Raw genomic sequence first — 113,578 nt, forward strand, 5'->3', positions numbered from 1 at the left:
GCCCCAACCGACGGGACTGAACACGAAAGCCCCCGGTGGCAGCCGTGAAAGTCGCGCAGCGACGCTGTGGGAGCGGCTTCAGCCGCGACGGGTCGCGTGAGAAGCGCGGCATCGGCGTTCGCCGCGGCGCCGCATCGCGGCCGCAGGCCGCTCCCACAAGGAACTTTCAGGTCCCGGGGTGACGGACAACCCCTCATCCTGGAAAGAGCAGTTCTCTCACCGCGAGGTCTCGTCGCGGCTGAAGCCGCTCCCACAGCGTCGCTGCGCGACCTTTACGGTCAGCCATCCGCCGGAAACACCCCCGGAAACAGATAGGGCACCGCCGCCATCGGCAGCCCCAGGCGCACCGGTCCCTTGGCGCTGTCGCAGACCAGGAGCCCTTCCGCCAGCAGCGCGGCGAGCACCGCCCGCCCGGCCCGCTCGCCGTAGCCGGTGAGCGCCGCGGCCTCGCCGCGTGGCAGGGCGCCGCGCAGGAAGACCGCAAGCAGCACGGGTGCGCTCGCGGGCTTGAGCGGCGGACCCGGGAGCGTGCCCGCGGTGCGCAGTTGCACGTAGGCGGCGATGCGCCGCTGCATCTCGTCGGTGCGCAGGAGGTCGCCCATGTAGCGCGCCTGGTCGATGCAGGTGGCGAGGAAAAACCGGCAGAAGTCGGCGAGGCCGGCGAGGGTCAACTGACCGCGCCCGTCCAGATCGCCGCGGCGCGGGGCATCGGCCGCGGCGAGCCGGTCGAGATACTCGGCCCGCTGGCGCGCAAGACCGCGGCTCGCGGACCAGAGCCCGTGGCCCTTGATGCCGCCGGCGGCCAGGTAGGCGTCGGTGAAGAGCCGGGCGATGCGCCCGTTGCCGTCCAGGAAGGGATGTATCCAGGCGAGCCGATGATGGCTCGCCGCGGCGGCGATGAGCCGGGCCTGGCCGCGATGGCGCTCCGGGGCATAGACCTCGGCGAAGCGTTTGAGAAAGCGCGGGAGCTCGACGGCAGCGGGGGGCAGGTGGCGGCCGACCTCGACGAGTCGCTCGCGCAGCCGTCCGGGGACCAGGGTCTCGGCGGCCGTGCCCGGCGGCCCTTCGACCCTCAGCAGTTCGGGCGGGAGCCCGGCATAGAACCGCTCGTGCAGCCAGCAGAGAAACGCAGGGGAGCAGACCTCAAGCCCCGGCTCGGCGGCGAGACGGCTGGCGATGGCGTTCTCGACCTGGATATGGGCGCGGCTCTCCAACTGGAGCGCGCGCCGGGCGGGTTCCGCGGCATAGTCGGCGCGCATGGCCCGCTCGATGTCGATGGGGTGGGTGCGATGGCCCTCGATCAGGTTGGAGTAATAGCTGTTGATGGTGCGCAGCAGGTCACGCAGCGTCGCCTCGGTGATCGGGTGCAGCCGCCCGGCGGCCTGCGCGGACGCGGCGACCAAGGCGAGGGCGAGATCGGCCAGGTCCCCCGGGTCGCCGTCGCGGCCGGGGAGCATGGGCTCCATTGCGGAAGGGTCGCGGACCATGTTGCTGTGCCGATCTTGCTGCCGATCTTTGCGGAGACTAACAGATTGACATAAAAGCTTCATGCTGTCTTTCGGGGCGGACAAACGGGGGGCGCGTGCCGGTCTGGGTGCCGACGAGGATGGCCATGCCGTCGCAATCTCATCCGCGCGTCTCCCCCGCCAGGTGTCACTGCCGTTGAGTTAAGCGCCGCAGCCCAAGCCCCTGGAGTCCAAGGCTTCAGCCTTGGAGTGCGCCAAGGCTGAAGCCTTGGACTCCAGGCAGAGGCGACGCGGCTGGCGAGGAACAACAGCCGGCGAGTACAAATGAGCGCAAGCAAAGAAAACGATTGTTATACTTAGCCCATCAATCACGACATAAAAGAAACGATGTTTGCTGTTACGTCGGAAGAGTCCGAGGCCCTTCAAGCCCTGGGTGCGCGCCTGCGCCGCCGCCGCCTGCTGGCCGGCGAGCCGCAACTGCGCGCCGCCGCCCGGATCGGCGTCTCATTGCCGACCTACCGCAAGCTGGAGCAGGGCAAGCCGGGGGCCCAGATCGGCCTCTGGGTGCGCGCGCTGCGGCTCTACGGCGCCCTCGACGACTTGGCCCTGCTGTTGCCCGAGTCCTTGTTCGATGAGGGCGCGACGCGCCAACGGGCCGCCCGGGGCGACCGATGATCGCCCTCCAGGTCTGGCTGCGCACGCTCGCCGGCGCCCTGCTGCCGGCCGGGGAGGTCCGTGTCGCGGACCCGGATCAGCGCCGCGGCGGTCTGCTGCGAGGTGAGTTTCGCTATCAGGCCGCGTTCCTGGACCACCCGGACGCCTTCGCGCTCGACCCGCTGCACCTGCCCCTGAGCCCCGGCGTCTTCGCGGCCGAGCGCCCCCATGCCGGTATCCATGCCTGCTTCGAGGATTCCCTGCCGGACGCCTGGGGCCGGGGTCTCCTGATCCGCCGTCACGCACTCCCCCGGCACCGCCAGACCCCGCCGGAGCTGTTGGCCCTGCTTGGTGCCGATGCGCTCGGCGCCCTCGCCTATACCACCGGTTCAGACGCTCCGACGCCATCGGCGGCGGCCCCCGCCCCCGCTCTGGAGTCACTCATCGAGGCGGCGGAACGCTACGATCGGGACCCCGGCGCCTTGGATAGCCAGGACCTCGCCCGGCTGTTCCAGGCCGCCAGTTCCCCCGGCGGTGCCCGCCCCAAGCTGCTGATCGAACAGGCGGGGAAGGGCTGCATCGCCAAACTTGCCGCCGCCCGCGACGCGGTCGACATGGTGCGGGTGGAGGCCGCCTGTCTGGCCCTGGCGCGCGACGCCGGGCTGCGCGTGCCGGCCTTTCAGGTCGCGTCCTTCGGTCGGCGGTCCGCCCTGCTGGTGGAGCGCTTCGACCTGGCCCCCGCCGCCGGCCGCTACCACGTCCTGAGCATCCAGACCTTGACCGGCGCCGAGGGCTACTACCAACTCGGCTACAGCGACCTCGCGGATTGCGTGCGCCGTGTCAGTGCCAGGCCCGAGACGGATCTGCCGGCCCTCTACCGCCAGATGGCCTTCAACGCCCTACTCGGCAATACGGATGATCACCTGAAGAACTTCGCACTGCGCCGCGAACCCGCCGGCTGGCGCCTCACCCCCGCCTTTGACCTCTTGCCCGACGTCGCCCAGCGCGGGGAGCACTGCCTGCACTTTGGCCCCGTCGGCCATCGGCCCAGCCTGGTAGCGCTGCGGACCCTCGCCGGGGCCTTTGGACTCTCCGGGCAGCGGGCGGGGCGGACCCTGGCCGAGGTCGGCGCGGCCGTCGCCGGCTGGCGGGGGCGGTTCGACGAATACGGGGTACCGGCCGCGGACTGCGCGCGGCTGGGGCGGGATCTCGAGCGGCGCCTGGCAACCTAGAAGTGGTACTGGAAGCGTAACTGTTGGAAATTGATCCCGGGGTTGGGATGATCGATACCGGCATTGGACAGGTGCTGCATACAGTAGCTCAGGTCATATTGGCCGCGGGCGCCGAAGCGAAAGCCCACCGCGACCTGATCGGCGAATTGGAAACTGGTGCTGAAACGGATGCGGTCCGAGATGTCCTTGTCGCTGAGGAGGTGGGCGCCGATGGCTAGCTCTACATAGGGGATGACGCCGAACTGCGTGCTCACCCGCTGCAGCCGGAACACCGGCGTCAAGCTCACGTCGGTCACTTCATGGTCAACCAGGCGGTCCAGGGTACGCCAGTAACCGACCGCGACCTCCCAATAGCCGCCGAGTGACCAGTGGTCGCTGATCCGCCAGCTTTTTTTCCACTTCCACTGCGCGCCGATGCGGGCCAGTTCGGTCGGGGCATGATGGGTGGCGAAGGAGCGGCCCACTTCAAATGAAACGCTATCGACGGCGCAGCTTGGAGCGGCCGTCAGCGTCAGGATAACGAAGAGGTTGAACGGGTGAGTGAGGGAGGCGTAATTCTTATTATCGTCAATGCAGGACATAACGATTGTCGTCTCCCCTTGGATTTCGTTGTCGTTGTCGTAATCGGAGAAGCGATGCAATTTGGGGTGCGGAGAGAATCCGGGGCGCCACGATCACCTCGATTACGACAACGACAATGACCGCCGCGGGGCGCCAGCATAGCGCTAAAGCGCCAGGCTTGCCAAGGTTTTTCAGTGCTGTATCAGCGATGAAAGGCCCTTGTGGGAGCGGCCTGCGGCCGCGCTGCGGCGCTGCGGCGAACGCCGACGCCGCGTTCCGCACGCGGCCCGTCGCGGCTGAAGCCGCTCCCACAGTGTCGCTGCGCGACGTTCAGGGTAAGCGTCGGCCTCTGGTCGCGGCCTCAGGGTCCGCCGTGTGGCGGAACGCGCCTTGAGGATCAGCCCAGGCGCAGGGTCTTTTTGTAGAAGCGCGGGACCTCGTCGGGGTCGGAGGTCATGAGGATGTTGTCGAGCAGCCAGCCGGGGGTGCGGCCGGCGCGGACCATGCGGGTGAGTTGGGTCTTCAAGCCCTCCCAGTAGAAGTCGCCGCCGGAGCTGTCGAGGAAGACCACGGGGCTGGCCTCGATGACGCCGAGCTTCATATCGGTCAGGGTCAGTCCGATCTCCTCCAGGGTGCCGACGCCGCCGATCAGGAAGATGTGGAAGCTCGCGATCTCAAACCAGCGCTGGCGCGATTGCCGACTGCGCGCCTGGAAGGTCTGGTAGAAGTCGGCGGTCTTGTTGGTCTCCTGGTCCATGGTCTCGATGAAGCTGGAGCCGGCCATGAGGCCCAGCCGGTGGGCGGTGTTGGTGACCTGCTGCATGGACCCGGGGCCGCCGCCGGTGAGGATGCCGATGTCGTTGCCGAACAGCCCCTGAAGGTTTTCGATCAGTCGTTCGGTGTGCGTGATCTCCTGATCACTCAATGGTTTGATGGAGCCGTAGATGGCGAAGACCAGGGCGGAGCGGAAGCGGTCGAGCTTGTCCGGGGTGGTGAAATAGCCGCGCAGGCCGCGGAAGGCGTGGCGTACCACATGGGTGCGGGCCTCGTTGCACCAGTAGACCTCCAGCCCCAGGCCCTCGTAGTCCGCCAGGCGGCCGTGGTCGCGGTCGGAGAGGAAGACGCCGTGCTCAAAGGAGGGGCGGCGAAAGCACAGGCGGGCGATCTTGCGGCGCAGGGCCGCGGCGCAGATCTCGGTGTGCTCGATGAGGTTGGGGAAGTAGCCGAGCAACAGGGTGGCCGCGGCGCCGTCCGGGAGTTGGTCCAGCGGGGCGGCGCTTTCAGTGGGCACCGGGTAGTGCTCGGCCGCGGCGCGGGGGCTGCCGGGGTTGTCCTCGCGGGCGCACAGCAGGTCGGGCGCGGCACCGCGCAGCAGGGCGGCGGGGTCGGTGGTGGCGGCCATCAGGCGGTGACAGTCCCCGGTCATGAGGGGCGAGGCCTCCAGCCGGTCGAAGACCTGGAGCAGCGCCCGGTACTCGGGCTCGGCGGCGCTCGGCTGGGCCCGGGGCCCGCCGTACCAGTAGCGGTGCTCCGGCTCCAGGCGGGTCGCCTCGTGGACGGTGGCGGCGACCGTGGGATTGACGATGAGCTGGTCGGAGCGGTTGATGAACTCCAGATAGACGTTGGTGCCGCGGGTGGAGACCGGGTCCAGCACCGTCGCCTGGAGGTGGAAGCCCAGCGAGTCATCCAGGTTCTGGAGCACGACATAGTGGCGGTGCAGGAACATGGAGCAGGCGGTGACCAGGCCGTCCATGGGCGCCAGCTCGATGTTGTCGACGGCGGTGCGGACCTGGAGCCGGTTGAGTAATTCCTTTCCGTCGGCGTGGTTGGCGACGGCGGTGACCTCGTCGAACGTCAGCGGCTTGCGGAAGCGGAACACCTGTTGCTGGGGGCGCAGGATCAGGTAGCCGTGGGCGTCGAGTGAAAAGCCGGTCGGTACCTGGAGCTGGTTGTCCCGGATCAGGCCGTGGATCTCGGTGGAACTGAGCCGCGTGTCTTGGGGGCAGAAGACCAGCCGGCCGACCGCCAGCCCCGGCACCACCAGCCGGTCCAGGTGCTCGGCCATGCCGTAGGCGTGGATGGCGGCGACCACGGCCAGGCGCAGGTCGCAGGAGCGACCGTTGAAAACCGGGTCACCCAGCGGGGTGATGTTGATCCCGAGCCGCGCCAGGCGGCTGCGGGCGGCGAAGACCAGTTCGGACTCACGCCCCCGGACCAGGTCGTGGAAGCGGCGGGGGAGGTTGAAGTGTGCCTCCACCACCAGGGCGTCGCCCTCGTGTCCGTGGACCTTGGTCAGCCAGCCGTCGTCGGTTTCGGGTGTTGCGTACATCGGGTGTCCTCGCGCGTCGGTTCAGCCCAGAAAACAGTTTGGCCACAAATGAACGCGAATTGACGCAAATAATCAGAGACTTGGCCTTTGCTGCATGTTTCCCGTCCGGGCGATGCCCGCGACGACGCTAACCAGCAGACTTATTTGCGCTTATTTGCGTTCATTTGCGGCCAAATACTCGTTATTCTTGGTTTATTGATCGCGGTCGGCCCTTCCCCGGTCGGCCGCGTCGTCTTCGACCTGCAACAGTTCCATGGTGGCCGCCCCATCCGCAAAACCCTGGACCCAGGTCAGGTCATCGACGCCGCTGACCAGCATGAAGATGCCGACCGCCCGGTAGCGGCTGGCCAGAGGGCCGACGATGCGGTCCCGATCGATCAGGAAGTCCAGTGCACCCGGTTTGCTGTCCGGGCGCAGCGCCTTGATCGAGTCGTTCAGCAGTCGGGACTCGGGTGCCTTGTTCAGGGTTGGCAGACTGCCGAAGACATTGAAATCAGACCCCCCGAAGCTGCCGTAATTGCTGCCCTTCAGGAGCACATGCAGGGCGCCGCGCAGGGGGTCATGGGTATTTTCCGACCAGCCGAGCCCCAGGGTCGGATCGGTGGCCGTGAAGGTGAGGGTGCTGTCCGCGGCGGGGGCGAAGGTCTTGGGGTCCGGGGCATAGTCCACCTGATCGCCCGCAAAGGTGAAATTCGCCACCGTCTGTTCGGTGGTCAGCAGACCGGCGGACGCGGGCGGGGCGCAGCAGGCGGCGAGAGCGATCAGGCCGCCGCGGGCCAGCCGCCGGCCCGGGACTGCGGCCGTCCTCACAGCAGCTTTTCGATCGCCCGCACCAGCTTGTCGCTCTCCGGCGCGGTGATGCTCCCGTAGTAGTCGACATAGTTGCCGTCGCGATCGATCAGGTACTTGTAGAAATTCCACTTGGGGTAGGGGGCGCCGGCGGCGGCCAGGCGCTCGAACAGCGGGGTGGCGGTGCCCTTGGTGACGCTGACCTTCTCGAACATCGGGAACTCGACCGAGTAGGTGAGTCGGCAGAACTTCTGGATCTCCTCCTCGCTGCCGGGCTCCTGCTTCATGAAGTCGTTGGAGGGGAATCCGAGCACCACCAGACCGCGGTCCTGGTACTTGCGATAGAGGGCCTCCAGCCCCTCATACTGGGGCGTGAAGCCGCACTTGCTGGCGGTGTTGACCACCAGGATCACCTTGCCGCGATAGGTCTCGCAGAGGTTGACGGACTCCTCGCCGGCGAGGCGCCGGACGCTGAGGTCGAGCAGCGGCGGACAGGCCGGGCCCGGCGGCGGGGTGTCGGCGGCGACGCCCCCGCTGATGGCGGCCAGGCCGATGGCGAACAGTGTGGTCTTCATGATGGATGCTCCCGGGTGAACAATGTTTGACCAAGGGGACATGGTGGGCACCGCTGAAAATGCAATCATACCCCCTGCCTGCGTCAGTTTGGGGTCAAGGCGCGGCAGTCGCGGGGCGCTTTGAATGCGGGCCGCCCGGACCAATCTCCCGGACAACCGGTGACGGGGGGCCTGCGCTGCCCGGCACCTCGATTCGGCAACCCCGGGCAGGAATGAGGCAACGATGAGAGATTGGGTCAAAGGTACAGTGGTCGGCAGGCACGTCTGGACGGACGGTCTCTTCAGCATCCAGTTCGACGCCCCGGTGGCCGACTTCAGGGCGGGCCAGTACGTCAAGATTGCCCTGGACATCGACGGCGAACGGGTGAGTCGGGCCTACTCACTGGTCAGCCCCCCGCAGGACCGGCCGCTGGAGGTCCTGTTCAACGAGGTACCGGGCGGCCCCTTTACCCCCTACCTGTCGGGCCTCAAGTTGGGTGACCCGGTATGGGTCTCCGCCCAGCCCGGGGGCATCTTCACCCTCGAGTTCGTGTTGCCCGCCGACAGCCTGTGGCTGCTGGCCACCGGTACGGGCGTCGGTGTCTATCTCTCCATGCTGCGCACCCCGGACCCCTGGGAGCGCTTCCGGCGCGTGGTCCTGGTCCACGGCGTGCGCAACGTCGCCGATCTGGTCTACGGCGAGACCATCGCCGCCATCGCCGCGCGCTACGGCGAGCGTTTTGTCATGGTCCCGGCGGTCACCCGGGAGCCCTATGCCCCTGGTCTGAATGGGCGCATCACCGATCTGCTGAACAGCGGGGCACTGGAGGAGCGGGCGGGTACGGGCATCGCGGCGGCGTCCAGCCACGTCATGCTGTGCGGCAACTCGGCCATGATCAAGGATGCCAAGGTGATCCTGGAGGGGCGCGGACTGGTCCGTCACCGGCGCCACGTGCCGGGTCAGTACAGCGCTGAGCACTATCACTGAGCGGGAGGGTCGGCCGCTGCCTGATCCGCCGCTGCGCGGGTAAGGCGCGCGGCCGGTCACAGCGGCGATTCCCGTTTCGTGCCGAGGTCCTGCGCGTCCGCGATCCCGCTGCACCAGATCAGGCCCGGGAGCCCTGAGCGGATTCGCAAAACCTCGCGGCCTCGATCACAATGGCAGCCACTGCGACCCGCGTACCGCGCAGCGGAAGTTCCGATACCAGTCTGGCGGGCGAACCAGCGTAGCGCAGTCCCCCAGCGGCGCGGGCTTCGGTGGATTTTATTCCCGCTCGTCGGCTTGATCATAACTCCGGCCACCTCGGGGGGGGCATCCGTCGCGGCCTGGGGGCCGCTCCTACGGCGCACGAGCGGCCCCAGGCCGCGACGGGTTGCCGCAAGCGCGCCGTGGCCGGAGTTATGATCAAGGCTCGCTCGTCCACCCCACCGGCCGCAGTTACGCTGAAGGCCAAGTGCACCCGAGGTACGGCAAGCATGTCGTCGCAGATCATTCCCGAAGCCAATTATCTCATGCGTATGGCCGATGGGACCATCAAGCAGGTCAATCCCTTCACTCACACTGAAGTCTGGACCGTACCGGGCCGGGGGAATCGGCCGCTGGGGGTGATGTCAGCCAATCCGGCACCGCTCGATCCGGCGCAGCATGATGCCCACTGTTCGTTTTGTGCCCGCCGTTATCTGGAGACGCCGCCCGAGAAGGCGCGGTTGATCGATACCGAGCAGGGTGTCGCGACGCTGCGCCAACTGCCGGCCGCGAACCTGTTTGACACGGTGGCGCAATTTCGCCGCATTCCCAATCTGTTCGAGATCGTGTCCTTCGACTACTGGCAGAAGAACTTCGACTACCGGATGCCGGAACACCTCGCCGCGCACCAGCGCAGCTATCTGGCCGCGGAAGCGGGCCGTCGGCACGTACTGCAAGTGGTGGAGCAGCGTTTGCGGGCCACCGGGCTCACTGAGGACGAGTGCCGGCTGCTGTCCGTTGACGAGCGTCTGCAACTGTCCAACGCCTTCTTCGGCGGCGGCCATGAAGTTATCGTCGCCCGCCGCCATTTCACCGATGGCGCCACCCATGACGATCAACTGGCGTCCTCGGGCACCCTGACCCCCGACGAGCACGACCGGTACATGAGCTTCACGGTCGATGCCCTGCGTGAGGTGTATGCCAACAACCGCTATGTCCGCTATGTCGCGGTATTCCAGAACTGGCTGAAACAGGCGGGCGCCTCATTTGATCATCTGCACAAACAGTTGGTGGCGATCGACGAGCGCGGGGTGCAGAACGAGTTGGCCTTGCTGCGGGTGCGGGACAATCCGAATATCTACAATGAAGCAGCGGTGAATTTCGCCGGCTACCGCAATCTGGTGGTGGCCGAAAACGACCACGCCGTCGCCTTTGCCGGCTTCGGCCACCGCTACCCGACATTGGAGATCTTCTCCAAGAGCGAGCACAGCCAGCCGTGGGACCACTGCGCGGAGGAACTGCGCGGTATTTCCGATCTGGTGCACGCCTGCCATGCCGCCGCCGGGCCGGGCATCCCCTGTAATGAGGAGTGGCACTACAAGCCGCCCGATGTGGCCCTGCCGATGCCCTGGCGCATCCTGATCAAATGGCGCGTCTCGACGGCGGCGGGATTCGAAGGCGGCACCAGGATCTATGTCAATACGATCGATCCGGAGGCCCTGCGCGACCGGGTGGTCCCGCGGCTGTTCCAACTCAAGAATGAGGGGCAGATCGCGGCGATGAAAATCGCCTTTGAATGCGCCTGCACGCCCAACTGCCTGCGCTACAACCCCGCGGTGCGCAAGTAGGCCGCGGCGCGCGGCGGGGTTGCGGATCAGTCAAGACAAGTTAAACACAAACACAATCGTTGTTGTTGTCGTTGTCGTAATCGGACAGCGATACACTTTAGGTATGCGAGAGAATCCGGGGTACTACGATAACCTCGATTACGAAAACGACAACGACAACGACAACGACGCTGACAGCAGTCGCGAATGGCCTTGCCTAACTTGTTGGTGAACCGTTCCTAGCTCCGACCACGCTCCGCGCGCGCGGCGCTGACCACTTTGCGATTCTCGAAATGTCTAACCGCGACATAGGTGCTCCAGCCGAGCAGCATCATGGCGACGACGAAGGCGCCATAGGCCACCGGCCAGGCAAGGCCCGCGGTCATCATCGAGAATTCCGACATGCCGCCGATGCCGGCCAGGATGTTGAGCGGCATGAACACCACGCCGAACACGGTCATCCGGCTCAGCCGCTTATTCTGGTTGATATTGATGACACCGATGGTGGCGTCCATCAGAAAGTTGATCTTGTCGAAGAGAAAGGCAGTGTGGCTGTTGAGTGATTCGATGTCGCGCAGGATTTGTTGCGCGTCATCACGCTGCGGCGGCGTCAGAATCTTGCAGCGCATCAGGAACGACAGGGCCCGCTGGGTGTCGAGGATATTGTTGCGGATGCGCCCGTTGAGGTCTTCTTCTTCGGCGATATCGGCGAGGATGGCGGCCGCCTCATCATCACTGATGTCCCCGCTCAACACCTGGCGTCCGACCTTGCCGAGCGTGGCATAAATGTCTTCGAGCGAATCGGCCGAATATTCGACATCGGTGCCGTACAGATCGAGCAGCAGGTCCTTGCAGTCGGACGCGTAGTCCGGCAGGGTCGTAGCGCGGCGCCGCAGCAGGCGGAAGACCGGAAGTTCCTCGTTGCGTACCGAGAACAGGATTCCCTGATGCTGGATGAACACGACCGGCACGCTGCGCGAATCGCCCTCCCGGTCCAGCAGGAAATTGGAGTGCAGATGAATGTCCTGGTCTTCTTCTACGTGGAACCGGGAACTCACCTCCAGATCGGTCGCCTCACCCGGGTCCGGCAGGACCAGCCCGAAGTGCTTGCCGATGTAGGTGCGTTCGGTCTTGGTGGCATTGAGCAGATCGACCCAGATGGTGTGCAGGCCCTCCAGGTCGCGGCGGCGGCGGATGCTGACCTGCCGCAGGCGTCCCGCCACCAGTTCATAGGCATTCATCTGGCTGTCGGAGAACCCGGGCTCTTGTGCCCCCGCCAACTGCTCGCCCAGATGATCGGAAACTTCCCACAGGATGTCGCTCTGACGTTCCGGGGTGACCTGGGTCCAGAGGCGCACCGCCTCCTCGCCGCTCAGCGACTCCAGGACCCGCGCGATGTCATCGGCGGGCAATTTCATCAATAGGTTGTGAAGCTCCGCCAGGTGTTGGCGCGCCACGATGGTTTCGACCAGCGCCTGGCGCGGCTGGTGTTGGTTATGGACCAGGTCTTCCACCAGCCGGTGCTTGTTGAGCAACTCGATCATTCGTTCGCGGGACATCGTTCTTCCTTCTGAGACAGATTGCTGTGCGTCGCCGCCCCGGGGGCGGGAGAACTCCGGGGCCGCTGAGAGGTCCGGCAGGCGCTGCGCCGCATCGGGGCCGACGGGGCATAGACTCGCGCCTGCCAGGCCAGGGGCTCCTGCGGCCCCGGGTCCGCGGGGATGCGGGCACCAGGCGCCGTCGCCTCCAAGACGACCAGGCATCGGCAGCGTACTGGATCGGCGGGAGGTGGTCCACGAAACCGCCGACGGCGGTCGGCTCCCGGTGCGGGACCGGATACTCTACTGCAACAGGCCATGGGTCTGGGCGGCGTAGACGAAGATCAGCGGCCCGGCGGCGGTCGCGGTGGTCGCGTGCGCGGCGCAGGCGGCACCAAGACGCACCGACCCGTCCGGCGCCCAGTGCGCGTTGCGGCTGCGCGACCGGCGCAGGTCCAGGTATCAGTCATCGCCATTCAAGGTTTCGTCATCTTGCGGTTATCCGGGCGTCATCGCTGATTGCTAGGATCCGGCCCAATGCCGTTAAGTGAAGCCCTTCCGGCTCCCACGCTCCCGCGTGGGAGCCAGTGCGGGCGCTCGGCGTCCAGTGTCGGGACCGGACGGGCAGTGCCCGCACGGCATTCTCCCGCTTCCGCGTGGGAACGAGAAGCCCTGCCGTCGGCACTTGACGTAATGGCATTGGGATCCAGCCGCGCCCCCGCGGGGCGCGGCGCGTGCCGCAAGCACGACCCAACCGGCGGCAATTGTCCCCCGTCACGACCCGCGGTCGCCGCCTTCCTGCCCGTCGATCCGAGGAGAGCCCCATGTCCGTCTTGCGACCCATTGCCGTCGGCGCCCTGTGCCTGATCGGCCTCAGCCCCGTCTCCAGCAGCCTGGTCCAGACGGGCCAGTTTGACCAATACCGCGGCATCAACACCACCGCGCAGGTCGGCCCGCGACCCTTCTTTCTGATCGACGACATGGCCGCCGGCCCCCTGAAGTCAACCCTCGCCGCCTGTGCCGCCCGCACCTTCCGCAAGAGCGCCTTCTCCATCGGCCATCGCGGCGCGGCGCTGCAGTTCCCGGAGCATACGCTGCAGTCCTATGTCGCCGCCGCGCGCCAGGGCGCCGGCATCATCGAATGCGATGTGACCTTTACCAAGGACAAGCAACTGGTCTGCCGCCATTCCCAGTGCGACCTGCACACCACCACCAACATCGTCGCCACCGAACTGAACCAGAAATGCACGCAGCCGTTCAGCCCGGCTGAATACGACGCCGCCGGCAATCGCACCAAGGCGGCCGGCGCGGCGTGCTGCACCAGCGACATCACTTTGGCCGAGTTCAGGACCCTGCGCGGCAAGATGGACGCCGCCGATCCCAATGCCCGCACCCCCGAGCAGTATCTCGGCGGCACCGCGGATTGGCGCACCGACCTCTACGCCGGCCCGACCAGCGGCACCCTGCTGACCCACGCCGAGAGCGTCGAACTCTTCAAGGCCCTGCGCGTCAAACTGACCCCGGAGTTGAAGGCGCCGAGCGTCGCGATGCCCTTCGACAGCGATGGCGACGCCATCCCGGATTATACGCAGGAGCAATACGCCCAGCAGTTGATCGACGAGCTGCGCGCCGGCGGCGCGCGCCCGCAGGAGGTCTTCCCGCAATCCTTCCAGATCGCGGATATCCGCTATTGGATCGCCAATGAGCCGCAATACGGCGCCCAGGCGGTCTATCTCGACGATGCCGATTCAATCGCCGATGTACCGGGTGCCGCCGAGTTGCAGGGCTACAAGGCCGAGGGCATCAACTATGTGGCACCGCCGCTGTGGCAGCTGCTGACCGCGGCCGGCGGCGACATCGTGCCGTCGCAATACGCGCTCGACGCCAAGGCGGCGGGGCTCAAGCTCATCGCCTGGACCCTGGAGCGCAGCGGCCGGCTCGCCGACAGCGACCACGGCGGCTGGTATTACCAAAGCATCAATGGTGTCGTGAACCGCGAGGGCGACATCCTGCGCACCCTGGACGTGCTCGCGAAGGACGTGGGCATCGTCGGCATCTTCTCCGACTGGCCCGCCACGGTGACCCTCTACGCCAACTGCATGGGCCTGTAGACGCACAGCGGCGCGGCCCCCGGCCGCGCCGCCGCGCCCGCGCCCAATATCCCAACAGCGGATCACCACCATGCGACATGCCACCAACCGCCTGCGCGCCCTCACCGTCGGCCTGGCCCTGACCCTCGCCAGCCTGGCGGCCCAGCCGGCCGCCGCCGGCGCCTTCGACGCGAGCGCCTCCGCCATCCTGCGCCTCACCGGCATCGCTGCACCGGGCGGACTCGGCGGTCTGACGATCACCGGCAGCCAGGGCACCAACCGGCACCTCACCGGGGGCGCCTCCGGCACCGCCGATATCACCTTCACCGACGACCCCCTGGGCCTCGGCCTCGGCTTCGACACCAGCATCGGCGCCGCCACCGTCGGCCAGGGCGACGCGAGCGGTGCCACCCAGGCCGACCTGAGCATCGCGCTATTCAATGGCAGCGCCGCGACCATTCGCCTCAGCTACGCCCTGGCCTACAACCTCGCCGTCGGCGCCGGTTTGGATGGCGCCGACGCCGACGCCTTGGCCGAGGCCTTCTTCGATCTGTTCATCGACGGTGTCGTCACCGCTGGCCCCGATACCCTGTCCCGGACCCTGACCGACGATCCATTCGGCACCCGCGCCGGGGCGCCGCTGACCGACAGCGCAGCCTTCACCATCGAGTTACTCCCGGACGAGAGTGCCCGCATCGATTTCACCATGAACGCCTATGGTGAATCGGCCGCACCCCTGCCCCCGGCGCTGCTGCTGGTCGGCCTTGGCCTCGGTCTGCTCGGCTTCCAACGCAGTGCCCGGCGCAAACACTGAACCCCAGCGCCGCCCCGCCCGGATGGCGGCGCCGCGAAACCTCAGTGGCGGCGCGGGGGTGCTGACTACGAGACCGCCGGTCCGCACAGCGGACCCCACCGAGCGCGGCCCTACGCGCGGGTCCGCGGCGCGGACCGATGACGGTCGGCCGCAACGATGACCAAGGCACACTGAGGTGGACTTCGACCGCCGGCCAGGTCAGCCCGCCTTGCTCTCGCCGCGGTTGGCGTCGAGTACGCGTTGGAAGCGCTCCGGGTCGTTTTTCAGCATGAGCACATAGTCCTCGACGAGGCCCTGCCAACCGAATCCGCCGTGCTCCTTGAGCTTGAGCAGGGCGACCATGAGCAGCTTGGCGGCGGCCCTGGTCTCGCGATCCTGGCCCTGGGCGTACCAGGCCACGAGTTCGTCGTAGAGTGCCTCGACCTTCTCGATCGGTGTCATTATCGGTGTCATTGAGTCACCTTGCGGTGCGTTGGACTTGAGGGTGCGCGCTCGGACGGAATCAATCGATGGTCGAAGGTGCCGGCCGTAACAAGGCAGCCTAACCGCGAGCGGTTACGGTTTGGTTACGTGCAAGTGACCGATGAGGTCGGCGCGGCGGGTGGGTCGGCCGCCGCGGGGCATCAGCGCCGAGCGGGTGCGCGCATTGCCCCAGTTGACACCGGCTCCAGTCGGACTCCGGGCGCGCGGTGCTATGCACACGAAGAATCAGGCTGCGCGGGTACGCCTGATCCAGTGGGTGAGCGTGTCGTACAACTCCTTGAGCCCGACCGGCTTGCTCAGATAGTCATCCATCCCGGCCTCCAGGCAGCGTTCCCGGTCGCCGGGCATGGCCAGTGCAGTGAGTGCGATGATCGGGGTGCGCCGCAGCGCCGGGGCCATGCGCAGGCGTCGCGTGGTCTCCAGTCCGTCCATCCCGGGCATCTGGACATCCATCAGGATGAGATCGGGACCCTGGTCGCCGGCCAGGGTGATCGCACTGGCGCCGGTGCGGGCGGCGAGCACCTCGCAGCCTTTGATGCGCAGATAGGTCGACAGCATCTCCAGGTTGCTCTCGTTGTCCTCGACCAGCAGGACCCGCGGCCGCACCAGCGGCGCGGCCTGGCCATCAACGTCATCGGGTCGCGCCTCTTCCGGTCGGAGTTGCTCAGCGCTCTGCGCCTGCGGGTCCCAGGGCAGGACGATCTCGAAACGACTGCCCCGTCCCACTTCGCTCTGCACCTCGATCCGGCCCTGGTGCAGTTCGGCCATCGCCGAGGCGAGTGCCAGCCCGAGCCCACTGCCGTCATACTGGCGCGCCGGCCGGCTGTCCAACTGGACGAAGGGCTGGAACAGGCGCTCGAACTGGTCCGCCGGGATGCCGACACCCGTGTCCCAGACGCCGATCCGCAGTTCTCGCCGGTCAGGGTTGGCGGTGACATCCAGCCCGATCGCACCACCCTGCGGCGTGAACTTGACGGCGTTGCCGAGCAGATTGACCAGCATCTGCTTGAGCCGGCGGCTGTCGCCCAGCACCAGACGAACCCTGGGGTCGCAGGTGGTCGAGACCGTCAGTTCCTTGCGCCTGGCCGCCGGGCCGATCAGACGCAGGCCGGCATCACAGAGTTGGTTGACTGGTACCTGGTCCCGGTGCAGCTGCATCTGCCCGGAGGCGACCCGCGACATGTCCAGGATGTCATTGATGAGTTCGAGCAGATGGGCGCCGTTCTCGTGCATGATGTTGACCGCCCGCTCCTGCTGGGTGGTCAGGGCGCCGAGCATCCCGTCGCCCATCGTCTCGGAAAGCCCGAGGATAGCGGTGAGCGGGGTGCGTAGCTCATGGCTCATGGCCGCGAGAAACTCGTCCTTCGCGTGTGCCGTCCGGGCCAGCTCCGCGTTGGCCCGATCGAGTTCCAGCGTGCGCCGGCGCACCCGTTCGGCGAGTGTTGATCGCTCCTGCGCCAGCGCATCATGCGCCGCGCGTAAGGCCGCTTGCGCCTCCTTGCGGGCGCTGTTGTCGGAGAAGATGACGACCGCGCCGACCAGGCTGCCGTCCTGATGGATGGGGTTGGCGTGGTATTCGACGGGGAACTGGCTGCCGTCCGCGCGCCAGAATACCTCGTCATCGACCCGGGCCGCGATCCCCTCGCGATAGGTCGCGGTAGCCTGGCAACGGTTGACGGGATAATGGCTGCCGTCGGCCTGCGAATGGTGCGCGGTCTCATGCATGTGGCGGCCATGGAGTTCTTCCGGCGTCCGGTAGCCGAGCATCTGCGCACCGGCGGGGTTGCAGAAGGTACAGCGCCCGTCGGCGTCGACCCCATAGATGCCCTCGCCGGTCGACTCCAGGAGCAGGCGCGCGCGGGCCTCGCTCTGTCGGAGATCCGCTTGAGATCTGGTCAGGCTCTCCTGCATCGTCTTGAGTGCGGCCAGCAGTTGGGCGGGTTCATCGACGCCGCGCACCGGGATGGGGGTGGAGAAATCGCCGGTGCTGATCCGTCGGGCGATCGCCGTGGCCATCGCGATGGGCTGTCCAATGCGACGGTCGATCAGCCAGATGAGAAAGAAGACCGCGGCGCTCATGACGCCGACCATCACGAGCAGGACCTGCCGCTGGAGCACCACGGTCGCCGCGTCGATGCCGAGCAGTGTGCGTTCTTTGTGGGCGAGCACGGCGGTCACGAGCTGGTCGATCAGGTCGGTCGGCTCCCGATCGATGTTACGCACCCGGCGATCGACCTCCACTTGTGAATCGGGCCCCGGCGCACGATAGCCTGCGAGCGCGGCGCGGTACTGCTCTCCCAGTCGCCGATGCGCCTCCCCGAAGCGCTCGGCGGTGGCGGGCGACTGCCCATGGTCGGTGAGTAACCGGATCAGTTGATCCAGGGTCTCGCGCGTGCGCGCCTCCTCGCGCTCGAAGCGACCGAAATAGTCATCGAAGAGCCCTGCCTCCTGCCCCCGCAACAGGATGTTCTTCCACTCCTGGACCTGTTTCTTGAAGTGGACCTGCGCGGAGAGGGCCGTGGTGACGATCGCGGTGCTGGCCTCGCGGACCCTCGCCTCCCGCTCGCAGGCCTGCGTCAGCAGGTGGAACCCGTACAGGCTGGCGGCCAGATTGACCACCAGGATGGCGATCAGTGCGCCGGCAAGTTTGGTGCGGATGGGCATGGCGTGCGCTCGCCTGGCGGTAACAAGACAGTTGTAACGTTACGCTGCGATCATACGCCATGCGCATCCTGGGCGAGTGCGCAATGCCGCACAAGGGCCTGAGGGGCGTCGCGAGGGTCCGCTGCCGCAATGGCATCGTCGGGCCCAGGGGCGAGGACTGCGTGAAGGAGTGCGCCACACTGCGCAAGCGCTCAGTCGCGCTGCCGCCGCGGTGGACTGCGCTGCGCTTGTCCACCCTACGATGCTCAGGGATCGATGACGGCCTCGATCAGGGTTCCGACCGTCGGGTGGACAGGCACCGACGCAGTTCACCGCATCCCGCGACGTCGTATCCTTAGGCCAACCAACCCCAGCGCCAGCAGGGCCAGGGGGGCCGGTTCCGGTACGAACTCGACCTGGGCCTGGCTCTGGGTCTGGACCCGGATCACCCGGGTCTCGTTGCCGACGAGGGCGACCGTGAAGGTGCCGCTGTCGGTGTAGGCGGCGCTGTCCAGGGCGCCGTTGGCGGAGTCGGCCTCGACCAGGTTGGTCAGGTCCACGGCAAAGGTGTCGTCGAAGACCCACACCATGGCCCGGGCGTAGGCGTCGGAAAAGCCGGTCGGCGTCACGCTGGTCTCGGCCGACAGGTCGATCTCGTAGCCGAAGACGACCTGCATGGCGGCGGCGCTCAGGTTCCTCAGGGTGAGATATCCCTCACCAGCCAGGCTCGCGAAGCCGCTGCCGACGCGCGCATAGGCGCCCGCCTCGGAAAAGCTCTGCTGGCTTTCGTAGATCCCGACGCCCAGGGTGTCGGACACGGCGCTGCCCGGGTCCTGGGCAGCGTTGGCGTAGGCGTTGCCGCTGCTGCTGAGGTCCACGGTGGCATCCGCCGGGTCATAGTCGTAGGTCAGGGTCAGGTCCGTGCCCAGGGCGCCATCAATGACCTGGTCGACGGACAGGACGACCTTGGACGTGGCGATAGCCTCTGCGCCGGCGCTGACCAGCGGCGCGAAGGCCAGGCTCGCGAGGCCCAGGGCCAGGCCGCCCAGGGTCAGACCGGGCTTGAGGTAACGGGTTTGCATGTGGGTGTCTCCAAAGCGATGTCGGGCATGAATCCTCGTGGTCGTTGTCTATTTCAGGACCGGGAACTTGAAGTAGCCGACATAACCGTGCTTGGCATCCTCGTTCGCGCCGGGCGCACCGGTATCGGACTCGCCATAGGGATGCTGGACGACGCCCATCAGATAGGCGTGACCCTTGAGGTCCGGGTACCAGTAGGGGGAGGTGGTCTCAGAGCCGTAGGGGGTGGTGAGGACCCGGGTCAGTTTGCCCGCACGCAGGTCGTAGGACCAGATGGCATCGTTCTGGTGACCGCTGCCGGTGTCCTCGCCGATGATGAGGGTGTTGTAGCGGGGCAGGTAGGTCAGGTTGTCCGGATTGGCGAGCCCGTTCAGGCTACAGGTGTTGGTGGTCTTGTTGTCGGTGTCCTTATCGAGGCTTCCCGCCACCGGGGTACCGGCGAGCAGGCCGCTCATCTGGACGACCACATAGGCGCTGGCGATCGGGTTGCCGGCGGTGTCCTTGACCCGGCCGGCCATGGGCAACTGATAGACGGCACCGCAATCGTTCCTGGCGAGCCGGATTTGATTGGGTCCGCCGACATCGGAGCCGGTGTTGTTTTCCATGCCCTTATTCAACTCGGAGATGGCCATGTAGGCGACGCGCTGCTCCGGGTTGAAGGTGAAGCCCTCGACCTTGCGGAACTCGGTCGCCGCCCCGTGCATGGCGGCATAGCGGCGGGTCTCAAGACGCGACAGGAGGCTGTCGCTCACCGTGCCCCGGGCCTTCAGGCACTCGTGATTGGCCGCACCGTGACCGGCATTGATGGAGGTGAAGCCGGCCCCGCAGGTGCCGTCGTCCGGGCTGTTGAGCGCACCCACCTCGTAGAGGTTGTCGAAGGTCTGGCCGGCGATGGCGGCCTGGACGTCCGCCGAGGTTGCGTGACCCAGGTTGACCCAGGAGATCGCGCCGCGTCCGCCCTTGGCCTCATTGCCGCTGAGCTGGGTCCACTTGGCGGCATAGAGGGTGCCCGCGCCCAGGTCCCCCGCCGTGTCGGCGATGAACATCAACAGCATGGTATTGGTGCCGTCGTCGGTGATATAGACGGTCTTGGCGTCCGGCATGGCATAGGACAGCTCGCTGGCCATGCGGCCCATGGCGAAGTGCTTCGCGACGCTCGCCAGAGCGTCCGCTCCGACGGCGACCTCGAGCGGCCAGCCATACCGGTAGGGGTTCATGTGGTCACGGGCATTCGCGCAACTGGGGGCGTACTGCGCGTCGCTGCCGTCCACCAGATACTGGACCATCGCCGACTCGTAGTTGCTGGGGCGCTGCTTGGCGGGGTCCGCATTGGCGCAGGCGTCGGTACCCCCGGTCTGGCTGCTCCACATGCGGGCATCGGGCTCGTACTCCTCGCTGCCTAAGTGGGTGCCCCAGGGCGAGACGCTGCCGGCGCAGTGGACCCAGCCGCCTTGGTAGCCCTTGAAGTCGACATAGCGGGTGGCCTGGGGACTGAGGGTGCCGTCGGACCCCTGATTCAACAGCGTCTGATAGATGGCCCCCGGGCGGCTCTCGAAGTGCGAGATCAGGTAAAGCCGCTGGTCCTGACCCTGGATTAGTGAGTTGAAGTCGTTGTCGTTGGAGATGCGCGGCGTGGCACCGTCCAGGACGGGCTGGTCGCGGATGTCGTAGATGGCACCGAACTTCAGCTTCGCCGTAGCATGGATGCCGCCGTTGGCCTCCAGCAGTGGCAGCTCGGCGCCGCTGCGCAGCAGCACATTGTAGCCGGTCATCTCAAGCGTACCGTTCACCTTGGCCGCCTCGGAAGACAGGATCAGTTGCTTGTCGACCTCATTGCCGGACATCTCGACGCTGGGCTGGTTGGTCGTTGCCCCGGGGACCGGGACCGGTTCCGGCTGAACCTGGCCGGCAAGGACGGGGCCCGCGGCGAACAGGGCGGCGGCGATGGCCGCGGGGAGCTGGGCCTTGAGGTGCATGGGGATCTCCAGAGGGCGCGAAGAATTGGGAAACACAGGGGGGCGCGAGCCATCGCAAACCGGGGCGACGCATCCTTGCGGGATGATAGCGACCCTCTGTGACCGCACCATTGCGGGCGGATGACGAACTGCCGACCCACATCCGGCCATTGCTCACGCCAGGTCGGCAAGCTCGCCAGGAAATACCATCGTCTTGAAGCGGGCGCGGCCCGGCTGGGGACGCTCTTGCGTTCAGGGGGCCGGGCTGAAGTCTTGAAGATAGGGGTTGTCGGTGCGCCGCTGAATCTGGAGATAGGGCCGGTTGGCGGCCTTGTGGCAGCGATTGCAGGCGGCCAGAAGGTCATCGTAGGCCGTGTCGACGCGGCCCTGATCACCCACCTCGACCGCCTGTTCCAGGGCCTCGAAGGCGGGCGTCAGGTTGGCGGTGAGGAGTCTGCCGATCGCGATCCCGTCGCACTCCTCGATCTTCTCGACCTCCTCGATCACCTCCTCCACCTCATGAACATAAAAGCCCTGGAGCGGCCGGTTCTGGGCACTGACCGCCAAACCCAGCTTGTGCACATAGTATTGGAGCCGCCCCATCCAGGCGACCAGGCCCGAATCAGGTTCACTCGTCGCACCCGCCACGGGCAAGGACAAGGCGCCCAGCAGCACGAGGTGAAAGGCAACGATTCGATTCTGTTTCATCGACATGTCTCGACAGTCTCCAGGTTTAAGGGATCGCAGCCCGCGCGTCACCCGACGGCTGAGCCATGGCATCGTCTCCTGTTGCGACGTGCCTGTCGTTGTTGTCGTTGTCGTAATCGTTGTCGTCGTCGTCATAATCGAGGTTACCGTAGCGCCCCGGATTCTCTCGCACCCCAAAATACATCGCTTATCCGATTACGATTACGACAACGACAACGACAACGACAACGACAACGACAATTGCTAGGCCACGACGGCCCCGAGGCTGAGGGTATGCAGTATCCGTGCGCCCAGTTCCGCCGGGCTGCGGGAGATCAGTTCCCGCGGGATGCCGTGACGCACGGTGAGCCGCTCGAAGTCCTCGAATCCATATGACACCATGAAGGGATGGATACCGGCGCCCACTGCCGCCTGGTAATCGGCGGCCTCGTCGCCGCAGGCAAAGGCGAGCGCCGGATTGACATCGAAGCGGTCGCGGATGGTGCGGAAGGCGTCGAGCTTGCCCAGGGCCAGCGGCAAATGGACCAGGAAGTCGAACCGGGCCGGGTCGAAGCCCTCCCGTTTGAACAGGGCCTCGAGGGTATCGACCGGATCGCGGGTGATGTTGCGGGTCACGATCCCGACCCGCACGCCCGGCCGACCCGCGAGCCGATCCAGCAACTGCGCCATCCCGTCATAGAGGTGCCCTTCGTCCCGGTAGACCTCGGTCAGGGTGGCGATGATCCGTGAGCGCTTCTGCCGGGCGATCTGCTTGCGCAGATTGCGGGGGAACTCCTTGATCCCGCCCAGATACTTGAACACGTGGCGGCGCTTCTGGAAGCGGGCAAGCGGACCTAAGTCCATACCGTGCATGGCGAAGGTCTTGTCGATGGCGCTGAAGGCATCCACGGTGGTGCCGTCGGCGTCGAGGATGACCAAGCGGTCGTTGCTATACATAGGCAAATTGAAACCCGCGCGGGTGGGGCGCGCCTTGGACTGTTTCGCCATCCGGCTGCCGACGCCTTACACCGCCCTCAAGGCAGGGCCTGCCTGGATCAGCCGCGGGCCAGGCAACCAGAGTGTAGCGGAAGGCTTGGTACCCTCCGGCAGGCACGCCGCGTCTTCGCGTTGCCACAACCCGGCGGTCAGCATTGCAACACGCAAGGGGCCGCGACCGCAATGACCCCACGCCCGGCGAGGAGCCGGTGCGGGCCTTGGCGACCATGCCGCCCGGCGCCCGGGCGGCTGACCAAGGTCCCGGACCGGTGGGCCGCGGGGCGCGCGCTCATTGCGGGGTCGGGGCCAGGTGTTGCGGCCCGGTCGCGGTTGCGCGTTGCTGGATCACGTCGAACAGACACTTCTCGACGGTGTCGATGACGCGGTCCCAGCCGAGTGTCTCGGCGGTCGCCCTGGCCTTGCGCCCGTAGTGGGGCAGGTTTTCCATATCCTGGGCCGCGGCCACCACGGCGTTGACGAAGGCCAGGTCGTCATAGGGATAGACGGTGATACCGTTGTCCCCGGTCCTGATGTAGTTGTGGGCCGCCGCGGCATCGAAGGCGACCACGGTCAGGCCGCTGGCCATGGCCTCCGGGACCACGTTGCCGAAGGTCTCGGTGAGGCTCGGGAAGACGAACAGGTCCGCACTGGCATAGTGTTCGGCGAGTTCGACGCCCACCTTGGCCCCGACGAAGTGAAACTGCGGGAAGCGGCGCGCCAGTCGGGACCGCTCCGGGCCATCGCCCACCAGCAGGCAGCGGGCCTTGGGAAGGCTCGCCTGGGTGGCGATGAAGCTCTCCAGGACCAACGCGATATTCTTCTCTGCCGCCAGGCGTCCGACATAGAGCAGCGTGGGGGCGTCCGGACCGCAGCCCCAGTGCGCACGCAAGGGTGCGCGGCGCCGCGTAGGGGAGAAGAGCTGGGTGTCGACCCCGCGCCCGAAGACCTGGACCTTGGTATAGCCCTGGGCGCGTAACCGGTCGCGTAACTCGCTCGTCGGGACCAGGGTGGCGTCGGAACGATTGTGAAAGGTCCGCAGTGACCGGGCAATGGGTTGCGCCAGCAACCCCAGCCCATAGTGCCTGCTGTATTGCTCGAACTGGGTATGAAAGCCGGTCGCCGTCGGGATACCGAGCGCCGCGGCGACCTTCAGTGCCGCGCGCCCCAGTGGACCCTCGGTGGCGATGTAGATCAGGTCCGGGCGCTCGACCTGCCATAGCCGCCGCAGGCGCGCGAAGACCGGCAGCCCGAAGCGCAAGCCGCGGTAACCCGGGATGGGCAGGCCGGGGACCAGGGTCTCGCCGGGGCGCGGGTCGCCGCTCCCGGCATCGGTCCCCTGCCGGGGCCGCACGACATGGAGCCGATGGCCGCGGTCCGTCAGGCCCGCGACCAGGTGGCGCATGGTGTTGGCGACGCCGTTGATCTCGGGGGGATAGGTCTCGGTGACGACCGTGATGTGCAGGGCTGGTCTCATCGGTCCTCAGGCGCCGCCCAGGCGCTCGATGAAATGCCGGGCATAGACCGGGTTGAGGTCCGCGACCCGCAGCAGGATCAGGACGTCGGCCACGCCGAAGTCCGGGTCCCGACAGGGCTCACCGCAGGCCCGGGCGCCCAGGCGCAGATAGGCCTTGAGCAGGGGGGGCAGCGGCGCGTCGAGGACGTCGCCCGGGACCTGGGCGCTGCGCAGCGGGACCCGCGGGCTCACGCGCAACTCAGGTCCCGTCAGGCCCTGGCGGCGCACCCGGTTCATGATCGCCGCGGCCTGGATATCGTCGGCGCCCAAGGGGATGCTGGCGCACCCGAACAGGTAATCGCACCGGTGCAGTTGCATGAAGGCGGCGAGTCCCGACCACAGGACCGCGATGGCGGCGCCCTGCCGATACTCCGGGTCGATGCAGGTGCGCCCGATCTCCAGCAGACTCCCGGGGAGTCCGACCAGCGGCCCCAGGTCGAACTCGCTCTGCGAATAGAAACCCCCGAGCTCCCGCGCCTTGACATCGGTCAGCAGGCGCGTGCAGCCGACCAGCCGGCCGGTCTGCACCTCGCGGACCAGGAGGTGTTGGCAGACGCCGTCAAAGGCATCGACATCCAGGCCGCGATCCCCCCCCTGGAGCCTGGCACCCAGTTCCTCGCCGAACACCCGAAAGCGCAGTGACTGGGCCTCGCGGACCTCCAACTCGGCGGTCGCGAGATCCACGAACAGGCGTTCTCCCCGCCGGGCGGGTAATGCAGGGGCGATGGCTGGCATGCGTCATCCTCGGGTCGTTAGAAGCGGCGGGATCGACTATAGCGACCCGGCGTTTCAGGTTCGCGAGGAAACGATGACGATGTGGTTACGGGTCGCACCGGGGGCAGTCCGGGTCCGGCGCGCCTGGGGGCGGAGCGGCGGGGGCGCGGTTGGTTTGGGCCAGCGTCAGCAGGCGGGTGGCCGCCAGGGTCGGGCTCAGGGTACCGGACGAGACGGCCCGTGTGAGGTCGGGCAGCAGGGCGCCGACGGCGGGATGCGCGCGAAAGTCGGCGCGCAGCCGCTCCTCGATCAGGTGCCACATCCAGTCGAGCGCCTGGGAGCGTCGCCGCCGCTCGAACGCACCGTCGCGGCACTGTAGCTCGCGATAGCGCTCGATCTGCGACCAGACCGCGGCGACCGCCCCGCCGTCGCGCGCCGATAGCATCAGCACGGGCGGCTGCCAGTGGGGCGAAGCCGGGCGCAGGATGGTCAGCGCGTCCGCGAGGGTCTGCCGGGCGGCAGCGGCGGCCGCGGGGGCCAAGTCAGACTTGGTGATGACGATCAGGTCGGCCAGTTCGAGGATGCCCTTCTTGATCGCCTGCAGCCCGTCGCCCGCCAGCGGCAGTTGCAGCAGCACCAGCAGATCGGTCATCCGCGCGACCGCGGTTTCCGCCTGTCCGACGCCCATGGTCTCGACGATGACCACATCGAAGCCCGCCGCCTCGCACAGGAGCATCGCCTCGCGGGTGCGCGCCGCCACGCCGCCGGGGCAGGCGCCCGCGGGCGATGGCCGGATGAAGGCCGCCGGGGCGCGCGCGAGCCCCTGCATCCGCGTCTTGTCGCCCAGGATGGCCCCGCCGCTCAAACTGCTCGTCGGGTCCACTGCCAGCACTGCGAGCCGGTGGCCCTGACCGATGATGTGCAGGCCCAGCGACTCGATAAGGGTCGACTTGCCGACCCCCGGCACGCCGCTGACGCCGATGCGCAGCGACCGACCGGTGTGCGGCAGCAGGGCCTCGATGAGCGCCTGCCCGCGGTCTTGCTGATCGCGGCGCGACGACTCCACCAGGGTGATCGCCTTGGCGAGGGCACGCCGGTCGCCCGCGAGCACACCCTCGATCAGGGCCGCATCGGCGCCTGCGTCGGGGGTCACGCCGCCCCGGGGCCGCGCGACGCGCGGATGGCGGCGAGCACGGCGCGGGCGGCCTCGGCGATGACGGTGCCGGGACCGAACACGGCAGCGGCACCGGCGGCCCTCAGGACCTCATAGTCCGGCGCCGGGATGACACCGCCGACCACCACCACGATGTCCGCGGCACCCTGGGCGCGCAGCGCCGCCACCAGTTGCGGCACCAGCGTTTTGTGCGCGCCCGCCAGCGTGGACACGCCGACCGCGTGGACATCGTTCTCGACCGCCTGCCGGGCGGCCTCCTCCGGGCTCTGAAACAGCGGACCCAGGTCGACATCGAAGCCCAGGTCGGCAAATCCGGTGGCGATGACCCGGGCCCCGCGGTCGTGGCCGTCCTCGCCGAGCTTCGCCACCAGGATCCGCGGGCGGCGGCCCGCGGCGTCGGCGAAGGCGTCGATCTCGGCCTTCAGTTCCTCCCAGTCGGGGTCGCCGGCGAAGGCGGCGCCGTAGACACCCGTCACGCAATCCGTATGGGGGCGGAAGCGGCCGAATACCGTCTCCAGCGCGTCGGAGACCTCGCCGACGGTGGCACGCACACGCATCGCCTGGACGCTGAGGCCGAGCAGATTGTCTTGCCCCAAGCGCGCCGCCTCGGTCAGGGCACCGAGCGCGGCGGTGACGGCCACCGCGTCGCGACCCGCCCGGACCTGGGCCAGGCGCCGGCATTGCGCCTCGCGCACGGCGGTGTTGTCGATCTCGCGGTACTGGAGCGGCGCCTCCTGGGCCAGCCGGTATTTGTTCACCCCGACGATGACATCCTCGCCGCGGTCGATCCGCGCCTGTTTCTGCGCCGCGCTGGCCTCGATCCGCAGCTTGGCCCAGCCGGAGTCGACGGCCTTGGCCATGCCGCCCAGGGCCTCGACCTGCGCGATGATGGCCCAGGCCTCATCGGCCATGTCCTGTGTCAGCCGCTCCATCATATAGGAACCGGCCCAGGGGTCGATCACGGTGCCGATGTGGGTCTCCTCCTGGATGATGAGCTGCGTATTGCGCGCGATCCGGGCGGAGAACTCGGTCGGCAGTGCGATGGCCTCGTCGAAGGCGTTGGTGTGCAGCGATTGGGTGCCGCCGAACACCGCCGCCAGGGCCTCGATTGTGGTGCGCACCACATTGTCGTAGGGGTCCTGCGCGCTCAGCGACCAACCCGAGGTCTGACTGTGCGTGCGCAGCATCAGCGAGCGCGGCTGCCGTGCGCCGAAGTCATTCATGATCCGCCACCACAGCAGGCGCGCGGCGCGCAGCTTGGCGATCTCCAGATAAAAGTTCATCCCCACCGCCCAGAAAAAGGACAGGCGCCCGGCGAAGGCGTCCAGGTCCATACCGGCGGCGAGCGCGGTGCGCACATATTCCTTGCCGTCGGCCAGCGTGAAGGCGAGTTCCAGGGCCTGGGTGGCACCGGCCTCCTGCAGGTGATAGCCCGAGATCGAGATCGAATTGAACCGCGGCAGCTCCTGCGCCGTATAGGCGATGACATCGGCGATGATCCGCAGGGACGGGGCCGGCGGGTAGATATAGGTGTTGCGGACCATGAACTCCTTGAGGATATCGTTCTGGATGGTCCCGGTGAGCCGTTCCCGACCGACCCCCTGCTCTTCGGCGGCAACGATGAAGGCGGCGAGCACCGGCAGCACCGCCCCGCTCATCGTCAGCGACACCGAGACCTGGTCGAGCGGGATACCGTCGAACAGGATTTTCATGTCCTCGACCGAATCGACGGCCACCCCGGCCTTGCCGACATCGCCGGCGGCGCGCGGATGGTCGGAGTCGTGGCCGCGGTGGGTGGGCAGATCGAAGGCGACCGACAGGCCCTGCCCACCCGCGGCGAGACTGCGCCGATAAAAGGCATTGGACTCCTCGGCCGTCGAGAACCCCGCGTACTGACGGATGGTCCAGGGGCGCTGCGCGTACATCGTCGGCTGCGGGCCGCGCACAAAGGGCGGCAGGCCGGGGAGGGTGTCGGAATACTTGAGACCCGCCAGATCTGCCGCCCGGTAGAGCGCCTTGACCGCGATGCCTTCGGGCGTGTGCCAGGTGAGGCTGTCGAGCGTCTGGCCGCGCAACGCCTGTGCCGCGGCGGCCAGCCACGCCTGGTAGGCGCGATCGTCGTCGGATGCCATCTCAAATCCCCCCTTAAGGTGTGCGCACGCCGCGCGAACCGGCGGACGCGGCAAGGGATCTTATACCCGCCGACGCGTCGTAGGGTCCGCTGCGCGGACCGCGACCTCGCAGCCGGCCGCGACCTTCGCGAAACCGCAAGGACTTCCGATCCGGGTCAGATGTTCCGCTCGCGGATCGCCATGGCGTGTGCCGCGAAACCCTCATATTCTGCGAATTGTTGGGCCTTGGGGCTGATTCCGGGATAACCCAGTTGCGACACATAGCCGATCGATGAGCGCTTCAGATAGTCGTGCACTGTGACCGCCGAGAACGATCTGGCAAATCCGCCGGTGGGGAGAATCGCATTCACGCCCAAGCAGAAATTCCCAACGGTAATGGGCGTAAACTGCCCCAACAGGATCTCACCCGCGTTCTTGATTGCCCCGAGTATCGCCATCGGATCGTCCACCAACACCTCCAGGTGCTCGGGGGCGAACTCGTTGACGAACGCGATCGATTCCTCCAAGGAGGGCGTGAGCACGATGCCGCCGTAGCCCGCAAGGACCGTCTCGCAATATTCCCGGCGCTTTGGTGGGAGCTTGGACACGAGGTCGGGGAGGAGCTTGGCGACCTCGTCAGCGACCCTCTTGTCATGCGTTACCAGCAGTGCGGTTGAGTCCGGTCCGTGCTCCGCCTCGATCAGCAGGTCGAGTCCGGCGATGCGCGGCTCGACATTTGCGTCGCAGAGGATAATGGACTCGCTGGGGCCGGCGGGCGTACCGGGGTCCACGACCCCATAGAGGATTCGTTTCGCGGCCGAGACATAGCTGTTTCCCGGTCCCAAGGTCTTGGCAACCCGCGGGATCGATGCGGTTCCGTACGCCAGGGCGGCAATGGCCTGAGCGCCGCCGACCCGATAAACGTCGTGCAGGCCGCAAATCCGCGCGGCATACAGCGTGGCGGGATCGACAGTGCCGTCCGGACGCGGGGGGGTACAGACGACGACCCGAGGGACACCCGCGATTTGCGCCGGGATTCCCAGCATCAACATCACCGATGGAAATGAGCCCTTGCCGCTTGGCACATAGAGCCCCACCGAGGTGATCGGCGTCACCTTTTCCCCGGCGAGAATTCCCGGCGCGATTTCAACGAACCACATCTCCTCGGGCATCTGCGCCTGATGATAGCGCCGAATATTCGCCGCCGAATAGTCGAGCACCTCCTTGATCGAGGGGTCGAGCGACCCGATGGCGGAATCGATCTCGGCATCGGAGACACGCAGACCCTTGGCACGGAGGTCCGCACCGTCAAACTCGGCGGTGTACTTGAAAAGGGCCTCGTCCCCCGACGCCCTGACCGCGTCGATGATCGGCGACACGGTGGCGGCCAAGGTGGAAATGTCAGCCTCAGATCGGCGGCACAGGGCGCGGCGATCGGTCTCTGACATCTCATCGAGAACAAAATAGTTGATTTTCATGGGCGGTCTCCCGCGGCAGTTGCGATGCCGGTTAAGCAAAAACGTATCTTATCAACGATCGGGAGCAAGGTCGCCGGCTTTTGCGGTGGCGCCCCGGGCCGGAGTCCAAGGCTTCAGCCTTGGATGTACAGGGCCAAGGCTGAAGCCTTGGACTCCAGAAGGTGGCCGCTGGCCGGGACGATGATCGAGGGCCGTGCCGGCCAAGCCGGCATCTTCGCGATTTCCCTCTTAGGCGGCAGTCCCGGCCCACCGGCTCTTGTCCACTCTCGTGCGCGGACCTGCACATGGTTCAGGCTCTCGTTAAGCGGAAGCGTCGAGCGCGCTCGTGAACGCCGTTTGGAACCTGGACAACTGTTCGGGTATCGGGATTGCAATCCGCACCGCGGACGCAAGCCGCGCGTGGGCCTGCGGCGCCACCAGCACGCCGTTCGCTCGCAGTCGTTGTACTACATGATCGCGCTGCGATAAGTCGACGAGCACGAAATTGGCCGCGCTAGGGAAAACCTTCACGCCGCTGCCGTCGAAGAACCTGAGCAGTTGCGGCTTCGCTTCGCTCACGATCGCCCGAACGTACCGCCGCATAATGGAAAGGTCGGAAAAATGACCCGTCGCGGCACTGACGGCAAAGGCGTTGACATCGAACGGCAGGCGTAGTTTACGCAGTTGCCGAACGATCTCGGGGTGGGCCACAACATAGCCAAGCCGCAAACCAGCCAAGCCGAAGGCCTTGGAAAACGTACGTGTAACGATGATATTGGGGTGAGCGGCAAGGAGCGATACCGCGGTGATGCCGGCATACTCGTAGTAGGCCTCATCGACGATTAAGGGACCAGGCCGCGCGGCCGCTACCGCGCGTATCGACTCCAGTGGGATCAGGGTTCCGGTCGGGTTGTTCGGATTGACCAGGACACAGAGCCGCGGCCCCTGATCCATCGCTTCGATGAATCGCTCTGCGCTGAACGAAAAATCGCTTTCCAACGGTACGCAACGGACCTCGGCGCCAAGGGTCCGGGCGACGTGCGCGTAGATCGGAAATGAGGGGTCAATGACCTGCAACTGATCGCCGGGCGACAGAAAGGCCCGCAGGATCAGTTGTATCGCGTGGTCGGAGCCGTTGGTGACCAGAAGCTGCGACGGTGAAACTCCGACATAATCCGCCAATAATGGATAGAGCGGTGAATCGTCCGGATAGGCTGAAAAGCGCTGCGAGTCGATGACGCGCAGAATCGCATCGCGCACCAGCGGCGGCGCTGCCATCATGCTCTCGCTCAGGTCCAAACGCAGAAAGTCTGCCCGGTCTATCCCACACGATAGCGTCGGGAACTCTCGGGCCTGGTCGACGAAAGGGTTTACGGTCGGGATCATGGTTGTCGATAATTCGGTTCGAGGCTCAGCGGGCGTCATGACAGGGTGGCCTTCACCCCAGGGGGTACTCCGCGGCGAAACGGATTGGGAAGGAAGGCCTCGGCAATCGCCTTGCCGAGACCGGTGAACACGCCCAACCATGTTTCATCCGGTGATACCGGCCGGCGAATGTGGATCATGATACTTGCCGCAAGCCCGCCGGCAAGACCATCGACGAAATCATCCAGATCTTCCGACCGCAGTGTGCCGAAGACGTCCTGTCCCACGAGAATGCGGCGTCTGAGTTGGCTATAGGATTCGCCAAAGGGTACGAAGGACCAGAATTTTCTCCCCTCGACGCTCAAGGCAACACCGACGGCCAGGTTTTGCAGATCGGCGGCGGTATGAATGTTGCTTCCTGCGCCGTCAGTCCCCTGCGACATCATCCGAATGACCAGCAACTCCAACAGGGCGCGGCCAATGACGAGCGCGACGTCCTCAAAAAGCACATGCGATGACGTAATCACCGAAGCGGTAAAGGAAAGCTGCAGCGTGAACCCGGCATTGTCGGCCAGCGCCAGCAGGAGCTCGCTGAAGCCCTCGGTACATATCGACGGGCCGACCTGCAAATGAATAGCAGAAGGTTGCCGGCGCGCGAAATCAATGACCAGCGAGACCTCGCTCTCGGCGGTGCGCCGCGTCACTTCACAGAGGTCGCTGCCGACGCTGTGGACCCTGAGGTCACCAAGCACGCGGGTATTCTCTTGGCCATCCGTGGTCGGCGCAGCGTGCACTGGGCGTACTGGTCCGAAAATCCGACTCAGGGAGATGCCAACGGCGCGAAACACGCCCTCCCAGGTGTGATGCGGGTCCTCCGCGCTGCAGATCGTGACATCGATCGCTGCCTGGAGACCTTCGGCGAGTCCGGCGAGGAATTCCTGCAGCGGCGCACCGTTAGACAGTTGTTCGCAACGCAGAGACAAGAACCAGTCGAGCGCGACCTCGCCTTGAGCATTAAGGTGGAAGACACCCGGGGCACGACCGGTATCCACCAGGACCTCGGCGCTGCCGTCATCGATCATGCCCAGACAGGCCGCGCTGGCGGTCTTGAGCGGGAAGCGACGCAGCGCCGTGCCGAGGAGTGCTCCGGCGGCCCTGGAGTCATTGTTATTCCAAGCGAAATCAATCGAGGTGCCGAGTCGCCAGGCGATGTGCTCGACCATGTGACTCAGGAACTCATTGAGGGTGACGATCTGCTTGATTCTGACATCGCCGAATCTGAGATCGGCAACGTTCTCGCGGAAACTGGAGTAGACCCGTGCGCTTCCCGCGGCTTCGAGTGCGCCGGTATCAGCGCTGCCGGTGGCGACCCCGATCGTTCGGCATCCGGCGGCAATGCCGGCCGCTACCCCAAGGATGGAGTCCTCGACGACAACGCAGCGGGTTGGGTCAAGGCCGAGTTGTTTGGCCGCGAAGAGGTAGGTATCGGGTGCGGGCTTTTTCCGCAAAGCGGGGTCGTCGTTGCCGACGATCACCGAAAAGCTGTCGCGCAGCCCGCAGTTGTTCAGTATCGCGATGGTCTGGGATAGCGGATTATTGGAGACCACCGCGCAGGGGATCGCCCGGCGGGCAAGGTCGGCAAGGATGTCAGGAATTCCCGGGAGGATGGGAAAGGTCGCCGTCAGGCGCGCGGCCAAATAGTCCTCGCACATCGTCTCGGCATCTGTCGAGGGAAGCGGTGCGCCGCACTGATCTTGCAGGTGGGCCAGAATCGCCCGCCAGTACGCGGGCGGATCGAGCGGGAATACGCTCTTAAGAAAATCCGCATCGACACTCACCTGACTGCCATAACGTTCCATGATCAGGCGGCGCGACGCCTGTATCGCAAAAGACAGGGAATCGATCAGCACCCCGTCCATGTCCCATAAAACGGCGGCGGTATCGTCCGGCAAGAGAAACCGATTGCAAAGATTGATTTCTGCGGGTCGCGAGTGTAGCACTAGATGGCCTGACTGTCTTGGGAATAGATTAGACTTATCAACATTATAACATGATAAGCTTCAAGAAACAAACCGTTTCAAATGGCTGGGGTTTTTTTCAACTTCGTCTGACCTGACTTCTGCAGCGGCAGAGCAGCCGGATCAGGAGTGCCACGTCCTTGGCGTTGTCTTTCAGGCCGAAAAGGGATTGATCACCTTCGCCCCGTCATAGCATCCCAATAGGCAATCCGGAAGCGCTCCGGCAGCCGCAGCGCATCCAGGGGCAGGGCGGCATCCGACGCGCCGTAGGGTCCGCTGTGCGGACCGCGACCGCGCGTCCGGGCGCGACCTTCGTGGATCCCCAGCACCGCCGGTCCGCGCAGGGGACCCTACGCGGGCCGCGCGGCACTTTGGTCCGGCACGGGGCGCACCGCGTCCACCTTGACCGTCGCCGACCGAGCGGCTAGGATCGCCCGTAACCTATTCACTGCCTGTTGAATTTTCCCCACGCGGCCGGCGGTCCCGCACGCGGCCGATCCTGGCGTGAGCCATTGCCCTGGAAAGAGTAGTTATCCACAGATGCACACAGATGAACACAGATAATTCATTGACTTACACCTGGCCGGGGACTTACCCTGCCGGTGATTGTGACAATAGCAATAAGCCCATGACAATTTGAAGAAAACCTGTGTTCATTTGTGTTCATCTGTGGATTTAGTATTCCCGGAAATCTAAGGTCATGACGATCCAATGCGAAACCCAGGCCCCGGTGGCCCGTGTCACGCTCGACGCGCCGGCCAGGCAAAACGCCTTGAGCGTCGACATGTGGCAGCGTCTGCGCCAGACCTTCGAGGACCTGGCCGGGCGCGACGACATCCACTGCATTGTGCTGCGCGGCGCCGGCGGCAACTTTGCCGCGGGTGCCGACATCACCGAATTTCCCCAGCAGCGCTTCGATCTCGCCTCCGGACGCCGCTACCACCTGGAGGTGATCGAGCCGGCGCTGCGGGCCGTCCGCGAGGCCCCGCAACCGGTCATCGCCGCCATCGAGGGCAGTTGTGTGGGCGGCGGGCTGGAGATCGCCGGCGTCTGCGACCTGCGCCTGGCCGCGCCCGGGAGTCGGCTCGGCGCGCCGGTGGGCAAGCTCGGCTTCCCGCTCGCCTTGCCGGAACTGGTGCCGCTGGTGCGACTGGTCGGCATCGCGCTCGCCTCCGACCTGCTGCTGACCGGCCGCCTGCTGGACGCCCACGAGGCCCTGGCCGCCGGCCTGGTGCAGCGCGTGTCCGCCGCCGACGGGCTGGATGCGCTGATCGATGAGGTGGTACGGGCCCTCTTGGCGGGTTCACCGCTCGCGGCACGCCTGAACAAGCGCAACCTGCGGATGCTGGCCGATCAGGGCGGACAATACAGCGCGGCGCAACTGGACGACAGTTTCGGCTTTTTCAGTTCGGACGACTATACCGAGGGGCTGAATGCATTCCTCGCGCACCGCAAGCCGCGGTTTCGCGGGCGCTGAACGCGTCCTGCAGACCGGCAGGGTCAGCGAGACGGCCGCTCGCGTCCGACCGCGGGCATCGTAGCACCAGCGATCGGTCGAGACTGTCACGGGTGCGGTCCCGTGAAATTCTGGTCTTCAACCCCGGCCAGCCACTACAATCCACCCAACCGGCCCCAGGCCAACGGCCAGCCGTAGGGTCCGCTGCGCGGACCGAGCCCGCGCGCGGCCCTCAGGCTCGCGCGGTAAGACACCGCACCGCGATCTGGATGTACTCAAGCCCGCCGCGGCCTTCGGCGCCTCCCGGCACTTGAGCGACGCCTTGGGCGAGGCCCTGGCCCTCGTCCCGGAGAAGCGACCGCAGACGGTGCGGGGGTTTCAGGCGCGGTTGTGGGGGGTTGGGACGGCGCCGGCCCCCGCGACGGCCGCGACCTGGACCGAGCCCAAGACCGGGATGGACTTCGTGCGGGTGCCGGGGGACAGTTTCCAGATGGAGTCCAAGGCTTCAGCCTTGGTGCGCCCCTCCAAGGCTGAAGCCTTGGACTCCAGCGCCTTGGGCTGACAGCGGTTGCTTGCCGAGGCGCGGCGCCTGGGAACGGGAGACTCTTGCGCGATGTTCCAGGGCATGATGGCCTCCTTATGTCTCTTTGTTGCGTCCATTCGCTCGCGCGACCATCCATCCATGAACACGACGACCCCCTGGCACCGCCTGCTCGGCATGGTCCTGACCGACCTCTTCACCGGTCGCCCCTGGCGGGTGGAACTGGAACAAGAGCTGGCGCTCAAGAGCCAGCGCCTCGATATCCTCATCATCGAGCGATAGTCGGGCGAGGCCACCAGTACCCAAGCGCAGGACCTCGCCGGTCTGCCCGACGGTCTGGAGACCCTGGCCGCACACAACCTGCTGACCTACAAATCGCACCATGAGGCACTCGATATCTGGGCGCTGGAGGAACTGACGGGGCACTATGTCACCTATCGGAACGCGGAACACTCGGACAACTGTTGCAACATCATCTAACCACTGCCTATCGCCTGGAGGTGCCTGACATGGCCTACACCGTCGATGACTTCATGCGTGATACCTACGAACTGATTGCCCGTGACCTGGCCGCGTTGACCCCCCAACTGCGCGCTGCGGCGCTCGCACACTTGGACGTGGAGGAGCGTCTGGCTGGGCTGACGCCTGAGGAGCGCCTGCGTGGGCTGGCACCCGAGGAGCGACTGCGCGGTCTTGATCTGGAGGAGCGTCTGCGCGGCCTCGATCCGGAGGATCGCCTACGCGGGCTCGACCCCGAGTTGATCAAGGCTTGGCTCAAGCGCTCGGATCACTGAGGCCAGGGCCCGGTGGCAGGTTCCAGGTGCCCCGTATAGGAAGAGAATCCAACTGGGCTATCCGAATCTGGAGGTGGTCGAGTCGGAACCCGCGGGACGCGCACTGCAACAGATCAAGGAGCGGGGCTATGTCGACAAATACCGGGCGGCGGGCCAGCCCATCCATCTGATCGGGATCGAGTTCAGCCGGGAGAGCCGCACCCTGGTCGGCTTCGAGGTCGAGACGCTATGAAACCCTTCCTATCTGTTCCTGGCAGTCAGCCGCAAGCGACCCCCGGCATCACGATCTCCACCGTCAAGCCGCCCCCCGGCCGATTGCGGGCGCGAATAGTCCCCCCATGCGCCTCAATGGCCCGCCGGGCGATGGCCAGCCCCAGACCGAAGCCGGCGGTCGGGGTCCTGGTCTCGCTGCGGAAGAAGGGCTCGAAAATGGCTTCCAGGTCCCCCTCGGGAACACCGGGTCCGCGGTCGGAGACGCTCACCAGCAGCCGCTCGGGTGCCCCGTTGGGATCGGGGCGCCGCGCGATCTGCACCTCGACCCTGCTCCCGACCGCGGTGAACTTGACCGCATTGCGGACCACATTCTCCAGGGCGCGGTGCAGGAGCTCGACGTTGGCGGTGACCGGTGCCTCGCCCGTGCCGACGAACCCGACCTCGCGCCCGCACGGCTGCGCCTCGAACCGGGCGTCGCGCGCGACCTCCCGCACCAGTTCGACCAGGTCGATCTCCTCGTCCGCGACCCTCGCCATCCCGGCCTGCATCCGCGCCAGGGTCAGGATCTCACCGACCAGTTGATCGAGCCGCCCCGCTTCGCGCTCGATGCGATCGAGCGTCTCGGCGAGCCGTTCCGGCCGCTGCCGCGCCAGGCCGATGGCGGCCTCCAGCCGCGCCAGGGGCGAGCGCAGTTCATGGGAGACATCGTGCAGCAACCGCCGCTGGGAGTTGACCAGGGTCTGCAACTGCCCGGCCATGCGATCGAAATCGCGCCCGAGGTCGGCGATCTCATCGCGCCGTCGCCCCATGCGCGCGCCGATGCGCGTGTCGAGCCGGCCCGCCGCCGCGGCGTCGAAGGCGCCGCGCAGGTGGCGGATCGGGGTCGACAGATACCAGGCGAGCCAGGCGCTGAAGGCGAGGCTCGCCAGGACGGCGACGCCGATCAGCAGCAACAGCGGCATGTGATGGAGCGGCTCGCGACCATCGGTCGGCAGGAATACCAGATAGTCGCGCCCCGCCATCCGTTCCACCCGGGCAATGCGCGGTTCCTGGCCCTCCTGCGCCAGCCGGTGGGCCTGCGTCAGCAGGTCCGGGGGGACGCCGCGCCCCAGCAATTCATGCCCGGCATCATCGACGACATAGACCTGCGCGCCGACGTGCAGGGCGCGTGATTCCTCCAGGAAACCGCGCAGCGCCGCGCTGCCGCCGTGCTGGAAGACCTGCGCCGCCGCCGCCACCAGAAAGGCGGTGCGGGGTCCGCCCGCCAGGTCCTGCCCGCGCTCGATGAGCGCCTGCTGGTGGAGCAGGAACAGGGTCGCCGCGCCCAGGCCGGCCGCGAGCAGGGCCAACCAGAAGGCGAAAAAGAACTTCCAGAACAGACGGCCCATGGACGCTACTCCCGGACCAACTGGTAGCCCAGGCCGCGCACCGTCTGGATCGGCGAACGCCCCTCGGCATCGAGTCCGAGCTTGTGCCGGATGCTGCTCAGGTGCACGTCGATGCCGCGGTCATAACGGGCCAGCGGACGGCCCAGGGCCTGCTGCGAGAGTTCCTGTTTGCTCACCACCCGGCCGGCATTGCGCACCAGCACCTCCAGCAGATTGAACTCGGTACTGGTGAGTTCGAGCGGTTGGCCCTGCCACTCCAGGCTGCGCCGCTCCGGCCACAGGGTCAGTGCCCCGGCCGTCAGCGGTCCGCAAGACGCGCCGTCGGGTTCCTGCACCTGGGTGCGCCGCAAGATGGCCCGGATGCGCGCGACCAGTTCACGCGGGGTGCAGGGTTTGGGCACATAGTCGTCGGCGCCGAGTTCGAGTCCGACGATGCGGTCCACGTCGTCACCCCGCGCCGTGAGCATCAGCACCGGCAGGCGGCGGTCCTGCGCCCGGATGCGGCGCAGCGCCTCGATGCCGTTGCAGCCCGGCATCATCACGTCCAGCACGACGATCGCATAGGCGCCCGACAGGGCCGCACGCACACCGGTCTCGCCATCCTGCACGGCCGTGGCCGCGAAACCCTCCTGGTCGAGATACTCGGTCAGCATCTCGCCCAGTTCGCGGTCATCATCGACCAATAAGACCTTCGTCATCATCGCCACCCGCCGCACTTGTCATGGGAGTCGACCATCATCGCGCCCCGCGCCTGAAAGCCAAGGGCATTAACCGCTTCTTTCAAATCTTTACCTGTCTTTACACCAGACTGACCCAGGTTAACGCGGACCCCGGCTAAGGTAACGGCAGTCCTGCTGCACCGGCAGGAACGACTGTTCAACCATGCCGAGGACCTCGAACATGTTTTTGAAACAACTCAAGCGCCCGCTCCTGGTCGCTCACCGCTGGCTGGCCCTGATCCTGGCCCCCGTCTTCCTGCTCATCCTGCTGTCCGGGGCCATCCTCGCCTTCAAGCCGATCCTGGGTACCGACGGCGCCGCGCAGTCCACCCCCCGGGTCAGCGTCGGCGCGCTCGCCGCGGCGCTCGATGCCATCGATCCGGCCGGGCGGGCGGCCGCGGTCAGTCTCTCGGCCGACGGGCGCTCGATCGACCTGAAGTCCAAAGACCCTGCCGTGGCGGGCACCTATGATGTCGCAACGCGGACTGCCGCCGCGGGCCAGGGCTTTGACCTGTTCGCCTTTGCGCTCAATCTTCACAAGAATCTGCTGATCGGTGCCGGCTTGCTGGTCGAAATCGCCACCTATGCCATGGTCGCACTCCTGCTCGCCGGACTCGCGTTTGGTCTGCCCAGGCTGCGCAACACGCTCGGGGGCTGGCACCGCGGCCTGGGGTGGTTCGCGTTCCCGCTGCTCGCGCTGCTGCCGGTCACCGGACTGCTGATGACGCTGCACGTCGGTAAGCCGGCAGTCCCCGCCCTCACAGCCGGTGAACCTATCTCCCTGGCGCAGGCGATCAAGGCGGTGCCGCTGCCGGCTGACGGTCAGATCGTCATGGCACGGCGCTTTCAGGCGGGCAGCGCCATGGTCAAGACGGCCTCACCCGCGGGCGAGTTGGTCCATGTGGTCCAATCCAACGGCCAGGTCGCGCTCACCGGGTCGCCGGGTTGGGTGGACGCGGTGCACGAAGGCACCTGGGCGGGCGCCTGGTCAGGCGTGCTGAATCTGGTGTCCGCCCTGCTTCTGATGGGATTGACCGTCACGGGACTCTATTCCTGGCTGCGCCGCCGACCGTGGGCGCGTCGGGCCGGTCGGGTTGCGACCGCAGGGCGGCCCCAGGCGTCTCCTCGGAAGGCGGCCGTCGACCCGAGGCTCACTCCGGTCGCGCAGTGACGCCGCCTTGCCCCCCTCTGGAGGCTCACTGCAATTGAGTTAAGGCGCGCTCGCCGACCACGTCCCCTCTGCCTGGAGTCCAAGGCTTCAGCCTTGGCGCGCTCCAAGGCTAACGGCCATGGCGCCCGCGCCACCCCGAAAGATGAAAGTGCGGGCGCCATGGCCGTTCCCTCTCCCCGGCCCTCCCCCAGCGGGGGAGGGAGACTTGGAGCGCGCTCCCGGCGCGATTTTCGCGGTAAGCCTTGGACTCCAGGCGGCGAAGGCCGCACAGCGCCCCGCTACAAATCCACCATCCGCGCCCGGCGCCCGGCAACGGTGTCGCTTGGGACCGGCGGCTCGTCGGCCGCGGCCTCCGCGGCCTGGCGGCAGTTGGTCTGCGCCCACTGGCGCAGCGCCGCAACCTCCCGCGCCCGGGAGCGGGCCAGCGGGATGATCTCGCCGGCGGACTTCAGCAGATGCTCGGTGCGCAACTCCTGCCCCGGGTCCGCATACGCCTCGTAGAGTGCGTTGATGACCAGTTCTTCCAGCTCCGCCCCGCTGAAGCCCTCGGTGGCGCGGACGACACCGGCGAGGTCGTAGTCGGTGGGTACGCGCTTGCGCCGACCCAGGTGGATCATCAGGATCTCGGCGCGGTTGCGCGCGGTGGGCAGGTCCACAAAAAAGATCTCATCCAGGCGGCCCTTGCGCAGCAGTTCGGGCGGAAGCTGGGAGATGTCGTTGGCGGTGGCCACCACGAACACCGGCTGGGTCTTCTCCTCCATCCAGGTCAGCAGGGTACCGAAGACCCGGGTGCTGACCCCGCTGTCGCCGCTGCCGCCGATTCCGGACAGGCCCTTCTCCAACTCGTCGATCCACAACACGCAGGGGGCCACCCCCTCGGCCACCGCCAGCGCCTTGCGCATACGCTCCTCGGACTCGCCCACCAGCCCGGCAAAGACCCGGCCCAGGTCGAATTTCAGGAGCGGCTTCTGCCACTCCGCCGCCACCGCCTTGGCGCAGAGGCTCTTGCCGCAGCCCGGCACCCCCACCAACATGACCCCGCGCGGGTTGGGCAGGCCGAAGTCGCGCGCCTTCTGCGAGAAGCCCTCGTTGCGCTGGCGCAGCCAGGTCTTGAGGTTACCCAGGCCGCCGATGCCGCCGAAGTCCTCCACCGCCGCCGTGTATTCCAGTATCCCGGACTTGCGGATGATCTGTTCCTTCTCCTCCAGGATGGATTTCACGTCGGCCCCGGTCAGTCCCTGCTGGCTGACGATCGCCTTGGCCAGGGCATTCTCCGCCTCCGAGCGCGTGAGTCCCTGGCACGCCTTGACGATGGCGTCCGTGGCGTCCTCGGTCAGGCTCAAAGTCACCGTCGGGTTATCGCGCACCTGCTCCACCAGACGCTTGAGCACCTCGCGATACTCGTCCTCGGTGGGCAGCGGCAGGTCCACCACCGTCACGTCTTTTTGCAGCTCGGTCGGAATCGCCAGCAGCGGGGAGAGCCACAGCAGGGTGCGCGGCGAGCCCTTGAGTTCCGGCACCAGGTCGCGCAGCAGCCGGATCAGGAGCGCGGCGTCCGGGGCGTTGTCCTTGAGATACGGGTGAAAGTCCTTGAACAGGAACAGCGCCCCCTCCTGGTACCCGGCGACGAAGGCCAGAGCGCGCTCGGGCCGGCGGGTATCCTCCTTGGTCGCCGGGCGCCCCTGCGGGTCCACGAAGCCGCGCGAGACCGACCACACGAAGAGCTTGCGCGGGCGCTTCCACATCTCCTTCTGGCGCAGCAGTTCGTCGACCAGTTCCAGGGCGCGGTCCTCCTCGCTGGAGACGATGGTGACGATGGGATAACCGGCGCGGATATAGGTCGCGAGGTCCTTGACGAAGGCCTTGGCCATGGTGGGGCTCCCGTCGGGCTAGAGGGTCACGCCTTCGGTCTCCTGGACCAGGACCCGCTCGGGCTCCCGCTCATAGTCGGCGGTCAGCTCGCGCGCCTGGACCGTGCCGAGCGCCTGTTCCATCGCCTTGGTGAAGTCCAGGCAGTTACCCCCCTCGCCGCCCTCCACGCGGATCTCGGTGCGACCGTCGCGCTTGATGGTGATTCTCATCTTTTTCATCGGCATGGGGTCTGTCTCCTCGATGGTCTCTGCGTTCATGGGGCGGCCAATCGCCCGCCCCAATAATCCGGCCGGCGGCTCCCGTGCGCGACCGCCAGGATCAGGACGCCGTCGTCTTCGATCGCATAAACGAGTGCGTACGGAAAAGTGTGCACGCCTCGCTTGCGCACCCCGGGGCGGATTTCGGGTGCGAGCAATGGACATTCGGCGATCCGGGCGGCGGTGCGACGGACCTCGCGTAGCAGGCGCCGACCCAGCCCCTTGGCGCGAAGCTCCAGGAAGCCCAGCGCCTCGTACAGCTCAGCCTCGGCAGCCTCGTGGTAACGGACCTCAATCACCCAGCAGTCGCTCCGCCTGGGCGTACACATCATCCGCCGACCGCGCCCGGGCCGAGCCGTTGCGGTAGGCGGCGAGCCGTCGCTCCACCTCCTCGCCCCAGAGCCCGTCCCACTCGTGCTCGTCCAAGTCGTCCAGGCTCGCCAGGAGTCGTTCGGCCAGTACCGCCCGGTCTTCGACCGGCAAGCGGAGTGCGGTCTTCAAGACATCTTCAACGATGACCATGGATTCCTCTCTCGTAGCGTCTTCTCGTGATGCAGCTAATGATAAGGCCGGACATCCGCGGCCGTCTTGACCTCTCTCCCCATACCCTCCCCTGAGAGGGGTATGAAGTACGAACGCACAGGTCAGCGCCAGGCCGCGTGCTCGCCGCGCCGCCTCGCCTACCGGCGGGCGGCCCGGCGGCACGCGGGCCACCGCCCCCCTTGTGGGGGATGGGTGGGGGATGAGCGGGTAGGGTGTTCATGAAGGCAAGGACGGGGAAGCTGGCCTCACGAGACGAAACCCCAGGTAGTTGAAGCGGTCGCGCGGGTCGTTCCAGCCGCGGCACGCACCCCGGCACCCCTTCTCGGGCGCGACGTGCCACCAGCTCCCGCCGCGGTACACCCGGCCCCAGCCTCCCTCCGGCCCCCGGGGGTCACGCACCGGTGACTTGCCGTAGTAGTCGCTACCGTACCAGTCCGCGCACCATTCCCAGACGTTGCCGCTCTGGTTGTAGGTCCCGTAGCCGCAGACCCCGCCCGGATAGCCGGACACCGGACAGGTCGTCTCGTTGCCCTTGTTCTCGTCGTGCCGGCACCGGCGCGCGTCCCACGCGTTGCCCCACGGATAGATCAGCCCGGCAGGTCCCCGCGCTGCCTTCTCCCACTGCGCCTCGCTCGGCAACGCGCCGCCCGCCCAGTTCGCATAGGCCACCGCGTCGTCCCAGGAGACGCACACCACCGGGTGCTCGGCCTTCTCCGGCGGGAAACTCTGCCCCGACCAGATTGCTTGGCCAAGATAGTCCTCGTCCGGCACCCGATGGCCGGTCGCCTCGACGAACCGCAGGTACTGCGCATTGGTCACCGCATAGACCCCGATCCAGTAGGCCGTCAGATGCACCCGATGCTTAAGGTAATTAAGGTAATCCGTGTCCCGCCCGTCGCCCATCTCAAACTCACCCGCCGGCACATAGACCATGACCGAACCGTCCCGGACGTTGACCGCCAGCGGCGGCGGGCAGCCGTCGTCCAGCCATTCGCGGGTGCCGTAGCGCGTTGTTTGGATGTCTGTCGCCATGTCAGATCCTCAGTTCAGGTGGGATGTCCTCGCCCTCTCCCCCGGCCCCCTCCCCCACGGGGGGAGGGGAATCACAGGGTCGATACCCCCACGGACGGTTCCTCCTTCTCCCCCTCCCCCGCCGGGGGAGGGGGCCGGGGGGAGAGGGGAGAGGGAGAGAGGGGGAGAGACTGCATCAGAATCGCTCGCACACCAGGATCTCGATCTCCCCATTCTCCAGCACCCGCTCCTCCTCGATGATGAGCCCCTGTTCCAGCACCTGCTGCTTGACCGCGAGGTGCGCATAGGTGCGGTTCAGTTCCTGGGCAAAGCTCTCCTCACGCAGCGTAGTGTTGCCGCGCACCCCCCACCAGTCGGCGCAGAGGGCGAAGGTCGCGTCGGGTTGGCGTTGGAAGCCGATGTCGTATTGGCTGCCGGTGTCGATGACGACCTGGCCGTACTCGGTGTTGCCCTGGTAGCCGCGGATCGGGACGCGCTCCCCGGCCTGGTAGCGGTGGTGCAACTGGCGCAGGGTGTCCTCCAGCAGGATTTGGTCGCGGATGACCGTCTGGACGCGGGTGAAATGGGACATGGGTTGGGCCTCCGGCGGCGATGTTCGTAGGTTGTTGGTTGGGGTTGGGGTTTTTCCCGCGGGCTCGGCGCCCACTTTCCCCCTCTCCCCCGGCCCCTCCCCCCAGGGGGAGGGGAGAAGGAGACCGAGAGCGCGGCGAGAACGCCCTCTTCCTCCCCCTCCCCCCGAGGGGAGCGGAAAAGGAGGTGCGTGGCGGGGATGGCCTCTTCCCCCCCTCCCCCCGAGGGGGAGGGGGCCGGGGGGAGAGGGCGCAGAGTGCTACGCCGCCCTTGCATTGCCCGCCGCCCACTGTTGCAGGTACTCAAGCTCCCCCGCCCGCGCCTTCGAGAGCGGTGGCGACTCGGCCAGGGCTGCGCGGATGTCGCCATCGGTCAACTCCCGCGCGTCCTCGGCAAAGGCCCGATAGAGCCCGGCGACCACGGCCGCCTCGATCTCAGCGCCGGAGTAGCCCGCGCTCGCCGCCGCCAAGGCGGGGAGGTCGAAGCCGACCGGGTCGCGCTGGCGGCGGGCGAGGTGGATGCGGAAGATCCCCGCCCGCTCGTCGGCCCCCGGCAGACCGACGAAGAAAACCTCATCGAAGCGTCCCTTGCGGGTGAACTCCGGCGGCAGGCGCTGGATGTCGTTGGCGGTGGCGGCGACGAAGACCGCCGCCTGGCGGTCCTCCAGCCAGGTCAGGAAGGTGCCGAAGAGCCGCTTGGCCACGCCGCTGTCGCGCGCCTGACCCAGCCCGCTGAAGGCCTTCTCCAGTTCGTCGATCCACAGGATGCAGGGGCTCACCGCCTCGGCGGTGTGCAGGGCGCGGCGCAACCGTCCCTCGGACTCGCCGAGCAGGGAGGCGTAGACCCGGCCCAAATCCAGGCGCAGCAGGGGCACCTGCCAGTCCGCCGCCAGGGCCTTGGCGGTCAGGCTCTTGCCGCAGCCCGGCACCCCCACCAGCACCACCCCGCGCGGCGGCCGCAGCCCGAAGCGCCGGCCGGCGGGGTCGAAGGCCTGGCGGCGCTTGCCGAACCAGGTCTTGAGCCCGGTCAGCCCGCCGACATCGCCGAAGCCCACCGTCGGTCGGCAGAACTCCAGCACCCCCTCCTTGCGCACCGTCTGCTCCTTGTCCGCCAGCACCGCCTCGGCCACGCTGGCGTCCAGTGCACCGCGGCTCAGGATGCCGCGGCGCAGCACCCGCTCGGCTTCGCGCCCGGTGAGCCCGAGCAGCGCCCGCGCCAGGGTCTCCTTGAGTGCTCCCTCGGGTTCAGGGCAGCCGGCGTCCGCGGCGGTGTCCTCCACCAGCCGCTCCAGCTCCGGCAGCTCCGGCGGCGGGTAGAAGAGCAGGGTGGCGTCGGCCGCCAGCTCCTCCGGGATCACCGGCGAGGGGCCGACGAAGACCAGGCTCTTGCGGGCGCGCTTCACCGTCCAGATGGCATCGCGGATCAGGCGCACGACCACCGGGGTGAAGTGCCGGTGCATGTCCAGGAACACATAGATCGCCTCGTCCGGACCGCGGAAGACGTGCTCCAGCGCCAGCAGCGGATCGCCGTGCGACTGGGAGCCGCCCGACCCGCCCACCGGCTGGCCGTCGCGGTCGCACAGCCCGGTGGTCGCGCTCCAGACGAACAGCTCGATCGGGCGCCGCTCGGCCATCGCCTCGCGCACCCGCCGCAGCGAGGCGAGCGCCCGCTCCTCCTCGTAGGTCTGGAGACAGACCAGCGGGAAATGGGCGCGCAGGTGGACCTCGATCTGCCCCTCCACATGGTTGATCAGGGCGCCGTGACGCTGGGCGGCGCGGAGATCCGCGAGCAGCTCTGCGGCGCTCTGATAGCGCCGTTCCGGCTCCTTCTCCAGCACCTTGGCGATCACCCGGGCCAGGCGCGGGTCGAAGGCGTCGGTGGCGAGCGGCGTCAGGTCCGGCGGATCGTAGAGGATCTGGCGCACCAGGCTGCCCTCGTCCCGGCCCGGGAAGGGCAGGGTGTTGGTCAGCAGTTGATAGAAGGTCACCCCCAGGCCCCACAGGTCCGCGTTGAGCCCGGCAGCGCCGGAGAACTGCTCCGGGGCCATGTAGGCGACCGATCCAACCCGGGTCGCCGCGCGGTACTGGGAGTGGGCCATCAGCCGCGCCAGGCCGAAGTCCAGGATCTTCACGGTCCCGTCCGGACGCCGCATCAGGTTGGCGGGCTTGATGTCGCGGTGGATGGCGAGCCCGGCGTGGGCATAGTCCAGGGCCGCGCCGGCCTGGCGGACGATCTCGATCGCCTCCTCCAGGGGCAGCGGGCCGCGCTGGGCCAGCACGGTGCTGAGCGGCTCACCCTCCACCAGTTCCATGACCGCGAACAGCACGCCGTCGGACTCCGCCAGGCCTAGCTCCTGGACGATATTCGGATGGTTCAGGGTACGCACCACCCGCAGCTCGTTGCGCAGCAGTTCGCGCGCCTCCTCGTCCTGGGCGTGGGGCACGCATACCGCCACCTGCTCCGGCCAGCCGTTGGCGGCCTGGTTGAGGTTGCGGGCGGCGTAGACGGTCTTGAAGCCGCCGCGCCCCAAGGGCCGTTCGATCAGGAAATCGCCCAGGCGCTCGCCGGGGCGCACGCTGCCGTCTGCGCTCATGGGTGTTCACCCCCAGGTTTCTTCGCGGGCCGGCGGGAGGACTCGGTGAGCTTGCGCCGATCCTCCAGCCAGGCGTCGATGTCGGCCTTACGGAAGCGCCAGGCCGAGCCGATCTTGATGCCGGGGATGGTTCCCTTCTGGGCGTAGCCGTAGAGGGTCTTTTCGGCGATCTTGAGATAGACGGAGAGGTCTTGGAGGGTGAGGATTTCTTCTTCGGTCATTGGTTGCTAGCTCTGGAAGCCACTCTCTCCCGATCCCTGTGCTTAGGGATGGCGGAGTCGGTGTTCATGAAGAACAGGAGAGCGAAGCGCTCTTCGCGATACGAAAACCAAGCGAGAAAACGCGACCATCGCTTTGGCACTGCCCGAAACGAGTCGCGCCCCGGAAATCTAATTCATCTAAGTGCTCAAAACTCCCGCCACGGATCACACGTACGGAGCCTGTCTCCGGCCCTGTTGGGTCGCGCTCTGGGGAGTTACCGTAATAGCCGTCTTCCCGCCAATCCGCGCACCACTCCCAGATGTTGCCACTCTGGTTGTAAGTCCCGTAACTGGATACCCCGCCAGGATGGTCGTATGCTTGACAGGTGGTCTCGCCACCTTTGTTTTGGAGGTGTCGGCATTTGTTTGCGTCCCAGTCCCGGCCCCAGGGATAAATCAAGCCCTCACGCCCCCGTGCCGCCTTTTCCCACTGCGCTTCCGTGGGCAACTCGCAACCAGCCCACTTTGCATAGGCCTGCGCGTCATCCCAGGAAATGCCGACTACCGGGTGATCGGCCTTCGCTGCCGGGAAGCTGCGACCGACCCAGATCGGATCTCCCCTATCTGTTCGATCCGGCGCCCGATGCCCGGTCGCTTCCACGAATCTGAGATACTGCACATTGGTCACAGGATAAACCCCGATCCAGAAGTCCGAAAGATAAACGCGATGTTTGGGACAGCCACTTCCGACCCCCCCGCCGGAATCCTGATCGTCTCCCATCTCAAACTCCCCTTCGGGGACATAGACCAAAATCGAGCCATCCCTCTGATTGACCGCGAGCGGGTGCTCAATAACATATTGGCCGGGCGCGTGCTCCCGGATGATCTTTAATGGCTTGATAAGCATGATTGCGCTGCTGGCCTCTCCCCATTAGCACCAGCTATCGATTATCTACTCTCAGTCCCTATACGATTCGGGGAGCAGGCTAGAGATCCAACAACCGCTCCCCCCGCACCTTCTCCACCTTCACCTCATCCGCCGCCCCGACCTTGGAGGCATTGCGCGCCTCCCCGCGCAGGACCAACTGGCGCAGCCGCTCGATGCGCTCGCGGTGCGACTTGGCCAGCGGCACCATGTCGCCGGCGGCGCGCAGCAGGTCCTCGGTCTCGATCTCGCGCTGGCCGTCCATGAAGGGGGCGAACATGCCGTCCTTGACCACGGCCTCCAGCTCGGCGCCGACGAAGCCCTCGGTGGCGCGGGCGATGGCCGGCAGGTCGAAACGGCTGCGCACCATCGGCAGGCCCTTGCGGTTCAAGTGCACCTCCAGGATCTGCTCGCGCTCCCGCCCCGTGGGCAGGTCGAGGAAGAACAGCTCGTCAAAGCGCCCCTTGCGCAGGAACTCGGGCGGCAGGCGCTCCACGTCGTTGGCGGTGGCGAAGACGAAAACCGGGGTCTGCTTCTCCTGCATCCAGGTGAGGAAGGTGCCCAGCACCCGGCTGGAGGTGCCGCTGTCACCGGCGGAGCCGGCGAAGGCCTTCTCGATCTCGTCGACCCAGAGCACGCAGGGGGCGATGACCTCGGCGATCTGCATCGCCTCGCGGATGTTCTTCTCCGAGGACCCCAGGATGCCGCCGAATACCGCACCCATGTCCAGGCGCAGCAGCGGCAGCTTCCACATCCCGGCGGCAACCTTGGCGCACAGGCTCTTACCGGTGCCGGGGATGCCGATCAGGGCCACACCGCGCGGCAGGTCCAGGCCGTAGTCGCGCGCCGCCTCGCTGAAGGCGAGCCGCCGCTTGGCCAGCCAGTCCTTGAGCGATTCCAGGCCGCCGATGCGGTCCTCCTGTTCAACGAAGGGATAGAGTTCCAGGGCGCCGCTCTCCCGGATGATGGCGCGCTTCTCCTCGACGATCAGGTCGATGCAGCGCTCGTCGAGCCGCCCGCCGCGGCCACTGACCACCGCCTTCTGGAAGACCCGCCGCGCCTGGGTGCTGGTGAGGCCGAGCGCCGCCTCCACCAGCTTGGCACGCAGCCCCGGTGTGACCTGGCGCAGGGCGCCGACGTCGCCGACGGTGCGCTCCAGCAGGGCGTCCATCTCCGCCGCGTCGGGCTTAGCCAGTTCCAGGACGGGCAGGTCGTGTTTCAGCTCCGCCGGCAGGCAATGCTCCGGGGTGGTGATGAGGATGCTCTTGCGCGGGCTGCGCGCCGGCAGGCTGGCGGCCAGGTTGCGCAGGCCGCGCAGGGTCCCGCGCTTGGCCTCCCACACCTGATGGAAGTCCTTCAGCACGAAGGTCGCCCCGCCGGGGTAGTCGCGCAGCATCCGCAGGATGGTGTCCGGGGTCGCCTCGCGCTTGTCGTCGAAGGGCACCTTGGCGGGCTTGAGGCAGGTGAACTGGTCGGCGATATCCCAGGTGTAGAGCCCCTCGTCCGCCGGCCAGCCGGGACCGCGGCACAGGGCCTCGATCTCGGCGAGCACGCGCGCCTCCTCGGTGGTGACCACGTTGACGATGGCGATGCGGGCGTCGAAGTGGAGTTTCAGGTCTTCTGCGAAAGTCATCTGGTTGTCCTCATGAAAGCACTTTGCTGCCGGCTTCTCCCCTCTCCCCCGGCCCCTCCCCCTCGGGGGGAGGGGAGGAAGATGGCCGCGGGTCTCCCCCTCCCCCCGAGGGGGAGGGGGTCGGGGGGAGAGGGGGAGAGGGGAAATCCGGTCACGGTCATAGCCCCATCGGCCCCGATCCGAAACTCCGTGCGCCGCGGCCCCAACTCAGCGTGCCGATAGCGCCCGGTCAGGAAGATCAGTTCCTGATTGGCGCTCGCCAGCAGCGGGTGGCGGATCGGGGACTCCTGCCGGTAGGGTCCGGCCACCAGCAGGTCGGCGGCGGCGAGCAACCGGCGGGTGTCGGCGTCCGTGTCCGTGCGCAGGGCCGCGGCGGTGTGGCCGGTAAAGATCAGCACGCCCTTGCCCGCCGCCCGGACCCGCTCGGCCAGGTCAGCCAAGGGCGCGGCCTGGGCGAAGGGCTCGCCGCCGGAGAGACTCAGGCCCTCGGTGTCCGGCGCGGCCAAGACCCAGTCGGCAACCGCGACGACCGGCACCACCCGGCCGCCGTCGCAGGGCAGAAACGCCGGGTTGAAGCAACCGGGGCAGCGTTGCGGGCAGCCCTGCACCCACAGCACCGAGCGCAGGCCGGGGCCGTTGGCGCGGGAGCGGGGGAGGTAGGCGGCGACCCGCACCCTCTCCCCCGGCCCCTCCCCCAAGGGGGGAGGGGGGAAAGAGGCGCGGAGCTCGCTGCGGGCGCCTCCCCCTCCCCCCGAGGGGGAGGGGGCCGGGGGGAGAGGGTTAGAGCGCGACAAACGGCACCTCCTTGATCGGCAACTCCAGCCGTTCCCCGCTCGACAACTGCACATAGGAGCGGTTGCCTGGCTCCAGGTCCTTGAGCGACAGGGTGAGCCGTTTGTTGGCGTCCACCCCGAAGCCGGCCACCAGGCGCCGGGCGCCGACGGTGCCGGGCGGGTCCAGGTGGATGAACTCGCGGTCCCCGGGGTTGAGCTCGCGCAGGGCGATGTCCTCGCGGCGCTGGGTGCCGACCGCCTTGAGGGCGCCGCCGTCCACCTCATAGAGCGTCTCGGGGCGCAGCATCGCGGAACGTTCCACCACCACCAGGCCGAGGCGGGTGGCGCCCTCGCAGGCGGCGTTGACGAACAGGGCCTTGGTCGCCTTCTCGGTCGGGTAGCGGGTGCCCTTGGGCACCACCGGGACCAGCACATAGTCCTTGCGCTCGCGGTCCCAACTCGACAGGCAGTAGTCATGCACCAGGGCCAGGTTGATGTCCTCCCCGGCATAGCGGCAGGCGCCGCGGGCGATGGCCTCGAAGGGGTCCTCGCAATGGACCGGGCAGTCCGGGAACAGGTTGCGCAGCACCCCGGCCACGCCGAGCAACAGGCTGGAGCCGCCGGCCATGAACACCGCCCGGACCTCGGACTTCTTGATGCCGTAGCGCTCCTGGGCGCCCTCCAGCGCGCGCTCCAGGGTGCGGGCGATCAGCCGGTAGAGGCTGAGCCCCCGCAACTCCGGGCGGTCGGTCTCCAGGGTCCGGCGCAGCCCGTCGGCGGTGAAGTCGTGGCCGATCAGGCGCGCGGTGAGATCATTGAACTGGGTGACCTCCACTCGCGCCTCGTCGCCGGACAGGCGCACCTTGGCGTCCTCGATGGCGTGCAGCAGGGCCGTGCCCACGTCGGCCACGTCCTGGTCGCTCAGGTCTTGGGCCTGTTGCAGTTCCTTGAGCAGCCACTGGTCCACCAGCGAGCCGCCAATCTCCTCCCCGGCGCGCGCCAGGACCTCGCAGGGGCGGGTCTCCCCGGCCCCCAGGTCGCGGGTCTTTATGAGCGACACGTCCAGGGTACCGCCGCCGAAGTCGAAGACCACATAGACCTGCCCCTCGCGCACATGGGTGTCGTAGCCCAGGATGCAGGCGGTGGCCTCATCCAGCATCCGCACCGTACCGCGAAAGCTCTGGAGCACCGCCCCCTGGAGCCAGTCCACATAGGTGTCGTAGGACTCCACCGGCAGGGTCACCACCAGCTCCTCGCCGCCCCCGCCCGCCGCCAGCAGGACCTGGCCGATCAGGTCCTCCGCCGCCTGGCGCGGGGTGACGAGCGAGCCGTTGATGCGCCGCGCCCGATTGTTGTTGCGCAGGATGTCGAGCTTGGCCCAGCGGAAGGTCCCGCGGTGGCTCACGAGCCCCGCGTTCTCCACCTGGGCGCCGGTGCGCAGGGTGTTGCCCTCGCCGTAATGGATGAGCGAAGGCACTACGGCCGATTCCCTCTCCCCCCGACCCCCTCCCCCAAAGGGGGAGGGGGAGGAAGCTTCCCCCCTCCCCCTGAGGGGGAGGGGCCGGGGGAGAGGGCGCTTCTCCCCTCCCCCCATGGGGGAGGGGTCAGGGGAGAGGCCCGGCCGGTACCGATAGGTCTTCGTCAACCCATCCAGCCGCACCGTCTCCACACTGCGCGTCGCCGCGTTCCAGCGTGCCAGCACCGTGTTGCAGGTGCCGAAGTCCAGGGCCATGGTCATGCTGTCGTTCCTCCGGGTTCAGGCCGCGTCCGCCGGTTCCGCCGGGGCCCCGGCGCGGCTGACCAGCGCCTTGAGCAGAATGGTCTCGCCCAGGCGATAGCCGACGAAGCGCACCGTCACCGCCGCGTCGTCCGCCACGTCCGCGCCGCTCAGGCGCTGGTGCAGGCGGGTGTCGAAAGGCACCTGCTCTCCGACGGTGCCGATGCGGGTGAGCCCGGCCTCGGCCAGGACCGACTCGACCTTGCCGAAGAGCTTGAGGATGTCCGGCACCCGCACCTCCCGGCCGTCCGCGGCCAGGGCCTGGATGGTGGCGAGTTGGGACAGCAGGGGGGCCAGGTGGCGCGCCAGGTCGCCAAGGCCGGCCGCCGCCGCGCCGGCGCGCTCGCGCTCGGCCTGACCGCCCAGGCGCTCGTACTCGGCGCGCACGCGATTCAGTTCCGCGTCGCGCTCGCGCAGATCCAGTTCCAGGGCGGCGATGCGGGCGCGCGGGTCGCCGGGGTCGCGCACGGGTGCGCCGCGCAGGGCCTGCCAGGCGGCACTGAGGCGGGAGGGCCAGTGGTTCGTTGGTGCTGTCATGGTGTTGTCCTCAGTGGTGAACGATCATTCGCCCTCTCCCCCCGGCCCCCTCCCCCTCGGGGGAGGGGGGGAAGAGGATCCGCCTGCGCGGCCACTCTCCCACCGTCTTCTCCCTCCCCCATGGGGGAGCGGCTGGGGGAGAGGCTCTTCATCCTTCGCCCCTCCCCCCGCGGGGGAGGGGTCGGGGGAGAGGTCCGTCCTCCCCTCTCGCTAATACACTTTATGTGTGTATCAAAAAAAATCGCCGCGGGCCCCACCTCCTGCGCAGCGCCGCGTGCTCGCCCGGTCGCCTCGCCTACCGGCGGGCGACCGGGCGGCACGCTACCCACCCCGCGAGCACTCGCCTTTCTTTCCCACACGGATGGGGGGACGGTGTGTGGGCAAGAGGGGGTGGGGGGGTCATGAAGGCAGGGACGGGGAAGCTGGCCTCACGAGCCGAAACCCCCGGGCGGCGTTGCGGTAACCCGGCCCCCACCTGTAGCGGAACGCGCCCCGAAAGTACACGGGGGCGCCGGACCCCCAACTCCCGCCTCGGCGCACCCGGAGCGAGCCTCCCTCCGGCCCCCGGGGGTCACGCGCCACCGACTTGCCGTAATAGTCCCTGTCGTACCAGTCCGCACACCATTCCCAGACGTTGCCGCTCTGGTTGCAGGTGCCGTAGCCCGAGACCCCGCCCGGGTAGCCGGACACTGGACAGGTCGTCTCGTTGCCCTTGTTATTGTCGTTGCGGCACCGGCCCGCATCCCAGTCGTTGCCCCAGGGATAAATCAGCCCCTTGGAACCACGCGCCGCCTTCTCCCACTGCGCCTCCGTCGGCAACGCGCAACCGGCCCACTTCGCATAGGCGGTCGCGTCGTCCCAGGAGACGCACACCACCGGGTGATCGGCCTTCTCCGGCGGGAAACTCCGCCCCGACCAGATCGCCCGCCCACCGTCGGCCTGGTCCGGCACCCGATGCCCGGTCGCCTCAACGAATCGCAGATATTGCGCATTGGTCACCGCATAGACCCCAATCCAGTAGGCAGAAAGCGTCACCCGGTGCTTGGGGCAATCCGTGTCCTTCCCATCGCCCATCGCGAACTCACCCTCAGGGACATAAACCATGACCGAGCCGTCCTGGGCATTGACCGCCAGCGGATGCTCGATGCGATACCGCCCCTTGCCCAGTTCGCGCAGGATTCCGCCGCCGTCAGACATCGCTGATGCTCCTTGATTAAAGTTGGCCATGGGGCGCCCGCTCGCGCGCTCGCCCTCTCCCCCGGCCCCTCCCCCTCGGGGGGAGGGGAGAAAGAGGGTTCAGGTGCGCCGGGGGGGGGCTTCCCCCCCTCCCCCCGAGGGGGAGGGGGCCGGGGGGAGAGGGGGGAGAGGGCGGCCGTCACACATCAATGGTGCTCCGCAACGGTTCGCCATAACCCAGGAACTTCCGCGGCCCAGCCAGGGCGCGCACGCAGTCCTGGAGCTTGTCGGCCCCGATCTCACCCGCCAGGTATTGCGCCTCGCGTCGCACAAGCAGGCGCCGCTGCCGACGCAGACGCGGCCCCTGCTGGCGCAGCAGCCCCGGATAGACCCGCCAGCCGAGAAAGGGCATCCCCTCGCCGACCGGGGCGATGAGCGTGCGCTCCTCCTTCAATTCCAGGGCCAGTCGCGCGGCCAGCAGGGCGCGCAGATCGGCCGCCAGGGCGAAGAGGCGCTCCTTGTCGTGGGCCCACAGGGCCAGGTCGTCCATGTAACGCACGTAGCCCGGGATGCGCTCGACCTCCCTGACCCAGTGGTCCACCTCGTCCAGATAGAGGTTGGCGAACCACTGGCTGGTGAGGTTGCCGATGGGCAGGCCCTTGCCGGGGATGGGGTGCTCCACGATCACGGCCAACAGGCGACGCAGCGCCGGCTCGCGGCACAAGGCGTAGAGCTTGGCCAGCAGGATGACGTGGTCGATAGAGTCGTAGTAACGGCGGATGTCGGTCTTGAGATACCAGCCGTGACGGCGGGCGAAGCCTTGGGCGCGCAACAGGGCGCGGTGGCTGCCCTTACCTTCCCGGCAGGCATAGTTGTCGGCGATCAGGCGCCGCTCGATGAGTGGCGCCAGGACGGCGCAGACGGCATGGTGCACCACCCGGTCGCGAAAGTGGGCGCAACTGATGCGCCGGGGTTTGGGGTCGCAGATGGAAAACTGCTCGTAGGGGCGCGGGCGGTAGGTGCCGGCGGCGAGTTCTTCGCGCAGGCGCGGGAGCGCGGTCGCGCGCTCGGCCAGCAGGCGCTGCACCGGGGCGCGCTCGCGCTTGCCGCGGGCGGCGCGCTCCAGCGCGGCGTCGAGGTTCGCGGGATCAAGGATGCGCTCGAACAGGCCGCCATAGGACTTCATCGTCTGGGCTCCGCGGGCCCGGCCGGCGGGGCTGCGGCGGGCGCCGGGGCGGGCGCGGCCGGCGCCTCCTTCGGCAGCAGGGCGAGCAGCGCCGCGCCGTATTTGGTGCAGGTCGCCTCACCGATACCGTCGATCTCGCGCAGGGCCGCCAGGGTGCGCGGCAGGCGCTTGCAGATCTCGGCCAACTGGGTGTTGCGCAGGATGGTGTAGGAGGGGATGCCGGCCTTCTTGGCGGTCTCGTTGCGCCATTCCCGCAGGTCGCGATAGAGCGGGCGCAGGGCCTCGGGCAGGGTCAGGCCGGGGTCGTCTTCCGGGCGCGACGGTGGCCGCTGGCCGTTGCCGGGACCGTCGGCCAGCATCACGACCAGGGCCAGGTGGGGAATGCCGCCGAGCACGAAGAAATGCTCGCGCACCTCCAGCACCTCGTGCCCGGCGGTGGCCGCGCGCAGGGCGTCCTCCGGGAAACCCTGGAGGCCCTCGCTATAGCGGAGTGTGACGACACGGATGTTCATAACTCTTTTACCTGTGCAATCGAATCCGGCCCCTCTCCCCCCGACCCCCTCCCCCGAAGGGGGAGGGGGAGGGCACACCCTTGCCCCCGACACTTCCTCCTTGGGCGTCCATCTTCTCCCCTCCCCCCGAGGGGGAGGGGCCGGGGGAGAGGGCGCCTTCATCTCTTGAACAAACACATATTGTGTATAGAAAAAAAATCGCCGCGGGCCCCACCTCCCGCGCAGCGCCGCGTGCTCGCCCGGTCGCCTCGCCTACCGGCGGGCAACCGGGCGGCACGCTACCCACCCCGCGAGCACTCGCCTTTCTCTCCCGCACGAATGGGGGGACGGTGTGTGGGGAAGAGGGGGGGTGGGATGTTCATGAAGGCGGGGGTGGGGAAGCTGGCCTCACGAGCCGAAACCCCTGGCGGCCGTAGCGGTAACCCGGCTCCCTCCAGTTGCGGTTCGCGCCCCGAAAGTACACGGGGTCGTCGTACCACCAACTCCCGCCTCGGTCCACCCGGCGCGAGCCTCCCTCCGGCCCCCGGGGGTCACGCGCCGGCGACTTGCCGTAGTAACCGCCGCCGTACCAGTCCGCGCACCATTCCCAGACGTTCCCGCCCTGGTTATAGGTCCCATAGCCCGACACCCCGCCCGGGTAGCCGGACACCGGACAGGTCGTCTCGTTGCCCTTGTTCTTGTCGTTGCGGCACCGGCTCGCATCCCAGTCGTTGCCCCAGGGATAGATCAGCCCGCCAGGCCCCCGCGCTGCCTTCTCCCACTGCGCCTCCGTCGGCAACGCACCGCCCGCCCACTTGGCATAGGCAGTCGCGTCGTCCCAGGAGACGCACACCACCGGGTGATCGGCCTTCTCCGGCGGGAAGCTTCGGCCTTTCCACACCGGGTTACCATAATCGGCCTTATCCGGCGCCCGATGCTTGGTCGCCTCCACGAACCGGAGATACTGCGCATTGGTCACGCAGTACACCCCGATCCAGTAGGCCGACAGATGCACTTTATGCTTGGGGCAATCGTTGCCCTGCCCGTCACCCATCTCGAACTCGCCCGCCGGGACATAGATCATCGGTGAGCCGTCCTTGCGATTGACGGCGAGGCGCTGCGAGAGTCCTTCAAATTGGATCGCCCGCGCCAGGTCAATGGCTTTGGGGATGCTGTCGGTCTTTGTTGCCGTCATGGATCACCTGTCGATTGAGCCTCGTGCCCTCTCCCCCGGCCCCTCCCCCAACGGGGGAGGGGAGTAGATAGAGTGGCCGGGCGGCGGCGGTGGCCCCGCGGGGGGGCTACTGGCCGCCGCTGGCCTGTCGGTTTCGGTCCCGCCATGGCGGGACACGGGTCTGAGTGGATGGGACAGCTTCCAGTCCTCGCGCCCTCTCCCCTGCCCCTCCCCCTCGGGGGGAGGGGTAAGAGGGATCGGGGGTGAAAAGGGCACTTCCGCACGCATCCCCTCCCTCCCCCCCTCCCCCCATGGGGGAGGGGGCCGGGGGGAGAGGGTCCGAGTCCTTGCCTTGAAACCTGTGCTCACGAGCCGAAACCCCTGGTTGTCGTTGCGGTTACCCGGCTCCCTCCTGTTGCGGTTCGCGCCCCGAAAGTTCTCGGGGTCGTCGTTCCTCCAACTCCCGCCTCGGTTCACCCGGTTCGAGCCTCTGCTCCACTCACCCTCTCCCCTGCCCCTCCCCCTCGGGGGGAGGGGTAAGAAAACACTGCCCTCCCCCTCGGGGGGAGGGCTAAGAAAAGACTGCCCTCCCCCGCGGGGAAGGGGGCCGGGGGGAGAGGGAGTTGAGCGCCAGCCTTCCGCACCCACCGAGCCTTTTCCCCCCCTCCCCCCGAGGGGGAGGGGGCCGGGGGGAGAGGGCGGAGACGGCGCTACTCGAACTCCACCTCCCCCGCATCCTCCAACTCCACCGCCCCCCGGTCGGTCGCCTCGCCGGTCTCGTCGACCGTGATCCCCCCGGCGACGAAGACGCCCTGGAAGGTGCACAGGATCGACAGCAGGCCGCGGGTGCGGGCGGCGGCGGGGCCGCTCGCCTGCTGGAACCGGGCGCTGTGGCGCGCATAGTCCTCCGGGGTGCCGCCAATCGGCGCGGCGAGCAGGCCGGCGTCACCGGCGCAGGCGTTGACCCAGAGGACGTGATCCTCCGGGGCGCCGGCCAGGGCGGCGGGGTCGAGCAGGCGGGCGATGAGGCGCTCGGGCCAGTGCTCGCTCGTGGCGGCGGCGGTTAGGCGCTGGGCTTCGACCAGATTGCGCTCCTGACCCAGATAGAGCCCGCGGGCCTTGCGGAAGGGGTCTTCCGCGGTCAGGTCGGCACGTAGGTCGGCATCGCTGGGCTCTTGGTCGCGCCAGAAGTCGAAGAGATCGACCATTCCGTCGGGCAACTCGGGGCCGGGCTCGACCTTGAATGCGCCCAGGCTGCGATACTCACTCACCGCTTTGTCCACGGCGGCGCGGTGGGCGGGATGTGCGGGCCGGCCTGGGACCGCGGCCCAGCGCTCGCACAGGCCCAGCACGTCCAGCAGGCGCAGGTGGCGGGTCTGCTCGAAGAGTCCGTCCTCGTCCCCGACCAGCTTGAGGTTCTCGACGCTTTGCGCCTTGTCCACCGCACCGCTGGAGAGGGCACGCCGGTAGGCTTCCTTGATCCCCCGGTCCGGGCTGGCGGCAACGGTCTGTGCCAGACGTGAACGGAAGGGCTCGGGGGCCATGGCGAAGGCCTGCACCAACAAGACGCCGTCCTGGTCCTTCAGTGCCGCATAGCGCTCCAGCCGGCCGGTGACCAAGGCGTGCAGGGCCTCCAGGGCGGGACTGGCGGATTGGCGCCTCTGCTCGGTGATCAGGGTCTCCAGTTCCGGCGATTGGGACCGTATCCAGGCGGCATAGATGGCGTCGTTGCCGACCTCGTCCGCGACGGGCAGGGCGCGGGCGACGCGGGTAACGGCTTGCAGGGTCTCCTTGTCGGCGCCCTCGTTGGCGAGGGCGAGCAGGTCACGCGCCGTCTTCGCCGGCACCGCCCGCCCCGGCGGCCAGCCGATCTGGGTCAGCACGCCGGCCAGGGCGGGACCCGGTGTGCGTGAGAAATAGTCCCACAGGGCCTCGACCTTTTCGGCGTCCGCGGGCGCGGCGAGCCGGCCCAGGCCGTTCAGGATCTCCTTGGGGTGCGGGTGGCCCTGGCCGAGGGCCGCGGCCAGTGCCAGCACCCCCTCCGGACCGGGCGACCCCAGCAGCACCTTGAGCGCCGCGCGGCGACGCCTGCCGCCGAGCAGGAATCCCGTGTCGAATAACCGTTTGCGTGCCTCGTCCAGCGTCATTTTCATGCCCCCGAGTGTCAGTCCCGCCACGTCTATGCAGAGTAGTATAGAGCAACAGATAGCAATAGAGAGTTTTTTTGCGTCTTTCGCAGGGAGTAAATCGGCGCGGCGATCACCCCGGGGCGAGGCGTCGTCGGCCGCGAGCGGGCGTCGGTAGCACGATCCCGGCGTTCCCCTGCGTGTCGTGTTGATGTGGGAACCGGCCGCGGCGACCGGCGAGCGGTGGAACGGTTTGGAGGTTGAGATGGCAAGAAAGGCGATCGTGCGGGTAGCGCACTGGACACGGACCAAGGCCGAGTTGGCGGACCTGGCGCGGCGGGCACAGACGGGCGAGGCCTTGCCGGAGACGGACTATCAACTGGGCTTTGCCAGCGCGGCGCAACTCTTCGACGAGTTGACACCGGCGCGGCTGGCGATGCTCGACCGACTGAAGGGACTGGGGCCTGTCTCCATCGTCGCCTTGGCCGGGCACCTGGCGCGCGACTCCCGCCAAGTGCAGATCGACATCGCCAAGCTCTTGGATTTAGCACTGGTGGAGCAAGACGCGACGGGACTCGTCTGCGTGCCCTGGGATGAGATTCAGATCCAAGTCACCCTGGCCAGGGCCAAGGCGGCTTAGCGGGGGAATGCGGGGCCTTGGCGGACAGGGCGGACGCGCTCTTACCGGAAGTCCGGGAAGAGCAGATCGACCAGCGAGTCCAGCGTCCGGGTGGCGTCGCCAAAACCGGTGGCGCGCTCGAACCGCTCCAGCACCGCCAGGGCCTCGTCGAGGCTCGCGGTGTGCAGGGCCTCGAACTCCACGCAGTGCACCGCGCGGTCGCCGCTGCGTGCCTGGTAGCGGACGATCTCGCACTGGGGGAACTCCCAGACCTCGATGTCCTTGGTGATGTCGCCGCGCCAGGTGGCGCCGAGTTGCGCAACGAAGGCATCCACCGCGGCCGACTGGTCACCCGCGTGCTGGCCTAAGTCCAGATTGATCTCGGTGCGCACTTCGGGGTCGGCCGCAAGGGCCTTGACCGTGAGGTGCTGGAGCACGGCATCGTAGCGGTGGCGAATTACATAGCGGTGCGCGCGGCCGTGCTCGGTCAGGAAATAGCGGTCCAGCACGCGCAGGGTAAAGCGGCGCAGCGGGGGCGGATCGAGCGCCTGGACGAGGCCCCGGAAGGCGTCGACATCAAACTGCTCACTCACCACGAACTTGTGCTCGATCTCAGTGAAGCGCATCACATCCATCGCATTACATCCACCATTTGAAGGGACCAAGGGCGGCGATGCGCAGGCGCAGGCCCAGCGGCAGCGCCGCGAAAGACTCCGGCGTCACCAGGACGTTCTCCGGGGCGCCGCGCAGTTCATCAAGGATCGCACGGGCAGGCATCACCGCGCGCGGGTCGCGACTGGCGAGCATGGCCTCCGCCAGCCGGTCGTGGGCGGCGTCCTCGAAGTTGTAGCTGCCGAACGCCACCCAGGCCTCGTCCACCAGCACGATCTTCGAGTGCTCGCCGCGCCGGTTCTCGCGTATGACCACGCCGGCCCGGAGCAGGGGCCCGTAGTTCGCGGCTGCCGCGATCCAGGCCAGGGCCGTCGTCGGCAGCGCCGCGCGGTGTGAGTGGAAGACCTCGACCCGCACGCCGCGTCCGGCCGCCCGCACCACGGCCGCCATCAGGCGGGGAACCGGCTTGAAGTAGAAGGCGGTGATCGCGAGCGAGGTGCGCGCCGCATCGCACATGGCGATCATGCGCTCGGTCACCTCGTTCTCGCCGCGCCAGCCCAGGGGGCCGAGCCGGCCCTGCAGCAGGTTCGGGTTGCACACCCAGTAGTCCAGCAGGTGGTCGGCCTCAGCCGGGTCCCCGCCCAGTGCCTCCAGTGCCTCCAGGTGCTCCGGCCGCAGTGGGCCGCCGATGTCAGGAAAGCCGGCGAGCAGGGTCCGCACGATCGGCCCGCGCAGCGCCACGCAGTATTCGTTCCAGTCCTCGAAGGACGTGCGGGTGATATTGCTGCTGCCGAAGATGGCCTCGCACGTATCGGCCACCTGGATCTTCACATGCTGGCCGCCGCCGATAGAGCGCTGCACCAGGCCGCGCGGGCGGTAGAAGGTGACGATGCCGCCGCCGGCCCGCAGGCCGGCGAGCCGCCTCGCCAGTTCGCGCCGTTGGGGTGCCGTCATCAGCACGCCGCCCAGGATCTGGCCGTAGCCGTCCACCAGCAGGTTCACCTGCACGCCGCGGCCTTGCGCGTCGTCCAGCGCGTCGAGCAGCGTCTGCCCGTAGGCGTCCCACTCGATATAAAAGGTGGAGAGATAGATGAACTGGCGCGCGTCGCGAATCATCGCAAGGCGCCGGTGCCACTCTGCCGCGCGGTCCCAGAGCGGCAGGAAGAAAGAGGCGGCCGGCATCCGGCTAGAGGCGGTAGCCGCCCGCCACGTCGAGGTTCACGCCCGTCACATACCCCGCCTCAAGCAGATACACCAGCGCCTGGGCGATGTCGTCCAGCGTGCCGGGGCGCGCCAGCGGCACCTCCAGCCCGATCTCGTCGGGGCCCGGCAGGTCGACTGAGTTGTCGAGTTGCCCGGGCGAAATCATGTTCACGCGAATCTTCCGGTCGGCATACCCGGCGGCCAGCGCGCGCGTCAGCACCAGGAGCCCCGTCTTGCTGACGTAGTAGTCCGCACCGCGGCGGTTGGCGCGGATACCCTCCAGTCCGGCCATGCCGATGCTGATGATCTGGCCGCCGTCCGGCATCAGCCCGAGGGCGTGATAGCAGCAGTAATAGCCCCCGGACAGGTTGGCGCCGATAGTGTCGTCCCACACCGTCGGGTCGAGCCGCGTCACGTCCTGCGGGTTGTAGTTGCCGACGTTGTGCACCAGGAGATCCACCCGCCCTTCCTGGGCGCGGATGTTCTCAAAGGCGGCGGCGACCTCGGTACGCCGACTGACATCGGTGCGCAGACAGCGGGCACGCCCCCCGGCAGCGGCAATCTCCTGCTCCAGGGTCCGGGCGTCCAGTTCGGAGGCACGATAGAGGCAGACGATATCGTAGCCCCGCGCCGACAGCGTGAGGCACAGATGGCGCCCCAGGCGCCGCGCGCCGCCCGTGACCACCGCAACCCGGCGTTCGCTCATGCGCGCCGCCGCTCCAGCCGCACGAAGGAGTACTGCGCGGTCGGCACCGCTGCCGGCTTGCGAATCTCCAGCCGGACGGTTTGTGCCGCCGCAATCCGGCTCAACAGCAGCGCCGCCGCCTCTTCCGCCATGGTCTCGATCAACTGGAACTGCCGCTCCTTGATGAGTTGCGTGACCGACGACACCAGCAGGTCATAGTCGGCCGCGTCGCCGATGTTGTCCGAGGCGGCGGCGGCCGCGAAGTCGTAGTCGATCTCGATATCGAGCAGCACCGGCTGTTCCGCTGCCCGCTCATGGGGATAGATGCCGACGATGCAGTCTACCTGCAGTTGGCGAACGCCTGCCGTGCCGATCATAGTTGCCTCTTGTGCGCCCCCCACACCTGCTCGCCGGTCGGCAGGGGGGCGCCGTCCGAATTGAAGTTCTGCCGTCCGAAACCCGGTATCGCCAGGATGTTAGCCGTTCCAACGACACCGGGCAAGCGCGCCGGCGGCGGAGTCGGGCGATCTGGGGGTGGGGGGAGGGACGGGGCCAGGCCGAATTGCCCGTTGCTCCGGCGCCGGTCTGCATCATTGACCCTGGCCCGTTTTCCCACACCCACCCAGCGCCATTTACTGCCGACGGCGGGGGAGGGCGTTGAACGACAATGCCATTAAGTCTAGCCATTCTGGCTCCCACGCTCCTGCGTGGGAGCAAGTGCGGGCGCTCCGCGTCCAGCGCCAAGACCGGACGCGGAACGCCCGCCCGGCATTCCCACGCGGAGCGTGGGAACGAGAAGCCGCACCGTCGGAGCTTAACTTAATGGCATTGCGTTGGACGATCGTTGTCGTTGTCGTAATCGTAATCGGAGAAGCGATGCACTGTGGCGCACGAGAGAATTCGATGCGCTACGATAACAACGACAACGACAACGACAACGACCTCATCGCGCCGATTTCAACCTTGGGGATCCTTGGGCGCCGGTCGCGTACCAGGGCGGGTGGAGCGATGGGGACCACTGAGCGGCCGGGGGCGGCCCGTGGTGGTCCTGGCGGGCGTGGTCGTGGACTTCTTCGGCGGCGTAGTCAGCGTCAGCGGGGAGCGGGTGTTCGTCTTGTCCCTACCCTGGGGCGTTGGCGGCCCTGAGACGGCCGGGACGACCTGCCGGGGCGCCGGCAGGGGTTCGGGGGTGGTGGCGAGGGCCGCGCCGGCACCAACACCGGCAGCCGCGATGGCATCGTCCACTTCAACGGTGCCGCGATAGCCCTGGTTGCGCACGAAGGCATAGGCGGCGTCGATGCTCGACCAGTGGTGCCGTTCCCCCGGCGTGGTGTGGATCGGGTGCGACGCGGACTCGGCCAGGGTCTGACCCACACGGACCCAGACCTCCCACTGCTCGCCGCGGTGGACGATGCCCACGCTGCGCACGGCGGCGGCGCTTGACAAGGCGGCGAAGGTGGAGGGGTCGAGCGACAAGGGGGTTGCTCTGGAGGTGGCGGGCGTGAGGCGCCTAGAGTAACAGCAGTCGATCGCTTGCCGGCGCAAAAAATAGAGGGGCGGGCTTAGGCCGGGCCCGGGGGGTGTGACCTTGATCGTGGTTGGGGCCCTTTGGTGTGCTGCGGGGGAGTCGGTCCGCACAGCGGACCTTACGGCCCTGTGCCCGTAGGGTCCGCTGTGCGGGCCTTGATCGTCGTTCCGGCCGCAGGGGACAGGAGGTCGAGGCTTTAGCCGGTCGACGGCGCGTCAGCGCGCCCCGGGTCCGGCTAACGGTCATGGCACCCGCGCCACCCCGGAACATGAAAGTCCTCTCGACCGCTAGCTCGATGGCCAGCGTGCGGGGCGGCGTAGTCAGGGCTTCCAGCCCTGACCGTTCCAGCCCCGACACCGTCAGGCCAGGATGGCCTGACTACGCACTTTCACGGTAAAGCCTCGACCTCCGGTGTGAGACCTCGCGACAGCGGCCGAAACGATGAGCAAGGCCCGAACCGCGTGCAGGAGGGAAACCTCTCGTGCTCGTTTGTCTTAATCCCTTTCCATTTGGGTCGTCGGTCGGGCTCCTACTACCGAGGATATTACCCAGCCCCGGGCGTCTTAATCCCCTTCAATTCGGGTCTTCGGTCGGGCTTATCCGCGTGAAGGGTACTAACCCCTTTACCCCCCCTGACCCTTTTACCTGACCCCTTTACCTCTTGATCATGGCTCCGGCCGCGACCCTGCCCGGTTCCGAAATTTCTTGACAGGATTAATTCTACTTTGTCACCTTGTCCAACGCTTTGATTATATTAATATTATCGACGGGGAAAATATCCCCTATTCAAAATAGAATCTGGCGCTCGACTCGCTGCATTAATTGCAAATATATGATTTATAACGCCTTATGCTGGATTGGTCGAAATATCCGTATCCTTGCACTCAGCGCCACCGAATTAAGGTGACAAAGTAGAATTAACAAGATTTACAAGATTGGAAACAAATAACATCTTGTAAATCTTGTTAATCCTGTCTAAATGTCTTGGTTTCGCGCTCGCCGTGCGGTGTGGGACCGCCACTGTAAGACCTCACTCCTGTCGATGCTGGCCGGAACGACGATCAAGGCCCTTTACTCCCTCTGACCCTTTTACTCCCTGTATAAGGGTACTGACCCGAATGGCACTGACTTAAGCCGCAGCCCCAGAGGTTGTCGACTGCGGCCCGGTCGGTGCTTCAGGAGGGGTGGCGGCGGCCCGACCGTTGAACATTCGCCGCCGATCGCTATCTGCTCTCGGGTTAAGTCCGACAGGCTGCTAGACTAGGGCCCAGACTGATCGGACCCCGAGCCGCCGATGACCGACAGCAACAGCGCCGCAACACCCAGCGACCACGACAGCCCCTGGAAGGAGGCGCTGGAGCGCTATTTCCCCGATTTCCTGGCGCTCTTGTTCCCGCACATCCATGCCGAGATCGACTGGACGCGCGGGCATAGCTTCCTGGACAAGGAGTTGCAGCGCATCGTGCGCGATGCCGAGACCGGCCGGCGCTACGTGGACAAGCTGGTCGCGGTCGCGCGCCGCGACGGCAGCCCCGCTTGCGTCCTGGTGCATGTGGAGGTGCAGGGCGAGCCGGAGGCGGCGCAACGCCCAGCGCATGTTCGTCTACAACCATCGGCTGCGCGATGCCCGCGGTGCACCGGTGGCGAGCCTCGCGGTCCTCGCCGACGTAAGCCCGCGCTTCCGCCCCAAGCGCTACCGGGAGAGCCTCTGGGGCTGCTCCATCGACTTTCGCTTTCCCGTCGCCAAGCTGCTCGACTGGGACCGGCCCGCGCGTTGGGCGGAGTTGGAGCGGAGCGACAACCGCTTCGCGCTGGTGGTCATGGCCCAGATTCGCGCCAAGGACCGGGGCGATGCGGACCAGCGCCGGGCCTGGAAGCTACGCTTGATCCGGCTGATGTATGATCGCGGCTACGACCGCGGCACGGTCCTGGAGCTGTTTCGGGTCATCGACTGGATGATCCGGCTACCCGCGCAGGCCGAGGCCGCCTTTCGCAAAGACCTCTACGACTTCGAGACGAGCAAGCAGATGCCCTATATCACGACGGTCGAACGTGCGGGAATCAAGAAGGGCCTTCGGCGGGGGCTCCAGCGGGGGCGCCAGCAGGGGGTCCGGCAGGGGGTCCAACAGGGGGTCCAACAGGGGGTCCAGCAAGGCGAGGCCGCATTGCTCCTGTGGCAGATCGAGAAAAAGTTCGGCACGGACGTCGCGCAGCGCTGTCGCGACCGGGTGGAGACCGCCGACAGCGACGACCTGCGGATCTGGTCGGAGCGCATCCTGACGGCGGACAGCATTGCGCAGGTGCTCGACTGAGCGAGCAAGTGACTGCTTGCCGATCCGCATGTAAGCGACTGATTTATCGATGTCGCACCTTAAGTCAGTGCCATTCGGTACTGACCCATTTACCCCCATTTACCCTTTGCGGCAACCCGTCGCGGCCGGGGGCCGCTCCTACGGCGCAAGAGCGGCCCCACTGCCGTTCAGTCAAGCGCGAGGCGCTCCGGTGCGGGCGTCTCGTTCCCACGCTCCTGCGTGGGAATGCCGGGCGGGCGCTCCGCGTCCCGTCTTATTAACAGAGGCGCAGCACCCGCCCTTGCTCCCACGCAGGGGCGTGCGAGCCGGCGTGGCTTGACTTAACGGCATTGGGAGCGGCCCCCCGGCCGCGATGGCTATCACCCTTGAGGTGGCGGTAATAATGATCAAGGCCGCCTTGGCATGAGTAACTGCTGGACTTAGGTTCGGGCGCCTTGCACGATGAGCGGCCATAGCCGGAATGAAGATCACGGCAGGGCGAAGCAAGCAGGCTAATACCACCTGACGCAATTACTTACGCCATTGGCGTAGGGTGCGCCGTGCGCACCCTAGAGGCTGCGGTTGATCGCCGCGGCCAAGGGCTCGGACGGCGCCATGGTGCGCTCGGCGCACCCTACGGTCGCGGTCCGACCAATGGTCCGAGTATTTCCGTCGTGCAGTACTGCGGTGGACAACCGCAGCGCAGGCTAACAATAGCGGCCCGTGATTCGCTGAGCTTCGTACGCCCTCTCGGGCTCCGGCACTGGTTCAGTTTAATTCCTGTTTACAAGACATTGAAATATATGTAATATATCTAGTTCGGCGCGGGTTTCCGTCACTTTTTGAATAAGTGAGAACTTCTTGAACGGACAATGGACATGCCCTCATTGCAATTCACAGAATTGTCGGCATCACAAGACGTATCAAACCGGTCATAACGGTACGCGTTTGCTGTGGCGATGTCAAAGTTGCAATAGGCTCTTTTCCGAGACCAAAGCCACCCTTATCGAGGGGCTCAGGAAACCGACCAGCTTCATCATTCAAGTGCTCAAAACGCGCACTGAGGGGATCGGCTTGAACGCCGCCTGCCGGGCCTTCGCGATTGCGAAGAATACGTTGCTCCTATGGGAGCGTCGCCTGGCCGATTGCAAGGATGTGCTGGTCATATATGCCCTGACGCACACCTTTATTGAGCAACTGATCGAAGGTGATGAGCTTTATACGAAAGTGAATAGGAATGTCCCCCCGGAGGATTGTGAAGGCTGGACGATCGTACTGATGGAAAGGGCAAGTCGATTTATCTGGGCGCTTCAGTGCGGGAAAAAGGATCGCAGCCTATTTTCATATGCCATACAAATACTTAGAGATGTCATCCTGCGTACTGGCGATGTCACTCTAGTCACCGACGGGGAACGTCGGTATGGCAATCTCCTGTTTGAAATTTGCCACGAAGTATTGCGAACCGGAAAACGCGGCCGCCCACCGAAAGTGCTTCGTCGCGGTGTGAAGGTGCGCCTTAAGAATAAAGGGAAAGGAACTGATAGAACGGGGCACTCGCGTCCCAAATACGAAACCCCTCATCCGGAGCATCCAGAAACCGATCAAGATGTGACGCCAGCCGATATTCATGCTAATCATTTGGAAGCATCGAACGCTTCATTTCGGCGAAAGAATTCTGCTTATCGCCGCCGAACGAATACGTACGCGAAGAGCATTTCTGGTTTGCAAAGAACATTGGATATGTTGTGGATTGTCCATAACTTTATTCGCAGCCACTTCACGACAAAACAGGTTCCTGCGGTGGCTCTGGGGATTCTCCAGCAGGGACTCTCGTGGGATGAGGTCCTTAGAGTTCGACAGCCCAGGTTATAAAAATACTACAAAAACATAAGGATAAGGAAGAACCAAACTGAACCAGTGCCGACGGCGCCCACACAGGAAACAATTGCAATAGGGGCGCGCGCCCTGGGGAGGGCGGCGGATGAGTTGCTGGCGTGGCCGGGGGGGTGCGTCGGCGTCAAGGGGGCCGATCCGTTTGGGTTTTTATTGATCCGTCACTGGATAATACGCGCGGATTTGGCGCTTGAAAAGCGGTTGGGGGTCGCTTGGGCCATGGGCATGATCTCCGCCACAGGGCTTGTTGCGAGGTCGTTGGTCCGCACAGCGGACCCTACGGGCGCGGGGCCTTGATCAAGACTCCGCCACGCGCCCTTGCGGCCACCCGTCGCGGCCTGGGGGCCGCTCCTACGCCGTAGGAGCGGCCCCCAGGCCGCGACGGATGTCACCCTCGAGGTGGCCGGAGTTATGATCGATGTCGGTCGATTCGTGGGATGCGACGCACGCGCCGGGCGGCGGTCAAGACTCAGGTCGTTTCGCTTTACCGCCGCCTCTGAAGGTGCGCACGGCGCACCCTACGCCGATGGCGCCTGGCGGTTCTCGATCGCCTCCAGCCGATAGGCACCGAGCCCAAAGGCGGTCCCTTTGCCGACATGGGCCCATTGGCCGAACCAGAGTTCGGGCCAGACCTGGCTCAGGGCGGGGCCGCCGATGACCAGGTCGCCCATGAGGCCGCCCAGTTGCATCAGCGTTTGTTGGCGGGATGAATAGCGGGTCCAGTCGTGCCAGGTCAAGGCGGGGTCCTGTAACCGCAGGCCGCTGAGCAGGGCCTGGGCTTTTGGCCAATCAAAGGTCTGCGGTTGGCCGCCGTACATCAGGGCCAGGCGCTGCAAGCGATTGTAGAGGTGGCGCAAGAGGTCGGTGAGCGTGAATTGCTCGGGTCCGATGAAGCGGCCATGGTGTTTGATGCGCAGAGGGGTGAGCAGGCGCAGCCGGACCAGTGCGGGGGCCGGCGGCGGGTTCAGCGGGGGCACCTGGCCCTGTCGGCAGGCGCCGCTGCCGGTGTCGTAGACCGTCTCCCAGAGCGCGGTCCCGGGGGCGGTCTCGCGCTGGACGGCTTCCAGCGCGAAGCGGCCGCGCTCCCACCCGAGGCCCTGGGTCCCGGCGGCGGTCAGGGCGTGGATCAGGTAGGGAAGCTGGCCGATCGCCGGGCCGATGAGGGTGATGCCGAGTGCGAGCGCGGCGCCGCTGTGGTAGCGACGGGGCGCCTGCGGGTCGAGGTCGAGCACGAAGGGGTGGGGCATGGCGGTGAAGCCGGCGCTGTCGTGCGCGGGCGGCGGCGGGGTCTCGAAGATCAGTGAGTAGACGCACTGGTGGATGAGGAGGCACCCGGCGCAGGTCGGTTGGCGGGTGACGCAGGCGGTGCGGCGCAGTCCGTGGCCGAGCAGGCCGCGCCAGGCGGACCCGGGATAGTCGGGCAGGGCGATGTCGTCCAGGGCGCGCAGTGCGAAGTTGAAGCGGGCCAAGGGGGGAAAGCGGCCGGTGGTGGCGGTTTCATGCTGCGCGTCGTCGCTCATGCCAGTGTTTCCTCTCTGCGGGGACGGGCCGTGCCTTGCGATGGTTTGTGCGTAGCGTAGCACTGCGCCGGCGCTGGGCAGGGACTGGACCTTGGCCTTGGTCCCGCACGTCGTGCGCGCGGGCAGGTCGTTGGTCCGCACAGCGGACCCTACGGGCTTGATCGGGGCCGTCGTGCGGGCCTTGATAATTGCTCCGGCCACACGCCCTTGCGGCAACCCGTCGCGGCCTGGGGGCCGCTCCTACGGCGTAGGAGCGGCCCCCAGGCCGCGACGGATGCCACCCTCGATGTGGCCGGAATCATGATCTCCCCGGGGCCGGCAGGCGCGCCCCGCCGCCGCACGGCGGCAATTTCCGCACGGTGCGACGCCCGTTGTGGTTAAAATGCGGACCATGTTTCATCCCATACCGCTCTACATCGGCCTGCGCTACACCCGCGCCAAGCGCCGCAACCACTTCATCTCCTTCATCTCGCTGATCTCCATGCTGGGGATCATGCTGGGCATCATGGCGCTCATCGTGGTGCTGTCGGTGATGAACGGGTTCCACCAGGAGATCCGCGAGCGGATCCTGTCCATGGCCTCGCACGCGACCCTGAGCGACCCCAACGGGGGCGGGATGGCGGACTGGCGCGAGGTGCTCGAGAAGGTCCGCGCCCATCCGGACGTGGTGGGCGCTGCGCCCTTCGTGGAGGTCCAGGCCATGTTGGTCGGTCCCTCCAACGTCAGCGGCGCCCTGGTGCGGGGCATCGTGCCGGTGGAGGAGGATCAGGTGGCGGAGTTGCGCCGGGATATGGTGCACGGCTCGGTGGATGATCTGAAGGCCGGGGATTTCAACATCGTCCTGGGGCGGGACCTGGCGCAGTTCCTGGGCGTGGTGCCGGGGGACAAGGTGACCGTGGTCACGCCCCAGGTGAGTGCCACCCCGGTGGGGGTCATGCCCCGGCTCAAACGCTTTACCGTGAGCGGTGTCTTCTCCGTCGGGATGGCGGACTATGACCGCAGCGCCGCCTTCATCCAACTGGACGACGCCGCCAAGCTGATGGCCTTCGGGGACGCGGTGTCCGGGGTGCGCCTGAAGCTGACCGACATGTGGGAGGCGCCCCGGCAGGCGCGGGAGATCGCCTACGACCTGGGCGGCCTCTACCGGCTGGTCGACTGGACCCAGGTCCACGCCAACTTCTTCCGCGCCCTGGCGATCGAGAAGCGGATGATGAGCGTCATCCTGTCGCTGATCGTGGCGGTGGCGGCCTTCAACATCGTCTCGGCCCTGGTGATGGCGGTCACGGACAAGCGTGCCGACATTGCCGTGCTGCGCACCCTGGGGGCCTCGCCGCTCAGCGTCATGGGCATCTTCATCGTCCAGGGCACCGCCATCGGGCTCATCGGAACCCTGCTCGGGGTGGTCACGGGGGTGCTCCTGGCCCTCAACCTGGAGCCCATCATCGTCGGCATCGAGACCCTGTTCGGTGTCCGCTTCCTGGACCCGAGCATCTATTACATCAGTGAACTGCCATCCGATGTCCACTGGCAGGACGTGGTGGTGATCGCCGTTTCGGCCTTCGTGATGTCAATCGTCGCCACCCTCTATCCGGCCTGGCGCGCCGCCAACACCCAGCCCGCGGAGGCGCTGCGCTATGAATAGCACCGCCGCGCCGGGGGACGATGACAGCGCGCCCCTGACGGCCGCGCCGGTGCTGGCCGCCGCTGGTCTGGGCAAGGTCTTCAGCCAGGGTCCCCAGGCGGTGGAGGTGCTGCGCGGGGTGGACCTGGCGGTGGCGGCCGGGGCGCGGATCGCCATCATCGGCGCCTCGGGCTCGGGTAAGAGTACGCTGCTGCACTGCATCGGGGGGCTGGAGCGGCCGACCACCGGCCTGGTCGCGTGGCTGGGCGAGGATGTCGGCAAGCTCTCGGAGGTGCGCCGCGGCCGGCTGCGCAACCGCCATCTGGGCTTTGTCTACCAGTTCCACCACCTGCTCGCCGAGTTCACGGCGATCGAGAACGTGGCGATGCCGCTGCTGATCGGCGGTGACTCGGCGGTGCAGGCGCGGATCAAGGCGGAGGCGATCCTGGTGCGGGTCGGTCTCGGGCACCGCGGCACCCACAAGCCGTCGGAACTCTCGGGCGGCGAGCGCCAGCGCGCGGCCATCGCCCGCGCCCTGGTGACCCGTCCCGCCTGCCTCCTGGCGGACGAGCCCACGGGCAATCTGGATCGGCACACGGCCGGCCAGGTCTACGAACTGATGCTGGAGTTGAATGCGGACTTCGGTACCGCGCTCGTCATCGTGACCCATGACCCGACGCTGGCGGCGCGCATGGATCAGGTCTGGCGGTTGGACGACGGGGTGCTGACGACCGGTGCCGACACCAGGGCCGCCGCGATTACCTGAGCGCGCATCTGCTGATAACGCTGCCGCCGCCGCGCGATCTCGCGGCGCAGGGTCCAGCGCCAGAGGGCCTGGACGCCGAAATAGCCCAGTGCGGCGCACAGCAGCGCACACACCAGGCTGCCGATCAGGAACGGCGTCAGGACCCCGAGCCAGTTGTGCGGGTCGATCCAGAAGTCCAGGTCGAAGCCCTTGGGGCGCACCCCCATCACCAAGGACCCTACCGCATAGGCCGAATAGGAGATGGGCGCGAGCGTCAGCGGGTTGTTGAGCCACACCGCCGCGAGGGTGACCGGCAGGTTGACGCGCAGCGCGATGGCCAGGGCCGCCGCCACCAGCATGTGGGCGAACGGCGGCATATAGGCGACGAAAAACCCGACGGCGACGGCGCCGGAGGCGGAGCGGCGGTTCAGGTGCCAGAGGTTCGCGTCATGGATGCGTTTGCCGAAGACGGACAGGTGGCGGCTCTCCAGGATGGTCCTGGGATCGGGCATGATCCGCTTGAGCAGTTTTTTCACGTCGCTATCCGGGGGCTTTCTAGGGTTGAGCGGGAGGGCAGCCGACGGGAGGCGGCGCGGTAACGGGGGGCGTCCCTGATTCCCGGGGCGGGGTCCGAACGCGCGGCCTCAAGCGTCTGGCCTGCACGGTCGGTGGCGGCGGCTCCTATCGCTTGTTAGGGATGGGCCCCCTCTGGAACGGAGGATGATACGCGGTTCCGACCGCCGCCCCGGCGATTTTCACGTCTCAGGTCCCGGCCGCAATCGCCTCGCGGAGCGAACGCACCCGGGCGACACCTTGGTCGTCGGCGAGCTTGACGTAGGCCGACTCCGCCTGATCGAGCACCTCCAGTGCCTCGCCCTTCTCCCCGCGCATGGCGAGCACCTGAGCGAGCAGTTGTCCAACGGCGCCGATGCCGTCGGGCCGGCCTAGTTTACGCATGATCTCGAATGACTCGGCCAAGTCGTCATGGATTTGCTGAAATCCGCCGGTCTGAAGATCGCCGCGCTGGAGTCGAATCTGGGCCATCGAGTACTTGATATGGGCGATGATATGGATGTCCCCCATCTGCTGTGCGATCGGCAGCCGCTGATCATGTAAGGCCAGCGCCGCGTCCAACTCCCCGCGCGCCTCCAAGATGTCGGCGATTCGGCCCTGCGTCACCGTCTTCTCGCGCACGGCGCCCAGCCGCTCGAAGACCGGGAGTTCCTCCTCGGTGCGGATGCGCAGCGCCGCGTCCAATTCCCCGCGTGCCTGCAGGATGTTGGCGATTCGGCCCTGCGTCACCGCCTTCGCGTGCGCGTCGCCCAAGCGCTCGAAGACCGGCAGTTGTTCCTTCGTCCAGATACGCAGCGCCGCGTCCAAGTCCCCGCGTGCCTTCAGGATGTCGGCGATCTTGCCCTGCGTCACCGCCTTCTCGCGTAAGTCGCCCAGGCGCTCGTAGACCGGCAGTTGTTCGTCGGTACGGATGCGCAGCGCCGCGTCCAGTTCCCCGCGCGCCTGCAGGATGTCGGCGATTTTTCCCTGCGTCACAGCCTTCGCCCGCATGTCGCCCAGCCGCTCGAAGACGGGCAGTTCTTCCTCGGTGTGAATGCGCAGCGCCGCATCCAACTCCCCGCGCGCTTCCAGGATGTCGGCAATCTTGCTCTGCGTCACCGCCTTCGCGCGCACGTCGCCCAGGCGCTCTGCCAGCGGCAGCGCCCCCTCTCGCAATACCCGCTGCGCCAGGTCCCACTGGCCGAGGGACTCGTAAACATCGCCCTGCTCAATGAGCAGAAGCAAACGCAAATCATCCGGGATCGCGGCGGCCTCCTCCCCATCCAGTTGCTGATGCAAGACGGCGAGTCGCCGGCTGCGTTGGGCCAGGGTCAGGGGGCCTATGTCTAATGAGACTTTAGGCCGATTCGCAAGGCCCATGCGCTGCTCCGGCACCGCCGCCACAAAATCGAAGACCCCGGCGCGCCAGGACCAGGCGTCCGGCGCCTCCCGCGCCACCCGCTCCAGGGCCGCGGGGGGCAGCCACCACAGCAGGGCGGCATCGAGCCGCTTCGCCAAGGCATCGCGTCGCACGTTCAGTGACTGTAGCCGCGGTCCTTGCAGCCAGTGGCCGGTGTTCACCAGGTGGATCACCGCTTGTCCTTGCCCCAGGGCCGCAAGCCAGGTCTCCAGTGCCTCGAAGTCCGGAAAGCGCTCGTCGTCGGCGAGATCGGCCGTGTGGACCGGCCGGCCGGCGCTCGCGAGCAGGTCTTGCAGCTTGCCGATCAAGAGGCCCCGATAGGACTCGTCGGCGATGCGCGCGAAGAGCAGTTGGAAGCGCGGGGCAAAGCGCAGCAACTTGACCAGGCGCTGGAAGTCCTCCTGGTGTTGCGGCAGCAGGTCCTGGGCGGCGAGGTGTCGCCGGTAGTCGAATTGGAATGGGTCGGCCGCGGGGGAGGCGATCATGAGCGGCCTTTGCCGGTTCCGCGACGCCCGGTCGGCCCCGTGTGCCTGGCCGGCGTTGGTGCCAGTGCGCGCAACGCCTCCTGATAGCCTTCCAGCCGCCGCACCACCGGGTGGCTGGCGCGCCACGAGCCGTCGTTGTAGTGCAGCAGGGCCAGGCGCCAGAGCAGATTGCGGGTGCGTTCGTCGTTACCGACGTGGGCCCCCTTCCTGGCATCCACTTCCGCAAGCAGCTTGTAGTCCGCGGGCTGGAGCCAGTAACGGAAATCGGCGGCCAGCTTGTCGATGGCCCGCTCGACCGTCGGGGCCTCGATCCGCTCGGATTCAGTCAGCTCGCACGCCATGCGCAGGAGTCGCAGCAGTTCCCGTGGGTGACCGCCGCTGTATTCGATCAGCCGGTCGATCAGGGCGGGGTCGGCAAAGGTCGCGGTCTCGATGCGCCTGGCGAGCAGGTCCCGCATCGTCTGCCAGCCGGCCTCATGGCGCCCACCGTCGCGCTGCTGGAGCTTGATGATGGGCAGCACCTCGTCCGTATCCAGCTTGCTGACGCTGGTACCGCCGTATTTCAGCGTGATGGGGGCGGTATAGAGCACCAGGGCCTGGATCGCCAGCAATTGTTCCGATTCGTGGATGAAGAGCCGCTCGGCATCGTCCAGCGGGATCTTGTCGGTGCCGTCCGCGATGAGCAACAGCCGCTCGGCCAGGCCGCGCTCCGCCAGGGTCTCCTCGGCGGCCTCGAACAAGGCGTTGAAGGCATCGGCGAACTGGGTAAAGGTCTTCTTCACCACCTCGCGCAGGGAGTCCTTGTAGACCGATGAGGTCTTGAACGCGGCGGTGAGCCGGGCGGTCAACTTGGCCAGGAAGGGGATGCCGAACTCCGCGCCAGCCTCGTTGGTGATCGAGGCCATCAGCTCGTTGATCTTGTCGTCCGTGCGGACCTGCTCGGCGAACCACTGTTCGAGCGCCTTGAGCTTGCCGCGGGGATGTCGAGTCCTTGTGTTTCCAACTCCCGGACCACCGCCATGGCCATGGCCATGAGTACGTCCGCGTATTGGAGGTTGTTGATGTCGATCTCGCTGCGCACATTGAGCAGGATCGGCAGCAGGCGCTTGCCCTGCCTCAGGGTGTCGTCGAGGCGCAGCAGTTCGGTGGATTTGCCGCTGCCGATGGGTCCGAACAGCAGTACGTGCCGCTTCCGGGTCGGGAAGAAGAGGTCCAACTCCAGATCGAGTCCGAACTTGCGTGCCAGATTGCGCTGGGTGCCGACCCCGCCGCGCGCCGCATCGGTATCGACAAAGCGCGGGTCTTTGGGGCCGAACGCCTCGTCCAGGTTGAGCTTTTGCAGCACTTCCAGCGGGTGGCCGGGTGGACTGTAGGACATTGCGGGTCTCCTGGGGCGAACGGGCGTTGTCGAATCGGGCCTGGCAAGCAAGACCAGCCGATGAAAGGCGGGCGTGGGAGCGACTTCAGCCGCGACGAGGCCACGGCGGCTGGTGCGGTCGCGTCGCGGCGCAAGCCGCTCCCACCCTTGCCCGGTCTGACTTTCAAGGCAAAGAATAACCCGAAGCGGTGCCGAGCGCGTCGGTCCGCGTCGGGTTCCTGGACGGCGGATGCGACTTTCTGCGGAATCGGGCATGATCCGCTCCAGCCATTTCCACAGGTGCTCATCCGGGTATGGAGCAGGCGAAGACGCTGTCTGAAGGGCCATCCTCGCGCGTCCCGGCGGGGTCCGGGTCCGGGCTCGCGCCCCTGGGTCTGGCCTTCGCGCTCGGGGTCGCCTGCTTCTATCTGTTGCCGCAGTTGCCGCCAACCTGGACGACGGGAGTCTATGCGGTCCTGGCGGCCATCCTGACGATGTTCCGGCGGCCCGGGCTCTGCCGCCCGGTTGCGGCCTTGCTGGTCGGCGTCCTCTATGCCCAGGTCCACACCGCGGTCCAACTCGCCAACCCCTTCCCGGAGCGACTGGCACGGGCGCCGCTGACACTCGTGGGGCGCATCGCCTCGCTGCCCGCTGACCTGGGTCAGGCGCGCCGCTTCCTGTTCGAGGTCGAGCAAGCGGACACGGCGGACGGCGCGCCCCTGCCGTTTACCGGCCTGGTGCGCCTGAGTTGGTACGAGGAGGCCCAGCGGCTGCGCGCCGGTGAGCGCTGGCGCCTGCCGGTGCGGCTCAAACCGCGCCACGGGCTCAGCAATCCGGGCGGTTTCGACTATGAGCGTTGGCTCTTCGAGCAGGGCATCAAGGCCACCGGCACGGTCCGCCGTGGGGCGGGCGCCCAGCGGCTCGATCCCGGCCCAGGCCCCTATCGGCTGATGCGCCTGCGCCAGAATTTCAACGAGCACCTGGCCGCGGTGCTGGGCCCGGTGCGCTCCCTGCCGCTGGTGCAGGCCCTGGTGACCGGGGATCAGTCCGGGTTCGAGCGGACCGACTGGGAGGCCATGACCCGGACCGGCACCAGCCACCTGGTGGCGATCTCCGGGCTGAACCTGGGTCTGATCGCCGCCGTCGCCTTCTTTCTGATCCGCGCCCTCTGGTCGCGCTGTCCGTCCTGCGCCCTGACCCTGGCGGCCCCGCGGGCGGCGGCGCTCGGGGCCTTCGGCGCGGCCTTCGCCTATGCCGCCCTGGCCGGGTTCTCGGTGTCGACCCAGCGCGCCCTGATCATGGCCGCGGTGCTGTTTGCGGTGCTGGTGTGGGAGCGCACCCCGCGCCATTGGCACGCCCTGATCCTGGCCCTGACCGGGGTCCTGCTGTGGGACCCCCGCGCCGCCCTGTCCTTCGGGTTCTGGCTGTCCTTCGCCGCGGTCGCCGTACTGCTGTTCAACCTCGGGCAGCGGCTGCCGCGGCGCGACCTCTGGAGCCGCTTGGGGCGGGCCCAATGGGCGGTGGCGGTGGGGCTGCTGCCGCTGCTGCTGCTCCTGTTCGGGCGGGTGTCGGCCATCTCGCCGCTGGTGAATCTGGTGGCCGAGCCGCTCTTTACCCTGATCCTGTTCCCCTTGGTCCTGGGCAGCGCGCTGCTCAGCCTGGTGCCGGGTCTGACCCTGCCCCTGGTGCTCACCGCGCAGCTCCTCAACTGGTGCCTCGCCGCCCTGGCCTGGATCGCTGCCTTCCCCTGGGCGGTCGTCGCCCTGCCGCTGGGTCCCCCCTGGGTCTGGCCCTTCGCCTTCCTGGGGGTGGGGCTGCTCCTGGCCCCGCGGGGGCTGCCGGGGCGCTGGCTGGGTCTGCCGCTGCTCCTGCCGCTGGTGCTGGTGCGCCCGCCGGCACCGGCACCGGGCGAGCTCTGGTTCACGCTGCTGGACGTGGGGCAGGGGTTGTCGGCCGTGCTGCGAACGCGGGACGGCACCCTGGTCTTCGACACCGGCCCCGCGTTCGACAGCGGCTTCACGGCCGGGGCCGCTGTCGTCGCGCCCTTCCTGACGGCGGCCGGGGTGACGCGGGTGGACGTGCTGATGGTCAGCCATGCCGATCGCGACCACGCCGGCGGTGCGGCGGCCCTGCTGGAGCGCCTGCCGGTGGGACTGGTCCGCAGCGGCGAGCCCGCGGCCCTGGGGGTTGCGGGTGTTGAGGCCTGCCGGGCCGGGGACGGCTGGACCTGGTCCGGGGTACGCTTCGCCATCCTGTATCCCGCGGTGCCGCCGGACGGGTCCGCCGCGCCGCGGGGCAACGACGCCTCCTGTGTGCTGCGGGTCGAAACCGGCGGGCGCTCGGTCCTCCTCACCGGCGACCTGGGGCAGCGCCCGGAGTCGGACCTGGTGCAGCGCCTGGGGCCAGGGTTGGCGAGCGATGTGCTGGTGGCCGGTCACCACGGCAGCCCGACCTCCACCGGCGCCGCCTTTCTGGACGCGGTGGCGCCGCGCTGGGTGCTCTATGCCTCGGGCTATGCGAACCACTTCGGCTTTCCATCCCGGGAGGTGCGCGAGCGGGTGGCGGCGCGCGGCATCCCGGCGCTCGACACCGGGGTCAGCGGCGCCATCGAGGTGCGGCTCGGTGCGGACGGGTCCCTGACGGGCCCCCGCGCCTGGCGGGAGCGCGCGCGCCGGGTCTGGACCCAGGTCGGCGCCGCGGGTGCCGACCAAGCCGCTCCTGAGCGCGACGCGGGACTTCCGATCTCCCGCTGACCCTGATGCACTTATACTGTCGAGATGCGAAGTACCGAGGCTTGGGTTCGGCGGACGGGCAACGACGATGAGCACCTATTTTCCAAACGATGCGTCCTGGCCGCGGTTGCGCCGGACGCTCGCCCTGGCCCTGGCCCTGGCCCTCAGTGTGGCGCCGACGCAGTCGTCGGCCGCCGCACCCCTGGTCATCTGTTACGGCAGTCCGGCCTCGGCCCTGGTACCGCTGGCAGGGCTCCGGAACTTCTATGCGGCCGAGGGTCTCGAGGTGCAGACCCGACTGTACCCAAGCGGTTTTCAGGCGCTCCAGGCGATGATGGCCGGCGACTGCACCCTGGCGACCGCCGCGGTCCCGCCGGTGGTGTATCAGGCCCTGCGCCGCGGCGATTTCCGTATCCTGGCCCAAATCTCCTCTGGGGGCGATGCCGACCGCATCGTCGCGCGGCGCGACCACTGTATCGGGGCGCCCGCGGACCTGCGCGGACACCGTATCGCCGTGCCGCAGGCCACGTCCGCCCATTATTTTCTGGACATGTTTCTGGCCGCTCAAGGCCTGACACCGGCGGACCTGACCCAGGTCTACCTGCCGGCCCAGGAGGTCGGTCCCGCCCTGCTCGCCGGCACGGTCGATGCGGCGGCCCTGTGGGAGCCGAACATCCGCAATCTGGCGACGACGCTGGGGGACCAGGCGCAGGTCTTCACCTTCTCCGGTCTGGTGGTCAGCCCCTTCCTCCTGCTGGCACCCCAGGCCTTCGCCCGGCAGGAGCCGGGTGCCATCCAGGGGGTCCTGAGGGCACTGGTGCGCGCCGAGCGCTCGCTGGTGGAGGCCCCCGTGGCGGCCGTGCGGCTCCTGGCACCCCCCTACGGCGTGTCGTTCGAGGAGTTCGACTTCATGCGCTCCGACTCTTGCTGGAGGGGACCGCCGTCAGCCGCGAGCAGGTGGCGGGGGCCTTGCTGGTCAAGGTCCAGGACCTGCGCTTCAAGGCGCGGCGCCTGGCGAGCCGCGAGCACCAGGAGGTGGTCCTGATCCAGCGCCGTGCCGATCACCTGGTCCTCGTCGCCCTGGCGGCCCTGACGCTCCTGAGTGTGACCCTGCTGACCTGGCTCAGTCGGCGCCTGCTGCGCGGACTGGACCGGCTGGGCGCCGGGATGCACCGGGTCGCGGGCGGCGATCTCGCCCACGAGGTGACGGGCGAGCGTGACGACGAACTCGGTCGCCTGGCCGCGGCCTTCAACGGCATGACCGGTCGGCTGCGCGCGTCTCAGGCCTTGGTGGAGGAGCGCACGGCGGCGCTGAAGCGCCGCGGCGCGGAGTTGGTGGCGGCCAACGCGGACCTGGAGGCCTTCAGCTATTCAGTGTCTCATGACCTGCGCGCGCCCTTGCGCGCCATCGACGGTTTCGCGGCGATCCTGCGCGAGGACTATGCCCCCCGGCTGGACACGGAGGGGGTGCGGCTGCTCGGGGTGGTCAGCGACAACGCCCGCCGGATGGGGCAACTGATCGACGACATCCTGGCCTTCTCGCGCGCCGGGCGCCAGACCCTGCGGCTGGTCAGGCTGGACATGAAGGCCCTGGTACTGGAGGTCTGGCAGGGTCTGGAGCCTCAGCGGGCGGGGCGGGCGGTCGAACTGCGCCTGGCCGAGTTGCCGCCCGCCTGGGGCGACCCGGGCGCGGTCCGTCAGGTGTGGCAGAACCTGCTGGGCAATGCCCTGAAGTTCAGCCGGTCGCGCGACCCGGCCCTGATCGAGATCACTGGCCGGCAGGAGGCCGACGCGACACACTATTGTGCCAGCGACAACGGTGTGGGTTTCGACCCGGCCTATTCCGGCAAACTGTTCGGTCTGTTCCAGCGTCTGCACGGCATGGACGAGTTCGAGGGCACCGGGGTGGGGCTGGCCATCGTCAAACGCTACATCGAAAAACACGGCGGCCTGGTGGCGGGCGAGGGCCATCCGGGCACCGGCGCATGCTTCCGCTTCAGCCTGCCGGGAGGTCCAGATGATCACTGACGTCGCGGTGGATATCCTTTTCGTGTCGAAGCCGGTGGCCTTCGAGGAGTTTGCGCGGACCGTGGCCGATTTGGGGTTGTACTGGATGCTGATCAATCGGGTGCCCCCGGGGGTCGGGCCGGCGTCGTGAGCGAACCCCTGCGCCTGCTGTTGGTGGAAGACTCGCCCACCGATGCGGAACTCAACGAGCGGGAACTGCGCAAGGCGGGAATCGCATTCGTCGCGTTGCGGGTGGATCAGGAGCGGACCCTGGTCGCGGCCCTGGACGGATTCCAACCGGACCTGATCCTGGCGGACTATCACCTGCCCGGATTCGACGGGCTGCGCGCGCTGGCGATCTGTCGCGAGCACGCGCCGACCATCCCCTTCATCTTCGTCACCGGCGCCATGGGCGAGGAACTGGCGGTCGCGAGCATCAAGGCCGGTGCCACCGACTACATCCTCAAGGACCGCCTGGCACGCCTGCCCGCGGCGGTCAGTCGCGCCCTGGAGGAACGGGGGGCGAGAACCCGGCACACCCAGGCGCAGACGGCACTGCGCGACAGTGAGGAGCGCTACCATCAGTTGTTCGAGACCATGGGCAGCGGGGTGGCCATCTATCGACCAGACCCGACCGGTGAGTCCTTCACCATCGCCTCGGTCAACCGGGCGGTGGAGCGCATCGAGGGTCTCGCGCGCGCGGACCTGTTGGGGCGCGATCTGGAGACGGTCTTTCCCGGGGTCGCGGCCATCGGCCTGCTGGAGGCCTTGCGGCGGGTGGCGCGCACCGGTGCGGCCGAGCAACTGACCCCCGCACTCTATCGGGATGGCCGGATCAGCGGCTGGCGCGAGAACCGGGTCTACCGTCTGGGTACCGGCGAGGTGGTGGCGCTCTACGAGGACGTCACCGAGCGGATCGAGCGGGAGGTGCGGATCCGTCGGCTGAACCGCACCCTGCGCACCCTGTCGGCCTGCAACCAGGACCTGGTGCGGGCGCGCTGCGAGGAGGACCTGCTCCAGAGCGTCTGCCGTGACCTGGTCGAGGTCGGGCTGTACCCGCTGGTCTGGGTGGCCTATCCGGACCCGGACGGCCCCGGCGGGCTGCGCACGGGCGCGGCCCACGGGGGCCAGACGGCGTTGCGCGAATTGGCTCAATGGGCGCGCGACCCGGAGCAGGTCCGCGCCAGCCTCACCGGTCGCGCGCTGCGCGATGGCCGGACCCTGGTCGGCACCGCGGGTCAGGTCGCCGGGGTCGACACCGACATCGCCCTGCCCCTTATCCACGACCGGGAGGTGCTCGGCGTGCTCACGGTCTGGGCGGCGGGCGCTGAGGCCTTCGATGGCGAGGAGGTGCAACTGCTGGAGGAACTGGCGGCGGATCTCGTCCACGGGATCGCCGCGGTGCGCACCACGCTGGAGCGCAATCGCTACCTGGGTCAGGTGGGTCAGGCGATGCGGGGCACGGTCGCCGCACTCACACGCACGGTGGAGATGCGTGATCCCTATACCGCCGGCCATCAGCAGCGGGTGGCCGCCCTGGCGGCGGCCGTGGGGCGTGCCATGGGGCTTGCCGAGCGGCAGGTCGAGGGGCTCTATTTCGGCGGCATGATCCATGACATCGGTAAGATCGCGGTGCCCGCCGAGATCCTCAGCAAGCCTAGCCGGCTGACCCCCATCGAGTATCAGTTGATCCAGCAACACGCGGCGACCGGCTCCCAGATCCTCGCCGACATCGAGTTCCCCTGGCCCCTGGCGCAGATGATCCTGCAGCACCACGAGCGCATCGACGGTTCGGGCTATCCGCACGGCCTGCACGGGGAGGCGATGCTCCTGGAGTCGCGCATCCTGGCGGTCGCCGACGTGGTCGAGGCCATGTCCTCACACCGTCCCTACCGTATCGCCCTGGGAATGCAGATGGCGCTGGCGGAGATCGAGCGGGGCAAGGGCACCCAGTATGACCCGCAAGTCGTTGCGGCCTGCGTGCAGGTCATTCGCGCGGGCGACATGCGGCTGCCGGAGGCCGCGGGCTTTGCGGGGGCAGAGGTGGTCGCCCTCTGACGGCCGCCGCAGGCTTTACCGTGACAGTCGCGCAGCGATGCTGTGGGAGCGGCTTCAGCCGCGACGAGGCCTCGCGGGTTACCCGAGCGTCGCGGGTCACCGACTCTGCGCCGCTGCGCCTCCGCGTGAAACCTCTTCTGCGCGAGACCTCTTAAGAATCTCACGCAGAGGCGCAGAGACGCAGAGAAGAAGCGCGCAAGTCGGGTTACCGTGAAAGCCCTCCCGCCGGGGGCTTTCATGTTCCGGGGTGTCGGACACTCCCTTCATGGCCGTTACCCCTGGTGATCCGCCGTCGCCGTCGGCGGCTCGGCCGTGCCGTGCCCGGGTCCCGGCCTTGCTCACCCTGGAGCCTTGTTCCTGCACCAGTCACCCGCTTCGGACGACCCCTGAAAATGATACCGCTCACCCGGCCGGCGCGGCAGCTTGGGCGCGAATCGTCAGCGCAAAAAAAACCCATCCGCGACGCCGCGCTTCCGAACATAGTCCGCGGGCGCGCCGGTCTCTACCCCTGGGCGTAGGGTGCGCCGCGCGCACCGGTGCGACCGCGATGCCGTGTCGTCCCGGCGGAAGGTGTGCGCGCCGCACCCGATGCCGAGCGCCGGCCAGTGGCGGTCCGTCCGCAACCGGAGGTCGAGGCTTTAGCCGGTGGCGGTTCCCGAGCTATCCAAGAGCAATCCATGGCGCCGGCCCTCCGGACCGGCCAACGGCCATGGCAGCAAGACCAGCTACCCCGGACGATGAAAGGCGTGCGTGGGAGCGGCGTCAGCCGCGACGAGGCCACGGCAGCTTGCGCGGTCGCAGAGACCGGGGATAGACCGCCGATTCCGGATTCCCGCCGCACTGCCGACGCTCGTTATTGTCCCCTATACTCAGGTCAACCGGACAAACGATACTTGCCAGCCATGCTGACCGACCGACTTCCCCGCGATACTGCGACCCGCCTCGAGCATTGCGTCCACGAGGAGACCCGGCTGCGTCTGCGCGGGCAACTGGCCTTGCGCAAGCTGCTGGAGGGCGCGGGCGGGGTCTACACCGCCGCCGAGGTCGCGACACTGCTCGGCATCACCGCGGACGCGGTGCGTAAACGTACCGCTCGGGGCAAGCTGTTGGTCCTGCCGCAGGGCGGGCACGGGGTTTATCCGGCCTTCCAGTTCGATACCGAAGCCAATCGGGTCGTTGCCGGACTCGAGGCCGTCCTCGCCCAACTCGACACCGATAGCGCCGCGGCCAAGGTGCGTTTTTTCCTTACCCCGGATCGCGACCTGGGCACGGAAGCGGGGACGACCCCGATCGCGGCGCTGCGGGCCGCGGACGGGGCCGCGTGCGCCCTGGTGGCGCGCAAGGCGTGCCAATTCGGTGTCCAGGCGGCGCGATGATCCGGTCCATGGGGATACCGCAGGGAGGGTAGCACCGGACCACCGGTGGGAACCGGCACTACGACCAAGCCATCCGATGAACGTCGCCCCGCCGCCCGCCGCTGGTCAAACCAAGCTCAAGACGCTGCGCCTGCCTGCCGGAACCGTTCGCTACCGTATCAGCCATCGCCGCTATGGCACGGCTCTGCACTTCTCCACCGGTGCCGATGCCCGCTGGAACGACCCACTCGTGCGGTACGGCGTACTCTACGTCGCCGATACTCCCGAGACCGCCTTCGCCGAGACCTTCGGCCACGACCTCGACGCGCAAGGCTGGGGCTTGGTCTGATCCGGTCCTCAAGTGTACGCCGGTTTGCGTGCGAGCCATCTGGCGCATATAATTTTGCCATGTGGCGTCATTCACTTAAGAGGTGTGTCTATGGCACAGGCCGCGCTGCGCAAAGAAACCCCCGACGGGGCCGACCCGCTCGCCGACTACCTCGGTGTGCTGCAGATGCCGACTGAACGCTTGGTCGAGCGGGTCCGTGCCGGGTTTCCCTTCCCCGAGTTGGAGGCGTTACGGGTGCGACTGGGGATGACGCTGCAAGAGGCCGCCGACCTGGCCGGGATACCAGGGCGGACCCTGGCGCGCCGCCGACAGGCCGGGCGGTTGGACCCAGGCGAGTCGGAGCGGGTCTTAAGGATCGAGCGGTTGTTCGCTCTCGCGACCCAAATGCTGCGCGATGGCGATCGGGCGCGTGACTGGTTGAAGTCGCCCAAGGCCGCGCTGGCGGGACAGACGCCCTTAGACTATGCAGACACGGAAGTGGGTGCGCGCGAGGTCGAGCACCTGATCGGTCGGCTGCGCCACGGGGTCTTCGCTTGACGAGTTTCCGTCTGGTCGATGAGGACTATCTGGAGTCGGCCTTCAGCGGAGACGGGGCGCGTCTCTATGGTGGACGGTGGAACACACCGGGCGTGGCGGTGATCTACACGGCGCAGTCGCTCTCTCTGGCGCAGTTGGAACTGCTGGTCCATCTGGAGGCGGACGATGTGCTGCGTCGGCATTGGCGGTATTTTGCCGTGGAGGTGGATTCGCGGGCCATCCTCGTGTGTGAGTCCTGGGCGGATCTGCCCCCGGATTATGCCGCTTGGCCGGCACCGGCCTCCACGCGGGCGCTCGGGGAGCGCTGGATCGCGGAGTCCGTCTCGGTGGGCCTGTCCGTTCCGAGCGCGGTGACGCCGGGTGAACACAACATCTTGTTGAACCCGGCCCATCCCGGGTACGCCGCCGCCGTGGTCGTTGGTGCCCCGCGGCCGTTGCGGTTGGACCGGCGGCTGGTCAAGGGCTGAGGCAACATCGTCGCCGATGCCGCTCGGCGGAAGCCGCGATCCTGGGTAGCCGAAATCTTCCCCCGATGCGGTACATTCCCCTGAAAGACTGGGAAAGATAGTTCGTTCGCCGAAGTCTCGTTAACTGGACAAGTCCACTAATCTAAGGTATTAGTAATGATTAACTTAGAAAAATGCCCCTATATACTTGATAAAAAAATGGAAGATCGTCTGTTAGAGGACATTAAGAAACTTGAGGAGCGCGTGAATCTGCTTCGGCTTCAAGGTATTCTCACTCAAGAAACATTGCAAAGATATTATGGACAGAAGCGATTCGAACACGTTGCTGAGTCAAACGCCATCGAAGGAAGTACGTTGTCAGCCGGTGAAACGGAGTTGGCGGTCTTAAAAGGGATAACTATTACTGGACATGACCCTGCTTACATTAGAGATGCTATTGCGCTTGATCGAGCTTTGCAGCGCTTAACTGAACTGGCAAAAGATCATAATCCAACTGATTTAAGACAAGTGAGGGAGATACATGAGTTAATCATGGGCGACCGCCCTTCCGCCGGTATTTTCAGAAACGAAAGAGTACGAATTACAGGCTCGAAACATACCCCCCCAAAGACATGGGAGCAAGTGATGGAAGGCATGGAGAATTGGGAACGATGGTCCAGTGAAAATAGAGATTTACCAGCGGTAATAAGAGCAACGGTCCTGCATGCTTGGTTTGTTCATGTTCATCCCTTTATTGATGGTAACGGAAGAACAGCTCGCGCGATAACCAATCTTGAGCTTGTAAGAGCTGGCTATCCTTCAATCATAATTAAGAAAAAAGAAAGAGTTCGTTATATTGATGCCTTGGGAATTTCTGACGAAGGCGGGGATTTAAGTGAATTTTTTGAGTTAATTATTGCGAGGGCAAATGATGCGTTGCGCGGCCTTGAACAGGCGGCAAAGCAAGAGCAGGGATATGATCCGGCCATTGAGAGAATACGTATTGCACAAGAGCGACGGCTTAATATTTGGAATACTAGCGTCTCGTTGTTAGCTCAAATCATAGAGCACGAACTTAATGCTATGATTGAGCCAATTAAGGGCCAGTGTAACATCAAGACATTTGATAACTCACTAGAACTGGATGACTATATTGAGTTATGTGCGAGGCATTCTGTGTCGAAAACCTGGTCTTTTATAGTTAATTTAGATATCCCAGGGATGCCAAGCATTTCTCGCTTAGCCTGGTTTGGATATAGATCATCTCAAATGTACAAGCAGATGGAGAGCATAGAAAACGGTGGGCCTTCAATTTTCTGGTCGGAAAAAAATCCAGACGGCTATCCAGCATGGATACAAAAGGAAAACTCCGCTCCTGCGTACATCGAGCTTACTACAGTGCAAGGCTCTGGCGATGAGTGGTATGTTATGGATCAGAACCACTCTATAACAAAGAAGAGCACAACAAGAGTTGCATCCGATATTGCTAAGGCATTCATTCAGCAGCTAACAAACACATAAATTTGGCCATCGACGATGGGTTGGCCTCGTCACAGGCCGACACTGGATAGTGCTAACTTGCCCAGCGCGGACACCTGAAAATGACGCCGACGCAGCTTACCCTTCCGTCACGGCTTCGTAGGCGCGAATCGTCAGCGCAAATCCCATCCGCGAGGACGCGCCCCCGAAATAGCTCCCTTCGACCGGCAGGGTTCCGGCCGGGTCGAGCGCGGCGGCGAGTGCGACATGCCCGTTCGATACCGCCATCCCACGGGTCGGATCATAGCCGTACCAGCCCGCCCCCGGCAGATAGACCTCCGGCCAGGCGTGCAGATAGCGCCGGTCGGTCTCCATGGCCGAGCGGTCCTGGTAGCCGCTCACAAAGCGGGCGGCGAGCCCCGCGGTGCGGCACAGGGCGACGAACAGCACGGTCTGGTCGCGGCAGGCACCGCGGCCCCGGGCCAGGGTCTCGGCCGGGGTCTGGGGGGCGCCGGTGGGGCGGATCTCGCGGGTGATGCGCTCGTAGATCCAGCGGTTCAGGCGCTCCAGGAAGACCAGCAGATCTGCGCCTGCCTGACCCTGGAGGCGCCCGGCCAGGTTCGCGACGGCGGGCTCGGCGGGCGGTCCGGCCAGATAGGGGGTGAGTGCCGCGGACTCCGCCGCCGGATAGTCGGGGGGCAGTCGCGCCTGCCCGGGCTCCAGGAACGGGACATAGTCCGCGGGCGCGCCGGTCTCCACCGCGAGACGGATGGCCAGACGCAGGTGCCTGGTTTCGTCCGCGAAGCGCAGCCGCACGATCCGATTGCCCATCAGGTCCAGACACTCCAGGCGGAGCGCCGACGCCGGGTCGACAGCGAGGGCGAAGTCCAGTTCCCGCAGGGTCCCGCCGGGGCGGGGCCGCAGTCGCACCGTCTGGGGGCCGAGCCGTACCGGTTCGCTGTAGTCGTAGGTCGTCTCGTGCTCGATTTCGATACGCAATTAAAAACTCCAGGGCTCCTGGGGTGCCAAGGATCGGCGGGCGATCGGACGAGTACCACCAGACGCAATTGCTCGGACCATGGGCGTAGGGTGCGCCGTGCGCACCTTGCGAGGCTGCGGTTGATCGCCGCCGCCAGGGTTTCGGTCGGCGTCATGGTGCGCACGGCGCACCCTACGGTCGCGGTGCGGTCATCAGCCTGCGCCGCGTGCGTCAGGCGCCGGTCAGCCGCTCCTCCGCCTCGCGGTACTTGGCGGCGGTGCGCGCGATGATGTCCGGGGGCAGTTCGGGGCCGGGGGCGGTCTTGTCCCAGTCGAGCGTCTCCAGATAGTCGCGCACGAACTGTTTGTCGAAGCTCGGCGGGCTCTGGCCCGGTTGGTATTGGTCCGCCGGCCAGAAGCGCGAGGAGTCAGGGGTCAGTACCTCGTCGATCAGGTGCAGGCGCCCGTCCTGGTCCAGGCCGAACTCGAACTTGGTGTCGGCGATGATGATGCCGCGGCGCAGGGCGAAGGCGGCGCTTTCCTCGTAGATGCGCAGGCTCGCATCCCGCACCTGGGCCGCCAGTTCGGCGCCTAAGAGGCCGCTGATGTGGGCAAAATCGACGTTTTCGTCGTGGGTGCCGGCGGCCGCCTTGGTGGAGGGGGTGAAGATGGGGCGGGGGAGGGGGTCCGCCTGGCGCAGCCCGGCCGGCAGTGCGATGCCGCAGACGGCGCCGCTGCCCTGATAGTCCTTCCAGCCGGAACCGATCAGGTAGCCGCGCACGATGGCCTCCACCGGCAGCGGCGCGAGCCGGCGCACGACCAGGCCGCGTGCGCCGAGTTGGGCCAGTTCGTCGGGGTCGGTGACGACTTGGGAGACCGGGATGCCGCTCAACTGATTGGGGATCAGGGCCGCGGTGCGGGCGAACCAGAAGTTGGAGACGCGGGTCAGGACCTCACCCTTGCCGGGGATGGGCTGGGGCAGCACCACGTCGAAGGCGGACAGGCGGTCGCTCGTCACCACCAGCAGGTGGTCGGGGCCGACCGCATAGAGGTCCCGGACCTTGCCGCGCCCGAGCAGGGGCAGGCCCCGGAGGTTGGATTCAAAGAGTGCGGACATGGCTTGCTCCCCGGTCGTGTGGGCTGACAGTATATCGGCTTGCGCAGCGGCCCGGGGCCTGCGCGAGGGTGCGCTCGGAACTGATGTGGTGACCGAGATCCCGGGTACCTGTCGTTGTCGTTGTCGTAATCGTGGTCGGATTATTCGACAACGACAACGACAACGACAACGACAACGGCGCCCGGTCCGTGAGAACGTCTGGTAGCTGTAACTTGTAGGGTACCCGGTGCGTACCATACGATAGCTGCGTTAATACATCGGTTCTGATCGCATTCCCGCGCGATGGCCTTGGTTGTGGCCCGGCGAGCGAACCCGGACGTCGTCGGTCCGCGCAGCGGACCCTACGGGGACCGACTGAGCGGCGCGCGACAATCTCAAGCCCAACACCCATAACCCAACGCGGAGTCACCAAATGCCCAGACAGATCATCAACACCGAGGCGGCGCCGGCGGCGATCGGGACCTACTCCCAGGCCGTCCGCGTGGGGGATACCGTCTATCTTTCGGGTCAGATCCCGCTGGTGCCGCAGACCATGGCCCTGGTGGAGGGGGACATGCAGGCGCAGATCCGGCAGGTGTTGCGCAATCTCGCGGCGGTGGCGGGGGCGGCGGGCGGGAGCCTGGGCGAGGTGGTCAAGCTCAACGTCTTCCTGACGGATCTCACCCACTTTCCCCTTGTCAATCAGGTCATGGCGGAGTTCTTCAGCGAGCCCTACCCGGCGCGGGCGGCGGTGGGCGTGGCGGCCCTGCCCAGGGGTGCGGCGGTGGAGATGGATGCGATCCTGGTGCTGGGTGGCTGAGGCGTCGCCCGGAGCGCTGGCGGGTGTGCCATTCTGACCGTGACCCCCTGATCCTGGAAAGAGCAGTTTGGCCGCAAATGAACGCAAAAGGACGCAAATAAACAAGAACCTGGGCGGTGTTGCCCGTTCACCGGCCGGGTGCAGTGGACGATCATCGCAACTTGTAGATTTATTTGCGCTTATTTGCGTTCATTTGCGGCTGATCATTCTTCGTTGGCTGATGGCGATCGGGGATGGTCAAGGCGGCGCTGAAGCCCTGCGAAAATGCGGCCTTGGCTTGCATTCCTCAGAAGATGGTTTACCATCGCGACCTGGCCTGTCTGACCCATTATGCGGGGTATTTCGTGCGCGTCATCCTGTCCCTGTTCTCGTTTCTGCTGTTCCTCACGCTCGCCGGTTGCGGCTCCAATCCTGCGCGGGAGGGTGCCGGCCGCGCGCCCGAGGGGTCGGCCTACGGGGGCGGCGGCGGTTCAGGCAACTTCGCCAACAACCCGGCCGCGCTGCGCTTCGCCCAGACCATGCAGCAGCGCCACGGCTACGATGCTACGGCGGTCATGAGTATCCTCGCGCGCGCGCAACGCCAGAATTGGATCATCGCGCAGATGAACAAGCCCCTGCGCAAGGGCAGCGGTCCGAGCGTCCCCACCGGGGCCTGGAACCGCTACCGGGCCAAGTTCATCACGAGCGACAACATCGACAAGGGCGTGGCCTTCTGGAACCAACACCGTGCGGAGTTGCAGCGCGCCTCCGCCACCTATGGGGTGCCGCCGGAGATCATCGTCGGCATCATCGGGGTCGAGACCCGCTGGGGCCGGATCATGGGCAAGACCCGCATCATCGATGCGCTCGCGACCCTGTCCTTCGCCTACCCGCGACGTTCCGCGTACTTTACCGGTGAGTTGGAGGCCTTCCTGCTCATGACCCGGGAGGAGGGCATCGACCCCTTCAAACCTACCGGCTCCTTCGCCGGGGCCATGGGCTATGGTCAGTTCATGCCCTCGAACATTCGCCGCTACGGGGTGGATTTCAACGGGGACAGGCATCGCAGCCTGTGGCATCCGGTGGATGCCATCGGCAGTGTCGCCAACTATTTCAAGGGTCACGGCTGGCGCACCGGGGAGCCGGTGGTGGTGCGGGCGACGGTGAGCGGCCCGGGCGCCGGGTCCCTCAAGGCCGGGTTCGATACCAACTATTCGCTCGCCACCCTGGCCGGCGCCGGGATCACCCCGGCCGGGTCCTTAGGCGGGGCGAAATCGGCGAGCCTGCTCAAGTTCGACGTCGGCAGCGGCTACGAGTATTGGCTGGGCCTGCACAATTTCTATGTGATCACCCGCTACAACCACCTCACCTACTATGCGATGGCCGTGTACCAACTCGGCAACGCCGTCAAGGCGCGCATCGGCGGCGGCGCGCCCCGGATGGCCGCAGTGCGGTAAGCTCGGAAAACGATTTGTCCGCAAATGAACGCAATTGAACGCAAATAAGAAGGGAACCTGGATGCTTGGCGGTCGTCGTTCCGGGTGCGACGGCCGGATCGCCAAGTCATTGTCCTGATTTGCGTTTATTTGCGGACGACTCTTCTTCATTCTTCGGCGGGGGACGCGACTGCCCGAGCCGTTCACCGGCCCTCGCCGTTGGATTTGCAGACGGCCTGGCGGAAGCGGTTGCAGCGGTCGAGGAACTCCCGGGTGCTCTTGGGCATGGGGACCCGGGCGCGCACGATGTGGGTGACGAGCTCGGTCCCCTCGCGCAGCAGCCGCGCCCCCTCCAACACCTCGCGGATGGCCGCCGCGTCCGGGATCGTCGGTAACTGGGGCGCAATGTTGCAGAGCTGTTCGCGGGCGACCACATAGTCGGGCCAGACTACGAAGATGCACGGATCGGTGCGCAGGATCTCGCACTTGCGTTTGGCCGCCCGCACCAGGTGGTCGATGCGCGGATCGATGTCGGAGAACCGGGTGCTGGTGGAGAAGGCGTCCTTGAGACCGGTTCCGAGGCGGTCGATGTCGCGCATGGCCATGGCCATCTTCAGATAACGGCCCTCGTAGAAGTCTTCGATGGGGATCGAGAAGGCCTTGAAGGGCTCCCCCCACAACTCGTCGATGCCCTCGTCGCCGCCGCGGTGGCGCACCATCTTGCCCAGATCCAGGGCCTCCATCAGGCATTGACCGCACTCGCGCATCAGGGTGTTGTCGGGCGCGATCTCGACCCCCGCGGACTGTAAGTCCACGAGCGAGGTGAAGATATCCGCGGCGCGGTTGAACAGCGCACCGGCCAGCATGGCCCCGTTGACCCGCTTGCGCTCGATATGGGTCTCGGACTGGTAGGCCTCGCGCGCCTCGTCCAGGCGGGCCCCGGGGATGTTGATCCCGTGCTCGACATGGTTGAAGAGGCGCCGCGTCAGGGCCTGAATCAGGCGCTTGCGGGTCTCCTCCGAGTTGGGCGGGGGGTCATAGTGCTTGATCCAGTACCCGTCGTAGTAGACGCGCAACTCGCCGTCGATCTCGCGGCGGGTGCCGTTGGCGGTGGACTCGGACATGGGGCGTTTGGGCTTGTTGGTTGAGTGGCGCAAGTGTATCGGACCCGGGTGCCGGTCAGGGGGCGAAGATTGAGTTGAGAGCGGACGGCGCCCGGCGTGGTCCGGCGGCGGTTGCGGGGCCCGGTGCGCTGCCTGATCCTGTTAGACTATCAAAGGTTACCACCAGTGGGGCAGGGCCCGAGATGATAAACAAAGACAAGCTCACCGCGCTGGTGATGACACTCCTGGTGTGGGGTCTGGCGGGGGGGCTCTGCGGCGCCCTGTTCGCGGGTCTGCAGCAGGTGCTCATGGCGCTCGGACTCACCGCCTGGCAGTCGCCGCTGGTGGCCGCCGCGGCGGCGGCGATGGCTACGGCCGCCTTCTACAGTGCCATGCCGGTGGCCCTGAGCGGCGCCATGGCCGGGGTCCTGGCGTCTGTCGGGTCCCTGATCCTGGCCGGTCCGCAGCTCGGGCTCGGCACCATCGCCGGGACCGCCGCGCTGGTCGGTCTGGGGCTCGGCAGCTTCTATGCCTGGATGACGGACGCCGCCGGGCGGCCCCTGTCCCGGACCCTGGCCGGGCTGCTTGGGGGGCTGGTCGCGGGGGCGGTGGTGGCCGCACTGGTCGCCTCCGGCCGGTCGGCGGGGACCTTTGTCTTCGCCGCCCTCCTGGTCATCCTGGTCGGCACCCTGTTCGAGGTCGCGGAACGCTGGCTGATCGGCCGCGGACGGCGACTGGTCCCGGTCGACCTGGCGGCGGCGTTGGTGGCCGGTCTGATCGCCTCTATGGTCGCCGCCGGCATCTGGCTGCTCGGGGGGACCCCGACGCTGGCCCCGGACGGGACCAGTCACGACCTGCTGGGGCAGGTCCACCGCGAACTGCCGTCCGGTTTCCTGGGCGGGCTCCTGGGCGGCGCCGGCATTGCGCTGGTCCTGGAACTGCTCGGGTTCCGGCTGGAGGAACATCGCTGACCGGCCGGTTCGCCCGGGTATCCCCGGAGCCCCCGGCGCTGTAACATCCGCGGGCGGGCGGCGGGTATCCTGTTCCCGGCACCGCCGGCCGCCGATCAACCTTTCAAGCGCATTGGAGAACGCTGATGAATCCCCTTGATATGCTTGGTGCGGTGATGCAGTCCGGAATGGCCCCCGCGGCGGACAACCGGATGGGCGATGTGCTCGGCAAGATGATGGGCCAGATGACGGGCGGTGCCGCCGCGGGTGCGGCGCCGACGGCCGCCGGCGGTGGTCTCTACGAGGTCCTGTCCAAGGCCGCGGGGGCCATGCTCGGCGGCGGTGCGTCCGGTGCGGCGCCTGGCGCCGCGGGTGGGGGTCTCTCCGACCTGTTGGCCAAGGCCGCCGGGGCCATGCTCGGCGGCGGTGCAGCCGGGGCCGGCGGCGGGGCGGCGGCGCCGGGTGGGACCGGCGGTCTTTCCGCCGAGGTCCTCCAGCAGGTGGCCGGCGCCATCTTCGGCGGGTCCGGGTCCCAGGGCAATGCCGCTGCCGGTCTGGGCTCTATGGCGGTGTTCGGTACCCTGGCGGCCAAGGCCCTGGAGTTGGCCAAGGGCATGTTCGCCGGCGCCCCGGCCCAGGCGGGCGGGCCCCCGGCGGGCGGCAGGGACGGCCTGACCGCGATCCTGACCGGGCTGCGTGCCCCCGCGAATCCGCAGGAGCAGCAGCAGTTGATGGACGTGGCGATGCTGACCCTCAAGGCCATGATCAGCGCCGCCAAGGCCGACGGCCGGGTGGACGAACAGGAGCAGGCGCGCCTCCTCGGTAAGCTCGACGAGGGCGGCATCACCGACGAGGAGCAGCGCTTCGTGGCCGCGGAGATGCAAAAGCCCATCGACCTGGACGCCCTGGTCCGTGGGATACCGAACCAGCAGGTGGCGGCCCAGATATATACCGCCTCGCTCATGACGATCACCGTAGACTCGGAGGCGGAGCGGCGCTACCTGGCCGATCTGGCGGCCAAGCTCGGGCTGGACCAACAGGTGGTGTCCTATCTGCACCAGGCGGTCGGTCTCTCCTGAGCGGCGGCGCAACGCCGGTCCCGGGTGCCAACCGGGGCTGGTGCAGCGTCGCCGCCGGGTCGGCCGGCCCGCCCGGTGACGCACCCGGCAAGGCCCCGCACCGGTGCGCGGTCGGGTCTACCCCCGGCCGACCCCATGATCCAATCTCAAGCCCAGGAGTTCTCTCTATGTTCACCATGCTCATATTCATCGCCATCGGGATCGTGATCGGCTGGAACCTGCCCCAACCCCCGTGGGCCAGAGAGTGGCAGCAGAAGGCCGTGGATGCGGTCCGTTCGCTCACCAACAAGCAGGGCCACTGAGTCCCGCCCCGCCGGGGTCCGAGGACCCTGGCGTAGTTCATGCAGTTGTAGAAGTGCACCCGTCCTGCCCTTGGTCGGCGCGCTGGGCCAGGTCTTGATCTCGAACGCGCCCCTGCGCCCGGCAACGGCCGGGGCGGTCCTTTGCAGTTACTCCGGAGACCCATCCCATGTCCACACTCTGTTCTGACCAGGCAATCCTTACCCTGGGCGGCAACGAATACAAGTTCCCCATCGTCGAAGGCAGCGAGGCCGAGCGCGGCATCGATATCAGCGACCTGCGCGCCAAGACCGGCCACATCACCCTGGACAAGGGGTACGGCAATACCGGCAGTTGTGAGAGCGCCATCACCTACATCGACGGCGAAAAGGGTATCCTGCGCTACCGCGGGATCCCCATCGAACAGTTCGCGATGGGCCCCACCTTCACCGACGTCGCCTGGCTCCTGATCAACGGGCGGCTGCCCACCACGGCGGAATACGATGAATTTTCCGCGGATCTCACCCGCTATGCCAACCTCGACGAGAGCATGCGGCACCAGTTCGAGGGCTTCCCCCGGGTCGCGCCCCCCATGGCCATCCTCTCGGCCATGATCAACGCCCTATCCTGCTTCCACCCGGAACTGCACGAGCTGGAAGACGAGAGTCAATTCCGGCACGCCGCCGCGCGCCTGATCAGCAAGATACGCACGATTGCCGCCTACGCCTTCCGGCACTCACGGGGCCTGCCCAACATCTACCCGGACCCGGCGCTGCGCTATGTGCCGAACTTCATGCACATGATGTTCTCCCAGCCCTACAAGCAGTATATCTGCCCCCAATTGGTGCGCGATGCACTCAACCTGATCCTGATCCTGCACGCGGACCACGAGCAGAATTGCTCCACCTCCACCGTGCGCATGGTCGGTTCCAGCGGGGCCAACCTGTTCGCCTCCTGTGCCGCCGGGGTCTGCGCCCTGTGGGGGCCGCTGCACGGCGGGGCCAATGTGGAGGTGCTGACCATGCTGGAGCAGATCCACCAGGGCAACATCACCCCGGAGGAGTATGTGAAGCAGGCCAAGAGCAAGGACAGCAAGGTGCGTCTCATGGGGTTCGGCCACCGGGTCTACAAGAACTTCGACCCGCGCGCCAAGATGCTCGGCGCCATCGCCGAGAAGCTGCTGCCCCAGTTGAGCGCGGGCGACCCGCTCTTGGAAATCGCCCGGCGACTGGAGGAGATCGCACTGTCGGATCCCTATTTCATCGAGCGCCAGCTTTATCCGAACGTGGACTTCTACAGCGGTATCCTGTTGCGCGCCATCGGCATCCCGACCAACATGTTCACCGTCATCTTCGCCATCGGCCGCCTGCCCGGCTGGATCGCCCACTGGTGGGAACAGAACCAGACCCAGGCCAACCGGATCGCGCGGCCCCGCCAGATCTATGTCGGCGAGACCCACCGCGACTTCGTCCTGAGGGACAACCGGAGGTAGCCTGCGTCCGTGGGTGAGAGCCCCGACATCGAGGCGGTCCGCTCCTATCTGGGCGACCTGCAGGACCGCCTCTGTGTCGCTCTGGAAGTGCTGGACGGGCAGGCCCGCTTCCGGGACGACGCCTGGGAGCGGGCCGGCGGGGGCGGCGGGCGCACCCGGGTCCTGACGGGCGGGGCGGTCTTCGAGCAGGCCGGGGTCAACTTCTCACAGGTCTTCGGCGATCACCTGCCGGCGTCCGCCACTGCCGCCCGCCCGGAACTGGCGGGGTGCGGCTTCCAGGCCATGGGGGTGTCGCTGGTGGTCCACCCGCAAAACCCCTATGTGCCAAGCTCGCACCTGAACGTGCGCTTCTTCATCGCGCGGCACCCGTGCGAGCCGCCGCTCTGGTGGTTCGGCGGCGGCTTCGACCTCACCCCCTATTACGGCTTCGACGAGGATTGCGTCCACTGGCACCGCAGCGCCAGGGCCGCCTGCCGGCCCTTTGGGGAGGCGGTCTATCCGCGCTACAAGCAGTGGTGCGACGAGTATTTTTTCCTCAAGCATCGCGCCGAGCCGCGCGGTATCGGCGGGCTCTTCTTCGATGACCTGGGCCCCGGCGGTCTGCCCGGCGGTGACGGGACGGGCGGATTCGCCGAATGCTTCGCCTTCCTGCGCGCGGTCGCGCAGTCCTATCCGGGCGCCTATCTGCCGCTCGTCGAGCGGCACCGCGCCACCGCCTATGGCGAGCGGGAACGCGCCTTCCAGAAATACCGCCGCGGCCGTTACGTGGAATTCAATCTGGTCTGCGACCGCGGCACCCTGTTCGGGCTCCAATCGGGCGGGCGGACCGAGTCCATCCTGATGTCACTGCCGCCGGAGGTAAGTTTTCGTTATGACTGGAGGCCGCAGCCCGGCAGCCCGGAGGCGCGGCTCTATGAGCACTTCCTGGTTCCGCGGGATTGGGCGGACTGGGCCGAGATTCAAACTGAGTCTGCGACTCCCCCAAGAAACCTTTAACCCATTCCTTTATCACCAAAGACCGATCAGCAGATTATTCCGGCAGCCTGTTTTTTTCTTGCTACACTGATTCGCGAGTGTTGATGCCGCCACGCCCATTCGTGCGTCATGCCGTCAGTGTGGCTGTCCAGTAAATCCAGGTGTCACCGGGAGGCATGGTATGTTGGATCGGACAACGACCGCACGACGCCCGCACCGGGCGCGTCGCGTCGCGTTTCGCGCACTGCTCGCACTGGCGGCCGGCCTCGTGCTTTCCGCTGCGGCGGCGCTCGCGGATACGGTCAGCCAGACCGCAAGCGACGCGGTCGGGGAGAGTTCGCTCACGCAAGGGGCACGGTGGGGCGCCGGTGAGCCTAGCGGCGCGCCGGTGGCGGGGACACCGCCGACCGCCGGGTACGACTACGCCAACGCGGTTGCCGGCCGCCTGACCCGCACCCCGACGGCCGGTGACCTCAGCTTCGCTGGCGACTCGCTCAGCTTCTCGAACGCGGCGCAGTTGCAGTTGCTCAACGTGAATGCGACGACGACTATCAATGACTTACGTCTGGACAACGGCATCGTTGAGGCCGACGCCGCGGTTGGCGCCAACTCCGTCACGCTGGCGGGCACGGTCACGGTCGCGGCGGGCGGCGGCACCTTCCGGGTGGCCGACCCCGACAGCACGCTGGCCATCGCCGCGGCGCTGGTCGACCCCGCCGTCGACACCGCGGGTGACCTGACCTTCACCGGCACCGCGACGGGCGGGACCATCAGGCTCGATGCGGCCGCCAACACCTACACCGGGGCCACCACCGTCACCTCCGGACGCCTGACGATCTGGCACGACAACGCGCTCGGTGCCACCGCTACCGGGACCACCATCGACGGGACCGGGGCCCTCGTGCTCTCCGGCGGTATCTCCACCGCCGAGCCGCTGACCCTCCTCAGTCGTGCGGTCGACCCGGACACCGGGGAGCCGGCCCACGTCTATAGTGTCGGCAACAACACCCTGGCCGGCCCCATAACCCTGTCGGCGGGGAGCGACCCGTTCCTGTATGACACCTTCGCCTTCGGGTCCCTGGTCGGTACCCTGACGGTGGCGGGCGACCTGACGGCCGATGCCACGAACGACTATGGCTACCTCGGGTTCGGGGGTCCTGGTGCGGTGCGGGTGACGGGCGACATCGATCTCAGCGCCGTCGCGTTGGATGCCCAGGTGCTTGGGACCGGCCCCGGGCCATTGACGATCGACGGTGACGTGAATCTGTCGGGCGGCCCGGTCGACTTCGTCGCGCTCGGCGCCTTGGGCGGCGATATGACCGTCAACGGCAAGATCGATATGACCAACACCCCGGGCGGCGCCGCCGTTGCGAATCTGGGTTCGGGGACCCTGCTGCTCAACGGCGACATCGACATGTCCCCCCTCACGGATTACTACCGTGACGTGTACAATGCCGGGTCCGGGACTACGGTCGTCAATGGCCGTATCACGGGGGCCGACTCGGTTGGGGCCTACGCGGGTAAGATGGTACTTGGGGCCGGGGCCGACGTGAGCGGTACCGCCTGGATCTTTGCCGACCTGGACGCCATCGTCGATGCCACCGCGGTCGTCGGCGGACTCCTGCTGGGTGCCGATCAGGAACTCTTCGGTGACGGTACCCTGGAGGGCGATGTGGTGGCGCTGGACGGCTCGATGGTGGACGCCGGCTGGAATTGGGGCGATCCACCCGGACATTTCACCATCACGGGTGACCTCGACCTGAAGACCGGCAGCCGGGTCTTGGTGGACCTCGACCCGACCGGGTCCGGGAGCGCCGACTTACTGACGATCCTGGGCGAACTGATCCTGGACACCGACGTCTTGTTCGACTTCAATCTGCTCGGCGCGCTGGACGACCCGGTCTATATCTTCATGACCTATGGCTCCTGGGATGGCAGCGGCAATTTCGACGCGACCAATGTACCCAGCGGCTACGAGATCCGTTACGGTTATCAGGGCAACACGATGGCCCTGGTGCCGGGCCCTGCACCTTGGGCCCTGGTCGGACTCGGTGCCCTGGGGCTTGCCGGGCGTCGTCGGTTAGGCACCGGGTAACAGGTAGACCGGCGGGGCGCCCGCGCGGCGGTGCCCCGCGCGCGCTCCGGGCACGCCGGTCGTGACGGCGAGTGTGTCAGGCTAAGTGGGGTGCCCAGCCGGCTCCGATTCGAGGTTGAGGATATCCTGATCGGCCGGCACCGAGGTCTCCGGGGCGCGGTCGATCTCTCGTGGAACAAAGGCCTCGGGAATCCCCTTTGGCTCTTCCGTATTCAACGTACATCTTATGCCCTCGCATTTGCCGACAATGGCATATCCCGCCTGCGGCAGTGCCAGGGCGATGCCGATCACCAGCAGTGCAGGTCTCATCGATCGGGTTCTCATGTTACTTCTCTCTGTCGGTTGAAGGACCAAGGGCCAGGGGCCGATTGGGCAGCCCCGGATTTTCTCATAACCGGTAGTGAGGTCTTGGTGGACCTCGACGCGACCGGGAGCGCCGACCTCTTGACGATCCAGGGTCGACTGGCCTTAGGCGAGGACCTGTTGATCGGTTTCAACCCGCTCGGCGCGTTGGACGAGAGCTAGGTGCGCTGTTCGGCCGGTTTCGGTTCGAGGTTCAGCAGGTCCTCGTCGGTCGGCACCGGTGCCGCCGGGGCACCTTCGGCCTCTTTCGGAACAAAGGCCTCGGGTATCCCCTTTGGCGCTTCCGTGCTTAATATAATACAATTAGGGTCATTATTGCGGCATTGCCTGCTAATGGCATTGGCCGCCTGCGGCAGGGCCAAGGCAACGCCGATCACCAGCAGCGCGAGGCCCGTCGATCGTGTGTTCATGTTGTTTCTCTGCGTCGGTGGAAGGACCCGGGGTCGCGGAATCAGTCCGTTAACCCTTGCTGATTATATGGCAGCCTCCCCGTGGGAGCGCGATGTGGTTCCGCTTTTCCCGTGTTGCCGGACGGACGGCGCGGTTGCGCCGACAGACTCGGATTCCTCGGCAATCCTGCCGTCGACCCTTACCGGCGCGACCCGGGGTGCAGGGCGGCGCCGAGGCGGCCGGGCAAACCGGCGGCCTATGATGCTCTTGCGGCTCGGCCCATCCTGACCCAGGCCAGCAGCGCCCCCAGGACCGCCGCTCCCAGGCAGGCCGCCGGAAACAGATCGGGATAGCGGACATAGAGGCTCAGGTCGTTGCCCAAGGCGACCGATCCCACCGCGACCTGTTCTTCCCAGCGGGGGACCGATCCATAGAGCCGTCCCAGGGGGTCGGCGAAGAGTGTCAACCCCGTGTTCGCGCAACGCGCGAGCGAGCGGCGGGTGCTGATGGCGAGGATGCGGCTGTAGGCGGCGAGCTGCAGGGTCGCAGTGGAACGACCGAAGGGGCCGTCATTCGAGATCACGGTCAGCATCGCAGCCCCGTCGGCGACCAGGCGGGCGGTGCCCGCGGGATAGAGCACCTCGTAGCAGATGCGCACCCCGGCCCAGCGCTTCACGCCTTGGTGATCGCGGAAGGCGAAGCGGGTGGCGACCGGGTCACCCTTGAGGATCAGGCTCGTAGCGCCGTCGATCGGTAACGCGAGCGCCTCGAGCGCGGGGACGCGGTCGGCGAACGGCACCTGCTCGGCGAAGGGCACCAACTCCTGTTTCCGGTATACCTTGAGCCGCGGGGGCTGATCCCGGGGGAGATCGCGGGCATAGCGCGCCAGTTGCGGGGTCACGAGCAAGGCGGAGTTGTAAAGGTGCCGCTCATCCAACCGCTCCTGAAAGCCCAGGATGAGCGGCACATTCCAGCGCTCGACCACCAGCAACAGGTAGTCCCTGACGGCGGCTTGGGTGCTGACATCGAACGGCAGCGTCGCCTCCGGCCACACGACCAGGTCCGGGTGATGCGCGATGATGCTCTCGGTGCTGCGGATGACCATCTGCTCCATGGCCTTGACATAATCGCGCTGCGACTCCTGCTCCTTGCCCCCGTAACCGACGTTTGGCTGCACCAGGGCGATCGTGATACGCGGTGCCTGTGCCAGCCGCGGTTCGAGTTCGCCGATGCGATACCACCCATAGCCGGCGGGCAGAGCGAGCATCGGCAGGGCGATGGCGATCAGTCGCGGAAGCAGGCGGCGGGTCATCCCGGTCCGGCCCTCCGCGGCTTGCGCCCAGGCCCGTGCGATCAGCACATTGAATAGGACCAGCCAGCAGGCGATGCCCCAGACCCCGACCAGGTCGCAATATTGGATCAGTCCATACCAGTTGGCCTGACTGTAGCCGAAAAAGGCGAGCGGGGTATGCAAGGGCTGGCGGGTGAGTAGCCATTCCCACCCGGTCCAGAGCGGCGGCAGGACCCACAGTGCACGGCGCCAGCCGACCAGGCGCCGGACGGCGAAGAAGAGCAGCAGGATCGGCAGCATCAGGGCCGACTGCACGGTGAAGACGAAGAGACCCACGCCGGGCTGGACGACCAGCAGCCAGCGCGTGGCGATGGCCGTGCCGATCCAGAGCGCGAGCCAGCCGGAGCCGGCTGCCTGTCCCCAGGAGACGGGGCCGCGCAGCGCGAGCAACCAGGGCACCCAGCAGAACCAGGCGAGCGGTTCCAGGTGCAATTGGGTAAAGGACGGGAAGGACAGCCCGTAGAGCAGACCGCTGAGCGCGGCCCAGCGCCACGGGGAGGCCCGCTTCATCGTCGCTGCGCCTTGGGGCGATGGTGTCGCGGACCAACTCGTGACCTCAGCCACGGCGCGGCTGCCTGGGGTTGAGGTCCGAGGCGCCGGTCGCGCAGCCTGATGGTGGGTGCGATCCTTTGCCTGATTGCGGGTCCGACTCCGGTACGCCCCGGGGCCTAGTCGGAGCCATCCAGCGCATCGACGACGAGATTCAAGAGGTCCTCGTCGATCAGCGTGACCACCGCTTGGACTGTCTCCACCGCCGTCGGGATGAAGGCCATCTCGACGCCCTGGGGCGGGCCCGACACGTTGCGGCCGTCACATTCGCTGATAGCGACGGCATTCGCCGCCTGCGGCAGGGCCAGGATCACCCCAAGCGCGGCCACTGCGAGCGTCGTCATTAACTGCTTCTTCATGTGACACCTCATCTGTTCGGAAGGTACAACGGCACCAAGTACGCGATCATCGCGACCCTATGTCCTGGTAATTGTAGTGGACTTCCCTAAGAAAACGGTGAAGCCCATCCCAGTTTCCCGATCCGCCGCCATGACAACCCCATCCCCGCCCCGGGACGGGCCGATCCGGTTCTGGCCGGCACTGCGCGGCGCCCGCCACGCATCCAGTGCGATCCCCGGCCGCGGAGTCGCCGAGTTCCGGGAAAAGGCATGGGAAAAGGCGGGAAAAAGGGCCAACGGGATAAAGGGGCCAGTGCGGCTTGGCAATGTCGCATAGTCTAGTGGGTGCAAATCCCACCTGGGTAATCGTGAGCCGCGAGCCCAGTATCGAGCCTTGCGGCGCGAACGGTAACGGGCGCGTCGATGCGTAGGCACGAAAGCAGGCGAGGTGTAAAGGTAACGGGTGGAGGCGACCTTGAAGGTGTTGAGCCCCGAAAATTGTAACCGTTTAGCCCCCCCTGTTCTTAGCCCCCTCGCGGATCCGGCCAGCAACGCCCGGTCCGCACAGCGGACCTTGCGGGAAGGCTCCGCGCCCGCAGGGTCCGCGGTGCGGACGACCTCAGACAATTCAAGGAGATCCGAGTATCGGCTCGCCGGAGGCGGGCACCCGCGAACAAGTCTAAAACTTATCGACGACCCGTTGCCAAGTGCTATTATGTTCCCAATTCCGCTTTGGTCATCAAGACACATGATGGTACGCGATGCCTGAACCGCTGACAGCTGCTGCACTCCTCACGATCAGTGATCAGTTCGTCCATGTGCGAATGATGCTGAGTATCTTGGTCGGACTCAGCATTGCCCGCCTGTTGACCGGACTGGCGCGCTTCGTACAGCATCCGTCCCGGGAACAGGTGTACGGGCCGCACTTGGCCTGGGCGCTGTTCATGCTCCTGACCGTGATTCACTATTGGTGGGCGGAGTTCAATCTCGCCCAGATCCATACCTGGTCATTCGCGCATTATCTGCTGCTCATCGTCTACGCCTCGCTTCTGTTCCTGATCTCCACGCTCCTTTTTCCTGACAGGATGGATGAATATAACGGTTTCAAAGACTATTTTCATGCCCGTCAGCGGTGGTTTTTCGGGTTGCTGATCGCCATGTTGCTCACCGACCTCGCCGACACGCTGCTCAAAGGCCGCGACTACTTCATTTCCCTCGGCCTCGCTTACGATGTGTGGCTCGCGCTGCTGGTCTCACTGTCCGGGGCGGCCCTGTTCATCGCGAGCCGCCGATTTCACATGATCTTTGCGATCGTTGCGGTTGTCTCAAGTATGGGCCTGATCTTCTATCGATTCGACTCACTCTGATTCAAGGGAAAAGCAAAGCTTGATCGAGGCCCGAAAACGTTTCGGCTGAGTCAGGCGAAGTACTCGGGCCTGGTCACTTTACCTGTCCCGAGCGGCGGCCGGTGCCGCCTCCGGCGCAATGGCCGCCAAAAGTCCCCGCAGCAGGTCCAGGGGTGCAGGTGGGCAACCGGGGATCTTCACATCCACCGGGATGACATTCTCCACCGCCCCGCAACTCGCGTAGGACTCGCCGAATTCCCCGCCATCGCAGGCGCAGGTGCCGGCGGCGATGACGAGCTTCGGGATCGGGGTTGCGGCCCAAGTGCGGCGCAGGGCCGTCTCCATGTGGCGCGAGACGGGGCCCGTGACCAACAGTGCGTCGGCGTGGCGCGGGGAGGCGACGAAGTGCAGGCCAAAGCGTTCCAGGTCGTAATAGGGATTATTGAGCGCGTGGATCTCCAGTTCGCAGCCGTTGCAGGAGCCGGCATCGACCTGGCGGATGGCGAGGCTGCGCCCGAGGCGGGCGTGGACGTGCCGCAGCAGTTCGATCCCCAGCCGCTCCAATTCCGCATCATCCGCCGCGGGCGCGGGTTCGGTGATGACGCCGGTTTTCAGGGATTGCTTCAGGATGCGGAACATGGGGCGTTACCCTCGGGGAGAATGAGTCGTGCGGCAAAGGAAGACGGGGCCAAGGATTTCAATGTGGGCGGCGAGTCGCGTCAATACCCGGCATTCATTCGTCGCTGTATGTCACGCCCTTTCAGGGCTGGGCATTCCCATACACGGCACCCAGGGCGTTGCCCTGGGCTGGTATGTCAGGCCCCTTTGGGGCTTGGGATGCGCCGCGGGTCTTGATAATGATCTTGACGATTGTGCGCGCAGCGAGATCGTTGGTCCGCACAGCGGACCCTACGGGTTCGCTGCGTCCCCGTAGGGTCCGCTGTGCGGACCGCTCGCCGCGTGCCTAGCGAACGTCCCGACCCGAGGGATGATGGGTATAACGGCAAACTGGATTGAATTCGCGTTCATTTGCGTTCATTTGCGGCTGATCTTCTTCTTGAATCGCGTCAATCCAGAGCGACCGCGTTAAAGATCGACCCCGGAATAAGACCCATTGACCGACTTGTTGCACACCGGAAAGTCGGGCACGATGTTGTCCAGGACCAATTGCTCCAGGCCCGGCCAGATGAACCAGCTCGGGTCGCGCGGGAAGAAGCGGGCGATGCGCCCCTCGGCGGCGAAGCGCACGAAGCTCAATACCTCGCCGCGCCAGCCCTCCACCAGGCCCAGGCCGACCGCCCCGGGCGTCGCCGCGGGCAGGGGCGTGGCGATGGGGCCGTCCGGCAGGGTCTCGAGTAGTCGTTCCATCAGGGCCAGGCTGCCGCGGACCTCCGCCATGCGCACCCGCACCCGGGCGGCCACATCGCCGTCGGCCTCGGTATGGACCTTGACCTCGAGGGTGTCGTAGGGCGGGTAGGGGTAGTCGTGGCGCAGGTCGAAGGGCAGGCCGCTCGCCTTGCCGACGTAGCCGGTGCAGCCCAGGGCCCGCGCCTGCTCGGTGGTCAGGCGCCCGGTGGTGATCAGGCGGTCGTTCAGGGACGGGTGGTCGTCGATGACATTGAAAAGCGGTTTGACGGCCTTGCGCAGGGCACTGTGGTCGGCGTGCAGGGTTTGCCGCGCGTCGGCCGCCAGGTCGTGAACGACGCCGCCGGGGACGATGGCGTCCATCATCAGGCGGTGTCCGAAGAGGGTGCGGCTGCGCCGCTGCCAGGCCTCGCGCAGGCGCGCGCACTGGACGAGCGCGAAGGTGAAGCCCACGTCGTTGCAGATGGCCCCGATATCGCCCAAGTGGTTGGCGACGCGCTCGCGCTCGGCCATCAGGGCGCGCAGCCACAGGGCGCGGGGCGGGACCTCGCACCCGGCGGCGCGCTCCATGGCCTGGCAGGCGGCCCAGGTGTGGGCGACCGTGGAGTCGCCGCTGACCCGCCCCGCCAGCCGGGCCAACCCGGCGGGGTCCCGGCCCACGGCGATCTTCTCGATGCCCTTGTGGACATAGCCCAGGCGCTCCTCCAGGCGCAGGACATCCTCACCCATGGCGTGGAAGCGAAAGTGACCGGGCTCGATGATGCCGGCGTGCACCGGGCCCACCGGGATCTCGTAGACGCCGCTGCCGTGGACCGGGACGAAGGGGTAGCCCGCGTCCGCCGGGGTGCGGGCATCGGAGCGACCGGCCGCCGGGAACTCGGCGCGCAGCGGAAACTCGTCCGCCGCCCAGGCCTGGTGACGGGTCCAGCGGCGTGTCTCGCCGCTGAAGGAGACGCCGGTCAGGTCGTGGCAGTGACGCTCCAGGCGCTCCAGGCCCGGGTAGTAGGGCGTCTGGGACGGCAGCACCGGCTGTTGCAGCGCGACCGGTGTCTCCAGCAGCAGATAACCGCCCTGGTGCTCCAGGGCCGCGCGCACCACGATGAGGCTCGCGCCGGGCGCGTCGCTCGCGGTGTCCGGCGGATCGGCCCAGACCCCCGCGTGGCGCAACCCCATCCGCGCCCCGATCTTGGCCGCGCTGCCCCAGTCGTGGGGGTTGAGCACCAGCCGCCGCGCCGGGGGCAGGGACTGCAGGTCGTCGGCGTGGGCGAGCAGGCGCTTGTCCGCCAGCCGGGTGAGGAACTCGAACAGCCAGTCGATCTTCACAGCAGGCGCGTCCCCGTAATCAGCCCGGTCGCCCGGTCCAGCCAGTTGGCCAGGAAGGCGGGGATCGCAAGCCCGAGCCACAGCACCAGCGTCAGGTGGACGGCGACCGGGATCATGTTGGCCGCGACCGGCTGCTGGCCCTCCGGCGGGGTGCCGTAGACCATGGGGTGCAGGTGCCGGAAGAGTCCCGCAAAGGCGACCGCGAGCCCCGAGAGCAGGGCGAGCGTGAACCAGGGGGCGGTCTTCATGGTGGCCGTGAGCAGCAGGAACTCGCTCATGAAGACGCCGAAGGGCGGGAAGCCGGCGATCGCCGCAACCCCGATCAGGAGCGACCAGCCCACCGTCGGCTGGGTGCGGATCAGGCCGCGGATCTGCTCGATGGCCTGGGTGCCGGCGATATGGGTGGCATGACCGACGGTGACGAAGATCGCGGACTTGGTCAGCGAGTGCACCAGCATGTGCAGCAGGGCGCCGAAGGTGGCGAGCGGCCCGCCCAGGCCGAAGCCGAAGGTCATGAGCCCCATGTGCTCGATGGAGGAGTAGCTGAACATGCGCTTGATGTCACGCTGGCGGTGCAGGAAGAGCCCGGCCACCAGGAAGGACACGAGGCCGAAGCCCATCAGCAGGTAGCCCGCCAGGTGTGGGTTGCTGGTGTGCGCCAGCGACCCGTCCACCAGCATCTTGAGCCGCACCACGGCATAGAGTGCGACATTGAGCAGGAGCCCGGAGAGCACCGCGGACATGGGGGTCGGGCCCTCCGAATGGGCATCCGGCAGCCATTGATGCATGGGCACCAGGCCGACCTTGGTCCCGTAGCCCACCAGCAGGAAGACGAAGGCGAGCCGCATCACCGCCGGCTCCAGGCGCCCGGCCTCGGTATAGAGGGTGCTCCAGTTGAGCCCGGCGGCGGGGTCACTGATCACCTGTTGGGCGGCGAAATAGGTCAGCACGGTGCCGAACAGGGCGAGCGCGATCCCCACGCCGCAGAGAATGAAATATTTCCAGGCCGCCTCCACCGCCTCCGGGGTCCGGTACAGGGAGACCAGGAGGACCGTGGCCAGGGTGGCACCCTCCACCGCCACCCACATCACGCCCAGGTTGTCGGTGGTGAGCGCGACCAGCATGGTGAACATGAAGAGCTGGTACATGGAGTGATAGGTGCGCAGCCGCCGCGGCCCGATGCGGCCGATCGCCAGCACATAGCGCATGTAGGGGCGCGAGAAGATGCTGGTGGTCAGCGCGACGAAGGCGGTCAGTACCACCAGATAGACGTTGAAGGCATCGACCCGGAAGGGCATGCCGAAGATGTCCCCCGCGAGCGAGCCGGCGATCGGCCCAGGCCCGCCCAGGTCGCCGGGCAGGTCGCTGACCTGGGCCACCGACCAGGCGAGCCAAAGCGCCGCGGCGAGCGAGAGCGCCGAGACGCCCAGATTGAACCAGCCGGCGAGCGGCGGCGGGCGGATCAGGCCGAGGATCAGGGCGCCCAGGAGCGGCGTCAGCAACACCAGGGTGAGTGCGTTCACTGGTCGCCCCCCGTCTCGCGCAGCCGATTGAGTCGGTCCACGTCGAGCGAATCGATGCTCTCGCGGATCTGCAGGAAGAAGACGCCGAACAGCACCATGGCCACCAACACGTCGAAGGCGACCCCCAGTTCCACCACCAGCGGCATGCCGCCGGTGGCCGAGACGGCGGCCAGGAAGAGCCCGTTCTCCATCGACATGAAGCCCAGCACCTGCGCCACCGCCTGGGTGCGGAAGACCATCATCAGGAGCCCGATCAGGACCACCGCCAGGCTGATGGCGACGATGTTGCGGGTAAAGGCCAGTTCCTCCTGGATCATGGGCAGCACCAGCCAATAACTGAAGATCACCAGCGCGACCGCGGCCATGGTCACGAGCGTGGGGCTTTGCAGGGACTCGGTGTGCCGCTCCAACTCCAGGCGCCGCACCAGCCGATGCAGCATCCAGGGGATCAGCAAGGCCTTGAGCGCCAGCGTCAGGGCAGCCGAGAAGTACAGGTGATGGATGTGCCCGGTCGCCGCCACCACCGTGGTCACGGCCGCCACCAGGGCGCCCTGCCAGGCGAAGGCATGGATCGCCGAGATCAGCCGGTTCTGCGCCAGCAGCACGAAGGACAGGAACAGCACGATCGCCGCCAGCACCAGCACCAATTGCTGGAGGAGCGGCAGCAGGCCCAGGTTCATGCCCCCACCTCCAGGATCACATGGCTCAGGAGCCCCAGCAGCGACAGCAGCAGGGCCAGATTGAGAAATTCCGGGGCGCGGAACAGCCGCATCTTGGCCAGTACCGTCTCCCCGACCGCCAGGACCGCCCCGAGTGCGGCGAGCTTGGCCAGCACCGCGGCCAGCCCGAGCCCCAGGGCGGCGGCGCCGAACCCGCGCCCGATCCCCCAGGGGAAGAAGACATTGGCGATCAGGGTTCCATAGAGCAGCAGCTTGATCTGCGCCGACCACTCCATCAGGGCCAGGTGGCGGCCCGAGTATTCGAGCAACATGGCCTCGTGGATCATCGTCAGTTCCAGGTGGGTGGTCGGGTTGTCGATGGGGATGCGGCCGGATTCGGCGACCGCCACCAGGACCAGGCCGCCCAGGGCGAACAGATAGGATGGCCGCAGGACGAAGCCGTCGACCAGGTGATAATCGATGACGCTCGACAGGTTGGTCGAGTGTGCGGTCATGGCCAGGGTGAAGACCGCCATCAGCATGGCCGGCTCGGCCAGGGCCCCGATCAGCATCTCGCGCGAGGCCCCCATGCCGCCGAAGGCGGTGCCCACGTCCATGCCCGCCAGGGCCAGAAACACCCGCGCGAGCGCCAGGAGCCCCACCAGCACGATGATGTCGGCGATGGCCGCGGTCGGGAGATCCACCACCAGCAGCGGCACGGTTGCCGCCGCCATCCAGGTGGCCGTAAAGACGATATAGGGCGCGGCGCGGAACAGGGGGGAGGCGGTATGGGCGACCCGCGCCTCCTTGGCCAGCAGCTTATAGAGATCCCGATAGGCCTGGAGCAGGGGCGCGCCGCGGCGGTTCTGCAGCCGCGCCTTGACCTTGCGCACCCACCCGACCAGGAGCGGTGCCAGGGCGATGTACAGGCACGACTGAAAGACCGCGAGGACCCAGCCGGGCAGGGTGAGGTAATTATCCACGGCCGTGGGTTTCTCTGATAGCGAGTGCCTTTTGCGCCGTTGTCGTTGTCGTTGTCGTAATCGTAATCGAGGTTATCGTGGTGACTCGGATTCTCGCACCCCAAATTGCATCGCTTCTCCGATTACGACAACGATTACGACAACGACAACGATTGTGCGTAACTTGTTCTTGGCCCGTTACTAGGTTCATGTGATGATCCATAAGAGCCCCACCAGGGTCGCCAGCGTCCAGCCGAGATAGACCCGGACACTGCCCGATTGCAGCAGCACCACCCGTCTGGCCGCCGACTCCACCGCCCGGGCGATCGGCAGATAGAGGAGCCCCCAGAAGCGGTCGCCGATATGCAGCCGATGGCGCAGCGTGCCGTCCTCTTGCCGGGTCATCGTTTCATCGATCTGGAACAGGAGCCCGAAGACCCGCCGGATCGGTTGGGCAAAGGCGGTGGCGGTGTACTGCATCCGCGGCGAGGGCGGCGCGAAACCGCAGTCCCAAGCATCGCTGCGGCGTATCCAGCGCACCGGTGCGCCGCGCGACCACAGATAGTTCAGGCCCCAAAAGACCGTGAGGCCGATCCCGGCGAGCATCAGCACGATCAGTGGGCCGCTATAGCTCGCGGTCTGCGGCGACACGGGGGTCAGCCACAGCCAACCGTAGGCGCTGGCCTGGGGCAGTCCGCCGCCCAGGATCGCCCGCGGCACGGCGTCGATCAGCCCGATGACCCAGGTCGGGAAGACCCCGAGCAGCAGGCACAGGAGCGCCAGGAAACCCTGACCGGCCTGCATCCCCCAGGGTCCCGGGCGGGCGCGCCGCACATGGCGCGAGCGCGCCTGACCGAGGAAGGCGACGCCATAGACCTTGACGAAGGTCACCGCCACCAGTGCCCCGGTCAGGGCCAGCACGGCGGAGGCGATGGGGATGAGGCTGCGCAGGACCCCGCTCTGGAGTTGCCAGGCCTGCAGCGCCGCCTGGAAGGTCAGCCACTCCGAGACGAAGCCGTTGAAGGGGGGTAGGGCGGAGATGGACAGGACCCCGACCAGGAAGAAGAGCCCGGTCCAGGGCTTGCGGCGCAAGAGCCCGCCCATCTGGTCCAGGTCGCGCTCGTGGGTGCTGTGCAGGATGGCCCCGGCACCCAGGAACAGGAGACCCTTGAACAGGGCATGGTTCAGGCAGTGATACAGGGCCGCGACGAAGGCGAGGGCGCCGAGCGAGCGGTAGCCGGTGCTGAGGAACACGAGGCTCAGGCCCAGCCCGATGAAGATGATCCCCAGGTTCTCGACCGAAGAATAGGCGAGCAGGCGTTTGAGATCGGTCTGCAGCAGGGCCGCGAGCACCCCGAACAGGGCCGAGAGGCAGCCGATGATCAGGACCACCACCCCCCACTGCCAGGGGAACTGCCCGATCAGGTCGAAGACGAAGCGGATGAACCCATAGACGGCGACCTTCAGCATCACCCCGGACATCAGGGCCGAGATGTGCGACGGGGCCACCGGGTGCGCCTCCGGCAGCCAGGCGTGTAGCGGCACCAACCCCGCCTTCATGCCGAAGCCCATGAAGGCGAGGGCGAAGGCGACCCCGGCCCAGATCGGCGGCAGTTCGGCGGCGCGCAGTTCGCTGAAGGAAAAGCCGGTGCCGAAGGCCGCCAGCACCCCGTAGCCGAGCAGGATCATGAGCCCGCCCACGTGGGCCATCAGCAGATAGAGGAAGGCGGCGCGCCGGTTGGCGCTGTGCTCGTGGTGATAGGCGACCAGGAAATACGACGAGAGCGACATCAGCTCCCAGGCGACCATGAACAGGAAGGCGTCGTCCGCCAGTACCACCATCAACATGCCGGTCAGGAAGAGCCCGCTGAAGCCGCCCAGGGCCGCCAGCGAATCGTGCCCGTGCTCGAAGCCGCGGACATAGGCCGGCGCATAGAGCCCGACCGCGCAGGTAACGACCCCGATCAGCAGCAGAAAGAACCCGGCCAGGGCATCGAGCCGCACATGCCAGGGCAGCCAGGGCAGGCCGAGCGGCAGGGTCGTCTGAATCGTGCCGCCCAGCACCAGGGCGATCAGCCCCGCCGCCAGTGCCGCGAGCCCGGCCAGCCCGAGCAGCGGGGTGGCCGCCAGCCGCAGGGTCGCGGGCACCCGCCTGGCGAGCAGCGACACCAGCGCGGAGGCCAGGGCCAGGACCACCGCGAGCCCGGCCAGGGCCAGGGCCTGCTCCATGGTCACGGCGCCGCTCATTGGCCGGACTCCGCCGGGGGCATCGGCAGCGGTTCGGCGATCGGCGGAGGCGTGCTCGCCGCCGCCCTGAGCCGCACCCCGCGCCCGCCGCCGCCGCTCGGTGAGCCCTCGGCGATGAACTCGACCCCGACCCGCTCCAATGCCTCCACCAGCTTTACCAGCGAGTCCACGTTCCCGCGCACCGTGCCCTCGCTCGCCTCCATGCGCTGGATCGTCGGCAGCGACAGCCCCGCCGCCTCGGCGAGGCGGCGTTGGTCGAGACCCAGCAAGGCGCGGGCGGCTCGGAGTTGGGCGGCGGTGAGCATGTGCAGAACATCGGTTGTGATGCGTGGGGCCTTAGAATAGCCAGTTTTGGCTTGAGGGGGCAAGGGCAAAACGTCGGGGGCGGGGGAACGGCCCCGTGCGGGGGGCCGCTGGCCGAAGCCCGGACCTCGCAGCCTGGCCCTCGTTGTCGTTGTCGTAATTGGAGAAGCGATGCACTTTGGGGTGCGAGAGAATCCGGGGCGCTAGTAGGGCGTTTCGTCTTATCTTGCGATTCGTCGGAGCCCCGAAGGGGCGTGACATACCAGCCCAGGGCAACGCCCTGGGTATGAGGCATATAGCGGGGCCCAGCCCTGAAAGGCCGTGACACAAGGAATTCCAGCCTACGGAGACGTTCAGGCTCCGGGATGGCGAGTGGGGGCTGCCCCGAGCCTCAGCCGCATGGCGGTCTTGGGGCCGCGTGCTCGGTATTTGCACTCTCGTCGCGCTCCGGCTCGTCGCAGTGATAACGCTGACTGAAGCGAATGACGAGGATGGCGACGCTGACCAACAGGATGGCGCCGCCCTCGAACAACAGATTCTCCATTGCGACGTTCTTGCCTTGCAGCACGATCAGCCGCGACAGGGCGGTCACGGCGATGAACATGGGATAGGTGAAGGGCACGCTGTGGCGGATGAAATAGACGTTCGCCATCGCCATGATCTCCAGAAAGATGAAGATCAGGAGTACGTCTTCCAGTTTCACCTGGCCATTACCGACAACCCCCATCACCAGTTGCCCGATCGCGAGCAGGGCCAAGCCGCCGACCAGCAGCAGGACGGCCTTCTCGACATAGCGGAAGAGAGTGGAGAGGAAGCGGTCGAGTTGTTGTTCTGGTTTCATGATCAGCCTTTAAGTAACGAGTCAATAACACGATAAACACAATCGTTGTCATTGTTAATCGAAATCGGAGAGGTGATGGATCTTAGGGTGCCACAGAATCCGAGGCGCTACGATGACCTCGATTACGACAACGACAACGACAACGATAACGATAACCGCAATAGCCAGTCCCTAATCGAATTTTTTAACTTGTGGGTCGCGTTGCCGACAGGTCAGTTGCCGGGGGCGGCGCGCCGGTCGCCGCCTGGTGCAGTTGGCGTATCTCATTGTGGCGTTTTTCGATCTCGCGGCGGAATTCGCGCCGCAGGGCGGCGGTTTCATAGCGTCGCCGCTCGTTCGGCGTCTCGATCTGGAGCGGCGGCACCCGGACCGGGCGGCCCTCGTCATCGACCGCGACCATCGTGAAATAGCAGGTCATCGCGTGCCGGGTGGTCTTGTGAATGATATCCTCGGTCATGACCCGGATGCCGATCTCCATGGAGGTGGTGCCCGTATAATTCACCGAGGCGAGGAAGGTCAGCAACTCCCCCACCCGCACCGGCTGCCGAAAAAACACCTGATCCACGGACAGCGTGACCACATAATGATTGCAGTAGCGCGAGGCGCAGGCATAGGCCGCCTGATCGAGCAGGCGCAGGGTGGCTCCGCCGTGGACGTGGCCCGAGAAATTGGCCATATCCGGCGTCATCAGCAGGGTCATGGTCAGGGTCTTGTGCTGCATTTCCGTCATCAAGTTTACCTCTTTCTCGTTGCCCCGCGCCGCGACTGTGCAAGTATCCCCGTAGGATGGGTAGAGCGCAGCGAAACCCATCGCTTGCGTCGGTATGTCATGCCCTGCCCATATAATCAGGAAAACAAGCACGGACGCACCGTCGCTCGCATTCTTCCCAACTCGCCTAGATTACAGTCGAGTTCCTGCTGACTCCAGGTCGTCATGGTATCGGCTACACAATCTGCCGATTGGCGTCATCCTCCGGCAGTACCAGAACATGCGGACCCCAACGATTTATCATGGAATGATGTCGCCGGTGATCAAGGCCTCGGCAAGATTACCGTGGGGCTTAATGTCGTCGAGCCTGGTCAGCAGGGTCGGCTCGAGGTGGCTCTTGCGATGGAGCACAAAGGTGTTTTCGTCGGAAAACCGGAGAATGGCCTCGGGATTGTGCGAGGTCACCATCAGTTGCCCCGAGTCACCGAATTCGCTGCGCAGTTCTGTCACGAACCGTCCGACTTCCGAGATCGAGAGGTAGTTGTCCGGCTCGTCCCAGAAGCAGAACAGAGGTCCGTAGACGCGATTGGCGGAGAGCACTAATGCCCCCAAGAGAAAACACTTCTCACCGTCAGATAAATTGATAAAGGGGACGGTCAGCCGGGCTTGGTCTTTCTTGAACGAAATATTTATGCGCGTGATGTTGGGTCCGATCTGGACGTGTTCTATTTCCCCGAAGTCCGCCATAATGTCCCTGAGGTGTCGGTCGATCTGCGCGTAAGCGGCCGGCTTTCTCCCAAGAACCCCGGAGAACCAATCCCCGATGTCGGCACCGTCGACCCGGGGCTCAAGGGTGCCGTCCGTCGCGTCGCCGGTCATTTGCGCGGGAATCGGCGCCAAAATGATCATTTGCGCCAGCCAGCGTTTGAAGGTGCAAAAAGATCGCCGACCCGACTGATGCCGCGGCCGATTTTCTGGAGGTTGGTCAACGCCAAGCGAACGGTCGATTTGCCGGTGCCATTTTCTCCGAATAGCGGCGCCGTCGGTAACTCCCTCGTGACGATCTCGAAATTTTCCAGACATCTGAAATTATGAACATATAATCGTTCGATCATGTCGCGTCCTCCGCTCGCAGTTGCTCGGTATCCGGTGATGCGCCTTGTCGGTGCCCAGCGACGCTACCCCGCAGGTTCCAGTCGCGCATAAGCGAGCACCAGCCATTTCGAGCCGACCCCCTGGAAGTTGACCTGGATCCGCGCCTGAGCCCCGCGCCCCTCGCTATTGAGCACCACGCCCTCCCCGAACTTGGGGTGCGTGACCCGCTGACCAAGGTGGAAGCCGCCGGTATCGCCGCCCCCCATGACCCCGGC

Annotated in this window: 105 protein-coding genes and 1 pseudogene (1 of these 106 only partly in view); 36 read left to right on the forward strand and 70 right to left on the reverse strand. The window is 66.8% G+C overall.

Annotation, left to right across the window (positions count from 1 at the left end):
• Positions 1–278: 278 nt before the first annotated feature.
• A complete protein-coding gene (locus THSYN_RS12315; RefSeq protein WP_236848876.1) occupies positions 279–1,466 on the reverse strand; it encodes a Fic family protein in 1,188 nt (395 codons plus the stop codon).
• Between the two features lie 387 nt (positions 1,467–1,853).
• Here THSYN_RS12315 and THSYN_RS12320 point away from each other — a divergent pair, with 387 nt between their 5' ends.
• Positions 1,854–2,141: a helix-turn-helix domain-containing protein gene (locus tag THSYN_RS12320; RefSeq protein ID WP_100919412.1), complete on the forward strand. Its 288-nt coding sequence runs from the start codon at positions 1,854–1,856 to the stop codon at positions 2,139–2,141.
• Positions 2,138–3,352 (forward strand): type II toxin-antitoxin system HipA family toxin, encoded by a 1,215-nt coding sequence (locus THSYN_RS12325; protein WP_100919413.1) that lies wholly within the window; start codon positions 2,138–2,140, stop codon positions 3,350–3,352. The genes THSYN_RS12320 and THSYN_RS12325 overlap by 4 nt, the downstream gene beginning before the upstream one ends.
• Here THSYN_RS12325 and THSYN_RS12330 read toward each other — a convergent pair.
• From THSYN_RS12330 to THSYN_RS12345, 4 genes are all read right to left on the reverse strand, one after another.
• On the reverse strand, positions 3,349–3,933 hold the full coding sequence (locus THSYN_RS12330) for an acyloxyacyl hydrolase (RefSeq protein ID WP_100919414.1): 585 nt from the start codon (positions 3,931–3,933) through the stop codon (positions 3,349–3,351). The two genes, THSYN_RS12325 and THSYN_RS12330, sit on opposite strands and share 4 nt — an antisense overlap.
• Positions 3,934–4,310: 377 nt before the next feature.
• Positions 4,311–6,242 (reverse strand): LOG family protein, encoded by a 1,932-nt coding sequence (locus tag THSYN_RS12335; RefSeq protein ID WP_100919415.1) that lies wholly within the window; start codon positions 6,240–6,242, stop codon positions 4,311–4,313.
• A gap of 192 nt (positions 6,243–6,434) precedes the next feature.
• Positions 6,435–7,052 carry a hypothetical protein gene (locus THSYN_RS12340; protein WP_100919416.1) on the reverse strand — a complete coding sequence of 206 codons (618 nt, stop codon included), beginning with the start codon at positions 7,050–7,052 and terminating at the stop codon, positions 6,435–6,437.
• Entirely contained in the window at positions 7,049–7,606 is a 558-nt protein-coding gene (locus THSYN_RS12345) for a glutathione peroxidase (RefSeq protein WP_100919417.1), read from the reverse strand. Before THSYN_RS12345 ends, THSYN_RS12340 begins: the two co-directional genes overlap by 4 nt.
• 223 nt (positions 7,607–7,829) lie before the next feature.
• Between THSYN_RS12345 and THSYN_RS12350 the strand changes: the two genes are divergently transcribed.
• Both THSYN_RS12350 and THSYN_RS12355 read left to right on the forward strand, forming a co-directional pair.
• Entirely contained in the window at positions 7,830–8,573 is a 744-nt protein-coding gene (locus THSYN_RS12350; RefSeq protein WP_100919418.1) for a ferredoxin--NADP reductase, read from the forward strand.
• A 488-nt stretch (positions 8,574–9,061) separates the two neighbouring features.
• A complete protein-coding gene (locus THSYN_RS12355) occupies positions 9,062–10,399 on the forward strand; it encodes a DUF4921 family protein (protein ID WP_100919419.1) in 1,338 nt (445 codons plus the stop codon).
• Between the two features lie 218 nt (positions 10,400–10,617).
• Here the strand turns inward: THSYN_RS12355 and THSYN_RS12360 are convergent, their stop codons facing one another.
• Complete coding sequence (locus THSYN_RS12360) at positions 10,618–11,937, reverse strand: CorA family divalent cation transporter (RefSeq protein WP_100919420.1); 1,320 nt, start codon at positions 11,935–11,937, stop codon at positions 10,618–10,620.
• 803 nt (positions 11,938–12,740) lie between these two features.
• Between THSYN_RS12360 and THSYN_RS12365 the strand changes: the two genes are divergently transcribed.
• Together THSYN_RS12365 and THSYN_RS12370 are read left to right on the forward strand one after the other, a co-directional pair.
• On the forward strand, positions 12,741–14,027 hold the full coding sequence (locus tag THSYN_RS12365; RefSeq protein ID WP_100919421.1) for a glycerophosphodiester phosphodiesterase family protein: 1,287 nt from the start codon (positions 12,741–12,743) through the stop codon (positions 14,025–14,027).
• A gap of 70 nt (positions 14,028–14,097) precedes the next feature.
• Positions 14,098–14,820 (forward strand): hypothetical protein, encoded by a 723-nt coding sequence (locus tag THSYN_RS12370; protein ID WP_100919422.1) that lies wholly within the window; start codon positions 14,098–14,100, stop codon positions 14,818–14,820.
• Between the two features lie 198 nt (positions 14,821–15,018).
• Here the strand turns inward: THSYN_RS12370 and THSYN_RS12375 are convergent, their stop codons facing one another.
• The 14 genes from THSYN_RS12375 to THSYN_RS12435 all read right to left on the reverse strand — a co-directional run bounded on the left by THSYN_RS12375 (position 15,019) and on the right by THSYN_RS12435 (position 32,950).
• A complete protein-coding gene (locus THSYN_RS12375; RefSeq protein WP_100919423.1) occupies positions 15,019–15,261 on the reverse strand; it encodes a hypothetical protein in 243 nt (80 codons plus the stop codon).
• Between the two features lie 267 nt (positions 15,262–15,528).
• Positions 15,529–17,967: a response regulator gene (locus THSYN_RS12380; protein WP_100919424.1), complete on the reverse strand. Its 2,439-nt coding sequence runs from the start codon at positions 17,965–17,967 to the stop codon at positions 15,529–15,531.
• Positions 17,968–18,275: 308 nt separating this feature from the next.
• Positions 18,276–19,028, reverse strand: a complete 753-nt coding sequence (locus tag THSYN_RS33770) for a PEP-CTERM sorting domain-containing protein (protein WP_157817623.1) — start codon at positions 19,026–19,028, stop codon at positions 18,276–18,278.
• Between the two features lie 48 nt (positions 19,029–19,076).
• On the reverse strand, positions 19,077–21,002 hold the full coding sequence (locus THSYN_RS12390) for an alkaline phosphatase PhoX (RefSeq protein ID WP_157817624.1): 1,926 nt from the start codon (positions 21,000–21,002) through the stop codon (positions 19,077–19,079).
• Between the two features lie 231 nt (positions 21,003–21,233).
• Positions 21,234–21,689, reverse strand: a complete 456-nt coding sequence (locus tag THSYN_RS12395; RefSeq protein WP_100919426.1) for a hypothetical protein — start codon at positions 21,687–21,689, stop codon at positions 21,234–21,236.
• A 25-nt stretch (positions 21,690–21,714) separates the two neighbouring features.
• Positions 21,715–21,873, reverse strand: a complete 159-nt coding sequence (locus THSYN_RS33775) for a hypothetical protein (protein ID WP_157817625.1) — start codon at positions 21,871–21,873, stop codon at positions 21,715–21,717.
• A 59-nt stretch (positions 21,874–21,932) separates the two neighbouring features.
• Positions 21,933–22,625: an HAD family hydrolase gene (locus THSYN_RS12400; protein ID WP_100922395.1), complete on the reverse strand. Its 693-nt coding sequence runs from the start codon at positions 22,623–22,625 to the stop codon at positions 21,933–21,935.
• A 328-nt stretch (positions 22,626–22,953) separates the two neighbouring features.
• Complete coding sequence (locus THSYN_RS12405) at positions 22,954–24,138, reverse strand: glycosyltransferase family 4 protein (RefSeq protein ID WP_100919427.1); 1,185 nt, start codon at positions 24,136–24,138, stop codon at positions 22,954–22,956.
• 6 nt (positions 24,139–24,144) lie between these two features.
• Entirely contained in the window at positions 24,145–24,912 is a 768-nt protein-coding gene (locus THSYN_RS12410) for a GNAT family N-acetyltransferase (RefSeq protein WP_100919428.1), read from the reverse strand.
• Positions 24,913–24,997: 85 nt separating this feature from the next.
• Positions 24,998–26,044 carry a methylmalonyl Co-A mutase-associated GTPase MeaB gene (gene meaB / locus THSYN_RS12415; protein ID WP_100919429.1) on the reverse strand — a complete coding sequence of 349 codons (1,047 nt, stop codon included), beginning with the start codon at positions 26,042–26,044 and terminating at the stop codon, positions 24,998–25,000.
• On the reverse strand, positions 26,041–28,197 hold the full coding sequence (gene scpA, locus THSYN_RS12420) for a methylmalonyl-CoA mutase (RefSeq protein ID WP_100919430.1): 2,157 nt from the start codon (positions 28,195–28,197) through the stop codon (positions 26,041–26,043). Before scpA ends, meaB begins: the two co-directional genes overlap by 4 nt.
• Before the next feature lie 155 nt (positions 28,198–28,352).
• The gene (gene hisD / locus THSYN_RS12425; RefSeq protein ID WP_216644741.1) at positions 28,353–29,654 is read right to left on the reverse strand and encodes a histidinol dehydrogenase; all 1,302 of its coding nucleotides are present in this window, start codon (positions 29,652–29,654) and stop codon (positions 28,353–28,355) included.
• Positions 29,655–29,954: 300 nt separating this feature from the next.
• Positions 29,955–30,932, reverse strand: coding sequence for a pyridoxal phosphate-dependent aminotransferase (locus THSYN_RS12430; protein WP_157817626.1), 978 nt, complete (start codon positions 30,930–30,932; stop codon positions 29,955–29,957).
• 122 nt (positions 30,933–31,054) lie between these two features.
• The gene (locus THSYN_RS12435; protein ID WP_157817627.1) at positions 31,055–32,950 is read right to left on the reverse strand and encodes an HAD family hydrolase; all 1,896 of its coding nucleotides are present in this window, start codon (positions 32,948–32,950) and stop codon (positions 31,055–31,057) included.
• A gap of 766 nt (positions 32,951–33,716) precedes the next feature.
• On the opposite strand from THSYN_RS12435, the gene THSYN_RS12440 reads away from it, so the two are divergent.
• The 5 genes and pseudogenes from THSYN_RS12440 to THSYN_RS12455 all read left to right on the forward strand — a co-directional run.
• Positions 33,717–34,493: an enoyl-CoA hydratase/isomerase family protein gene (locus tag THSYN_RS12440; protein WP_100919433.1), complete on the forward strand. Its 777-nt coding sequence runs from the start codon at positions 33,717–33,719 to the stop codon at positions 34,491–34,493.
• 289 nt (positions 34,494–34,782) lie between these two features.
• On the forward strand, positions 34,783–35,034 hold the full coding sequence (locus THSYN_RS12445) for a hypothetical protein (protein WP_100919434.1): 252 nt from the start codon (positions 34,783–34,785) through the stop codon (positions 35,032–35,034).
• A 120-nt stretch (positions 35,035–35,154) separates the two neighbouring features.
• Positions 35,155–35,295: a hypothetical protein gene (locus THSYN_RS35885; protein WP_236848877.1), complete on the forward strand. Its 141-nt coding sequence runs from the start codon at positions 35,155–35,157 to the stop codon at positions 35,293–35,295.
• A gap of 182 nt (positions 35,296–35,477) precedes the next feature.
• Positions 35,478–35,807 (forward strand): hypothetical protein, encoded by a 330-nt coding sequence (locus tag THSYN_RS35890; RefSeq protein WP_236848878.1) that lies wholly within the window; start codon positions 35,478–35,480, stop codon positions 35,805–35,807.
• Positions 35,808–35,877: 70 nt separating this feature from the next.
• A pseudogene (locus THSYN_RS12455) lies at positions 35,878–36,039 on the forward strand (PD-(D/E)XK nuclease domain-containing protein); the annotation flags it as partial.
• A 25-nt stretch (positions 36,040–36,064) separates the two neighbouring features.
• Here the strand turns inward: THSYN_RS12455 and THSYN_RS12460 are convergent.
• Both THSYN_RS12460 and THSYN_RS12465 read right to left on the reverse strand, forming a co-directional pair.
• Positions 36,065–37,408, reverse strand: coding sequence for a HAMP domain-containing sensor histidine kinase (locus tag THSYN_RS12460; protein WP_100919435.1), 1,344 nt, complete (start codon positions 37,406–37,408; stop codon positions 36,065–36,067).
• A 5-nt stretch (positions 37,409–37,413) separates the two neighbouring features.
• Positions 37,414–38,109: a response regulator transcription factor gene (locus THSYN_RS12465; RefSeq protein WP_100919436.1), complete on the reverse strand. Its 696-nt coding sequence runs from the start codon at positions 38,107–38,109 to the stop codon at positions 37,414–37,416.
• Between the two features lie 199 nt (positions 38,110–38,308).
• Between THSYN_RS12465 and THSYN_RS12470 the strand changes: the two genes are divergently transcribed.
• Positions 38,309–39,298, forward strand: coding sequence for a PepSY-associated TM helix domain-containing protein (locus THSYN_RS12470; RefSeq protein ID WP_157817628.1), 990 nt, complete (start codon positions 38,309–38,311; stop codon positions 39,296–39,298).
• Between the two features lie 278 nt (positions 39,299–39,576).
• Here THSYN_RS12470 and THSYN_RS12475 read toward each other — a convergent pair whose 3' ends face one another.
• From THSYN_RS12475 to THSYN_RS12560, 19 genes are all read right to left on the reverse strand, one after another.
• Positions 39,577–41,169 (reverse strand): AAA family ATPase, encoded by a 1,593-nt coding sequence (locus THSYN_RS12475; protein WP_100919438.1) that lies wholly within the window; start codon positions 41,167–41,169, stop codon positions 39,577–39,579.
• Positions 41,170–41,187: 18 nt separating this feature from the next.
• Complete coding sequence (locus tag THSYN_RS12480) at positions 41,188–41,427, reverse strand: DUF2997 domain-containing protein (protein ID WP_216644742.1); 240 nt, start codon at positions 41,425–41,427, stop codon at positions 41,188–41,190.
• Entirely contained in the window at positions 41,424–41,726 is a 303-nt protein-coding gene (locus THSYN_RS12485) for a type II toxin-antitoxin system RelE/ParE family toxin (RefSeq protein ID WP_157817629.1), read from the reverse strand. The genes THSYN_RS12480 and THSYN_RS12485 overlap by 4 nt, the downstream gene beginning before the upstream one ends.
• Positions 41,719–41,949, reverse strand: a complete 231-nt coding sequence (locus THSYN_RS12490) for an addiction module protein (protein ID WP_100919440.1) — start codon at positions 41,947–41,949, stop codon at positions 41,719–41,721. Before THSYN_RS12490 ends, THSYN_RS12485 begins: the two co-directional genes overlap by 8 nt.
• Before the next feature lie 237 nt (positions 41,950–42,186).
• Positions 42,187–43,002, reverse strand: a complete 816-nt coding sequence (locus THSYN_RS12495) for a formylglycine-generating enzyme family protein (protein ID WP_100919441.1) — start codon at positions 43,000–43,002, stop codon at positions 42,187–42,189.
• A gap of 175 nt (positions 43,003–43,177) precedes the next feature.
• Positions 43,178–43,573 (reverse strand): DUF1257 domain-containing protein, encoded by a 396-nt coding sequence (locus tag THSYN_RS12500; protein WP_100919442.1) that lies wholly within the window; start codon positions 43,571–43,573, stop codon positions 43,178–43,180.
• Positions 43,574–43,831: 258 nt separating this feature from the next.
• Positions 43,832–46,165, reverse strand: a complete 2,334-nt coding sequence (locus THSYN_RS12505) for a protein kinase domain-containing protein (protein ID WP_100919443.1) — start codon at positions 46,163–46,165, stop codon at positions 43,832–43,834.
• Positions 46,162–46,386 (reverse strand): helix-turn-helix domain-containing protein, encoded by a 225-nt coding sequence (locus THSYN_RS12510; RefSeq protein WP_100919444.1) that lies wholly within the window; start codon positions 46,384–46,386, stop codon positions 46,162–46,164. The genes THSYN_RS12505 and THSYN_RS12510 overlap by 4 nt, the downstream gene beginning before the upstream one ends.
• A gap of 64 nt (positions 46,387–46,450) precedes the next feature.
• Positions 46,451–47,272, reverse strand: coding sequence for a formylglycine-generating enzyme family protein (locus THSYN_RS12515; RefSeq protein WP_100919445.1), 822 nt, complete (start codon positions 47,270–47,272; stop codon positions 46,451–46,453).
• Positions 47,273–47,351: 79 nt separating this feature from the next.
• On the reverse strand, positions 47,352–48,923 hold the full coding sequence (locus THSYN_RS12520; protein WP_100919446.1) for an AAA family ATPase: 1,572 nt from the start codon (positions 48,921–48,923) through the stop codon (positions 47,352–47,354).
• A complete protein-coding gene (locus THSYN_RS33780) occupies positions 48,920–49,597 on the reverse strand; it encodes a 4Fe-4S single cluster domain-containing protein (protein ID WP_157817630.1) in 678 nt (225 codons plus the stop codon). The genes THSYN_RS12520 and THSYN_RS33780 overlap by 4 nt, the downstream gene beginning before the upstream one ends.
• A 106-nt stretch (positions 49,598–49,703) precedes the next feature.
• Entirely contained in the window at positions 49,704–51,173 is a 1,470-nt protein-coding gene (locus THSYN_RS12530; protein WP_100919447.1) for an Hsp70 family protein, read from the reverse strand.
• 279 nt (positions 51,174–51,452) lie between these two features.
• Complete coding sequence (locus THSYN_RS12535; protein ID WP_100919448.1) at positions 51,453–52,010, reverse strand: nucleotide exchange factor GrpE; 558 nt, start codon at positions 52,008–52,010, stop codon at positions 51,453–51,455.
• 399 nt (positions 52,011–52,409) lie between these two features.
• A complete protein-coding gene (locus tag THSYN_RS12540; protein ID WP_100919449.1) occupies positions 52,410–53,207 on the reverse strand; it encodes a formylglycine-generating enzyme family protein in 798 nt (265 codons plus the stop codon).
• 178 nt (positions 53,208–53,385) lie between these two features.
• The gene (locus THSYN_RS12545; protein ID WP_100919450.1) at positions 53,386–54,372 is read right to left on the reverse strand and encodes an RNA-directed DNA polymerase; all 987 of its coding nucleotides are present in this window, start codon (positions 54,370–54,372) and stop codon (positions 53,386–53,388) included.
• A complete protein-coding gene (locus THSYN_RS12550) occupies positions 54,369–54,884 on the reverse strand; it encodes an HRDC domain-containing protein (protein WP_157817631.1) in 516 nt (171 codons plus the stop codon). Before THSYN_RS12550 ends, THSYN_RS12545 begins: the two co-directional genes overlap by 4 nt.
• Positions 54,885–55,242: 358 nt before the next feature.
• A complete protein-coding gene (locus THSYN_RS12555) occupies positions 55,243–56,058 on the reverse strand; it encodes a formylglycine-generating enzyme family protein (RefSeq protein WP_100919452.1) in 816 nt (271 codons plus the stop codon).
• 3 nt (positions 56,059–56,061) lie between these two features.
• On the reverse strand, positions 56,062–56,862 hold the full coding sequence (locus THSYN_RS37270) for an SUMF1/EgtB/PvdO family nonheme iron enzyme (protein WP_418219920.1): 801 nt from the start codon (positions 56,860–56,862) through the stop codon (positions 56,062–56,064).
• Positions 56,748–58,190 carry a hypothetical protein gene (locus THSYN_RS12560; RefSeq protein WP_100919453.1) on the reverse strand — a complete coding sequence of 481 codons (1,443 nt, stop codon included), beginning with the start codon at positions 58,188–58,190 and terminating at the stop codon, positions 56,748–56,750. The genes THSYN_RS37270 and THSYN_RS12560 overlap by 115 nt, the downstream gene beginning before the upstream one ends.
• Positions 58,191–58,428: 238 nt before the next feature.
• Between THSYN_RS12560 and THSYN_RS12565 the strand changes: the two genes are divergently transcribed.
• Positions 58,429–58,803: an HVO_A0114 family putative DNA-binding protein gene (locus tag THSYN_RS12565; protein ID WP_100922399.1), complete on the forward strand. Its 375-nt coding sequence runs from the start codon at positions 58,429–58,431 to the stop codon at positions 58,801–58,803.
• Positions 58,804–58,844: 41 nt separating this feature from the next.
• Here the strand turns inward: THSYN_RS12565 and THSYN_RS12570 are convergent, their stop codons facing one another.
• The 5 genes from THSYN_RS12570 to THSYN_RS12590 form a co-directional block, all read right to left on the reverse strand.
• On the reverse strand, positions 58,845–59,417 hold the full coding sequence (locus tag THSYN_RS12570; RefSeq protein WP_100919454.1) for a hypothetical protein: 573 nt from the start codon (positions 59,415–59,417) through the stop codon (positions 58,845–58,847).
• Positions 59,418–59,421: 4 nt separating this feature from the next.
• The gene (locus THSYN_RS12575; protein WP_100919455.1) at positions 59,422–60,576 is read right to left on the reverse strand and encodes a phospholipase D-like domain-containing protein; all 1,155 of its coding nucleotides are present in this window, start codon (positions 60,574–60,576) and stop codon (positions 59,422–59,424) included.
• 4 nt (positions 60,577–60,580) lie between these two features.
• Positions 60,581–61,303 (reverse strand): SDR family NAD(P)-dependent oxidoreductase, encoded by a 723-nt coding sequence (locus THSYN_RS12580; RefSeq protein WP_100919456.1) that lies wholly within the window; start codon positions 61,301–61,303, stop codon positions 60,581–60,583.
• Entirely contained in the window at positions 61,300–61,659 is a 360-nt protein-coding gene (gene folB, locus THSYN_RS12585; RefSeq protein WP_100919457.1) for a dihydroneopterin aldolase, read from the reverse strand. The genes THSYN_RS12580 and folB overlap by 4 nt, the downstream gene beginning before the upstream one ends.
• A 580-nt stretch (positions 61,660–62,239) precedes the next feature.
• Positions 62,240–62,758, reverse strand: a complete 519-nt coding sequence (locus tag THSYN_RS12590; RefSeq protein ID WP_100919458.1) for a hypothetical protein — start codon at positions 62,756–62,758, stop codon at positions 62,240–62,242.
• A 1,647-nt stretch (positions 62,759–64,405) separates the two neighbouring features.
• Between THSYN_RS12590 and THSYN_RS12595 the strand changes: the two genes are divergently transcribed.
• Together THSYN_RS12595 and THSYN_RS12600 are read left to right on the forward strand one after the other, a co-directional pair.
• Complete coding sequence (locus THSYN_RS12595) at positions 64,406–65,122, forward strand: hypothetical protein (protein ID WP_236848879.1); 717 nt, start codon at positions 64,406–64,408, stop codon at positions 65,120–65,122.
• A gap of 840 nt (positions 65,123–65,962) precedes the next feature.
• A complete protein-coding gene (locus THSYN_RS12600) occupies positions 65,963–66,973 on the forward strand; it encodes an IS1 family transposase (RefSeq protein WP_100917404.1) in 1,011 nt (336 codons plus the stop codon).
• 539 nt (positions 66,974–67,512) lie between these two features.
• Here THSYN_RS12600 and cas6 read toward each other — a convergent pair.
• Positions 67,513–68,514 (reverse strand): CRISPR system precrRNA processing endoribonuclease RAMP protein Cas6, encoded by a 1,002-nt coding sequence (gene cas6 / locus THSYN_RS12610; RefSeq protein ID WP_100919460.1) that lies wholly within the window; start codon positions 68,512–68,514, stop codon positions 67,513–67,515.
• 391 nt (positions 68,515–68,905) lie between these two features.
• Here cas6 and THSYN_RS12615 point away from each other — a divergent pair, with 391 nt between their 5' ends.
• The gene (locus THSYN_RS12615; protein ID WP_100922400.1) at positions 68,906–70,156 is read left to right on the forward strand and encodes a lipoprotein-releasing ABC transporter permease subunit; all 1,251 of its coding nucleotides are present in this window, start codon (positions 68,906–68,908) and stop codon (positions 70,154–70,156) included.
• Positions 70,149–70,901, forward strand: a complete 753-nt coding sequence (locus tag THSYN_RS12620) for an ABC transporter ATP-binding protein (protein WP_172965271.1) — start codon at positions 70,149–70,151, stop codon at positions 70,899–70,901. Before THSYN_RS12615 ends, THSYN_RS12620 begins: the two co-directional genes overlap by 8 nt.
• On the opposite strand, the gene THSYN_RS12625 is transcribed toward THSYN_RS12620, so the two are convergent.
• From THSYN_RS12625 to THSYN_RS35285, 4 genes are all read right to left on the reverse strand, one after another.
• Positions 70,832–71,416: a DUF2062 domain-containing protein gene (locus THSYN_RS12625; protein ID WP_216644743.1), complete on the reverse strand. Its 585-nt coding sequence runs from the start codon at positions 71,414–71,416 to the stop codon at positions 70,832–70,834. The genes THSYN_RS12620 and THSYN_RS12625 overlap by 70 nt on opposite strands.
• Positions 71,417–71,642: 226 nt before the next feature.
• Entirely contained in the window at positions 71,643–73,337 is a 1,695-nt protein-coding gene (locus THSYN_RS12630) for a hypothetical protein (protein ID WP_100919461.1), read from the reverse strand.
• Entirely contained in the window at positions 73,334–74,242 is a 909-nt protein-coding gene (locus tag THSYN_RS35280; RefSeq protein ID WP_216644744.1) for a hypothetical protein, read from the reverse strand. The genes THSYN_RS12630 and THSYN_RS35280 overlap by 4 nt, the downstream gene beginning before the upstream one ends.
• Positions 74,242–74,715: a hypothetical protein gene (locus THSYN_RS35285; RefSeq protein WP_216644745.1), complete on the reverse strand. Its 474-nt coding sequence runs from the start codon at positions 74,713–74,715 to the stop codon at positions 74,242–74,244. Before THSYN_RS35285 ends, THSYN_RS35280 begins: the two co-directional genes overlap by 1 nt.
• A gap of 293 nt (positions 74,716–75,008) precedes the next feature.
• Here THSYN_RS35285 and THSYN_RS12640 point away from each other — a divergent pair, with 293 nt between their 5' ends.
• The 10 genes from THSYN_RS12640 to THSYN_RS12685 all read left to right on the forward strand — a co-directional run bounded on the left by THSYN_RS12640 (position 75,009) and on the right by THSYN_RS12685 (position 85,699).
• A complete protein-coding gene (locus THSYN_RS12640; RefSeq protein ID WP_100919462.1) occupies positions 75,009–77,447 on the forward strand; it encodes a DNA internalization-related competence protein ComEC/Rec2 in 2,439 nt (812 codons plus the stop codon).
• A gap of 67 nt (positions 77,448–77,514) precedes the next feature.
• Entirely contained in the window at positions 77,515–78,471 is a 957-nt protein-coding gene (locus THSYN_RS35895) for an ABC transporter substrate-binding protein (protein ID WP_100919463.1), read from the forward strand.
• A complete protein-coding gene (locus THSYN_RS12650; protein ID WP_236848943.1) occupies positions 78,354–79,454 on the forward strand; it encodes a sensor histidine kinase in 1,101 nt (366 codons plus the stop codon). The genes THSYN_RS35895 and THSYN_RS12650 overlap by 118 nt, the downstream gene beginning before the upstream one ends.
• Positions 79,444–79,584 carry a hypothetical protein gene (locus tag THSYN_RS12655; RefSeq protein ID WP_216644823.1) on the forward strand — a complete coding sequence of 47 codons (141 nt, stop codon included), beginning with the start codon at positions 79,444–79,446 and terminating at the stop codon, positions 79,582–79,584. The genes THSYN_RS12650 and THSYN_RS12655 overlap by 11 nt, the downstream gene beginning before the upstream one ends.
• A complete protein-coding gene (locus THSYN_RS12660; RefSeq protein WP_100919465.1) occupies positions 79,581–81,491 on the forward strand; it encodes an HD domain-containing phosphohydrolase in 1,911 nt (636 codons plus the stop codon). Before THSYN_RS12655 ends, THSYN_RS12660 begins: the two co-directional genes overlap by 4 nt.
• A 902-nt stretch (positions 81,492–82,393) precedes the next feature.
• A complete protein-coding gene (locus tag THSYN_RS12665; RefSeq protein ID WP_100919466.1) occupies positions 82,394–82,867 on the forward strand; it encodes a hypothetical protein in 474 nt (157 codons plus the stop codon).
• A gap of 76 nt (positions 82,868–82,943) precedes the next feature.
• Positions 82,944–83,195: an RES family NAD+ phosphorylase gene (locus tag THSYN_RS12670; protein WP_100919467.1), complete on the forward strand. Its 252-nt coding sequence runs from the start codon at positions 82,944–82,946 to the stop codon at positions 83,193–83,195.
• Between the two features lie 90 nt (positions 83,196–83,285).
• Positions 83,286–83,732 carry a type II RES/Xre toxin-antitoxin system antitoxin gene (gene parS, locus THSYN_RS12675; RefSeq protein WP_100919468.1) on the forward strand — a complete coding sequence of 149 codons (447 nt, stop codon included), beginning with the start codon at positions 83,286–83,288 and terminating at the stop codon, positions 83,730–83,732.
• Positions 83,729–84,199, forward strand: a complete 471-nt coding sequence (locus tag THSYN_RS12680) for an RES family NAD+ phosphorylase (protein WP_100919469.1) — start codon at positions 83,729–83,731, stop codon at positions 84,197–84,199. The genes parS and THSYN_RS12680 overlap by 4 nt, the downstream gene beginning before the upstream one ends.
• A gap of 156 nt (positions 84,200–84,355) precedes the next feature.
• Positions 84,356–85,699, forward strand: coding sequence for a Fic family protein (locus tag THSYN_RS12685; protein WP_100919470.1), 1,344 nt, complete (start codon positions 84,356–84,358; stop codon positions 85,697–85,699).
• A gap of 96 nt (positions 85,700–85,795) precedes the next feature.
• Here THSYN_RS12685 and THSYN_RS12690 read toward each other — a convergent pair whose 3' ends face one another.
• Entirely contained in the window at positions 85,796–86,656 is an 861-nt protein-coding gene (locus tag THSYN_RS12690; RefSeq protein WP_100919471.1) for a transglutaminase family protein, read from the reverse strand.
• Between the two features lie 211 nt (positions 86,657–86,867).
• On the reverse strand, positions 86,868–87,752 hold the full coding sequence (locus THSYN_RS12695) for a phosphoribosylaminoimidazolesuccinocarboxamide synthase (RefSeq protein ID WP_100919472.1): 885 nt from the start codon (positions 87,750–87,752) through the stop codon (positions 86,868–86,870).
• 412 nt (positions 87,753–88,164) lie between these two features.
• Between THSYN_RS12695 and THSYN_RS12700 the strand changes: the two genes are divergently transcribed.
• The gene (locus THSYN_RS12700; RefSeq protein WP_100919473.1) at positions 88,165–88,551 is read left to right on the forward strand and encodes a Rid family detoxifying hydrolase; all 387 of its coding nucleotides are present in this window, start codon (positions 88,165–88,167) and stop codon (positions 88,549–88,551) included.
• 293 nt (positions 88,552–88,844) lie between these two features.
• Positions 88,845–89,987, forward strand: a complete 1,143-nt coding sequence (gene mltB / locus THSYN_RS12705) for a lytic murein transglycosylase B (RefSeq protein ID WP_216644746.1) — start codon at positions 88,845–88,847, stop codon at positions 89,985–89,987.
• A 182-nt stretch (positions 89,988–90,169) separates the two neighbouring features.
• Here the strand turns inward: mltB and THSYN_RS12710 are convergent, their stop codons facing one another.
• On the reverse strand, positions 90,170–91,090 hold the full coding sequence (locus THSYN_RS12710) for a hypothetical protein (RefSeq protein WP_100919474.1): 921 nt from the start codon (positions 91,088–91,090) through the stop codon (positions 90,170–90,172).
• A gap of 182 nt (positions 91,091–91,272) precedes the next feature.
• On the opposite strand from THSYN_RS12710, the gene THSYN_RS12715 reads away from it, so the two are divergent.
• From THSYN_RS12715 to THSYN_RS12735, 6 genes are all read left to right on the forward strand, one after another.
• Positions 91,273–92,040: a spermidine synthase gene (locus THSYN_RS12715; protein WP_100919475.1), complete on the forward strand. Its 768-nt coding sequence runs from the start codon at positions 91,273–91,275 to the stop codon at positions 92,038–92,040.
• 125 nt (positions 92,041–92,165) lie between these two features.
• Positions 92,166–93,098: a tellurite resistance TerB family protein gene (locus THSYN_RS12720; RefSeq protein ID WP_100919476.1), complete on the forward strand. Its 933-nt coding sequence runs from the start codon at positions 92,166–92,168 to the stop codon at positions 93,096–93,098.
• Positions 93,099–93,265: 167 nt separating this feature from the next.
• Positions 93,266–93,400, forward strand: coding sequence for a hypothetical protein (locus THSYN_RS36655; protein WP_257791245.1), 135 nt, complete (start codon positions 93,266–93,268; stop codon positions 93,398–93,400).
• Between the two features lie 167 nt (positions 93,401–93,567).
• Positions 93,568–94,869 carry a citrate synthase gene (locus tag THSYN_RS12725; protein ID WP_100919477.1) on the forward strand — a complete coding sequence of 434 codons (1,302 nt, stop codon included), beginning with the start codon at positions 93,568–93,570 and terminating at the stop codon, positions 94,867–94,869.
• Positions 94,870–94,878: 9 nt separating this feature from the next.
• Entirely contained in the window at positions 94,879–95,865 is a 987-nt protein-coding gene (hemF, locus tag THSYN_RS12730; protein ID WP_100919478.1) for an oxygen-dependent coproporphyrinogen oxidase, read from the forward strand.
• A gap of 160 nt (positions 95,866–96,025) precedes the next feature.
• On the forward strand, positions 96,026–97,939 hold the full coding sequence (locus THSYN_RS12735) for an autotransporter outer membrane beta-barrel domain-containing protein (RefSeq protein ID WP_100919479.1): 1,914 nt from the start codon (positions 96,026–96,028) through the stop codon (positions 97,937–97,939).
• A gap of 81 nt (positions 97,940–98,020) precedes the next feature.
• On the opposite strand, the gene THSYN_RS12740 is transcribed toward THSYN_RS12735, so the two are convergent.
• The 4 genes from THSYN_RS12740 to THSYN_RS12755 form a co-directional block, all read right to left on the reverse strand.
• Positions 98,021–98,248 (reverse strand): hypothetical protein, encoded by a 228-nt coding sequence (locus THSYN_RS12740; RefSeq protein ID WP_100919480.1) that lies wholly within the window; start codon positions 98,246–98,248, stop codon positions 98,021–98,023.
• 212 nt (positions 98,249–98,460) lie between these two features.
• The gene (locus tag THSYN_RS12745; protein WP_100919481.1) at positions 98,461–98,712 is read right to left on the reverse strand and encodes a hypothetical protein; all 252 of its coding nucleotides are present in this window, start codon (positions 98,710–98,712) and stop codon (positions 98,461–98,463) included.
• Positions 98,713–98,948: 236 nt separating this feature from the next.
• Complete coding sequence (gene lnt / locus THSYN_RS12750) at positions 98,949–100,553, reverse strand: apolipoprotein N-acyltransferase (protein ID WP_100919482.1); 1,605 nt, start codon at positions 100,551–100,553, stop codon at positions 98,949–98,951.
• A gap of 158 nt (positions 100,554–100,711) precedes the next feature.
• Positions 100,712–100,951, reverse strand: coding sequence for a hypothetical protein (locus THSYN_RS12755; protein ID WP_100919483.1), 240 nt, complete (start codon positions 100,949–100,951; stop codon positions 100,712–100,714).
• Positions 100,952–101,691: 740 nt separating this feature from the next.
• Between THSYN_RS12755 and THSYN_RS12765 the strand changes: the two genes are divergently transcribed.
• Positions 101,692–102,297, forward strand: a complete 606-nt coding sequence (locus THSYN_RS12765; RefSeq protein WP_100919485.1) for a hypothetical protein — start codon at positions 101,692–101,694, stop codon at positions 102,295–102,297.
• Between the two features lie 78 nt (positions 102,298–102,375).
• Here the strand turns inward: THSYN_RS12765 and THSYN_RS12770 are convergent, their stop codons facing one another.
• The 12 genes from THSYN_RS12770 to uvrD form a co-directional block, all read right to left on the reverse strand.
• Positions 102,376–102,915, reverse strand: a complete 540-nt coding sequence (locus THSYN_RS12770; RefSeq protein ID WP_100919486.1) for an NADH-quinone oxidoreductase subunit B family protein — start codon at positions 102,913–102,915, stop codon at positions 102,376–102,378.
• Between the two features lie 447 nt (positions 102,916–103,362).
• The gene (locus THSYN_RS12775) at positions 103,363–104,964 is read right to left on the reverse strand and encodes a hydrogenase large subunit (protein ID WP_335582505.1); all 1,602 of its coding nucleotides are present in this window, start codon (positions 104,962–104,964) and stop codon (positions 103,363–103,365) included.
• A complete protein-coding gene (locus tag THSYN_RS12780) occupies positions 104,961–106,487 on the reverse strand; it encodes a hydrogenase 4 subunit F (RefSeq protein ID WP_100919487.1) in 1,527 nt (508 codons plus the stop codon). Before THSYN_RS12780 ends, THSYN_RS12775 begins: the two co-directional genes overlap by 4 nt.
• Positions 106,484–107,167 carry a formate hydrogenlyase gene (locus THSYN_RS12785; RefSeq protein ID WP_100919488.1) on the reverse strand — a complete coding sequence of 228 codons (684 nt, stop codon included), beginning with the start codon at positions 107,165–107,167 and terminating at the stop codon, positions 106,484–106,486. The genes THSYN_RS12780 and THSYN_RS12785 overlap by 4 nt, the downstream gene beginning before the upstream one ends.
• Positions 107,164–108,129 carry a respiratory chain complex I subunit 1 family protein gene (locus THSYN_RS12790; RefSeq protein WP_100919489.1) on the reverse strand — a complete coding sequence of 322 codons (966 nt, stop codon included), beginning with the start codon at positions 108,127–108,129 and terminating at the stop codon, positions 107,164–107,166. The genes THSYN_RS12785 and THSYN_RS12790 overlap by 4 nt, the downstream gene beginning before the upstream one ends.
• Positions 108,130–108,315: 186 nt before the next feature.
• Complete coding sequence (gene hyfB, locus THSYN_RS12795) at positions 108,316–110,355, reverse strand: hydrogenase 4 subunit B (protein ID WP_236848880.1); 2,040 nt, start codon at positions 110,353–110,355, stop codon at positions 108,316–108,318.
• The gene (locus THSYN_RS12800) at positions 110,352–110,660 is read right to left on the reverse strand and encodes a helix-turn-helix domain-containing protein (RefSeq protein WP_100919490.1); all 309 of its coding nucleotides are present in this window, start codon (positions 110,658–110,660) and stop codon (positions 110,352–110,354) included. Before THSYN_RS12800 ends, hyfB begins: the two co-directional genes overlap by 4 nt.
• A 389-nt stretch (positions 110,661–111,049) precedes the next feature.
• Positions 111,050–111,499 (reverse strand): phosphate-starvation-inducible PsiE family protein, encoded by a 450-nt coding sequence (locus tag THSYN_RS12805; protein WP_100919491.1) that lies wholly within the window; start codon positions 111,497–111,499, stop codon positions 111,050–111,052.
• 184 nt (positions 111,500–111,683) lie between these two features.
• The gene (locus THSYN_RS12810) at positions 111,684–112,229 is read right to left on the reverse strand and encodes an acyl-CoA thioesterase (protein WP_236848881.1); all 546 of its coding nucleotides are present in this window, start codon (positions 112,227–112,229) and stop codon (positions 111,684–111,686) included.
• 279 nt (positions 112,230–112,508) lie between these two features.
• Positions 112,509–113,117, reverse strand: a complete 609-nt coding sequence (locus tag THSYN_RS12815; RefSeq protein ID WP_216644747.1) for an OLD family protein — start codon at positions 113,115–113,117, stop codon at positions 112,509–112,511.
• Positions 113,114–113,323 carry a hypothetical protein gene (locus THSYN_RS35290; protein ID WP_216644748.1) on the reverse strand — a complete coding sequence of 70 codons (210 nt, stop codon included), beginning with the start codon at positions 113,321–113,323 and terminating at the stop codon, positions 113,114–113,116. The genes THSYN_RS12815 and THSYN_RS35290 overlap by 4 nt, the downstream gene beginning before the upstream one ends.
• Before the next feature lie 63 nt (positions 113,324–113,386).
• Positions 113,387–113,578, reverse strand: partial view of a DNA helicase II gene (gene uvrD / locus THSYN_RS12820; protein WP_100919493.1) — the 3' portion only. The gene runs 1,989 nt beyond the window's last position; only the last 192 of its 2,181 coding nucleotides appear in the window; the start codon falls outside the window, past its right edge; its stop codon occupies positions 113,387–113,389.

The organism is Candidatus Thiodictyon syntrophicum (assembly GCF_002813775.1).
In the GTDB taxonomy this organism is placed as follows: domain Bacteria; phylum Pseudomonadota; class Gammaproteobacteria; order Chromatiales; family Chromatiaceae; genus Thiodictyon; species Thiodictyon syntrophicum.

What these genes read in the sequence shown, in the direction of transcription:
- THSYN_RS12315 (WP_236848876.1), bottom strand. Translation starts at nt 1,466, where the DNA reads ATGGAGCCCATGCTCCCCGGCCGCGACGGCGACCCGGGGGACCTGGCC.
- THSYN_RS12320 (WP_100919412.1), top strand. Translation starts at nt 1,854, where the DNA reads ATGTTTGCTGTTACGTCGGAAGAGTCCGAGGCCCTTCAAGCCCTGGGT.
- THSYN_RS12325 (WP_100919413.1), top strand. Translation starts at nt 2,138, where the DNA reads ATGATCGCCCTCCAGGTCTGGCTGCGCACGCTCGCCGGCGCCCTGCTG.
- THSYN_RS12330 (WP_100919414.1), bottom strand. Translation starts at nt 3,933, where the DNA reads ATGTCCTGCATTGACGATAATAAGAATTACGCCTCCCTCACTCACCCG.
- THSYN_RS12335 (WP_100919415.1), bottom strand. Translation starts at nt 6,242, where the DNA reads ATGTACGCAACACCCGAAACCGACGACGGCTGGCTGACCAAGGTCCAC.
- THSYN_RS12345 (WP_100919417.1), bottom strand. Translation starts at nt 7,606, where the DNA reads ATGAAGACCACACTGTTCGCCATCGGCCTGGCCGCCATCAGCGGGGGC.
- THSYN_RS12350 (WP_100919418.1), top strand. Translation starts at nt 7,830, where the DNA reads ATGAGAGATTGGGTCAAAGGTACAGTGGTCGGCAGGCACGTCTGGACG.
- THSYN_RS12355 (WP_100919419.1), top strand. Translation starts at nt 9,062, where the DNA reads ATGTCGTCGCAGATCATTCCCGAAGCCAATTATCTCATGCGTATGGCC.
- THSYN_RS12360 (WP_100919420.1), bottom strand. Translation starts at nt 11,937, where the DNA reads ATGTCCCGCGAACGAATGATCGAGTTGCTCAACAAGCACCGGCTGGTG.
- THSYN_RS12365 (WP_100919421.1), top strand. Translation starts at nt 12,741, where the DNA reads ATGTCCGTCTTGCGACCCATTGCCGTCGGCGCCCTGTGCCTGATCGGC.
- THSYN_RS12370 (WP_100919422.1), top strand. Translation starts at nt 14,098, where the DNA reads ATGCGACATGCCACCAACCGCCTGCGCGCCCTCACCGTCGGCCTGGCC.
- THSYN_RS12375 (WP_100919423.1), bottom strand. Translation starts at nt 15,261, where the DNA reads ATGACACCGATCGAGAAGGTCGAGGCACTCTACGACGAACTCGTGGCC.
- THSYN_RS12380 (WP_100919424.1), bottom strand. Translation starts at nt 17,967, where the DNA reads ATGCCCATCCGCACCAAACTTGCCGGCGCACTGATCGCCATCCTGGTG.
- THSYN_RS33770 (WP_157817623.1), bottom strand. Translation starts at nt 19,028, where the DNA reads ATGCAAACCCGTTACCTCAAGCCCGGTCTGACCCTGGGCGGCCTGGCC.
- THSYN_RS12390 (WP_157817624.1), bottom strand. Translation starts at nt 21,002, where the DNA reads ATGCACCTCAAGGCCCAGCTCCCCGCGGCCATCGCCGCCGCCCTGTTC.
- THSYN_RS12395 (WP_100919426.1), bottom strand. Translation starts at nt 21,689, where the DNA reads ATGAAACAGAATCGAATCGTTGCCTTTCACCTCGTGCTGCTGGGCGCC.
- THSYN_RS33775 (WP_157817625.1), bottom strand. Translation starts at nt 21,873, where the DNA reads ATGTATTTTGGGGTGCGAGAGAATCCGGGGCGCTACGGTAACCTCGAT.
- THSYN_RS12400 (WP_100922395.1), bottom strand. Translation starts at nt 22,625, where the DNA reads ATGTATAGCAACGACCGCTTGGTCATCCTCGACGCCGACGGCACCACC.
- THSYN_RS12405 (WP_100919427.1), bottom strand. Translation starts at nt 24,138, where the DNA reads ATGAGACCAGCCCTGCACATCACGGTCGTCACCGAGACCTATCCCCCC.
- THSYN_RS12410 (WP_100919428.1), bottom strand. Translation starts at nt 24,912, where the DNA reads ATGCCAGCCATCGCCCCTGCATTACCCGCCCGGCGGGGAGAACGCCTG.
- scpA (WP_100919430.1), bottom strand. Translation starts at nt 28,197, where the DNA reads ATGGCATCCGACGACGATCGCGCCTACCAGGCGTGGCTGGCCGCCGCG.
- hisD (WP_216644741.1), bottom strand. Translation starts at nt 29,654, where the DNA reads ATGAAAATCAACTATTTTGTTCTCGATGAGATGTCAGAGACCGATCGC.
- THSYN_RS12440 (WP_100919433.1), top strand. Translation starts at nt 33,717, where the DNA reads ATGACGATCCAATGCGAAACCCAGGCCCCGGTGGCCCGTGTCACGCTC.
- THSYN_RS35885 (WP_236848877.1), top strand. Translation starts at nt 35,155, where the DNA reads ATGAACACGACGACCCCCTGGCACCGCCTGCTCGGCATGGTCCTGACC.
- THSYN_RS12460 (WP_100919435.1), bottom strand. Translation starts at nt 37,408, where the DNA reads ATGGGCCGTCTGTTCTGGAAGTTCTTTTTCGCCTTCTGGTTGGCCCTG.
- THSYN_RS12465 (WP_100919436.1), bottom strand. Translation starts at nt 38,109, where the DNA reads ATGATGACGAAGGTCTTATTGGTCGATGATGACCGCGAACTGGGCGAG.
- THSYN_RS12470 (WP_157817628.1), top strand. Translation starts at nt 38,309, where the DNA reads ATGTTTTTGAAACAACTCAAGCGCCCGCTCCTGGTCGCTCACCGCTGG.
- THSYN_RS12475 (WP_100919438.1), bottom strand. Translation starts at nt 41,169, where the DNA reads ATGGCCAAGGCCTTCGTCAAGGACCTCGCGACCTATATCCGCGCCGGT.
- THSYN_RS12480 (WP_216644742.1), bottom strand. Translation starts at nt 41,427, where the DNA reads ATGAACGCAGAGACCATCGAGGAGACAGACCCCATGCCGATGAAAAAG.
- THSYN_RS12490 (WP_100919440.1), bottom strand. Translation starts at nt 41,949, where the DNA reads ATGGTCATCGTTGAAGATGTCTTGAAGACCGCACTCCGCTTGCCGGTC.
- THSYN_RS12495 (WP_100919441.1), bottom strand. Translation starts at nt 43,002, where the DNA reads ATGGCGACAGACATCCAAACAACGCGCTACGGCACCCGCGAATGGCTG.
- THSYN_RS12500 (WP_100919442.1), bottom strand. Translation starts at nt 43,573, where the DNA reads ATGTCCCATTTCACCCGCGTCCAGACGGTCATCCGCGACCAAATCCTG.
- THSYN_RS12505 (WP_100919443.1), bottom strand. Translation starts at nt 46,165, where the DNA reads ATGAGCGCAGACGGCAGCGTGCGCCCCGGCGAGCGCCTGGGCGATTTC.
- THSYN_RS12510 (WP_100919444.1), bottom strand. Translation starts at nt 46,386, where the DNA reads ATGACCGAAGAAGAAATCCTCACCCTCCAAGACCTCTCCGTCTATCTC.
- THSYN_RS12515 (WP_100919445.1), bottom strand. Translation starts at nt 47,272, where the DNA reads ATGCTTATCAAGCCATTAAAGATCATCCGGGAGCACGCGCCCGGCCAA.
- THSYN_RS12520 (WP_100919446.1), bottom strand. Translation starts at nt 48,923, where the DNA reads ATGACTTTCGCAGAAGACCTGAAACTCCACTTCGACGCCCGCATCGCC.
- THSYN_RS12535 (WP_100919448.1), bottom strand. Translation starts at nt 52,010, where the DNA reads ATGACAGCACCAACGAACCACTGGCCCTCCCGCCTCAGTGCCGCCTGG.
- THSYN_RS12540 (WP_100919449.1), bottom strand. Translation starts at nt 53,207, where the DNA reads ATGTCTGACGGCGGCGGAATCCTGCGCGAACTGGGCAAGGGGCGGTAT.
- THSYN_RS12545 (WP_100919450.1), bottom strand. Translation starts at nt 54,372, where the DNA reads ATGAAGTCCTATGGCGGCCTGTTCGAGCGCATCCTTGATCCCGCGAAC.
- THSYN_RS12550 (WP_157817631.1), bottom strand. Translation starts at nt 54,884, where the DNA reads ATGAACATCCGTGTCGTCACACTCCGCTATAGCGAGGGCCTCCAGGGT.
- THSYN_RS12555 (WP_100919452.1), bottom strand. Translation starts at nt 56,058, where the DNA reads ATGACGGCAACAAAGACCGACAGCATCCCCAAAGCCATTGACCTGGCG.
- THSYN_RS12560 (WP_100919453.1), bottom strand. Translation starts at nt 58,190, where the DNA reads ATGAAAATGACGCTGGACGAGGCACGCAAACGGTTATTCGACACGGGA.
- THSYN_RS12565 (WP_100922399.1), top strand. Translation starts at nt 58,429, where the DNA reads ATGGCAAGAAAGGCGATCGTGCGGGTAGCGCACTGGACACGGACCAAG.
- THSYN_RS12570 (WP_100919454.1), bottom strand. Translation starts at nt 59,417, where the DNA reads ATGGATGTGATGCGCTTCACTGAGATCGAGCACAAGTTCGTGGTGAGT.
- THSYN_RS12575 (WP_100919455.1), bottom strand. Translation starts at nt 60,576, where the DNA reads ATGCCGGCCGCCTCTTTCTTCCTGCCGCTCTGGGACCGCGCGGCAGAG.
- THSYN_RS12580 (WP_100919456.1), bottom strand. Translation starts at nt 61,303, where the DNA reads ATGAGCGAACGCCGGGTTGCGGTGGTCACGGGCGGCGCGCGGCGCCTG.
- folB (WP_100919457.1), bottom strand. Translation starts at nt 61,659, where the DNA reads ATGATCGGCACGGCAGGCGTTCGCCAACTGCAGGTAGACTGCATCGTC.
- THSYN_RS12595 (WP_236848879.1), top strand. Translation starts at nt 64,406, where the DNA reads ATGTTCGTCTACAACCATCGGCTGCGCGATGCCCGCGGTGCACCGGTG.
- cas6 (WP_100919460.1), bottom strand. Translation starts at nt 68,514, where the DNA reads ATGAGCGACGACGCGCAGCATGAAACCGCCACCACCGGCCGCTTTCCC.
- THSYN_RS12615 (WP_100922400.1), top strand. Translation starts at nt 68,906, where the DNA reads ATGTTTCATCCCATACCGCTCTACATCGGCCTGCGCTACACCCGCGCC.
- THSYN_RS12620 (WP_172965271.1), top strand. Translation starts at nt 70,149, where the DNA reads ATGAATAGCACCGCCGCGCCGGGGGACGATGACAGCGCGCCCCTGACG.
- THSYN_RS12630 (WP_100919461.1), bottom strand. Translation starts at nt 73,337, where the DNA reads ATGATCGCCTCCCCCGCGGCCGACCCATTCCAATTCGACTACCGGCGA.
- THSYN_RS35280 (WP_216644744.1), bottom strand. Translation starts at nt 74,242, where the DNA reads ATGGCCTCGATCACCAACGAGGCTGGCGCGGAGTTCGGCATCCCCTTC.
- THSYN_RS35285 (WP_216644745.1), bottom strand. Translation starts at nt 74,715, where the DNA reads ATGTCCTACAGTCCACCCGGCCACCCGCTGGAAGTGCTGCAAAAGCTC.
- THSYN_RS12640 (WP_100919462.1), top strand. Translation starts at nt 75,009, where the DNA reads ATGGAGCAGGCGAAGACGCTGTCTGAAGGGCCATCCTCGCGCGTCCCG.
- THSYN_RS35895 (WP_100919463.1), top strand. Translation starts at nt 77,515, where the DNA reads ATGAGCACCTATTTTCCAAACGATGCGTCCTGGCCGCGGTTGCGCCGG.
- THSYN_RS12655 (WP_216644823.1), top strand. Translation starts at nt 79,444, where the DNA reads ATGATCACTGACGTCGCGGTGGATATCCTTTTCGTGTCGAAGCCGGTG.
- THSYN_RS12665 (WP_100919466.1), top strand. Translation starts at nt 82,394, where the DNA reads ATGCTGACCGACCGACTTCCCCGCGATACTGCGACCCGCCTCGAGCAT.
- THSYN_RS12670 (WP_100919467.1), top strand. Translation starts at nt 82,944, where the DNA reads ATGAACGTCGCCCCGCCGCCCGCCGCTGGTCAAACCAAGCTCAAGACG.
- parS (WP_100919468.1), top strand. Translation starts at nt 83,286, where the DNA reads ATGGCACAGGCCGCGCTGCGCAAAGAAACCCCCGACGGGGCCGACCCG.
- THSYN_RS12685 (WP_100919470.1), top strand. Translation starts at nt 84,356, where the DNA reads ATGATTAACTTAGAAAAATGCCCCTATATACTTGATAAAAAAATGGAA.
- THSYN_RS12695 (WP_100919472.1), bottom strand. Translation starts at nt 87,752, where the DNA reads ATGTCCGCACTCTTTGAATCCAACCTCCGGGGCCTGCCCCTGCTCGGG.
- THSYN_RS12700 (WP_100919473.1), top strand. Translation starts at nt 88,165, where the DNA reads ATGCCCAGACAGATCATCAACACCGAGGCGGCGCCGGCGGCGATCGGG.
- mltB (WP_216644746.1), top strand. Translation starts at nt 88,845, where the DNA reads ATGGTTTACCATCGCGACCTGGCCTGTCTGACCCATTATGCGGGGTAT.
- THSYN_RS12710 (WP_100919474.1), bottom strand. Translation starts at nt 91,090, where the DNA reads ATGTCCGAGTCCACCGCCAACGGCACCCGCCGCGAGATCGACGGCGAG.
- THSYN_RS12715 (WP_100919475.1), top strand. Translation starts at nt 91,273, where the DNA reads ATGATAAACAAAGACAAGCTCACCGCGCTGGTGATGACACTCCTGGTG.
- THSYN_RS12720 (WP_100919476.1), top strand. Translation starts at nt 92,166, where the DNA reads ATGAATCCCCTTGATATGCTTGGTGCGGTGATGCAGTCCGGAATGGCC.
- THSYN_RS36655 (WP_257791245.1), top strand. Translation starts at nt 93,266, where the DNA reads ATGTTCACCATGCTCATATTCATCGCCATCGGGATCGTGATCGGCTGG.
- THSYN_RS12725 (WP_100919477.1), top strand. Translation starts at nt 93,568, where the DNA reads ATGTCCACACTCTGTTCTGACCAGGCAATCCTTACCCTGGGCGGCAAC.
- THSYN_RS12735 (WP_100919479.1), top strand. Translation starts at nt 96,026, where the DNA reads ATGTTGGATCGGACAACGACCGCACGACGCCCGCACCGGGCGCGTCGC.
- THSYN_RS12740 (WP_100919480.1), bottom strand. Translation starts at nt 98,248, where the DNA reads ATGAGACCTGCACTGCTGGTGATCGGCATCGCCCTGGCACTGCCGCAG.
- THSYN_RS12745 (WP_100919481.1), bottom strand. Translation starts at nt 98,712, where the DNA reads ATGAACACACGATCGACGGGCCTCGCGCTGCTGGTGATCGGCGTTGCC.
- lnt (WP_100919482.1), bottom strand. Translation starts at nt 100,553, where the DNA reads ATGAAGCGGGCCTCCCCGTGGCGCTGGGCCGCGCTCAGCGGTCTGCTC.
- THSYN_RS12755 (WP_100919483.1), bottom strand. Translation starts at nt 100,951, where the DNA reads ATGAAGAAGCAGTTAATGACGACGCTCGCAGTGGCCGCGCTTGGGGTG.
- THSYN_RS12765 (WP_100919485.1), top strand. Translation starts at nt 101,692, where the DNA reads ATGCCTGAACCGCTGACAGCTGCTGCACTCCTCACGATCAGTGATCAG.
- THSYN_RS12770 (WP_100919486.1), bottom strand. Translation starts at nt 102,915, where the DNA reads ATGTTCCGCATCCTGAAGCAATCCCTGAAAACCGGCGTCATCACCGAA.
- THSYN_RS12785 (WP_100919488.1), bottom strand. Translation starts at nt 107,167, where the DNA reads ATGAACCTGGGCCTGCTGCCGCTCCTCCAGCAATTGGTGCTGGTGCTG.
- hyfB (WP_236848880.1), bottom strand. Translation starts at nt 110,355, where the DNA reads ATGAGCGGCGCCGTGACCATGGAGCAGGCCCTGGCCCTGGCCGGGCTC.
- THSYN_RS12800 (WP_100919490.1), bottom strand. Translation starts at nt 110,660, where the DNA reads ATGCTCACCGCCGCCCAACTCCGAGCCGCCCGCGCCTTGCTGGGTCTC.
- THSYN_RS12805 (WP_100919491.1), bottom strand. Translation starts at nt 111,499, where the DNA reads ATGAAACCAGAACAACAACTCGACCGCTTCCTCTCCACTCTCTTCCGC.
- THSYN_RS12810 (WP_236848881.1), bottom strand. Translation starts at nt 112,229, where the DNA reads ATGACGGAAATGCAGCACAAGACCCTGACCATGACCCTGCTGATGACG.
- THSYN_RS12815 (WP_216644747.1), bottom strand. Translation starts at nt 113,117, where the DNA reads ATGATCATTTTGGCGCCGATTCCCGCGCAAATGACCGGCGACGCGACG.
- THSYN_RS35290 (WP_216644748.1), bottom strand. Translation starts at nt 113,323, where the DNA reads ATGATCGAACGATTATATGTTCATAATTTCAGATGTCTGGAAAATTTC.